This window comes from Modestobacter sp. VKM Ac-2979 (genome assembly GCF_026967995.1).
Lineage (GTDB): Bacteria > Actinomycetota > Actinomycetes > Mycobacteriales > Geodermatophilaceae > Modestobacter.
On sequence record NZ_JAPVBO010000002.1, the window covers coordinates 616907 to 730832 of the forward strand.

104 protein-coding genes, 4 tRNA genes and 1 riboswitch (2 of these 109 cut by a window edge) are annotated in these 113926 nt (G+C 73.7%); of the genes, 59 read left to right on the forward strand and 49 right to left on the reverse strand.

The annotated features are described in order from the left end of the window. Positions 1–159 carry the final stretch of a methyltransferase domain-containing protein gene (locus tag O2W15_RS07585; protein ID WP_269178971.1) on the forward strand. Its footprint begins 615 nt before the window's first position, so 159 of the gene's 774 nt are visible here — the last part of the coding sequence; its start codon lies beyond the left edge, outside the window; its stop codon occupies positions 157–159. 2 nt (positions 160–161) lie between these two features. Here O2W15_RS07585 and O2W15_RS07590 read toward each other — a convergent pair whose 3' ends face one another. From O2W15_RS07590 to O2W15_RS07605, 4 genes are all read right to left on the reverse strand, one after another. Further along, a complete protein-coding gene (locus O2W15_RS07590) occupies positions 162–1472 on the reverse strand; it encodes a CynX/NimT family MFS transporter (protein WP_269178972.1) in 1311 nt (436 codons plus the stop codon). Positions 1473–1522: 50 nt separating this feature from the next. Continuing rightward, entirely contained in the window at positions 1523–2083 is a 561-nt protein-coding gene (locus O2W15_RS07595) for a hypothetical protein (RefSeq protein ID WP_269178973.1), read from the reverse strand. 145 nt (positions 2084–2228) lie between these two features. Beyond that, positions 2229–4520 (reverse strand): (Fe-S)-binding protein, encoded by a 2292-nt coding sequence (locus O2W15_RS07600; RefSeq protein WP_269178974.1) that lies wholly within the window; start codon positions 4518–4520, stop codon positions 2229–2231. A 197-nt stretch (positions 4521–4717) separates the two neighbouring features. Next, positions 4718–5716 (reverse strand): type IV toxin-antitoxin system AbiEi family antitoxin domain-containing protein, encoded by a 999-nt coding sequence (locus O2W15_RS07605; protein ID WP_269178975.1) that lies wholly within the window; start codon positions 5714–5716, stop codon positions 4718–4720. A gap of 306 nt (positions 5717–6022) precedes the next feature. Here O2W15_RS07605 and dnaK point away from each other — a divergent pair, with 306 nt between their 5' ends. The 5 genes from dnaK (at position 6023) to O2W15_RS07630 (ending at position 11052) form a co-directional block, all read left to right on the forward strand. Then, positions 6023–7909, forward strand: coding sequence for a molecular chaperone DnaK (dnaK, locus tag O2W15_RS07610; RefSeq protein WP_269162711.1), 1887 nt, complete (start codon positions 6023–6025; stop codon positions 7907–7909). 195 nt (positions 7910–8104) lie between these two features. Next, positions 8105–8725, forward strand: coding sequence for a nucleotide exchange factor GrpE (grpE, locus tag O2W15_RS07615; protein WP_269178976.1), 621 nt, complete (start codon positions 8105–8107; stop codon positions 8723–8725). Positions 8726–8807: 82 nt separating this feature from the next. Then, on the forward strand, positions 8808–10052 hold the full coding sequence (dnaJ, locus tag O2W15_RS07620) for a molecular chaperone DnaJ (RefSeq protein WP_269178977.1): 1245 nt from the start codon (positions 8808–8810) through the stop codon (positions 10050–10052). Next, a complete protein-coding gene (locus tag O2W15_RS07625) occupies positions 10049–10480 on the forward strand; it encodes a heat shock protein transcriptional repressor HspR (RefSeq protein WP_269162714.1) in 432 nt (143 codons plus the stop codon). Before dnaJ ends, O2W15_RS07625 begins: the two co-directional genes overlap by 4 nt. 44 nt (positions 10481–10524) lie before the next feature. After that, entirely contained in the window at positions 10525–11052 is a 528-nt protein-coding gene (locus O2W15_RS07630; RefSeq protein WP_269178978.1) for a MarR family winged helix-turn-helix transcriptional regulator, read from the forward strand. Between the two features lie 77 nt (positions 11053–11129). Here O2W15_RS07630 and O2W15_RS07635 read toward each other — a convergent pair whose 3' ends face one another. The 4 genes from O2W15_RS07635 to aceB all read right to left on the reverse strand — a co-directional run bounded on the left by O2W15_RS07635 (position 11130) and on the right by aceB (position 17052). Next, positions 11130–12533, reverse strand: a complete 1404-nt coding sequence (locus O2W15_RS07635) for a (Fe-S)-binding protein (RefSeq protein WP_269162716.1) — start codon at positions 12531–12533, stop codon at positions 11130–11132. Continuing rightward, positions 12533–13795: an FAD-binding oxidoreductase gene (locus tag O2W15_RS07640; protein WP_269178979.1), complete on the reverse strand. Its 1263-nt coding sequence runs from the start codon at positions 13793–13795 to the stop codon at positions 12533–12535. The genes O2W15_RS07635 and O2W15_RS07640 overlap by 1 nt, the downstream gene beginning before the upstream one ends. Continuing rightward, positions 13795–15351 carry an FAD-linked oxidase C-terminal domain-containing protein gene (locus O2W15_RS07645; protein WP_269178980.1) on the reverse strand — a complete coding sequence of 519 codons (1557 nt, stop codon included), beginning with the start codon at positions 15349–15351 and terminating at the stop codon, positions 13795–13797. The genes O2W15_RS07640 and O2W15_RS07645 overlap by 1 nt, the downstream gene beginning before the upstream one ends. 99 nt (positions 15352–15450) lie before the next feature. Then, a complete protein-coding gene (aceB, locus tag O2W15_RS07650; protein ID WP_269178981.1) occupies positions 15451–17052 on the reverse strand; it encodes a malate synthase A in 1602 nt (533 codons plus the stop codon). 253 nt (positions 17053–17305) lie between these two features. Here aceB and O2W15_RS07655 point away from each other — a divergent pair, with 253 nt between their 5' ends. After that, a complete protein-coding gene (locus O2W15_RS07655) occupies positions 17306–18109 on the forward strand; it encodes an IclR family transcriptional regulator (protein ID WP_269178982.1) in 804 nt (267 codons plus the stop codon). Here the strand turns inward: O2W15_RS07655 and O2W15_RS07660 are convergent. From O2W15_RS07660 to O2W15_RS07670, 3 genes are all read right to left on the reverse strand, one after another. Next, complete coding sequence (locus tag O2W15_RS07660) at positions 18090–18860, reverse strand: enoyl-CoA hydratase/isomerase family protein (RefSeq protein WP_269178983.1); 771 nt, start codon at positions 18858–18860, stop codon at positions 18090–18092. The genes O2W15_RS07655 and O2W15_RS07660 overlap by 20 nt on opposite strands. Further along, entirely contained in the window at positions 18857–20071 is a 1215-nt protein-coding gene (locus O2W15_RS07665; RefSeq protein ID WP_269162722.1) for a CaiB/BaiF CoA transferase family protein, read from the reverse strand. Before O2W15_RS07665 ends, O2W15_RS07660 begins: the two co-directional genes overlap by 4 nt. Before the next feature lie 97 nt (positions 20072–20168). Then, positions 20169–21680 carry an SLC13 family permease gene (locus O2W15_RS07670; protein WP_269162723.1) on the reverse strand — a complete coding sequence of 504 codons (1512 nt, stop codon included), beginning with the start codon at positions 21678–21680 and terminating at the stop codon, positions 20169–20171. A gap of 241 nt (positions 21681–21921) precedes the next feature. Here O2W15_RS07670 and O2W15_RS07675 point away from each other — a divergent pair, with 241 nt between their 5' ends. The 3 genes from O2W15_RS07675 to O2W15_RS07685 all read left to right on the forward strand — a co-directional run bounded on the left by O2W15_RS07675 (position 21922) and on the right by O2W15_RS07685 (position 27903). Next, positions 21922–23094 carry a pyridoxal-phosphate-dependent aminotransferase family protein gene (locus O2W15_RS07675; protein WP_269178984.1) on the forward strand — a complete coding sequence of 391 codons (1173 nt, stop codon included), beginning with the start codon at positions 21922–21924 and terminating at the stop codon, positions 23092–23094. Then, complete coding sequence (locus O2W15_RS07680; protein ID WP_269178985.1) at positions 23091–26009, forward strand: FAD-binding and (Fe-S)-binding domain-containing protein; 2919 nt, start codon at positions 23091–23093, stop codon at positions 26007–26009. Before O2W15_RS07675 ends, O2W15_RS07680 begins: the two co-directional genes overlap by 4 nt. A gap of 229 nt (positions 26010–26238) precedes the next feature. Continuing rightward, positions 26239–27903 carry an MFS transporter gene (locus O2W15_RS07685; protein ID WP_269178986.1) on the forward strand — a complete coding sequence of 555 codons (1665 nt, stop codon included), beginning with the start codon at positions 26239–26241 and terminating at the stop codon, positions 27901–27903. 117 nt (positions 27904–28020) lie between these two features. Here O2W15_RS07685 and O2W15_RS07690 read toward each other — a convergent pair whose 3' ends face one another. Both O2W15_RS07690 and O2W15_RS07695 read right to left on the reverse strand, forming a co-directional pair. After that, positions 28021–28455: an OsmC family protein gene (locus tag O2W15_RS07690; RefSeq protein WP_269178987.1), complete on the reverse strand. Its 435-nt coding sequence runs from the start codon at positions 28453–28455 to the stop codon at positions 28021–28023. Between the two features lie 197 nt (positions 28456–28652). Then, positions 28653–29114, reverse strand: coding sequence for a MarR family winged helix-turn-helix transcriptional regulator (locus O2W15_RS07695; RefSeq protein WP_269162728.1), 462 nt, complete (start codon positions 29112–29114; stop codon positions 28653–28655). Positions 29115–29312: 198 nt separating this feature from the next. On the opposite strand from O2W15_RS07695, the gene clpB reads away from it, so the two are divergent. Together clpB and O2W15_RS07705 are read left to right on the forward strand one after the other, a co-directional pair. After that, the gene (clpB, locus tag O2W15_RS07700) at positions 29313–31979 is read left to right on the forward strand and encodes an ATP-dependent chaperone ClpB (RefSeq protein ID WP_269178988.1); all 2667 of its coding nucleotides are present in this window, start codon (positions 29313–29315) and stop codon (positions 31977–31979) included. Positions 31980–32133: 154 nt separating this feature from the next. Continuing rightward, positions 32134–32826, forward strand: a complete 693-nt coding sequence (locus O2W15_RS07705; RefSeq protein WP_269178989.1) for a hypothetical protein — start codon at positions 32134–32136, stop codon at positions 32824–32826. Positions 32827–32832: 6 nt separating this feature from the next. Here O2W15_RS07705 and O2W15_RS07710 read toward each other — a convergent pair whose 3' ends face one another. Beyond that, positions 32833–33306, reverse strand: coding sequence for a hypothetical protein (locus O2W15_RS07710; RefSeq protein ID WP_269162731.1), 474 nt, complete (start codon positions 33304–33306; stop codon positions 32833–32835). Between the two features lie 133 nt (positions 33307–33439). Between O2W15_RS07710 and O2W15_RS07715 the strand changes: the two genes are divergently transcribed. The 7 genes from O2W15_RS07715 to O2W15_RS07745 all read left to right on the forward strand — a co-directional run bounded on the left by O2W15_RS07715 (position 33440) and on the right by O2W15_RS07745 (position 39513). Next, the gene (locus tag O2W15_RS07715) at positions 33440–34123 is read left to right on the forward strand and encodes a fasciclin domain-containing protein (protein WP_269178990.1); all 684 of its coding nucleotides are present in this window, start codon (positions 33440–33442) and stop codon (positions 34121–34123) included. A 68-nt stretch (positions 34124–34191) separates the two neighbouring features. Then, a complete protein-coding gene (pyrE, locus tag O2W15_RS07720) occupies positions 34192–34749 on the forward strand; it encodes an orotate phosphoribosyltransferase (protein ID WP_269178991.1) in 558 nt (185 codons plus the stop codon). 33 nt (positions 34750–34782) lie between these two features. After that, positions 34783–36219: an FAD-binding oxidoreductase gene (locus tag O2W15_RS07725; RefSeq protein ID WP_269162734.1), complete on the forward strand. Its 1437-nt coding sequence runs from the start codon at positions 34783–34785 to the stop codon at positions 36217–36219. A 28-nt stretch (positions 36220–36247) separates the two neighbouring features. Next, positions 36248–37609, forward strand: a complete 1362-nt coding sequence (locus tag O2W15_RS07730; RefSeq protein WP_269178992.1) for an FAD-dependent oxidoreductase — start codon at positions 36248–36250, stop codon at positions 37607–37609. An 88-nt stretch (positions 37610–37697) separates the two neighbouring features. Continuing rightward, a complete protein-coding gene (gene fbaA / locus O2W15_RS07735; protein ID WP_036336355.1) occupies positions 37698–38732 on the forward strand; it encodes a class II fructose-bisphosphate aldolase in 1035 nt (344 codons plus the stop codon). A gap of 3 nt (positions 38733–38735) precedes the next feature. Next, positions 38736–39143 carry a DUF3151 domain-containing protein gene (locus O2W15_RS07740; RefSeq protein ID WP_269162736.1) on the forward strand — a complete coding sequence of 136 codons (408 nt, stop codon included), beginning with the start codon at positions 38736–38738 and terminating at the stop codon, positions 39141–39143. Between the two features lie 226 nt (positions 39144–39369). Further along, on the forward strand, positions 39370–39513 hold the full coding sequence (locus O2W15_RS07745) for a GPGG-motif small membrane protein (protein WP_164700081.1): 144 nt from the start codon (positions 39370–39372) through the stop codon (positions 39511–39513). 46 nt (positions 39514–39559) lie between these two features. Here the strand turns inward: O2W15_RS07745 and O2W15_RS07750 are convergent, their stop codons facing one another. The 3 genes from O2W15_RS07750 to O2W15_RS07760 are packed head-to-tail and all read right to left on the reverse strand — an operon-like array spanning position 39560 to position 42392. Then, a complete protein-coding gene (locus O2W15_RS07750) occupies positions 39560–40585 on the reverse strand; it encodes an NAD(P)-dependent alcohol dehydrogenase (protein ID WP_269178993.1) in 1026 nt (341 codons plus the stop codon). After that, the gene (locus O2W15_RS07755) at positions 40582–41349 is read right to left on the reverse strand and encodes an iron-sulfur cluster assembly protein (RefSeq protein WP_269178994.1); all 768 of its coding nucleotides are present in this window, start codon (positions 41347–41349) and stop codon (positions 40582–40584) included. The genes O2W15_RS07750 and O2W15_RS07755 overlap by 4 nt, the downstream gene beginning before the upstream one ends. Continuing rightward, a complete protein-coding gene (locus O2W15_RS07760; RefSeq protein WP_269162739.1) occupies positions 41349–42392 on the reverse strand; it encodes an amidohydrolase family protein in 1044 nt (347 codons plus the stop codon). The genes O2W15_RS07755 and O2W15_RS07760 overlap by 1 nt, the downstream gene beginning before the upstream one ends. Positions 42393–42604: 212 nt before the next feature. Between O2W15_RS07760 and O2W15_RS07765 the strand changes: the two genes are divergently transcribed. After that, positions 42605–44080, forward strand: coding sequence for a helix-turn-helix domain-containing protein (locus O2W15_RS07765; protein ID WP_269178995.1), 1476 nt, complete (start codon positions 42605–42607; stop codon positions 44078–44080). A gap of 15 nt (positions 44081–44095) precedes the next feature. On the opposite strand, the gene O2W15_RS07770 is transcribed toward O2W15_RS07765, so the two are convergent. From O2W15_RS07770 to O2W15_RS07780, 3 genes are all read right to left on the reverse strand, one after another. After that, positions 44096–44917, reverse strand: a complete 822-nt coding sequence (locus tag O2W15_RS07770) for an ATP-binding cassette domain-containing protein (protein ID WP_269178996.1) — start codon at positions 44915–44917, stop codon at positions 44096–44098. After that, entirely contained in the window at positions 44914–46014 is a 1101-nt protein-coding gene (locus O2W15_RS07775; RefSeq protein WP_269178997.1) for an ABC transporter permease, read from the reverse strand. The genes O2W15_RS07770 and O2W15_RS07775 overlap by 4 nt, the downstream gene beginning before the upstream one ends. A gap of 73 nt (positions 46015–46087) precedes the next feature. After that, complete coding sequence (locus tag O2W15_RS07780) at positions 46088–46705, reverse strand: hypothetical protein (RefSeq protein ID WP_269162743.1); 618 nt, start codon at positions 46703–46705, stop codon at positions 46088–46090. A 76-nt stretch (positions 46706–46781) separates the two neighbouring features. Between O2W15_RS07780 and O2W15_RS07785 the strand changes: the two genes are divergently transcribed. Next, positions 46782–48071: an adenylosuccinate synthase gene (locus O2W15_RS07785; RefSeq protein WP_269162744.1), complete on the forward strand. Its 1290-nt coding sequence runs from the start codon at positions 46782–46784 to the stop codon at positions 48069–48071. Positions 48072–48328: 257 nt separating this feature from the next. On the opposite strand, the gene O2W15_RS07790 is transcribed toward O2W15_RS07785, so the two are convergent. Next, positions 48329–48496, reverse strand: coding sequence for a hypothetical protein (locus tag O2W15_RS07790; RefSeq protein ID WP_269162745.1), 168 nt, complete (start codon positions 48494–48496; stop codon positions 48329–48331). A 71-nt stretch (positions 48497–48567) separates the two neighbouring features. Beyond that, a complete protein-coding gene (locus O2W15_RS07795) occupies positions 48568–49614 on the reverse strand; it encodes a glycerophosphodiester phosphodiesterase family protein (protein ID WP_269178998.1) in 1047 nt (348 codons plus the stop codon). A gap of 179 nt (positions 49615–49793) precedes the next feature. Here O2W15_RS07795 and rsgA point away from each other — a divergent pair, with 179 nt between their 5' ends. Both rsgA and purD read left to right on the forward strand, forming a co-directional pair. Further along, entirely contained in the window at positions 49794–50732 is a 939-nt protein-coding gene (gene rsgA, locus O2W15_RS07800) for a ribosome small subunit-dependent GTPase A (RefSeq protein ID WP_269178999.1), read from the forward strand. A 57-nt stretch (positions 50733–50789) separates the two neighbouring features. Continuing rightward, a complete protein-coding gene (gene purD, locus O2W15_RS07805) occupies positions 50790–52046 on the forward strand; it encodes a phosphoribosylamine--glycine ligase (RefSeq protein ID WP_269179000.1) in 1257 nt (418 codons plus the stop codon). 52 nt (positions 52047–52098) lie between these two features. Here the strand turns inward: purD and O2W15_RS07810 are convergent, their stop codons facing one another. Further along, positions 52099–53547: an AI-2E family transporter gene (locus O2W15_RS07810; RefSeq protein ID WP_269179001.1), complete on the reverse strand. Its 1449-nt coding sequence runs from the start codon at positions 53545–53547 to the stop codon at positions 52099–52101. Positions 53548–53639: 92 nt separating this feature from the next. On the opposite strand from O2W15_RS07810, the gene purB reads away from it, so the two are divergent. Together purB and O2W15_RS07820 are read left to right on the forward strand one after the other, a co-directional pair. Beyond that, positions 53640–54947, forward strand: a complete 1308-nt coding sequence (gene purB / locus O2W15_RS07815; protein WP_269179002.1) for an adenylosuccinate lyase — start codon at positions 53640–53642, stop codon at positions 54945–54947. Beyond that, entirely contained in the window at positions 54944–55822 is an 879-nt protein-coding gene (locus tag O2W15_RS07820; RefSeq protein WP_269179003.1) for a phosphoribosylaminoimidazolesuccinocarboxamide synthase, read from the forward strand. Before purB ends, O2W15_RS07820 begins: the two co-directional genes overlap by 4 nt. A gap of 45 nt (positions 55823–55867) precedes the next feature. On the opposite strand, the gene O2W15_RS07825 is transcribed toward O2W15_RS07820, so the two are convergent. Beyond that, positions 55868–56533 (reverse strand): PilZ domain-containing protein, encoded by a 666-nt coding sequence (locus O2W15_RS07825; RefSeq protein WP_269162752.1) that lies wholly within the window; start codon positions 56531–56533, stop codon positions 55868–55870. 189 nt (positions 56534–56722) lie between these two features. On the opposite strand from O2W15_RS07825, the gene purS reads away from it, so the two are divergent. From purS to O2W15_RS07845, 4 genes are read left to right on the forward strand one after another with little or no spacing between them, the layout of a single operon-like run. Beyond that, positions 56723–56971 carry a phosphoribosylformylglycinamidine synthase subunit PurS gene (purS, locus tag O2W15_RS07830; RefSeq protein WP_036336369.1) on the forward strand — a complete coding sequence of 83 codons (249 nt, stop codon included), beginning with the start codon at positions 56723–56725 and terminating at the stop codon, positions 56969–56971. Between the two features lie 10 nt (positions 56972–56981). Continuing rightward, the gene (gene purQ / locus O2W15_RS07835; protein WP_269179004.1) at positions 56982–57653 is read left to right on the forward strand and encodes a phosphoribosylformylglycinamidine synthase subunit PurQ; all 672 of its coding nucleotides are present in this window, start codon (positions 56982–56984) and stop codon (positions 57651–57653) included. Then, the gene (gene purL / locus O2W15_RS07840) at positions 57650–59971 is read left to right on the forward strand and encodes a phosphoribosylformylglycinamidine synthase subunit PurL (RefSeq protein ID WP_269179005.1); all 2322 of its coding nucleotides are present in this window, start codon (positions 57650–57652) and stop codon (positions 59969–59971) included. Before purQ ends, purL begins: the two co-directional genes overlap by 4 nt. A gap of 2 nt (positions 59972–59973) precedes the next feature. Continuing rightward, positions 59974–60357, forward strand: a complete 384-nt coding sequence (locus O2W15_RS07845) for a sterol carrier family protein (RefSeq protein WP_269162755.1) — start codon at positions 59974–59976, stop codon at positions 60355–60357. A 172-nt stretch (positions 60358–60529) separates the two neighbouring features. On the opposite strand, the gene O2W15_RS07850 is transcribed toward O2W15_RS07845, so the two are convergent. Further along, positions 60530–60652 (reverse strand): MFS transporter small subunit, encoded by a 123-nt coding sequence (locus tag O2W15_RS07850; protein WP_268237702.1) that lies wholly within the window; start codon positions 60650–60652, stop codon positions 60530–60532. Next, positions 60649–62064 (reverse strand): OFA family MFS transporter, encoded by a 1416-nt coding sequence (locus O2W15_RS07855; RefSeq protein WP_269162756.1) that lies wholly within the window; start codon positions 62062–62064, stop codon positions 60649–60651. The genes O2W15_RS07850 and O2W15_RS07855 overlap by 4 nt, the downstream gene beginning before the upstream one ends. A gap of 235 nt (positions 62065–62299) precedes the next feature. On the opposite strand from O2W15_RS07855, the gene O2W15_RS07860 reads away from it, so the two are divergent. From O2W15_RS07860 to purM, 4 genes are all read left to right on the forward strand, one after another. Next, a complete protein-coding gene (locus O2W15_RS07860) occupies positions 62300–63400 on the forward strand; it encodes an S-(hydroxymethyl)mycothiol dehydrogenase (RefSeq protein WP_269179006.1) in 1101 nt (366 codons plus the stop codon). After that, positions 63397–64005 (forward strand): MBL fold metallo-hydrolase, encoded by a 609-nt coding sequence (locus tag O2W15_RS07865; protein WP_269179007.1) that lies wholly within the window; start codon positions 63397–63399, stop codon positions 64003–64005. The genes O2W15_RS07860 and O2W15_RS07865 overlap by 4 nt, the downstream gene beginning before the upstream one ends. Positions 64006–64080: 75 nt before the next feature. Next, a complete protein-coding gene (gene purF / locus O2W15_RS07870; RefSeq protein ID WP_269179008.1) occupies positions 64081–65640 on the forward strand; it encodes an amidophosphoribosyltransferase in 1560 nt (519 codons plus the stop codon). After that, entirely contained in the window at positions 65637–66701 is a 1065-nt protein-coding gene (purM, locus tag O2W15_RS07875; protein WP_269179009.1) for a phosphoribosylformylglycinamidine cyclo-ligase, read from the forward strand. Before purF ends, purM begins: the two co-directional genes overlap by 4 nt. A 122-nt stretch (positions 66702–66823) precedes the next feature. Here purM and O2W15_RS07880 read toward each other — a convergent pair whose 3' ends face one another. Both O2W15_RS07880 and O2W15_RS07885 read right to left on the reverse strand, forming a co-directional pair. Beyond that, on the reverse strand, positions 66824–67039 hold the full coding sequence (locus O2W15_RS07880; protein ID WP_036336377.1) for a DUF3073 domain-containing protein: 216 nt from the start codon (positions 67037–67039) through the stop codon (positions 66824–66826). A 199-nt stretch (positions 67040–67238) separates the two neighbouring features. After that, positions 67239–68294: a Glu/Leu/Phe/Val family dehydrogenase gene (locus O2W15_RS07885; RefSeq protein WP_269179137.1), complete on the reverse strand. Its 1056-nt coding sequence runs from the start codon at positions 68292–68294 to the stop codon at positions 67239–67241. Positions 68295–68581: 287 nt separating this feature from the next. Between O2W15_RS07885 and O2W15_RS07890 the strand changes: the two genes are divergently transcribed. The 4 genes from O2W15_RS07890 to O2W15_RS07905 all read left to right on the forward strand — a co-directional run bounded on the left by O2W15_RS07890 (position 68582) and on the right by O2W15_RS07905 (position 72924). Next, on the forward strand, positions 68582–69571 hold the full coding sequence (locus tag O2W15_RS07890; protein ID WP_269162761.1) for a sugar ABC transporter substrate-binding protein: 990 nt from the start codon (positions 68582–68584) through the stop codon (positions 69569–69571). A 173-nt stretch (positions 69572–69744) separates the two neighbouring features. Further along, complete coding sequence (locus O2W15_RS07895; RefSeq protein WP_269179010.1) at positions 69745–70629, forward strand: ABC transporter permease; 885 nt, start codon at positions 69745–69747, stop codon at positions 70627–70629. After that, positions 70626–71435 (forward strand): ATP-binding cassette domain-containing protein, encoded by an 810-nt coding sequence (locus tag O2W15_RS07900; RefSeq protein ID WP_269179011.1) that lies wholly within the window; start codon positions 70626–70628, stop codon positions 71433–71435. The genes O2W15_RS07895 and O2W15_RS07900 overlap by 4 nt, the downstream gene beginning before the upstream one ends. Before the next feature lie 151 nt (positions 71436–71586). Beyond that, positions 71587–72924 (forward strand): peptidoglycan DD-metalloendopeptidase family protein, encoded by a 1338-nt coding sequence (locus O2W15_RS07905; RefSeq protein ID WP_269162764.1) that lies wholly within the window; start codon positions 71587–71589, stop codon positions 72922–72924. An 80-nt stretch (positions 72925–73004) separates the two neighbouring features. On the opposite strand, the gene O2W15_RS07910 is transcribed toward O2W15_RS07905, so the two are convergent. After that, a complete protein-coding gene (locus O2W15_RS07910; protein WP_269162765.1) occupies positions 73005–73475 on the reverse strand; it encodes a hypothetical protein in 471 nt (156 codons plus the stop codon). 66 nt (positions 73476–73541) lie between these two features. Between O2W15_RS07910 and O2W15_RS07915 the strand changes: the two genes are divergently transcribed. Further along, positions 73542–74408: an MBL fold metallo-hydrolase gene (locus O2W15_RS07915; RefSeq protein ID WP_269179012.1), complete on the forward strand. Its 867-nt coding sequence runs from the start codon at positions 73542–73544 to the stop codon at positions 74406–74408. Positions 74409–74435: 27 nt separating this feature from the next. Further along, positions 74436–76052, forward strand: a complete 1617-nt coding sequence (locus O2W15_RS07920) for a GMC family oxidoreductase (RefSeq protein WP_269179013.1) — start codon at positions 74436–74438, stop codon at positions 76050–76052. Positions 76053–76077: 25 nt separating this feature from the next. Here O2W15_RS07920 and O2W15_RS07925 read toward each other — a convergent pair whose 3' ends face one another. From O2W15_RS07925 to O2W15_RS07945, 5 genes are all read right to left on the reverse strand, one after another. Next, positions 76078–76737 (reverse strand): hypothetical protein, encoded by a 660-nt coding sequence (locus O2W15_RS07925; protein WP_269179014.1) that lies wholly within the window; start codon positions 76735–76737, stop codon positions 76078–76080. Next, on the reverse strand, positions 76737–77357 hold the full coding sequence (locus O2W15_RS07930) for a hypothetical protein (protein ID WP_269162769.1): 621 nt from the start codon (positions 77355–77357) through the stop codon (positions 76737–76739). Before O2W15_RS07930 ends, O2W15_RS07925 begins: the two co-directional genes overlap by 1 nt. A 98-nt stretch (positions 77358–77455) precedes the next feature. After that, entirely contained in the window at positions 77456–77665 is a 210-nt protein-coding gene (locus tag O2W15_RS07935) for a hypothetical protein (RefSeq protein WP_269162770.1), read from the reverse strand. A gap of 250 nt (positions 77666–77915) precedes the next feature. Continuing rightward, positions 77916–79088 (reverse strand): 4-hydroxybenzoate 3-monooxygenase, encoded by a 1173-nt coding sequence (locus tag O2W15_RS07940; protein ID WP_269179015.1) that lies wholly within the window; start codon positions 79086–79088, stop codon positions 77916–77918. Positions 79089–79150: 62 nt separating this feature from the next. After that, positions 79151–79927, reverse strand: coding sequence for an IclR family transcriptional regulator (locus O2W15_RS07945; RefSeq protein WP_269179016.1), 777 nt, complete (start codon positions 79925–79927; stop codon positions 79151–79153). A 69-nt stretch (positions 79928–79996) separates the two neighbouring features. Here O2W15_RS07945 and pcaH point away from each other — a divergent pair, with 69 nt between their 5' ends. The 5 genes from pcaH to pcaC are packed head-to-tail and all read left to right on the forward strand — an operon-like array spanning position 79997 to position 84020. Then, on the forward strand, positions 79997–80764 hold the full coding sequence (pcaH, locus tag O2W15_RS07950; protein ID WP_269162773.1) for a protocatechuate 3,4-dioxygenase subunit beta: 768 nt from the start codon (positions 79997–79999) through the stop codon (positions 80762–80764). Then, complete coding sequence (pcaG, locus tag O2W15_RS07955; protein ID WP_269179017.1) at positions 80761–81441, forward strand: protocatechuate 3,4-dioxygenase subunit alpha; 681 nt, start codon at positions 80761–80763, stop codon at positions 81439–81441. Before pcaH ends, pcaG begins: the two co-directional genes overlap by 4 nt. A gap of 37 nt (positions 81442–81478) precedes the next feature. Then, positions 81479–82840, forward strand: coding sequence for a lyase family protein (locus O2W15_RS07960; RefSeq protein WP_269179018.1), 1362 nt, complete (start codon positions 81479–81481; stop codon positions 82838–82840). Continuing rightward, positions 82837–83613, forward strand: coding sequence for a 3-oxoadipate enol-lactonase (gene pcaD / locus O2W15_RS07965; protein WP_269179019.1), 777 nt, complete (start codon positions 82837–82839; stop codon positions 83611–83613). Before O2W15_RS07960 ends, pcaD begins: the two co-directional genes overlap by 4 nt. Next, a complete protein-coding gene (gene pcaC / locus O2W15_RS07970) occupies positions 83610–84020 on the forward strand; it encodes a 4-carboxymuconolactone decarboxylase (protein ID WP_269168541.1) in 411 nt (136 codons plus the stop codon). Before pcaD ends, pcaC begins: the two co-directional genes overlap by 4 nt. Positions 84021–84048: 28 nt before the next feature. On the opposite strand, the gene O2W15_RS07975 is transcribed toward pcaC, so the two are convergent. Beyond that, positions 84049–85473, reverse strand: a complete 1425-nt coding sequence (locus tag O2W15_RS07975; protein WP_269179020.1) for a hypothetical protein — start codon at positions 85471–85473, stop codon at positions 84049–84051. A gap of 268 nt (positions 85474–85741) precedes the next feature. Between O2W15_RS07975 and O2W15_RS07980 the strand changes: the two genes are divergently transcribed. Beyond that, positions 85742–86794 carry a glycosyltransferase family 4 protein gene (locus tag O2W15_RS07980; protein ID WP_269179021.1) on the forward strand — a complete coding sequence of 351 codons (1053 nt, stop codon included), beginning with the start codon at positions 85742–85744 and terminating at the stop codon, positions 86792–86794. 9 nt (positions 86795–86803) lie between these two features. On the opposite strand, the gene O2W15_RS07985 is transcribed toward O2W15_RS07980, so the two are convergent. The 5 genes from O2W15_RS07985 to O2W15_RS08005 form a co-directional block, all read right to left on the reverse strand. Further along, positions 86804–88267 (reverse strand): sensor histidine kinase, encoded by a 1464-nt coding sequence (locus O2W15_RS07985; protein ID WP_269179022.1) that lies wholly within the window; start codon positions 88265–88267, stop codon positions 86804–86806. A 16-nt stretch (positions 88268–88283) separates the two neighbouring features. Next, positions 88284–89024, reverse strand: coding sequence for a response regulator transcription factor (locus O2W15_RS07990; protein ID WP_164702635.1), 741 nt, complete (start codon positions 89022–89024; stop codon positions 88284–88286). A gap of 111 nt (positions 89025–89135) precedes the next feature. Next, positions 89136–89209, reverse strand: a tRNA-Phe gene (locus tag O2W15_RS07995). A gap of 23 nt (positions 89210–89232) precedes the next feature. Next, positions 89233–89309: transfer RNA gene (locus tag O2W15_RS08000), tRNA-Asp, on the reverse strand. Between the two features lie 37 nt (positions 89310–89346). After that, positions 89347–89419: transfer RNA gene (locus tag O2W15_RS08005), tRNA-Glu, on the reverse strand. Between the two features lie 118 nt (positions 89420–89537). Here O2W15_RS08005 and O2W15_RS08010 point away from each other — a divergent pair. Next, positions 89538–90191, forward strand: coding sequence for an AMIN-like domain-containing (lipo)protein (locus O2W15_RS08010; RefSeq protein ID WP_269179023.1), 654 nt, complete (start codon positions 89538–89540; stop codon positions 90189–90191). Between the two features lie 15 nt (positions 90192–90206). Here the strand turns inward: O2W15_RS08010 and O2W15_RS08015 are convergent, their stop codons facing one another. Next, entirely contained in the window at positions 90207–90524 is a 318-nt protein-coding gene (locus O2W15_RS08015) for a hypothetical protein (RefSeq protein WP_269179024.1), read from the reverse strand. Between the two features lie 106 nt (positions 90525–90630). Beyond that, positions 90631–91155 (reverse strand): GtrA family protein, encoded by a 525-nt coding sequence (locus O2W15_RS08020; RefSeq protein WP_269179025.1) that lies wholly within the window; start codon positions 91153–91155, stop codon positions 90631–90633. Positions 91156–91371: 216 nt separating this feature from the next. Between O2W15_RS08020 and O2W15_RS08025 the strand changes: the two genes are divergently transcribed. The 6 genes from O2W15_RS08025 (at position 91372) to O2W15_RS08050 (ending at position 97145) form a co-directional block, all read left to right on the forward strand. Further along, positions 91372–92259, forward strand: coding sequence for a Rieske (2Fe-2S) protein (locus O2W15_RS08025; RefSeq protein WP_269179026.1), 888 nt, complete (start codon positions 91372–91374; stop codon positions 92257–92259). A 245-nt stretch (positions 92260–92504) separates the two neighbouring features. Then, positions 92505–92577, forward strand: a tRNA-Lys gene (locus O2W15_RS08030). Positions 92578–92696: 119 nt separating this feature from the next. Next, positions 92697–93992 carry a WD40 repeat domain-containing protein gene (locus O2W15_RS08035; protein WP_269179027.1) on the forward strand — a complete coding sequence of 432 codons (1296 nt, stop codon included), beginning with the start codon at positions 92697–92699 and terminating at the stop codon, positions 93990–93992. Positions 93993–94358: 366 nt separating this feature from the next. Next, on the forward strand, positions 94359–94622 hold the full coding sequence (locus tag O2W15_RS08040; RefSeq protein WP_269179028.1) for a hypothetical protein: 264 nt from the start codon (positions 94359–94361) through the stop codon (positions 94620–94622). Continuing rightward, complete coding sequence (locus tag O2W15_RS08045) at positions 94622–95494, forward strand: hypothetical protein (protein ID WP_269162788.1); 873 nt, start codon at positions 94622–94624, stop codon at positions 95492–95494. Before O2W15_RS08040 ends, O2W15_RS08045 begins: the two co-directional genes overlap by 1 nt. Before the next feature lie 91 nt (positions 95495–95585). Next, a complete protein-coding gene (locus tag O2W15_RS08050) occupies positions 95586–97145 on the forward strand; it encodes a flagellin N-terminal helical domain-containing protein (RefSeq protein WP_269179029.1) in 1560 nt (519 codons plus the stop codon). A 7-nt stretch (positions 97146–97152) separates the two neighbouring features. Here the strand turns inward: O2W15_RS08050 and O2W15_RS08055 are convergent, their stop codons facing one another. The 3 genes from O2W15_RS08055 to O2W15_RS08065 form a co-directional block, all read right to left on the reverse strand. Then, positions 97153–98826 (reverse strand): bifunctional 3'-5' exonuclease/DNA polymerase, encoded by a 1674-nt coding sequence (locus O2W15_RS08055; RefSeq protein WP_269179030.1) that lies wholly within the window; start codon positions 98824–98826, stop codon positions 97153–97155. Positions 98827–98861: 35 nt separating this feature from the next. Then, positions 98862–99080 carry a hypothetical protein gene (locus O2W15_RS08060; RefSeq protein ID WP_269179031.1) on the reverse strand — a complete coding sequence of 73 codons (219 nt, stop codon included), beginning with the start codon at positions 99078–99080 and terminating at the stop codon, positions 98862–98864. Positions 99081–99187: 107 nt separating this feature from the next. Further along, positions 99188–102340 (reverse strand): glycosyl hydrolase 115 family protein, encoded by a 3153-nt coding sequence (locus tag O2W15_RS08065; protein ID WP_269179032.1) that lies wholly within the window; start codon positions 102338–102340, stop codon positions 99188–99190. A 507-nt stretch (positions 102341–102847) separates the two neighbouring features. Here O2W15_RS08065 and O2W15_RS08070 point away from each other — a divergent pair. Continuing rightward, entirely contained in the window at positions 102848–103558 is a 711-nt protein-coding gene (locus tag O2W15_RS08070) for a hemerythrin domain-containing protein (protein WP_269179033.1), read from the forward strand. Between the two features lie 77 nt (positions 103559–103635). Continuing rightward, positions 103636–104385 (forward strand): enoyl-CoA hydratase/isomerase family protein, encoded by a 750-nt coding sequence (locus tag O2W15_RS08075; RefSeq protein WP_269179034.1) that lies wholly within the window; start codon positions 103636–103638, stop codon positions 104383–104385. Positions 104386–104461: 76 nt separating this feature from the next. Here O2W15_RS08075 and O2W15_RS08080 read toward each other — a convergent pair whose 3' ends face one another. After that, entirely contained in the window at positions 104462–105502 is a 1041-nt protein-coding gene (locus O2W15_RS08080; RefSeq protein ID WP_269162795.1) for a YihY/virulence factor BrkB family protein, read from the reverse strand. Between the two features lie 299 nt (positions 105503–105801). On the opposite strand from O2W15_RS08080, the gene O2W15_RS08085 reads away from it, so the two are divergent. Next, the gene (locus O2W15_RS08085) at positions 105802–105978 is read left to right on the forward strand and encodes a hypothetical protein (protein ID WP_269162796.1); all 177 of its coding nucleotides are present in this window, start codon (positions 105802–105804) and stop codon (positions 105976–105978) included. A 78-nt stretch (positions 105979–106056) separates the two neighbouring features. On the opposite strand, the gene O2W15_RS08090 is transcribed toward O2W15_RS08085, so the two are convergent. Continuing rightward, positions 106057–107850 (reverse strand): acyl-CoA dehydrogenase, encoded by a 1794-nt coding sequence (locus O2W15_RS08090; protein WP_269179035.1) that lies wholly within the window; start codon positions 107848–107850, stop codon positions 106057–106059. Between the two features lie 172 nt (positions 107851–108022). Between O2W15_RS08090 and O2W15_RS08095 the strand changes: the two genes are divergently transcribed. From O2W15_RS08095 to O2W15_RS08105, 3 genes are all read left to right on the forward strand, one after another. Next, positions 108023–108493, forward strand: coding sequence for a hypothetical protein (locus O2W15_RS08095; RefSeq protein ID WP_269162798.1), 471 nt, complete (start codon positions 108023–108025; stop codon positions 108491–108493). Further along, positions 108490–109665: a zinc-dependent alcohol dehydrogenase gene (locus tag O2W15_RS08100; RefSeq protein ID WP_269179036.1), complete on the forward strand. Its 1176-nt coding sequence runs from the start codon at positions 108490–108492 to the stop codon at positions 109663–109665. Before O2W15_RS08095 ends, O2W15_RS08100 begins: the two co-directional genes overlap by 4 nt. 31 nt (positions 109666–109696) lie before the next feature. Then, positions 109697–109761, forward strand: a riboswitch (guanidine-III (ykkC-III) riboswitch). Positions 109762–109771: 10 nt separating this feature from the next. Beyond that, the gene (locus tag O2W15_RS08105; protein WP_269179037.1) at positions 109772–110086 is read left to right on the forward strand and encodes a DMT family transporter; all 315 of its coding nucleotides are present in this window, start codon (positions 109772–109774) and stop codon (positions 110084–110086) included. Positions 110087–110099: 13 nt separating this feature from the next. Here the strand turns inward: O2W15_RS08105 and O2W15_RS08110 are convergent, their stop codons facing one another. Further along, positions 110100–111980 carry an MDR family MFS transporter gene (locus O2W15_RS08110; RefSeq protein WP_269179038.1) on the reverse strand — a complete coding sequence of 627 codons (1881 nt, stop codon included), beginning with the start codon at positions 111978–111980 and terminating at the stop codon, positions 110100–110102. Next, positions 111977–112495 (reverse strand): MarR family winged helix-turn-helix transcriptional regulator, encoded by a 519-nt coding sequence (locus tag O2W15_RS08115; RefSeq protein WP_269179039.1) that lies wholly within the window; start codon positions 112493–112495, stop codon positions 111977–111979. Before O2W15_RS08115 ends, O2W15_RS08110 begins: the two co-directional genes overlap by 4 nt. 191 nt (positions 112496–112686) lie before the next feature. Here O2W15_RS08115 and hrpA point away from each other — a divergent pair, with 191 nt between their 5' ends. Continuing rightward, positions 112687–113926: the start of an ATP-dependent RNA helicase HrpA gene (hrpA, locus tag O2W15_RS08120; protein WP_269179040.1), read on the forward strand. The gene runs 2750 nt beyond the window's last position; the window shows 1240 of its 3990 coding nt (coding positions 1–1240); its start codon is at positions 112687–112689; its stop codon lies off the right edge, out of view.

Consider the following 113926-nt stretch of genomic DNA (forward strand, 5'->3'; position numbering starts at 1 on the left):
CCCCGGGTGCGTGAGCACATCGCCGAGCTCACCGCGGAGGGGCGCGGCTGGGCGGGTGAGGACTCCTACGTCGTCGCCGTCGCACTGCTCACCCGGTCACCGGAGCTGCGCCGGGACCGGTCCACGGAGCTGCTGCGCGCGCTGCAACTGCCGGTCTGAGCTCAGCGCTCGGGGCGCGGGAGGACGACCGGTGGTTCGGCGCCGGCGACCTCGGTCTCCGGGAAGTCCCCCGGGCGACCGGCCGGGCCGCTGAGCGCGGGCACCTCGTCGTCGACGTACCTCGGCCGGCAGATGCTCCAGCCGGTGGCCAGCAGCAACCCGACCCCGGCGTAGACCAGCACGAACATGCCGGTGTAGCCGCCGGTGAGGCCCCGCAGCAGACCGACCAGCAGCGGGCCCACCCCGGCCAGTGCGTACCCCCAGCCCTGGGCGACGGTGGAGAGAGCGCTCACCGACTCCGGGGTGCGCCCGCGCAGCCCGAAGAGGGCCAGGATCATCGCGAACGTGCCCATCCCCAGCCCGAGCAGGCAGACCCACAGCCAGGTCAGCGTGAGCGGGGCCAGCAGCAGGCCGGTCCAGCCGGCCAGGTAGCAGGCGACGAAGGCCAGCAGCATCGGCCGCTGCCAGTTCGGCCGCACCGTGCCGAGCGGGACGACGGCGTTCAGCGGGATCACGATCAGCGCGTTCAGCCCGACCAGGAACCCGGCTGCCTCCGCGGACATCCCCTGGTCGCGGAGGTACTGCGCCGTCCAGCCGACGATGACGTAGGCCTGCATCGCCTGCAGGCCGAAGAAGGCCGCCATCGTCCAGGCCAGCCGGCTGCGCCCGAGCGCGCGCAGCCGCACCGCGGCGTGCCGGCCCCGGGAGGCGCCCGGCCGGACCGGCACGGCGAGCCAGGGCAGCGCCGCGACCAGCGCGAACGCCGCCCAGATCCCGAGGCCCCAGCGCCAGCCCTCGGCGCCGGCCGCCTCGGCGATCGGCGCGGTGGAGACGCTGGCGACCGCCCCGCCGATCGCCAGCGCCGTGCTGTAGGCGCCCACCAGCAGCCCGGTCCGGTCCGGGAACCACCGCTTGACAAGCCCGGGCAGCAGCACGTTCCCCAGCGCCCCGCCGACCATCGTGGCCACGGTGCCGAGCAGGAAGACCCACACGTTCGGCACCGACACCCGCAGCAGCAGCCCGATCGCCATGACCAGCAGGGCCGCGGCCAGCACGTGCCCGTCGCGATACCGGGCGGCCAGCGGCGGGCCGGCGAAGCCGATCAGGGCGAAGCAGATCAGCGGCATGCTGGTGATCAGGCCGGCGAGGCCGGAGGAGATGCCGAGACCGCGCTCGATCTCCTCCAGCACCGGGCCGACGCTGTTCACCGCGGTGCGCAGGTTGAACCCGGTCAGCACGATCGCCGTCCCGACCAGAACGAGCCCCTGCCGGGAGGAGGTGCGCGTCGGCGGTGGGGCGGCGCTGCGGGTCACGTCCGCTCATCCTCCTCCCCGAGCCGCCGAAGCCCGGGAGTCGGGTGCTGCTACCCGGTACCGGTCACCGTGACCGGCACCGCGGCCACCTGCTCGGTCGTGCCGTCGCCGGCCACCCGCAGCATCGCCAGGTCGTGGACGCCGTCACCGGCCGGGGCGGCCAGCCGCAGGGTCGGGCTCACGCACTGGGGCAGCCGGAACGCCGGTCCAGCAGGGGTCTCGGTGTAGCTGACGGTGGTGCCGGCGTCGCCGCGGACCGGTTCGCCGTCCAGGGTCATCACGTAGTCGACGTCCTCGGCCCCGGTCACCCGGAACCGCAGCGGCTGGCCGGCGGTGACGACGCTGCTGGCCACGGCGATCTGCGGGGCGTCGCAGTCGGCGGTGATCGGCACGTCCTGGGCGCCGCGGCCGCCGACGGCGGCGAGCACCGACATCGCCACGATCGCGAGGGCCAGCCAGGTCCAGTGGCGGCTGCGCCGGATCGTCGGGCGGTCGTCGGCCAGCGCGCGCTCGTCGTTGACGTCGCGGGCGTAGTGCATGCGCGTGCTACGGGAGGCTGCGGTCCGTTCGGCCTCCCCGCGGCGACGACCGCCGCCGTACGGAGAGCTCATGGTGCCCAGTGTCCCTCCGGCTCGTCCCCCTGCACCGACGACCGTCCCCCCGCACCAGCGTTCGTGCGGGGGGACGGTCGTTCCCGGCCCCGCTGCAGGGGCCCGCCGCGCGCCTGCGAGCGGTGGGGGGCAGCGGGGTCCTTCGTCAGTTGTGCTGGGTGGCGGCGGAGCCGGTGCCGGCCGGGTCGTCGGGCACGGTGCCCACGCCCGGGCCGGACTCCGTGCCCGGCGCACCCGCAGGGGCCATCGAGCGGAGCAGGATCTGGCTGACGTCCAGGACCTCGACGTGCGACTTCGCCTCGCCGGCCTGCTGCTTGCTGGTCACCGCGTCCGACAGCATCGTGATGCAGAACGGGCAGGCGGTGGAGATGACGTCCGGGTCCAGCTCGAGCGCCTCCTCGGTGCGCTCGACGTTGATCCGCTTGCCGATCTTCTCCTCCATCCACATCCGCGCGCCGCCGGCGCCGCAGCAGAAGCCGCGGTCCTTGCAGCGGTGCATCTCCTGGGTGGACAGGCCCTTCACCGAGTCGAGGATCTCCCGCGGGGGTGTGTAGACCTTGTTGTGCCGGCCCAGGAAGCACGGGTCGTGGTAGGTGACCTTGCGGTCGATCGGGGTGACCGGGGTCAGCCGCCCCTCCTCGACCAGCTGGCCGAGCAGCTGGGTGTGGTGGACGACGTCGTAGTCGCCGCCCAGCTGCGGGTACTCGCGGTTGATCGAGTTGAAGCAGTGCGGGCAGGTGGCGACGATCTTCCGTCGTCCGGCCGGGCGCTCCTCGAAGACGGCGTTGAGCGTCTCCACGTTCTCCTGCGCCAGCTGCTGGAAGAGGAACTCGTTGCCCATCCGGCGGGCCGGGTCACCCGAGCAGGTCTCCCCGTTGCCCAGGACGGCGAACTCCACGCCGGCGATGTGCAGCAGCTCGGCGACGGCCTTGGTGACCTTCTTGGCGCGGTCGTCGATGGCGCCGGCGCAGCCGACCCAGAACAGGTACTCGACGTCGTCGTCGATCGCGCCCTCGACCTGCCGGACCTCGAAGTCCAGGTCCTTCATCCACTCCTCGCGGATGTTGCCGCCCACGCCCCACGGGTTCCCGCGGTTCTCCAGGTTGCGCATCATCACGCCGGCCTCGGAGGGGAAGCTGGACTCGATCAGCACCTGGTAGCGACGCATGTCCATGATGTGGTCGACGTGCTCGATGTCGACCGGGCACTGCTCGACGCAGGCACCGCAGTTGGTGCAGCTCCACAGCACATCGGGGTCGATGACCCCGCCTTCTTCGAGGGTGCCGACCAGCGGGCGGTGCGCCTGGGCGTCGTTGGTGCCCTCGATCCGGGCGTAGCCCGACGCCCAGACCTGCTCGGCGCTGGGCTCCAGGGTGGTGAAGTCGGCGAAGTTCGGCGCATCGTCGGAGGCCTTGGTCGCGCCGGTCAGGTACGGGGCCTTGGCGTACAGGTGGTCCCGCAGGTCCATGATCACCATCTTCGGCGACAGGGGCTTGCCGGTGTTCCAGGCCGGGCACTGGCTCTGGCACCGCCCGCACTCGGTGCAGGTGGTGAAGTCCAGCATCCCCTTCCAGGTGAAGTCCTCGATCTTGCCGCGGCCGAAGACGTCGTCCTCGCCCGGGTCCTCGAAGTCGATCGGCTTGCCGCCCGAGGTCATCGCCGGCAGCGGGCCGAGGGCCTGCGTGCCGTCGTCCTCACGCTTGAAGTAGATGTTGAAGAACGCGCTGAACCGGTGCCACGCGACGCCCATGTTGAGCACCCGGGAGATGGTGATCAGCCAGCCCAGGCTCACCACGATCTTGATGAACGCGACGACCGACAGCAGGTCGGGGTTGGCCGGGACGATGTTCGCCAGCAGGCCGGAGACCGGGTGCGACCAGGCCGGCGCGTCGGTGAGGTCGGCGGCGACCTTGATCGCGCGGATCAGCAGGATGCAGATCCCGATGGTGAGGACGACGGCCTCGACGAAGTAGCCGCGCCCCTCGTTCGACCCGGCGAACCGGCTGGACCGGCCCTGCCGGCGCGGGTGGTCGAGCTGGCGCCGGACGATCAGGTACAGGATGCCGAGCACCGTGGCCGCGCCGATCAGGTCGACGAAGAGGTTCCACAGCGCCCACTCGCCGATCAGCGGGAGGTGCCATTCCGGGTTGAAGACCTCCCCGAACGCCTCGACGAGGGTGAGGAAGAGGCCGTAGAACCCGATGAAGACGAACCAGTGGGCGGCGCCGATGGCCGACCACTTGAGCATCCGGGTGTGCCCCAGCGACTCGACCGCCAGCGTCTTCAGCCGCGGGCCGACCGGGCCGGAGCGGGTCGGGTCTGGCTGGCCGGTGCGGAAGATCCGCAGCATCGCGCGGACGGCCTTGGTGGCATAGACCACCGAGACGACCAGCAGGATCACGGCCAGCGTGCCGAGGACGATCTGCAACGGGCCCATGGGCTCCCTCTCGTGCGTGCGCGGGCGTCGTCGCCCACCCGGCACGGACACTAACCGGGCGCCCACAGGCTACTTACGGGTAACCCTCGAGCCCCGCCCCCGCCGGGCCGCCGCCGAGCCCGCCGGCCTCACCTCCCGGGGGCCGACCGCACCCTGTGCGGTGAGGGCGGCGCCCGGGAGGTGGGGGCGGCGGCGAGTCAGCCGACGCGCGGGCGGCCGATGGCGCGCGGCACGACGGTGAACCGGCGGTCGACAGGGCCGTCGGCGCCGAGCAGGGCGCGCAGCCGCCGGTCGAGCGCGTCCCACCCGCGTCCGACGTCCTCGTCGGCGATCCGCACCACCCGGATGTCGAGGCCGCGAAGGGCGTCCTCTCGCCGCTTCTCCTCCCACAGCACCTCGCCGGGCGTGCGGTGGCGCCAGGGATCGGTGTACTTCAGCTTGCCGTCGAACTCGAGGGCGATCGCGGCGTCGTCGTACCAGCCGTCGACCACGGCGAGACGTCGGCCGCCGGACCAGATCTCGACCTGCGGCTCGAACACCGGCAGCCCCGCCCCGACGACCCGCAGTCGCCCGCGCGTCTCCAGTGGTGACTCGGCTCGGCCGTCGGCGAGGGCGACGGCCCGGATCGCGCGGGGGACGCCGGGCCAGTGGGCAGCGACGGCGAGGGCGTCCCGGAGCTCCACCGGGGTCGCCCTCCCGGCGAGCAGCGCGGCGTCCATCGCGATGACCGTGTCCTGCAGTGACCACTCGCGCGCGCAGTCGACCAGGGTGCGGGCAGGGGAGGTCAGGGGGATCGGCCCGCGGTGTGCCCGGTGCTCCGGCGGTACGGGCGCGCAGGCCATCCGGTAGGCGGATGTGCGCCGCCACTGGTGCGGGTCGGTGAGCCGCACGGTGCCCGGTTCCCGCCGGGGGATCGGCCAGCCCCACACCCGCGCCGCGGACGTGTGGCTGACGACGGCGGTGGGGCGGGCCAGCGACGTCAGTACGGCCAGGCAGTCGACCGCGTGCCGGACGCCGTCCCGTTCGGTCACCGCCAGGTCCTCGGCCGTGGTGTAGACGCCCTGGCGCAGTCGCACCCACCGCCCGGATGAGCGCAGCGCGCGGATCTCGTCGTCGCCGTAGCCGGCGGAGTGGGCCTCCGCGATGGAGAAGACGCCCATCCGCTCGTCCGCCGCGTACCTCAGTGCCGGGTGCACCGGGAGAGAGTCTCGGCGCTCGACGACGCCGGACCGCCCGGTCGGCCAGGGGCTGTGGACGACGGCGGCCCCACCATCGCCGTCCTCTACCTCCGGGGGGCGACCGCGCCCCGTGCCGTGAGGACGGCGCCCTGCAGGTGAGGGGCGCGTCACGCCCAACGCCCCCGGGAACACGCAGGCGCAGACTGCCGTTAGGCTGGGCAGGAAAGTTGAGCGGACCAGGCGCAAGGCCCAATGGTGGACGGCGCCGGGCCCCCGACTCCCAGACCAGCACCACCCCGTCAGCAACGCTAGGAGAGGCCTTCCATGGCACGAGCAGTCGGAATCGACCTCGGCACCACGAACTCCGTCGTCGCGGTCCTCGAGGGCGGCGAGCCCACCGTCATCGCCAACTCCGAGGGTGCACGCACCACTCCCTCGGTCGTCGCGTTCGCCAAGAACGGCGAGGTCCTGGTCGGCCAGTCGGCCAAGAATCAGGCCGTCACCAACGTCGACCGCACGATCCGCAGCGTCAAGCGCGAGGTCGGCACCACCTGGAAGACCGGCGACATCGACGGCAAGCAGTACACCCCGCAGGAGATCAGCGCCCGGGTGCTGCAGAAGCTCAAGCGCGACGCCGAGACCTACCTGGGCGAGCCGGTCACCGAGGCCGTCATCACCGTCCCCGCCTACTTCGAGGACGCCCAGCGCCAGGCCACCAAGGAGGCCGGGGAGATCGCCGGCCTCAACGTGCTGCGCATCGTCAACGAGCCCACCGCCGCGGCCCTGGCCTACGGCCTGGACAAGGGCGAGACCGAGCAGACCATCCTGGTCTTCGACCTCGGTGGCGGCACCTTCGACGTCAGCCTGCTGGAGATCGGCGACGGCGTCATCGAGGTCAAGTCCACCGCCGGTGACAACAAGCTCGGTGGCGACGACTGGGACGAGCGAGTCGTCAAGCACCTCGTGCAGACCTTCAACGCCCAGTCCGGCATCGACCTGGCCAAGGACAAGCTGGCCATGCAGCGCCTGCGCGAGGCCGCCGAGAAGGCGAAGATCGAGCTGTCCGGTGCGCAGTCGACGAACGTGAACCTGCCCTACATCACCGCCGGTGCCGACGGCCCGATGCACCTGGACGTCACGATCACCCGCGCCGAGTTCCAGCGGCTGACCCAGGACCTGCTGGACCGCGCCAAGGCGCCGTTCAACCAGGCGATCCGCGACGCCGGCGTCAAGGTCGGCGACATCGACCACGTCGTCCTCGTCGGTGGCTCGACCCGGATGCCCGCCGTCAGTGAGCTGGTCCGCGAGCTGACCGGCGGCAAGGAGCCCAACAAGGGCGTCAACCCCGACGAGGTCGTCGCCGTGGGTGCCGCACTGCAGGCCGGTGTGCTCCGCGGTGAGGTCAAGGACGTCCTGCTCCTCGACGTCACCCCGCTCTCCCTGGGCATCGAGACCAAGGGCGGGATCATGACCAAGCTCATCGAGCGCAACACCACGATCCCGACCAAGCGCTCGGAGATCTTCACGACGGCCGACGACAACCAGCCGAGCGTGCAGATCCAGGTCTTCCAGGGCGAGCGCGAGATGGCGTCCTACAACAAGAAGCTCGGCATGTTCGAGCTGACCGGTCTGCCGCCGGCGCCCCGCGGCGTCCCGCAGATCGAGGTCGCCTTCGACATCGACGCCAACGGCATCGTGCACGTCCACGCGAAGGACCTCGGCACGGGCAAGGAGCAGTCGATGACCATCACCGGCGGCTCGGCCCTGCCCAAGGACGACATCGCCCGGATGATGGCCGACGCGGAGGCGCACGCCGAGGAGGACAAGAAGCGCCGCGACGAGGCCGAGACCCGCAACCTCGCCGAGTCGCTGCAGTACCAGACCGAGAAGTTCCTGGCCGAGAACGGCGACAAGATCCCGGCCGAGAAGAAGGAGGAGCTCGGCGAGGCGCTGACCGAGCTCCGCTCGTCCCTCGGCGGGTCGGACATCGCCGCGATCAAGACCGCGCAGGAGAAGGTCGCCCGGATCTCCCAGGAGGTCGGCGGGGCCCTCTACGCCCAGGCGCAGGCCGACGGGGCAACCGACGGTGCGGCAGGGGACGCGGGCTTCGACGGCGGCACCGACTCCACCGGTTCGACCTCGACCGCGGCCGCTGGGGACGACGACGTCGTCGACGCCGAGATCGTGGACGACGAGTCCGACAAGCGCTGACCTCACCGTCGACGCGCAGGCGCACCGGCCCGGGTGACCGGGCCGGTGCGCCTGGCGAGGGACGATGAGCCAGCAGGACGAGCAGGCGCCGCGGGCGTCATCCGTGACGAGCGGCGCATCGACCCGACCAGCGGCACGGTCCGCGTGCCGGCCGGCGACGAGCCGGTCGGTGCCACGCCGGAGCAGGGAGAACACATGAGCGAGCACGACAACGACACGAGCGCCTCCGGGAACGGAGCGGGCCCGGTCGTCGAACCGCCGGTGACCGGCGGGATCGAGAGCGGGGCCGACGACACCGCACGGCAGCTGGCCGAGCGGACCGAGGACCTGCAGCGGGTCACCGCCGAGTACGCCAACTACCGGCGTCGGGTCGAGCGTGACCGGGTCCTCGTCGTCGACCAGGCGGCCGAGCGCTTCGCCGGCCAGCTGTTCCCGATCGTCGACGACATCGAGCGCGCCCGGGACCACGGCGACCTCACCGGCGCCTTCAAGGTCGTCGCCGACCGGGTGCTGGGGCTGCTCGACGGCCTCGGGGTCACCTCGTTCGGCAAGCCGGGCGACCCGTTCGACCCCGCCCTGCACGAGGCAGTCCTGCACGACACCTCCCCGGAGGTGAGCGAGCCCACCGCCACCACGGTGCTGCGGCCGGGCTTCCAGCGCGGTGACCGGGTGCTGCGCACCGCGATGGTCGGCGTGAGCGAGCCGGAGACCCCGGCCGCCCCTGCTGCGGCTGCGGGACCGGAGGTCGTGGACGCCGAGGTGGTCGACACCGCCGCGGACGCCGATCAGTCGGGCTCCGGCCCGGCCGCCGGCTGAGCCCGACCCCCCGGCCGGTCCGGTCTCCGTCCCGCGGAGGCCGGACCGGCCCGTCCCCCGCCCAGCAGAGAGGAGGCGCCCGATGAGCAGCACCCGGGACTTCATCGAGAAGGACTACTACGCGGCCCTGGGCGTCGCCAAGGACGCCGACGCCGCCGCCATCAAGAAGGCCTACCGACAGCTGGCCCGTGAGCTGCACCCGGACAAGAACCCGGGCAACGCGCAGGCCGAGACCCGCTTCAAGGAGGTCTCGGAGGCCTACGACGTCCTGTCCGACCCGAAGCGGCGGGCGGAGTACGACGACGCGCGCCGGCTCTTCGGTGCCGGGGGCTTCCGGCCCGGCGCCGGTGCGCCCGGCGGGTTCCCCGGTGGCTTCCCCGGCGGGGGCGGTGCCGGCGCGGGCCAGCCGTTCGACCTCGGCGACCTCTTCGGCGGCGCGTCCGGCGCCCCCGGCGCCGGAGGGCGGGCCGGTGGCCTGGGCGACCTCTTCGGCGGCCTGTTCACCGGCGGCGCCACGAGCCCGGGTGGTTCCGCGCGCGGCCGCAGCCAGGCCGCGTCCGGGCCGGCCCGAGGTCAGGACGTCGAGACGGAGGCCACCCTCGCCTTCGACGAGGCCGTGCTCGGCGTGACCGTGCCGCTGCGGATGCAGAGCCCGGGCACCTGCCCGACCTGCGCCGGCAGCGGTGCCCGCCCGGGCACCAGCCCGCACACCTGCCCGGTCTGCAACGGCGCGGGCGTCACCAGCCGCAGCCAGGGCGCGTTCGCCTTCTCCGAGCCGTGCAAGGAGTGCCGCGGCACCGGCTCGGTGGTCGACGACCCCTGCCCGGAGTGCAAGGGCGGCGGGGTCACCACCCAGACCCGCACCATCACCGTGCGCATCCCGGCCGGGGTCAAGGACGGGCAGCGCATCCGGTTGCCCGGCAAGGGCGCCCCCGGACGACGCGGTGGCCCGGCAGGCGACCTGTTCGTCGTCGTCCACGTCAGCGGCTCGGACCTCTTCGGGCGCAGCGGCAACGACCTCACCCTCACCGTGCCGATGTCCTTCGCCGAGGCGGCGCTGGGCACCACGCTCACCGTGCCCACCCTGGACGGGTCCGTGTCGCTGAAGGTCCCGGCCGGCACCTCCAGCGGCCGCACCTTCCGGGTCCGCGGGCGCGGCGTGCCGGTCAAGGCCACGACCGGCGACCTGCTGGTCACCGTGGAGGTCGCCGTCCCCAGTCGGTTGACCCCGGGTGCCCGGGAGGCGATCGAGAAGCTCGCCGCCGAGCTGCCCGACGACCCGCGACCGGAGGTCACGGCCGCGCTCCGGAACGGAGCGGCGCGATGACGCTCCCTGACCCCGGCCGCTCCTTCGCCGAGGACGCCCCGGTCTTCGTCATCTCCGTCGCCGCCGAGCTGGCCGGCATGCACGCCCAGACGCTGCGGCAGTACGACCGGCTCGGCCTCGTGAGCCCCGGTCGCACGGCCGGCGGGGGCCGCCGGTACAGCCCGCGGGACGTCGCGCTGCTGCGCGAGGTGCAGCGGCTGAGCCAGGAGGACGGCGTCAACCTGGCCGGGATCAAGCGGATCATCGAGCTCGAGTCCCGGGTCGAGGCGCTGCAGGCCCGGGTGACCGAACTGCTCGACGAGCTGGAGCTCTCCGAGGCCCACCGGATCGCCGCCGAGTCCGCGGTGGCGGCGGCCTACCGCCGGGACCTGGTGCCCCGCACGTCCAGTTCTGCCCTGGTGGTGTGGCGGCCGACGGGCCGGCAGTGACGGGTTCCGGGAACGCCGGGTCCGCCTCGGACGTGGAGAACGGTGTGACCGTCGACAGCGCAGCTCGCGCCACCCCGGACGGAGCCGACGTGGACATCTCCGGGCAGGACCCGCACGCCGCCTACGTCGCGCTCGAACGCGAGGTGGCCCTGCTGCTGCGCCGGGCCCGGGCCATCTCCGGCCGGTTGGGTGGCCAGCTGCACCAGGACCTGGACGGCGCGGCGTACGGCCTGCTGGTGCTGCTGGACGACGCGGGCCCGCTGCGGGCCAGTGACGTGGTCGCGCGGCTCGGGCTGGACAAGAGCACGGTCAGCCGCCAGGTGTCCTCGCTCGTCGACCTCGGCCTGGTCGACCGGGTCGCCGACCCCGACGACGGCCGAGCCCAGGTGCTGTCGACGTCCGAGGAGGGGCACCGACGGCTCAGCCGGCTGCGTGATGCCCGCCGGGCGCGCTGGGAGGCCGACCTCGCCGACTGGGAGACCTCCGACGTCGCGACCCTCGCCCAGCTGCTGGGCCGGCTGAACCGGCTCGGCGAGGCGCACGAGGCCGAGGTCGCCGGCCAGGCCGGCTGAACGCCGAACGGCCCGCCCCGGCCCCGTTCAGAGGCTCGCCCCGAGCCTGCGAGGGGTGAGGAGAACGGGGTCCTTCCTCAGTGCTGGGGGCCGAGGGTGGTGACCGGGAGCCCCCGGATCGAGGCGTCGATGACCTCGATGGTGTGCGCCAGTCCGATCCGGGTGCCCTGCCGCTCCAGCGAGGACGAGACCTGCATCAGGCACCCGGGGTTCGCGGTGACCAGCAGCTGGGCCCCGGTGCCGGCGATGTTGCGCGCCTTCCGGTCGCCGAGCTCGCGGGCGGGTTCGGGGTTCAGCACGTTCCAGATCCCGGCCGAACCGCAGCACACCTCGGCCTCCGCGATCTCCTTGACCTGCAGGCCGGGGATCTCCCGCAGCAGGCTGCGCGGCTGGCTCCGGATGCCCTGCGCGTGCCCGAGGTGGCAGGCGTCGTGGTAGGCCACGGTGACCTCCAGCGGGTGCCGCGGTGCGACGCTGCCGAGGTCGGAGAGGAACTCCGAGACGTCCCGGACCTTGGCGGAGAAGGCCTTCGCCCGCTCGGCGTAGTCCGGCTCGTCGGCGAGCAGGTCGGCGTACTCCTTCATGCTGGAGCCGCAGCCGGCCGCGTTGACCACGACGGTGTCGACGCCGGCGGCCTCGAACGCGTCGATGGTGGAGCGGGCGAAGGACTCCGCCTCCTCCTGCCGGCCGTTGTGCACCGACAGCGCCCCGCAGCAGCCCTGCTTGCGGGGGATGATCACGTCGCAGCCCTCGGCGGCGAGGACCCGCGCGGTGGCGGCGTTCACGCCGGGGAAGAACTCGCCCTGCACGCAGCCGGTCAGCATGCCCACCACGGCCCGCCGGGTGCCGGTGGCCGGCACCCGCTCGGGCAGCTTCTCCCGCTTCTCCAGCACCGGGGCCAGGCCCTCCATGGCGGCCAGCTTCGGCGCCAGCCGGTCCAGCAGCCCGCTGCCGCGCACGACCTTGGGCAGGCCACTGGCCTGGTAGGCCCGCAGCGGACCGCGCAGCGCCCGCAGCCGCTTCTTGTAGGGGAAGAGGGCGAAGATCGCCGCGCGCATCGCCCGGTCGCCCGGGCTGCGCGTGTGGTGCCGCTCCACCTGCACGCGGGTGGCCTCGATCAGCTTGTCGTACTGGACGCCGGAGGGGCAGGCGGTCACGCAGGCCATGCAGCCCAGGCAGGCGTCGAAGTGCTGCACCATCGTGTCGGTCAGCGGTGCGCCCTGCAGCCCGGCCTTCATCAGGTCGATCCGGCCACGCGGGGAGTCCATCTCCTCGCCCCACAGCGTGTACGTGGGGCAGGTGGGCAGGCAGAAGCCGCAGTGCACGCAGTCGCTGATCAGCTCCGCCGAGGGCGGGTGGTCCTCGTCGAACGCCGACCGCACGGTCGGGGTGCCCACGGGCACCGGACCGGCGCTGAGGGCGTCGGCCTTGCGTGGGTCGCTCTGCGGCTCGTCGGAACGGGCGCGGGTGGACTCGACCATCAGATGCCTCCGACGAACCGGCCGGGCGCCAGACGGCGCTCGGGGTCGAACTGTTCCTTCACACGGCGCATCAGGTCGATCGCCGGTACCGGGCCCCACGTGTCGACCGCCGTCTTGACCGCCGGCGGACCGTCGAGGACGACGAGCGAGCCGCCGTGCTCGGTGCAGACCGCCCGGGTGCGGGCGACCACGCCGGCCACGGCGTCGACCGGCGCGTCGGCGGCGAGCGCGGCGTAGAGGACGCCGGCCCCACCGGAGCCGCGGACGGTGAGCTGCACCCCGGCGTCGTCCGCGGCCCGGCGGGCGGCGGTGAGCACCGGTGCCAGCCCGGACAGCGCGCAGGTGAGCTTCAGGCCGGTCGACCCGGGCTCCTCGGTCCAGGGCAGGACGCCCCAGCCGGCGGGCGCCTCCTCGGCGGCGGACGCGCCGTCGCCCAGCAGCTGCCGGGTGCTCGCCGTCCGGGCCTCCACGCCGGCCGGGGTGCCCTCCAGCAGGACGCCGACCGTGCCGGCGCCGTCGGCGCGCCACTCCACCTCGACGGCGGCCGGCACGACCTGCGCGTGCACCACCGACTGGACCAGCCGGGAGGCGTCCTCGGCGGAGCCGAACGGGACGGAGACGAACCGCCGGGCCGCCGGCACCGGGTGCAGCCGGAACACCGCCCGGGTGACGACCACGAGGGTGCCGAACGAGCCGATGACCAGCTTGCCCAGGTCGTAGCCGGCCACGTTCTTCACCACCCGGCCACCGGCCTTGGCGACCACGCCGTCGGCGCGCACCACGGTCACGCCGATCAGCAGGTCGCGGGCGGTGCCGACGGCGACCCGGCCGGGACCGCTGGCGTTGGTGGCCAGCATGCCGCCGACCGTGCCGCCGGCGATCGGCTCGTCCAGGGCCAGTCGCTGCCCGGCCGAGCCCGCGGCCTGCTGGACGTCGGAGAACAGCGCGCCGGCCTCGGTGTCGACGATGAGGTCGCCGGCGGCGTGGTCGAGCACCCGGTTCATCCGGCTCAGGTCCAGCACGACGTCGGCGGACTCCGGCGGCCGGCCCCAGGTGAGCTTGGTGCCCCGACCGCGCGGGACGACGGTGAGCCCGGCCGCCGCGGCGGCGCGCAGCACGGCGGCGGTCTCCTCGGTGGAGCCCGGCCGGGCGACGAGCGCGGCGGGCACCCCGTCGACGGCGTCGGCGGGGGTGGCGTCGGTGACCTCCCCGCAGGCGTCGGAGAGGGCGGTACGGGCGGTGTCGAGGTCGACGGTGGTCATCAGAACGCGTCCGCCAGACCGGCCTCGACCAGCGGGTGCGCGTGCTTCCGCTTGCCGGGCACCTCGCCGCACAGTCGGGGCGTCGGGAAGATCTTGCCCGGGTTGGAGATGTTGCCGGGATCGAAGGCGCACCGGACCAGCTGCATGGTGTCCAGGTCGTCGTCGGTGAACATCTTCGGCATGTAGGCGGCCTTGTCCACGCCCACCCCGTGCTCGCCGGTGATCGCCCCGCCGTGGGTGATGCAGAGGTCCAGGATCGCGCCGCTGACCTTCTCCGCGGCCTCGCCGGCGCCCTCCTTCTCCCCGTCGAAGAGCACCAGCGGGTGCAGGTTCCCGTCGCCGGCGTGGAAGACGTTGGCCACCCGCACTCCGGAGGACTCCGAGAGCTCGGCGATCGCCCGGAGCACCTCGGGGAGCGCGGTCCGCGGGATGACGCCGTCCTGCACGATGTAGTCGGGGCTGATCCGGCCCACCGCGGCGAAGGCGGACTTGCGGCCCCGCCAGATCAGCGCGCGCTCCATGGCGTCGGTGGCCAGCCGCAGCTCGAAGGAGCCGTTCTCCTGGCAGAACCGCTCGACCAGGGCGTACTCGTGCTCGACCTCGGCCGCGGCGCCGTCGAGCTCGATGACCAGCACCGCGCCGGCGCCGTCCGGGTAGTTGCAGTGGACCGCGGCCTCGGCGGCCTCGATGGCCAGCGCGTCCATCATCTCGATGGCGGCGGGCAGGACGCCCGCGCTGATGATCGCCGAGGTGGCGGCCCCGGCGTCGTCGGTGGTGTGGAACCCGACGAGCAGGGTGCGGACCTCCTCGGGCAGCCGCACCAGCCGGACGGTGGCGGTGGTGGCGATGCCGAGGGTGCCCTCGGAGCCGACGACGGTGCCGAGCAGGTCGTAGCCGGGGGAGTCCGGCGCCAGGCCGCCCAGCTGCACGACGTCGCCCTGCGGGGTGATCAGCTCGGTGCCGAGCACGTGGTTGCTGGTGAACCCGTACTTCAGGCAGTGCGCGCCGCCGGAGTTCTCGGCCAGGTTGCCGCCGATGGAGCAGATCTGCTGGCTGCTGGGGTCGGGGGCGTAGTAGTAGCCCTCCGGGGTGGCGGCCCGGGTGACGTCCAGGTTGATGACGCCGGGCTCCACGATGGCGCGCTGGTCGGCGCGGCGGACCTCGTGGATGGTGCGCATCCGGGAGGTGACCAGCAGGACGCCGTCGGCCCGGGGGAGTGCGCCGCCGGACAGTCCGGTACCCGAGCCGCGGGCGACGAACGGGACGCCGTGCTCCGAACAGGCCTTGACCACCCCGGCCAGCTGCTCGGTCGTCTCCGGGAGGACCACCAGTGCGGGGGTGACCCGGTAGTGGGCCAGGCCGTCGCACTCGTAGGTGCGCAGCTGGGTGGGGTCGGCGATCACCCCGGTCTCGGGCATCAGCTCGCGGGCCACCCGGCCCACGGCCGCGATGCCCGCGGCGTTGTCCCCTGCCTCACCGGTGGCCGAGGTGGCCTCGGGTGGGGTGTCGCCGAGGACCGGGCCGGCCGTCGTCTCGGTGCCGTGCGTGCCGCTCATGAGGTTCCGCCTTCATTGCCGGACCTGCTGTGACGTGCGAGGTGGTGCGGCCCCCGCTGACCACCAAGATGGCCATCCTGGTGGTCAGCGGGGAGTGGATCAGGGCATGCGCTCGTAGGCCGGGACGGTCAGGAAGTCGTTGTACTCGTCGCCCAGGGCCATCTCGGTGAAGAGCGCACGGGCATCGTCCCATCGGCCGGAGGAGTACGCATCTCCCTTGGCCTCCGCGATGGCGGCGACCTCCTCCTCGATCACCCGCTGCACGAGCTCGGTGGTGACCTGCTGGCCGTCGTTGAGCGACACCCCGTTGTGCAGCCACTGCCAGACCTGGCTGCGGCTGATCTCGGCGGTGGCGGCGTCCTCCATCAGGCCGTTGATGCCGGCGGCACCCGAGCCGCGCAGCCAGGACTCCACGTACTGGATGCCGACGCTGACGTTGGCCCGGAGACCGGCCTCGGTGACCTCGCCGGGGGTGGCCTTCACGTTGAGCAGGTCGGCGGCGCTGACCGACACGTCCTCACGCAGCTTGTCCAGCTGGTTCGGCCGCTCGCCGAGGACCTTGTCGAAGGCGTCCATCGCGGTCTGGACCATGCCCGGGTGGGCCACCCAGGAGCCGTCGAAGCCGTCGTTGGCCTCGCGGCTCTTGTCATCGGTGATCTTGTTGAACGCGAACTCGTTCTTCTCCGGGTCCTTGCTCGGGATGAACGCCGACATGCCGCCCATCGCGTGTGCGCCGCGCTTGTGGCAGGTGCGCACCAGCAGCTCGGTGTAGGCCCGCATGAAGGGCACGGTCATGGTGATCGAGTTCCGGTCGGGGAGGGTGAAGTCCTCACCGCGGGTGCGGAACGTCTTGATCACGCTGAACAGGTAGTCCCAGCGGCCGGCGTTGAGGCCGGAGGAGTGCTCGCGCAGCTCGTAGAGGATCTCCTCCATCTCGAAGGCCGCCGGGTAGGTCTCGATCAGGCAGGTGGCCCGGATGGTGCCGCGCGGGATGCCCAGCTGGTCCTGCGCGAGGTTGAAGGCGTCGTTCCAGAGCCGCGCCTCGAGGTGGCTCTCCATCTTCGGCAGGTAGAAGTACGGGCCCTGCCCGCGGTCGATCTGCTTCTGCCCGCAGGCGGACAGGTAGAGCGCGAAGTCGACCAGGCTGCCGGAGGTCTGCTCACCGTCGACGGTGATGTGCTTCTCCGGCAGGTGCCAGCCGCGGGGGCGGACGATGATCGTCGGCAGCTCGTCGTCCGGCTTGAGCTCGTAGGACTTGCCCTGCGGGCTGGTGAAGTCGATGGTGCGGTCGATCGAGTCCATCAGGTTGAGCGGGCCGTTGACGACGTTCTCCCACAGCGGGGAGTTGGCGTCCTCCTGGTCGGCCAGCCAGCACTTGGCGCCGGAGTTGAGCGCGTTGATGGTCATCTTGCGGTCGGTCGGGCCGGTCATCTCCACCCGGCGGTCGACCAGGCCGGGGGCCGGCGGGGCCACCCGCCAGGAGTCGTCCTCGCGGATCGAGGCCGTCTCCGGCAGGAAGTCGAGCGTGCCGCCGTCGGCGAGCGCCTGCACCCGCTCCGTGCGGGCCTGCAGCCGCTCCAGCCGGCGGCCGTTGAACTCGCGGTGCAGCAGTGCGATGAGCTCCAGAGCCCGAGGCGTCAGGACCTCGTCGAACCGCGGGCCCATCGGGCCGGTGATCTCCACGCCGTCGACGCTGCTCATTGCTCTCCCTGGGGGTCGGTGCCGTCCGGCAGCGGTACCGAGGCGTTCCCCGGGCCGGCGGGACGGGCCGTACGTGTGGTGTCACCTTCCGAGAAGCGGAAGGTTCCATCTGTGATGTGGAAAACGTATCCTCGGTCACCAGTGGGGTCAAGACGACCGCGGGCGCTCCGGTGCCCGGCGGCCGTGCGGCCCCGGGCTCCCGAGGAGCGGGCACGGTGGCGGCCCCGGGTGCGCGGGACGACGGAGGAGTGGCATGGCCGAGACCGGCGGCGCGATCAGCGGTTCCGACGGGGGCGTGCAGTCCCTCGAGCGGGCCTTCCTGCTCCTGGAGCTGATGGCGGAGGACGGCGGCGAGGTCGCGCTCTCCCGGCTCGCGGTGGACAGCGGCCTGCCGCTGTCCACGATCCACCGGCTGGTCCGCACCCTGGTCGCCCGCGGGTACGTGCGCCAGCTCCCCTCCCGGCGGTACGTGCTGGGCCCCCGGCTGATCCACCTCGGCGAGAGCTCCTCGCGGACGCTCGGCACCTGGGCCCGGCCGCACCTGAGTGACCTGGTCGACTCCACCGGGGAGACGGCGAACCTGGCGATGCTGGACGGCGACCGGGTGGTCTACGTCGCCCAGGTGCCCTCCAAGCACTCGATGCGGATGTTCACCGAGGTCGGCCGCCGGGTGCACCTGCACTGCACCGGGGTCGGCAAGGCGCTGCTGTCCCAGCTGCCCGTCTCGACCGCCCGCGAGCTGCTGGAGCGCGGCGGCATGCCCCGCCGCACCGACAAGACGGTCACCGACCCCGACGAGCTGCTGGCGTTGCTGCCGCAGATCGCCGCACAGGGCTACGTGCTGGACGACGGCGAGCAGGAGATCGGCGTCCGCTGCGTCGCCGTCCCGGTGCCCGGCGGCCCGGCGCAGACCGCGATCTCGGTCTCCGGCCCGGAGGGGCGGGTGCCGATGGAGAGCGTGCCGGCGATCGTGGCGCTGCTGCAGCGGACCGCCGCCGGGCTGGCCGCCGAGCTGCGGGAGGACGGCACCCGCGCGCTCAGCGGCCGGTCCAGCTGACCTGTCCACGGTCCACGAACGCCCGCACGCCGGCCCGGAAGTCCGCACTGCCGAACACCTCCCGCACCAGGTCGTCCCCGTCGGGGAGGGTGGCCCGGCGCAGCCGCGCCACCGCCTGGCCGGCCGCCTTCATGCTCAGCGGCGCGTGCCCGAGCAGCGTCTCGGTGAGCGACGCCAGCGCCGGGTCCAGCTCGCCGTCGGGCACCACCTCGCCGACGAAGCCGGCGGCGGCCGCGTCGGCGGCGGACAGCAGCTTCGCCCGCAGCAGCATGTCCAGCGTGCGACCGGGGCCCAGGTGGTGCACCAGCAGCGAGTAGGTGTTCATCGACAGGCAGTTGCCCAGCGTGCGCGCGATCGGGACGCCGAACCGCGACGACGCCGTCGCCACCCGCAGGTCGCAGGCGGCGGCCAGGGCGAGCCCGCCGCCGACACAGGCGCCCTCGACCGCGGCGACGGTCGGCACGGTGACGTCCTCCAGGCGGTTGACCACCCGCTCGATCCGCGCTTCGTAGGCGATCCCGTCGTCCCCGCTGGTGAACTCCAGGAACTGGGCGATGTCGGTGCCGGCCACGAAGGCCCGGCCGCCGGCGCCGCGCAGCACCAGCACCCGCACCGACTCCTCGGCGTCGGCCCGGGCGCAGGCCTCCTCGAGCCCCTCGTACATCGCGAAGGTCATCGCGTTGCGGGCCTCCGGGCGGTTGAACAGCACGGTCAGCACCGCGCCGTCCTGGGTGACCTGGAGCTCGCTCATGCGTCGTCCTCTCGACTGGATGGGATGACGGCGTCGACGACGTCGGCGGGGACGCCGTACCGGGTGAGCACCGCGCGGGTGTCGGCGCCCAGCGGGGGGCCGGCGACGCCGCGGACGGCGGGGGTGCGGGAGAACCTCATCGGCGAGCCGATCTGCCGCACCGGCCCGAGCGTGGGGTGCGGGGCGTCCCAGAAGAACTCCCGCGCGTTCAGGTGCTCGTCGGTGAACACCTCGCCGTAGTCGTTGATCGGGGCGCACGGCACCCCGGCCGCGCCCAGCGCGGCGAGCAGGTCGGCGGTGGTGCGGGCCCGGGTGCGGCTCTCCACGACGTCCAGCAGCTCGCCGCGGCGGGCGTGCCGGCGGCTGGCGTCGGCGTAGCCGGGGTCGGCGAGCTCGTCGGCCATGTCCAGGGTCGCGCAGAGCCCGGCCCAGGTGTTGGGGGTGTTCGCGCCGATGGTCACCCAGCCGTCGGCGGTCTGGAACGCCTGGTAGGGCGCCTGGCTCTGGTGCGCCGAGCCCAGCGGGCCGCCCACCTCGCCGGTGGCGAACCACTTGCCGGCCTCCCACACCGCGAGGCTGACCCCGGCCTCGAACAGCGAGACGTCGATCGACTGGCCGACGCCGGTGCGGTCCCGCTCGCGCAGCGCCGCGGTGACCGCGAGCGCCAGGTAGAGGCCGCAGACCAGGTCGCAGACCGGGACGCCGACCTTGACCGGCTCGCCGCCGGGGGTGCCGGTGATGCTCATGATCCCGCTGCGCGCCTGGGCCATGATGTCCAGCCCGGGCAGCGGGGCGAGCGGTCCGTCCTGCCCCCAGCCGGACCCGGAGGCGTGCACCACCCGCGGGTTGACTGCCCAGATCGCCTCGGCGTCCAGCCCCAGCCGGGCCATCGCGCCGGGCCGCAGGTTCTCGATCACCACGTCGGCGGAGGCGACCAGGTCGAGGAAGGCCTGCTTGCCGGCGGCCGACTTCAGGTCCAGCGCGACGGACTCCTTGTTCCGGTTCAGCCGCAGGTACGGCGAGCTCTCGCCGTCGACGAACGGCCCGCTGGCCCGGACCGGGTCGCCGGACCGGGGGTCCTCGACCTTGACCACCCGGGCGCCCAGGTCGGCCAGCTGCATCGCGGCGTACGGGGCCGCCATGAAGACGCCGACCTCCAGCACGGTGATGCCGGTCAGGGGCGGCTGGTCGGGCGGTGCGGGTGTGCTCACGTCTGCCTCCGGGGGCTGCGTCGTCTCGATGTGGTCCGGACGTGACCGCGCCCCGGCGGCTGGGTGCCGACCGGGGCGCGGGTGGTGCGGGTGCTGCTCAGAGCCAGCCGGGCACGATCAGGACCAGCCAGGTGATCGGCGGGATGAGCGCGACCATCGAGAAGCCCCAGACGGTCAGGTTCTTGAACGTCCGCTCCCGCTCGGCCTCGGTGGCGTTGGCGACCACGAGTGCCCCGCTGGTGGAGAACGGGCTGGAGTCGACGATCGAGGAGGACATCGCCAGTGCGGTGATCAGGCCGATGGCCCCGATCGCGTTGTCGCCCTGGAGGAAGGGCACGGCCAGCGGGATCAGCGCACCGAGGATGCCGGTGGTGGAGGCGAAGGCCGAGACGACGGCGCCGATGTAGCAGATCAGCAGGGCGGCGATCAGCGGCAGGCCGAGCTGGGCCACGTTGTCCCCGAGCCAGCCGGGCACGTCCTGGTCCTGCATCAGACCGACGTAGGTGACGATGCCGCAGATCAGCAGCACGGTCGGCCAGGCGATCTGGCCCACGGCGCCCTTGGCGCCACGGGGCGCGACCACCGACAGGATGACGCCGACGGTGATGGCCATCAGGCCGATGTCCAGGCCCAGGGGGAGCAGCGACCCGACGACCAGGATGACCAGGCCGATCAGCGTCAGCGAGCGGTCCCGGTCGAGCGTGGTGACCGGGTCGGGCGCGTTGTCGACGGCCAGCGCGGTGGTCTGCAGCGCCTTCTGGTCGGCGCGGTCCTCGACGTGGGAGTGCTGGTGGCCCGGCTCGCCGTGCCGCGCCTCGGTCACCCGGCCGCCGGAGACCGCCGCACCGGCGGTGCCGGTGCTGCCGACGGCCACGCCGCGGGCAGGCCCGCCGGGGATGTCCTCGCCGGTGTCCTCGGTGGCGTCCCCGGCGACGGAGGCCGCCACGAAGTCGTCGCTGCGGTTGTCGGTCAGGTCGACCCGCCCGCCGCCGAGCAGCTTGCGGCCGCCGAACAGGAAGAAGACGGCGATGGAGAGCAGGATGTTGATGACGATCGAGGCACCCCAGAGGAACAGCGGGCTGCCCTCCAGGCCGTTGTCGGCGACCACGGTGTTGGTGATGACACCGAAGATCGACAGCGGCGAGAACCCGCCGGCGGTGGCGCCGTTGATGATGAACAGGCCCATCAGCACCGGGTTGATCTGGTACCGCCGCGCGAAGGACATGCCGACCGGGGCGATGATCGCCACCACCGCCGGCACGACGCCGCCGATGGCGGTGAGCACGCCGGTGACGGTGAACATCGCCCACGGGATGGCTGCGAGCCGGCCGCCGGATGCGGTGACCGCGGCGTGCACCAGCCAGTCGACGGTGCCGTTGTTCTTGGCGATGGCGAACAGGTACGTCACCCCGACCAGGACGACGAACAGCGACCCGGGGAAGAAGCCGAAGACCGCGTCGTCGTACGTCGGGTCGCCGTCGGTGCCGTAGATGAAGTAGCCGGCGATGAACGCCGCCACCAGGGCCAACGCACCCATGTGCACGGGCAGCACCGTGGCGATCAGGAAGACCACCAGCAAGATCGAGATCAAGACGAGCTGTACGGACACCGGCGTCCCCAGGGTTGGTCGAGGCGGGTGTGCCACCCGCCGGTCAAGCGCTTCCGCGATGCGGAACCGCCTTTTCGCTAGCGGGGATTAGAAGGTCTGCTGCCCGTCAGTGTCAAGGGTCACAGGACGTCCGAGATGTCTCTGCGCCAATCCGCCTGCCGGTAGTAGCCTCCCGCATGGTGGACTTCCGGTGTCGAGCCGGGGATCCGGACGAGAGGGCCACACCCATGGAGGCACGGGAATGTCAGTGACGACGACGACCGGCGGGCGCCACTTCCTGCAGATCCCGGGGCCGACCAACGTGCCCGACCGGGTGCTGCGGGCGATGTCGGCCCCGACCATCGACCACCGCGGCCCGGAGTTCGCCGCGCTCGGCCTGGAGGTCCTCGAGGCCGTCAAGCCCGTCTTCGGCACCACCCAGCCGGTGGTCATCTACCCGGCCTCGGGCACCGGGGCGTGGGAGGCGGCGCTGACCAACACGCTCTCCCCGGGCGACAAGGTGCTGGCCTTCGAGACCGGCCACTTCGCCACCCTCTGGCAGGACATGGCCAGCCGGCTCGGCCTGCAGGTCGAGTTCGTCCCCGGCGACTGGCGGCACGGCGCCGACCCGGCCGCCGCCCAGGAGCGGCTCGCCGCCGACACCGGGCACGAGATCAAGGCCGTCATGGTGGTCCACAACGAGACCTCCACCGGCGTGACCAGCCGGGTGCCCGAGGTGCGGAAGGCCATCGACGCCGCCGAGCACCCGGCCCTGCTGCTGGTCGACACGATCTCCTCGCTGGGCAGCATCGACTACCGGCACGACGAGTGGGGCGTCGACGTCACCGTCGCCGGGTCGCAGAAGGGGCTGATGCTCCCGCCGGGGCTGAGCTTCAACGCGGTCAGCGACAAGGCGCTGCAGGCGTCGAAGACCGCAGGCCTGCCCCGCTCCTTCTGGGACTGGGAGCCGATCCTGACCGCCAACGAGCGCGGCTTCTTCCCCTACACGCCGGCCACGAACCTGCTCTACGCGCTGAAGGTCGCGCTGGAGATGCTGGACGACGAGGGCCTGGCCAACGTCTACGCCCGGCACACCCGGCACGCCGAGGCCACCCGGGCCGCCGTCCGGGGCTGGGGCCTGGAGGTGCTGGCCCTGGACGAGCGGGAGTACTCCGGCTCGCTCACCGCCATCTACATGCCGGACGGCGGCGCCGACGCCGTCCGGGCGACGATCCTGCGGGAGTACGACATGTCGCTGGGTGCCGGGCTGGGCAAGCTGGCCGACAAGGTGTTCCGGATCGGACACCTGGGCCACTTCAACGACCTGACCCTCGTCGGCACCCTGGGTGGCGTGCAGATGGGCCTGGTCCGCAGTGGTGTGCAGATCGACCCGAACGGGATCCAGGCGGCCCTCGAGCGCCTGCAGCAGCCGTGACGGCGGCCCCGGAGCGCCCCCGCGTGGGGGTGGCGGACCTGGAGCAGGAGCTGACCCGGGCGCTGGACGGCGAGGTCGCCTTCGACGACTACACCCGGCACCTGTTCAGCCAGGACGCCTCGATGTACACGATGACGCCGGTCGGGGTCGCCTACCCGGCGCACACCGCCGACGTGGTGGCCGCGGTGCGGCTGGCCCGCGAGGCCGGCATCCCGGTGCTCGCCCGGGGCGCGGGCACCAGCCTGGCCGGGCAGACCGTCGGCCCGGGCCTGGTGCTGGACCTCTCCCGGCACATGCACCGGATCACCGAGCTGGACCCGGAGGCGCGCACCGCCCGGGTCGAGCCCGGCGTCGTCCAGGACGACCTCAACCGGGCCGCCGCTGCGGCCGGGCTGATGTTCGGGCCGGACACCTCGACGTCCAACCGCGCCACCATCGGCGGGATGATCGGCAACAACTCCGCCGGCAGCGGCTCGGTGCGCTTCGGCATGACGATCGACCACGTCGAAGAGGTCGACGTCGTCCTGGCCGACGGGTCGACGGCCACCTTCGGGGTCGTCGACGAGGCCGAGCGCGCCCGCCGGGCGCAGGGCGACACGCTCGAGGCGGAGATCTACCGCCGGCTGCCCGAGCTGGTGGCGGAGAACGCGGAGGCGATCGCCACCGGGTTCCCGTCCTTCTGGCGGCGGGCCGGCGGCTACCGGCTGGACCGGCTCGCCGAGGGGCAGCCGTTCGACCTGGCGAAGTTCCTGGTCGGCTCCGAGGGCACGCTGGCGATCATCACCGCGGCCCGGGTCGGGCTGGTGCCCAAGCCGTCGAAGCAGGTCTTCGCGGTGGGCCACTTCGAGACGGTGCAGGCGGCGATCAACGCCACCGAGGACGCGCTGACGGTCGACCCGGCGCAGGTGGAGCTGCTGGACCGCACGATCCTGGACCTCTCCCGGCAGAAGATCGAGTACGCCGGGCTGGGCAAGATCCTGCAGGGCGACCCCGACGCGCTGCTGTTCGTCTCCTTCACCGGGGACGACGAGGCCCAGCTGGTCGAGTCGATGGACCGGCTGGTCGAGCTGTGGGAGCGCAACGGGCACGGCTACCACACCCTGCGGGCGGTCACCCCGGCCCAGCAGGGCGCGCTGCTGAAGGTGCGCAAGTCCGCCCTGGGCCTGCTGATGGCCAACTCCGTGGGCGCCCGCCGGCCGCTGGCCTTCATCGAGGACACCGCGGTCGACCCCAAGCACCTGGCCGAGTACACCGCCCGGTTCAAGGACGTGCTGGACCGGCACGAGCTGGAGGCGGGCTTCTACGGGCACTGTTCGGTCGGCTGCCTGCACATCCGCCCGTTCGTCGACCTGAGCCAGCCCGGCCAGGTCGAGGTCATGCGCTCGGTGGCGGTGGAGATCAAGGACCTGGTGCGCGAGTACGGCGGGGTGAACTCCAGCGAGCACGGCGACGGCCTGGCCCGCAGCGAGTTCAACCGCGAGCTGTTCGGCGACGACCTCTACGAGGCGATGCGGCAGGTCAAGGGCCTCTTCGACGCGCAGGGCACGCTCAACCCCGGCAAGATCGTCGACTCCCCGGCGATGACCGAGCACCTGCGGGACGCGAACCCGCCGACCCCCGGCCCGTTGCGCACCCGGCTGCAGTTCGACGTCGTCGGCGGCATGTTCGGCGCCGCCGACCGCTGCATGAACATCGGGCTGTGCCGCAAGTCGACGACCGGGGCGATGTGCCCGTCCTACATCGCCACCCGGATGGAGGAGCACTCCACCCGCGGCCGCGCCGGCGCGCTGGTCAAGGCGCTGAGCGAGGGCGACCCGCACACCGCACTGGCCGACGAGCGGCTGCACGAGGTGCTCGACCTGTGCCTGATGTGCAAGGCCTGCAAGAGCGAGTGCCCGCTGGGCGTCGATGTGTCGGCGATGAAGAGCGAGGCACTGGCGGCCAAGCACGACGTGCACGGCACCCCGCTGCGGTCGCGGGCGTTCGGGGCCATCCGCACCCTCAACCGGCTGGGCTCGGCGACGGCGCCGCTGTCGAACCTGCCGCTGAAGATCAAGCCGTTGCGGGCGCTGATGGACTCCCGCCTCGGCATCGCGCGCCAGCGGGACCTGCCGGTCTTCCACCGGACGACGCTGATGCGCTGGTTCAAGCGGCACGAGGCCCCGGCGGCACTGACCCAGCAGCCGGTCACGATGCTGGCCGACTCGTTCACCAGCTACACCGAGCCGGGCATCGGCCAGGCCGTGGTGCGGCTGCTGGAGGCCGCCGGGCACCCGGTGCGGCTGGAGAGCAAGGGCTGCTGCGGCCGCGCGAGCATCTCCAAGGGCCTGCTCGACGACGCCAGGGGCAAGGCGCAGAAGCTGGCGGCGAACCTCTGCGAGGGCTCCGAGCCGGGTTCGCCGATCGTGGGCTGCGAGCCCTCCTGCATCCTCACGCTGCGTGCCGAGCACGTGGAGCTGCTCCCCGACGACCCGAACGTCCGGGACGTCGCGGCGCGGGTGAAGCTGCCGGAGGAGCTGCTGGTCGAGGCGATCGACGACGGCCGGCTCCAGCTGCGGGCGGACAGCTGGCTGGCCGGGCGCACGGTGGTCTTCCACGGCCACTGCCACCAGAAGGCCGAGGCCGGGACGGCCGCCACGGTGGCCCTGCTGTCGCGGATCCCCGGCGTCACCGTGCAGGAGCTGGACGCCGGCTGCTGCGGCATGGCCGGGTCGTTCGGATTCGAGTCCGAGCACTACGACGTGTCCCTGCAGGTGGGGGAGGACCGGCTGTTCCCCGCCGTCCGGGCCGCCGCGCCGGACGCGGTCATCGCCGCCACGGGGGTGTCCTGCCGCCAGCAGATCTTCCACGGAACGCAGCGCACCGCCTGGCACCCGGCGGAGCTGGTGCTGGAGGCGCTGCAGGTGTCGGCCTGACCGCAGGCTGAGCACGTACCGCCGGACGGGCGGCGACCGGACCCCAGAGGTCCGGTCGCCGCCCGTCCTGCATCCGGGAGACGCGGTTCACCCGGAATGGTCGTTGCAGACCGCAACAAACGGGTGCAAGATGGTTGCTGTCTACATGTACCGGGTTCCCGGCGCGCGGGGCCGATCGGCCACCGGACGGCGCTCGCACTCGGACTCGCAACGTCCAGGAGAACCACCGATGAGCAGCTCCGCACCGACCCGGCCGGCCGCCGGGGCGACCGCCGGCCCAGCGCCGCTCGGCCCCGCCGAGCAGCAGGGCCGGATGACGCACCGGCAGATCCTCAGTGCGCTGTCGGGGATGTTGCTGGCGATGTTCGTGGCGTTCCTGTCCTCGACCGTCGTCTCCAACGCCCTGCCGACGATCATCACCGACCTCCGCGGCTCGCAGAGCCAGTACACCTGGGTGGTCACCGCCACCCTGCTGGCCTCGACCGCGTCCACGCCCATCTGGGGCAAGCTCGCCGACCTGTTCAGCAAGAAGCTGCTCATCCAGATCGCGATCGTGGTCTTCGTCGTCGGCTCGATGCTGGCCGGGCTCTCGCAGTCGCTGTCGACGCTGATCGGCTGGCGGGTGCTGCAGGGCCTGGGTCTGGGTGGGCTGCAGGCGCTGGTGCAGATCGCGATGGCGGCGATGATCAGCCCGCGGGAACGGGGTCGGTACTCCGGCCTGCTCGGCTCGGTGATGGCGGTCGCCACCGTCGGTGGCCCGCTGATCGGTGGCCTGCTGGTCGACACCAGCTGGCTGGGGTGGCGGTGGTGCTTCTTCGTCGGCGTCCCGTTCGCCCTCGTCGCCCTGGTGCTGCTGCAGCGGACCCTGCACCTGCCGGTCACCCGGCGCGCGGTCTCCATCGACTACCTGGGTGCGACGTTCCTGACCGCCGGCGTCTCGGCGCTGCTGATCTGGGTGACCCTGGCGGGGAACAGCTTCGCCTGGGCCTCTCTGGAGACCGTGCTGTTCGTCGGGGGTGGCGTGCTCGCCCTCGTCGCGTTCGTGGTCACCGAGCTGCGTGCGGAGGAGCCGATGGTCCCGCTCCGGTTGTTCCGTGACCGGACGACGACCCTGGCGATCATCGCCAGCGTCGCGATCGGTGTCGCGATGTTCGGTTCCACGGTGTTCCTCGGCCAGTACCTGCAGATCTCCCGCGGCTACTCGCCCACGGCGGCCGGGCTGCTCACCATCCCGATGGTCGGCGGCCTGCTGGTCTCCTCGACCGTCTCCGGGATCCTGATCACCCGCACCGGGTTCTGGAAGCGCTACCTGGTCGCCGGTTCGTTGCTGGTGGCCCTCGGGTTCGGCCTGCTGGCCACGATCGACCACGCCACGGACATGGTCGTGCTGGGCGTCTTCCTCACCGTGCTCGGTGTCGGCATCGGGATGACCATGCAGAACCTGGTGCTGGCCGTGCAGAACACCGTCGCCGCCACCGACCTGGGGGCGGCGAGCTCGGCGGTCGCGTTCTTCCGCAGCCTCGGCGGCACGATCGGCGTCTCGGTGCTCGGTGCGGTGCTCTCCAGCCGGGTGGGCACGCTGATCCAGTCCGGGCTGTCCGACGTCCCGGGCGCCTCCGCGGCGGCCGGTTCCCAGGAGATCGGGCTCGCCGACCTGGCCGACGCCCCGGCGCCGGTCCGCGCGCTGATCCAGGTCTCCTACGGCGACGCCACCGGGCGGGTCTTCCTCATCGCGGCGCTGCTGTCGCTGATCACGATCGTGGCCGTCCTGCTGATCCGGGAGGTCGCGCTGCGCACCGAGACGGGGGACGAGCGGCTGCAGAGCGAGCGCGCTGCCACCTCGGGGGGCACGACCGCCGACGTCGACGCCCAGCTCGCGGGCCGACGCGGCTGACCGCCAGGACGCGCAGAGGCCCGTCCCCCCACCGGGGAGACGGGCCTCCGTGCGTCACGGCCCCCCTTCAGGGGCCCACCCTGAGCCTGCGAAGGGTGGGGGAAGGGGGGTCCTTCCTCAGAGGAGCGAGGCGTCCAGGCTGATGTCCACGGCGGCCAGCGCCTTGCTCACCGGGCACCCGGCCTTGGCGGCCTGGGCTGCCTTGTCGAACCCGGCGGCGTCGAGCCCGTCGACCTCGCCGCGCACGGTCAGCGCGATGCCGGTGATCGTCGGGGCGCCGTCCTCCTGGCCCAGGGTCACGTCGGCGCTCACCTCGAGCGACTGCGTCGTGCCGCCGGCCTTGCCGATCTCGCTGGACAGCGCCATGGCGTAGCAGGACGAGTGTGCGGCGGCGATGAGCTCCTCGGGGCTGGTGGTGCCCCCGGCCTCCTCGGCCGCCCGCTTCGGGAAGCTGACGTCGAACGTGCCGACCTTCGAGCTGGAGAGCTCGACTTGGCCGGAGCCCTCCTGCAGGGAGCCGTTCCAGGCGGTGCGTGCGGTACGGGTGGGCATCGGACCTCCTCTTCGTCGGTGGCGGTCGCGGCGCAGGTCTGCGTCGCGACCGGACACCGGTTCTGACGGGGTCAACCGTTCCTGGCCGCCGGTGTTCCCGCCACCGGACCGGCCCCGCAGCCGACCCCTGCCCGTCCGGCCCCGCTGCAGGGTCCCGCCGCGAGCTCGCGAGCGGTGGGGGGCAGCGGGGTCCTTCTTCAGGCGGAGGCGACCGCGCGGGTGTCGGCGACCCGCTCGGTGATCAGCCGCAGTTGGCTCTTCAGCTCGTCGAACTGCTGCTGGTTCAGCGCCAGGGCGTCGATCATCTGCCCGGAGATCGCGCACGCCGGGGCCTCGAGGGCCCGGCCCGCGTCGGTGAGCCGGACGGAGACGGACCGCTCGTCGTCGGCCCGGCGGTGCCGGGTCACCAGCCCCGCGGCGGTGAGCCGCTTGAGCAGGGGGGACAGGGTGCCGGAGTCCAGCGCCAGGCGGGTGCCCAACTGGCCTACGGTCTGCCCGTCCTCCTCCCACAGCAACATGAGGACCAGGTACTGGGGATAGGTGACCCCCAGCTCGTCCAGCATGGGCCGGTAGCGGGCCGTGACCGCCCGCGAGGCGGCGTAGAGCGCGAAACAGAGCTGATCGTCGAGAGCGACGCTCGGCGACGGGATGTCTGTCATGGGGCAAGAGTAGGGCGCGATCCGGCGGCAGGCAGCCATGTGGTCCCTCTCGTCGGCTTTTCTGCCAGGGGCGGAGGTCCCGGGCGGGCCTGCGGGGCGGCCCTGGACGTGTTCAGGTTGAGTGGAACAGACTCAAGTCCTGCTCCGTTGGACTGCACGAACCGTCTCGCGTCGCAGGAGAGGACAGGCCCACCCGCCATGCAGAGCAAGCTCACCACCCGTTCGCAGGAGGCCGTCGCCGCCGCTCAGCGGCTGGCGGTCGACCGGGGCCAGGCGGCCCTCGAGCCCCTGCACCTGCTGGCCGCCCTGCTCGAGCAGGCCGACGGCATCGCCGGGCCGCTCCTGCAGGCCACCGGCGCCGACCCGGCCGACGTCCGCGCCAAGGCCGACGCCGCGCTGCGCCGGATGCCGAGCGTCAGCGGGTCCACCGTGGCCGCCCCCGCGCCGTCCCGGGAGCTGCTCCGGGCGATCAACGCCGCCGGGGAGCAGGCCAGTGCGCTGGGCGACGAGTACGTCTCCACCGAGCACCTGCTGGTCGGCCTGGCCACCACCGACGGTGAGGCCGGCGCCGTCCTGACCAGTGCCGGAGCCACCCGCGACGCGCTCGTCGCGGCGTTCCGCACCGTCCGCGGCAACCGCAAGGTCACCAGCCCCGACCCGGAGAGCACGTTCCAGGCGCTGGAGAAGTACGCCGTGGACCTGACCGCCCGCGCCCGCGAGGGCCGGATGGACCCGGTCATCGGGCGGGACACGGAGATCCGCCGGGTGGTGCAGGTGCTGTCCCGACGCACCAAGAACAACCCCGTCCTGATCGGTGAGCCCGGCGTCGGGAAGACCGCGATCGTCGAGGGCCTGGCCCAGCGCATCGTCGCCGGCGACGTGCCGGAGAGCCTCAAGGGCAAGCGGCTCATGGCGCTGGACCTGAGCGCCATGGTCGCCGGGGCCAAGTACCGCGGTGAGTTCGAGGAGCGGCTCAAGGCCGTGCTCCAGGAGATCACCGAGGCCGAGGGGCAGGTCGTCACCTTCATCGACGAGCTGCACACCATCGTCGGGGCCGGCGCCAGCGGCGACTCGGCGATGGACGCCGGCAACATGATCAAGCCGATGCTGGCCCGCGGTGAGCTGCGGATGGTCGGCGCGACCACGCTCGACGAGTTCCGCGAGCACATCGAGAAGGACCCGGCGCTGGAGCGCCGCTTCCAGCAGGTCTACGTCGGGGAGCCGTCGGTCGAGGACACGATCGGCATCCTGCGCGGCCTCAAGGAGCGCTACGAGGTGCACCACGGGGTGCGGATCACCGACGGCGCGATCGTCGCTGCGGCCACCCTGTCGGACCGGTACGTCACGGCCCGCTTCCTCCCCGACAAGGCGATCGACCTGGTCGACGAGGCCGCGAGCCGGCTGCGGATGGAGATCGACAGCCGGCCGGTCGAGGTCGACGAGGTCGAGCGGGTCGTGCGCCGGCTGGAGATCGAGGAGATGGCGCTGGCCAAGGAGGACGACCCGGCGTCCCTCCAGCGGCTGGCGGCGCTCCGCGAGGAGCTGGCCGACCGCCGCGAGGCGCTCGGCGAGCTGACCGCCCGCTGGCAGCAGGACAAGACCGCGATCGACCGGATCCAGCACACCAAGGAGGAGCTCGAGGGGGCGCGGCTGGAGGCCGAGCGCGCCGAGCGGGACGGCGACCTGGCCCGGGTCGCCGAGCTGCGCTACGGCCGGATGCCGGCGTTGGAGCGGGCGCTGTCCGAGGCCGAGGCGTCGGTCGCGGCCAGCGACTCGATGCTCAAGGAGGAGGTCGGCGCCGACGACATCGCCGAGGTCGTCCAGGCCTGGACCGGGATCCCCGCCGGCCGGCTGCTGGAGGGGGAGACGCAGAAGCTGCTGCGGATGGAGGAGGAGCTCGCGAAGCGGGTCGTCGGCCAGCCCGACGCCGTCCGCGCCGTCTCCGACGCCGTCCGCCGGGCGCGGTCCGGGGTCGCCGACCCGGACCGGCCGACCGGCTCCTTCCTGTTCCTGGGCCCCACCGGCGTCGGCAAGACCGAGCTGGCCAAGGCGCTGGCGGAGTTCCTGTTCGACGACGAGCGGGCGATGGTCCGCATCGACATGAGCGAGTACTCCGAGAAGCACTCGGTGGCCCGGCTGGTCGGCGCCCCGCCCGGGTACGTCGGCTACGAGGCGGGTGGCCAGCTCACCGAGGCGGTGCGCCGCCGCCCGTACACGGTGGTGCTGCTCGACGAGGTGGAGAAGGGGCACCCCGACGTCTTCGACGTGCTGCTGCAGGTGCTCGACGACGGCCGGCTCACCGACGGGCAGGGCCGCACGGTCGACTTCCGCAGCACGCTGCTCGTGCTGACCTCCAACCTGGGGTCGCAGGTGATCGCCGACCAGTCGGTCCCCGACGAGCAGAAGCAGCGGGCAGTGCAGGACGTGGTGCGGGCGCACTTCAAGCCGGAGTTCCTCAACCGGCTCGACGACGTCGTCACGTTCCGTGCGCTCGGCTCCGACGAGCTCGTCGGGATCGTCGACATCCAGGTCGAGGTGCTCGCCCGCCGGCTGGCTGCCCGCCGGCTCACCCTGCGGGTGACCGACGCCGCCAGGGAGTGGCTGGCGCTCAACGGCTTCGACCCGGTCTACGGGGCACGGCCGCTGCGCCGGCTGGTGCAGTCGGCCATCGGTGACCAGCTCGCCCGGGCCCTGCTCGCCGGGGAGATCCGCGACGGCGACGACGTCGTCGTCGACTGGGCGGCCGACGTGGCCGACGGCGACGTGGGGCTGACGGTCACCACGGGGACGGTGCCCGGGAAGCCGACCGCGGGTCCGGGCCCGGCACCGACCCCGCCGGCGCTCGGCCCCGGCGCCGAGGAGTGAGGCCCGTGCCCGCCGTCCTGCCGGCGGGCACGGTCGCCGCCGGGCCTGGCGCGGGAGGGTGAAGAAGGGGTGACCGCGCGGCAGGGTCGGCACCTGGCACGCCGGGATGCGCCATGATCAGGAATTCGCGTACAGCAGTGATCCGAGGAGCGTCATGACGTCAGGACCGCAGGACCCCCAGCAGGGCGGCTCCGGACAGCAGCCCCCGTACGGCCAGCAGCCCCCCTACGGCCAGCAGCCCGGCTACGGCCAGCAGCCCGGCTACGGCCAGGAGCCCGGCTACGGCCAGGAGCCCGGCTACGGCCAGGAGCCCGGCTACGGGCAGCAGCCCGGCTACGGGCAGGGCGGGCCGGAGCAGCCCGGCCAGTACGCCTACCCCGCTGCTCCCGGCGCCCAGTACGGCGGCGCCCCCGATGCCCCGACGGAGCGACCGACCACGGTCAAGGCCGGGATCGGTGCGTTCCTGGCGAACACGATCCTCGGGCTGATCGCCTCGATCATCACCTTCACCAGCCTCGACTCGCAGATCAACGACCTGGTCGCCGACCAGGCGCTCACCCGCGACGAGGCCTCGGCGGCGCTCACCATCGGCGCGGGCATCGGCCTCCTCCTGACGGCGGCCTACCTGCTGGTGCTGTTCTTCGCCTGGAAGGGGCGCAACTGGGCGCGCATCGTCCTCTGGGTGCTGGGCGGCCTGAGCGTGCTGTTCAGCCTGCTGGGGGCAGGAGCCCTCGGCTTCCTCGGCATCCTCGGCCTGCTGCTCACCATCGCCGGGATCGTGCTCTTGGCGCTCAAGCCCTCCAGTGACTGGTACAAGGCGGAGACGCAGCGCCGGAACCGCTTCTGACCCCCGTCAGCGGGAGGAGCGGCTGCGTGGGCCGGACGAGGCCCACGCAGCCGTCGTCCGGGCCAGCAGGCTGGTGCCGGCGGCCGCACAGAGCACCAGCACCAGCAGCGACGAGGCCGCCACGCCACCGGTCAGGAAGGTCGCGCCGAGGGTCAGCAGCCCCAGTGGCAGGCTGACGGCCAGCCCGGTCCACCGCGCCCACGCCCGGCCGCGGCTGAGGGCGACCGCGGAGACGGCGGCCAGCACCCCGAACACCACGGCCTGGACCAGGTTCAGGAGCACGGCCCGCTCGGCGTCGGAGCGGGGCGAGCCCGGCTGGGCATCGGCGAGGGTGTCGATCACGGTGTCCCGGACGACGAACGTGAGCAGCGCGTTCAGCAGGAGCAGCAGGGCGAGCGCGGCGAGCACCCCGATGGAGACCTTGACCGAGGCGGGGGTCTCCGGGCGGGCCGGGCCGGAGGGCGGAGGGCTGCTGCTCACCGCGACAGGGTGGCACGCCGGGACGGCAGCTCGGTCGCCTGCCGTGCCGGATGCGATGCTGACAGCGGCCTGACCAGCGGGCCAGGACCACCGTGCGCGTGTGGTGACCGAGACCAGGAGGACAGCCGCAGTGATGGCCCCCCGGCAGACCCGAGCCGTCGTCCCGTCCCGGATCGGTGGGCTCCTCGCCGTCCCGGTCCTCCTGGCCGGGCTGGCCGGCTGCAGCGGGTCCGACGACGAACCGACCGCGCGCGCCACCCCCAGCGGCACGGCGGCCGAGACGAGCGCCGCACCGACACCGGAGGCGGCTGCGGCGCCCACCGGTCCGATCGGACCGGGCTGCGAGCAGGCCTTCCCCGCGGCCGCCGGCGCGCCGGCGGACCTGGCCGCCCAGCCGGTGAGCGCGGCGGTGGGCGCCAACCCCCAGCTGAGCACCCTCACCGCCGCCGTGGGCGCGGCCAACCTGGTCGACGTGCTCAACACCCGCGAGGAGGTCACCGTGCTGGCCCCGACCAACGCCGCCTTCGACGCGCTGGGCCCGGATGCCCTGCCCGCGCTGCTCGGGGACGTCCCGCGGCTGACCTCGCTGCTGACCCACCACGTCCTGCCCGGTCGGCTGGCGCCGGCCGACCTCGTCGGCGACCACGTCACGCTCAACGGGGACCCGATCACCGTCGCCGGGACGGCCGAGGCGCCGACGGTCGCCGCCGAGGGCACCCTGGCCGGCGCCGCGCCGGCGACCGTGGTCTGCGGCAACGTGCCCACGGCGAACGCCACGGTCTACGTCATCGACCAGGTGCTCGCCCCCGCCGGCTGAGCCGTGCCGGACTGAGCGGGGTCCCGGTCACCGGCACCCGCTCCGCCGGCCTCAGTAGGGTCGGCGGGATGAACGCCCCTGCCCCGGCCCACCCCGACCGCGCCCGGCTGCTCGAGCTCATCGTCGACCTCGCCGTCGTGCACGGGAAGGTGACCCTCTCCTCCGGCCAGGAGGCCGACTGGTACATCGACCTGCGCCGGGTGACGCTGCACCACGAGGCCGCCCCGCTGGTGGGCCGGGTGATGCGCCAGCTCACCGGCGACCTGCGCTACGACGTGGTCGGCGGGCTCACCCTCGGCGCCGATCCGGTCGCGGCCGCGATGCTGCACGCCGCCTCGGACGGCGAGGGGTTCCTGGACGCCTGCGTGGTGCGCAAGGCGACCAAGGCGCACGGGATGCAGCGGCGGATCGAGGGGCCCGACGTGGCCGGCCGCACGGTGCTGGTGGTCGAGGACGTCTCCACCACCGGCGGCAGCCCGCTCACCGCCGTCGAGGCGCTGCAGGAGGCCGGCGCCGAGGTGCTGGGCGTGGCCGTGATCGTCGACCGCGGCGCCCGCGCGGCCGTCGAGGCGGCCGGCCTGGAGTACCGCGCGGCGTTCGAGCTGGCGGATCTCGGCCTCTCCTGAAGGAGGGGCGCCGGAGCGACGTACGGTGACCGTGTGACCGCCCTCACGACGACGTGGGTCCGCGAGCTCCAGGACGCCCTGGGCCCGGACAGCGTGCTCACCGACCCCGACGTCACCGCCGCCTACGCACGCGACCAGGCGATGCTCGCCGAGGCGGGGCTGCCGGCCGCGGTGGCGCTGCCGCGCAGCACCGAGGAGGTGTCGGCGGTGCTGCGGCTGGCCAGCCGGCACGGGGTGCCGGTGGTGCCGCGGGGCGCCGGCTCCGGGCTGGTCGGCGCGGCCAACGCCGTCGACGGGTGCATCACCCTGGCGCTGACCCGGATGGACGCCGTCCTGGAGGTGGCCCCGGCCGACCGACTCGCCGTGGTCCAGGCCGGCGTGGTGAACAAGACGCTGCGCGACGCCGTCCGGGAGCACGGGCTGTTCTACCCGCCGGACCCGGCCAGCTACGACTGGTGCACCCTCGGCGGCAACCTGGCGATGAACTCCGGCGGGCTGTGCTGCGTGAAGTACGGCGTCACCACCGACTACGTGCTCGGCCTGGAGGTCGTGCTCGCCGACGGGCGGGTGCTGCGCACCGGACGGCGCACCGTCAAGGGCGTCGCCGGCTACGACCTGGCCCGGCTGTTCGTCGGCTCCGAGGGCACGCTGGGCGTGATCACCGAGGCGACGCTGGCCCTGCGCCCCGCCCCGCAGCCACCGGTCACCCTGGTCGCCAGCTTCGGCACCAGCGCGCAGACCGGCCAGGTGGTCGAGCGGGTGGTCACCAGCGGCCTGGTGCCGAGCATGCTCGAGGTGATGGACCGCACCTGCATCCGCGCGGTCGACGACCTGATGAAGGCCGACCTGGACCGGGACGCGGCGGCGCTGCTGCTGGCCCAGTCCGACAGCGGGGGAGACGTGGCGCTCGCCGAGATCGCGGCGCTGACCCGGCTGTGCGAGGAGGCCGGGGCGGACTTCGTGCACTCCACCGACGACCCGGCCGAGGGCGACCTGCTGATGACCGCCCGGCGGATGGCGCTGCCGGCCCTGGAGCGGCTGGGCAGCAGCCTGCTGCTCGACGACGTCGCCGTCCCGCGGTCGCGGGTGGCCACGTTCATCGACGGCTGCGACGCGATCGCCGCCACCGCCGGGCTGGTGGTCGGGGTCGTCGGGCACGCCGGCGACGGCAACATGCACCCCACCGTCGTCTTCGACGGTGCCGACCCCGACCAGTGCACCCGGGCCTACGCCGCCTTCGACGCGATCCTGGAGCTGGGCCTCTCCCTCGGCGGCACCATCACCGGTGAGCACGGGGTGGGCACGATCAAGGCCGACTGGCTGGAGCGGGAGATCGGCCCGGTCTCCCTCTCGGTCCACCAGGCGATCAAGCACGCGCTGGACCCGGCGGGGCTCCTCAACCCCGGGAAGATGTTCCGCCGGGCCTCCGGCGGCGACCTGGCCGCCGTCTCCGGCCTCATCGGCGCCTGAGACGTCCGGCGGTGGGAGGCTGCAGGGCATGACCGAGCGACTGGTGGTGGTCGGCGGCGACGCGGCCGGGATGTCGGCGGCCGCCCAGGCCCGGCGGCTGCGCACGGCGGCCGAGCTGGAGATCGTCGTCCTGGAGCAGAGCGACGTCGTCTCCTACTCCGCCTGCGGCATCCCCTACTGGGTCGCCGGGCAGGTGAGCGACCGGGACGACCTCATCGCCCGGACACCGGCGCAGTTCGCCGCCTCCGACATCACCGTGCACATCGGCACGCGGGCCGAGGGGATCGACCTGGACGCCGGTGTGGTGCACGCCCGCGGGGGCGCGCGGTTCGGCTACGACCGGCTGGTCGTCGCCACCGGCGGCCGGCCGAGCCGGCCCCCGATCCCCGGCCTGGACGCCCCCGGGGTGTTCGGCGTGCACCGGCTGGACGACGGCGCGGCCATCCGTGCGGCGATCGACCGGCTGCCGGCCGACGGCCCGCGGCGCGGGCTGGTCCTCGGCGGCGGCTACATCGGGCTGGAGATGGCAGAGGCCCTGCAGGACCGGGGCCTGGAGGTCACCGTCGTCCTGGCCGACCCGCTGCCGATGGCGCTGCTGGACACCGACATGGGCGAGCGGGTCTGCGCCGCCCTCGGGGCGATGGGCATGACGGTGCACGCCGACCAGGCGGTGCGGGAGGTGCTCGTCGACGCCGACGGCCGGGCCTGCGGGGTGCGCACCGACGTCGGCACGTACGAGACCGACCTGATCGTCCTCGGGCTCGGCATGGGGCCGGAGGCGTCCCTGGCCGCCGAGTCCGGGCTGGCGATCGGGCCGACCGGCGCGGTCGACGTCGACCGGAGCCAGCGCTGCCGGGACCACCCGGAGGTCTTCGCCGCCGGTGACTGCGCGCAGACGTTCCACCGGGTCACCGGCGAGGTCGCGCACGTCGCGCTGGGCACGCACGCCAACAAGCAGGGCCGGGTCGCGGGCTCGGTGATCGGTGGCCGGCCGGCCCGGTTCGCCGGGGTGCTCGGCACCGCGGTGACCAAGGTGCGCGAGCTGGAGATCGGCCGCACCGGTCTGTGCACCACCCAGGCCGAGGAGGCCGGGTTCGCCTACCGCACCGACGTCATCGAGGCGAGCACCCGGGCCGGCTACTTCCCCGGCGCCGAGGAGATCGCGGTCAAGCTTGTCACCGAGGCGGGCTCGGGGCAGCTGCTCGGGGCGCAGGTGGTCGGCGGGCCGGGGTCGGCGAAGCGGATCGACGTGCTGGCCACCGCGATCTGGGCGGGGATGACCGCCGAGGAGCTGGCCGGCAGCGACCTCTCCTACGCCCCGCCGTTCTCGCCCACCTACGACCCGGTGGTGGTGGCCGCCCGCGCCGTCAGCCGCATCGAGCAGGGCTGAGGGCCCTCCTCCCTGCCCCCACGGCGGCGCCCCGGAGAGGCCGATGAGCGGTGCGCCCGGTGGCGGTCGGCTCCACTAAGGTGCGGGCATGCCGATCGCGACACCCGAGGTCTACGCCGACATGCTCGCCCGGGCGAAGGAGGGCGGGTTCGCCTATCCGGCGATCAACTGCACCTCGTCCGAGACGATCAACGCCGCGCTGCGCGGCTTCGCCGACGCCGGCAGTGACGGGATCATCCAGTTCTCCACCGGCGGTGCGGAGTTCGGCTCGGGCACCCGGGTGAAGGACATGGTGACCGGTGCGGTCGCGCTGGCCGAGTTCGCCCACGTGGTCGCCGACAAGTACCCCGTCCAGGTGGCGCTGCACACCGACCACTGCCCCAAGGACAAGCTGGACAGCTACGTCCGGCCGCTGATCGCCCTCTCCCAGGAGCGGGTGGACGCCGGCAAGGAGCCGCTGTTCCAGTCGCACATGTGGGACGGCTCGGCCGTCGAGCTCACCGAGAACCTGGAGATCGCCCAGGAGCTCATCGAGAAGTGCGCGGCGGCCAAGATCGTGCTCGAGGTGGAGATCGGCGTCGTCGGCGGCGAGGAGGACGGCGTCGCCCACGAGATCAACGAGAAGCTCTACACCGCCGACGGCGACTTCGTGCGCACCGCCGAGGCCCTCGGGCTCGGGGAGAAGGGCGTCTACCTGCTGGCGGCGACCTTCGGCAACGTGCACGGGGTCTACAAGCCGGGCAACGTGAAGCTCCGCCCCGACGTGCTCGAGCGCGGCCAGGCCGTCGTCGCCGAGCAGTTCGGCCTCGGGGACGGCGCCAAGCCGTTCAACCTGGTCTTCCACGGCGGTTCCGGCTCCGCGCTCGAGGAGATCCGCGAGGCGCTCTCCTACGGCGTGGTCAAGATGAACGTCGACACCGACACCCAGTACGCGCTGACCCGGGCGATCGCCGGGCACATGTTCAGCAACTACGACGGCGTCCTGAAGGTCGACGGCGAGGTCGGCGTGAAGAAGACCTACGACCCGCGCACCTACATGAAGCTTGCCGAGGCGAGCATGGCCGACCGGATCGTGGAGGCCTGCGAGCACCTGCTGTCCGCCGGCCGGTCGCAGGCGGCTTGAGCCATGACCCACGCACACCACAACCTGCTCGGCGAGCCGCCGGCCACCCTGCTGCCGGGCATCCCGGAGGCCGACGACGCGCTGGCTGCCGGCGCCGACCCGGCCGAGGTCGCGGCGGGGCACCCCACCTCCAGCGCCGCCTGGGCCGCGCTCGCCGAGACCGCGCTGGAGGCCGGCCGCACCATCGAGGCCTACGCCTACGCCCGCACCGGGTACCACCGCGGGCTGGACGCGCTGCGCCGCAACGGCTGGAAGGGCTACGGCCCGGTGCCGTGGTCGCACGAGCCCAACCGCGGTTTCCTGCGCTGTGTCACCGTGCTGGCCACGGCGGCCGGTCGGATCGGCGAGGTCGACGAGCAGGAGCGCTGCACCCAGCTGCTGCGCGACTGCGACCCCACGCTGGTGCCCTGACCAGTCGGTCCGCGCAGCATCCCGCTGCCGACTGAGCAGTTCTGGTCGCTCCCCGCGGCGTGTCCGCGCGAGTCGGCGACCGCGACTGCTCAGTCGGCGCGGCCAGTGGCAGGCCGCCCCGGCCGAGATACGGATCATGATCGTCCTGATGCCGAGACTCGGCGGTCTCGTTAGCGTCAAGATCCAGTCGGCGCCACGGGGTGCCGCCTAGAGAAGGAGGCACGCCATGGTCACCCTGCTCTGGATCCTCGCCGTCGTCCTGGTCGTCGCGGGGATCGTCGCGGTCGTCCGCAAGCAGATCGTGTGGGGGGTCGTGTTGATCGTGCTCGGGCTGCTGGTCGGCCCGGGAGGCGTCAGCATCTTCAACTGAGCTGCCCCTGGTGGAGCCGAGAACCACTCGGCCCCACCAGGGGGCGTCAGGGCACCAGGATCGCGCGACCGCGGACCCGGCCGGCGTCGAGGTCGTCGATCGCCGACTGGAAGTCCGCCAGCGCGTACTTCGCGGTGTGCAGCGTGACCTTCTGCTGCGCCGCCAGCGCCATCAGGTCGACCAGGTCGTTGTAGCTCCCGACCAGGTTGCCCAGCACGTTGATCTCCGCGGACACCAGGTCGATCGTCGGGACGTCGACGTTCTCCCCGTACCCGACCACCAGGTAGTCCCCGGCCCTCCGGGTCATCGCCAGGCCCTCCTTCGTCGAGCCGCCCTCGCCGACGAAGTCGATGACCACCTCGGCGCCGTGTCCACCGGTGAGCTCCCGCACCTGCTCGACCTGGCTGCCGTCGGCGACGATCCCCCGGTCGGCACCGATCGACTCGGCCAGCTTCACCGCCTCGGGGTTGCGGTCGACCACGATCAGCTCGGCCGGCGAGAGCGCCTTGAGCACCTGGATGCCGATGTGCCCGAGCCCGCCGGCGCCGATCATCACGCACCGGAACCCCGGCCGCAGCCGGCGGGCCGCCTTGGCCACCGCGTGGTAGGCGGTGAGCCCGGCGTCCGCCAGGGCCGCGACGTCCGCGGGCTCCAGCGAGTCGTCGATCCGCACCACGCTGCGGGCCGTGGTCTTCAGGTACTCGGCGTACCCGCCGTCGCTGTCGATGCCGGGGAACTGCGAGTTCTCGCAGTGCACGTCGTCCCCGGACCGGCAGGCGCGGCACAGTCCGCAGGTGACCAGCGGGTGCAGGATCACCTTGTCGCCCTCGGCGACGTGGCTGACGGCGCTGCCCACGGCCGCCACCCAGCCGGCGTTCTCGTGCCCGATCGTGTACGGCAGCGTGACCTGAACCTTCTCCGCCCACTGGCCTTCCAGGATGTGCAGGTCGGTGCGGCAGACCCCGGCGCCGCCGATCTTCACGACGACGTCGTGCGGGCCGGTGACCTCCGGCTGCGGGACGTCGTCCAGCCGGAGCGGCTCGTGGTACCCGGTGACGCGGACGGCTCTCATGACAGGACCTCCAGGGGGAGCAGTGAACGGGAGTCGGCGTCCGGCCGGGGCGACTGGTCGGCCTCGGCGCCGGGGTAGCGGGTGGCGAGCAGGCCGCGGCAGAAGTGCGCATTGCCGTCGACGGAGATCCGCACCGACCGGGCCCGGCGCAGGAACAGGGCGGCCTCGCCGGGGGACGGGCGGGTGCCGTCGGCGGCGACCAGCACCGCGGCGTCCGGGTCGGTCGGCAGGCCGAGCGTGGCCCGCCGGCGCAGCAGCGCACCGGTGGCCGGCTCGTCGGCCGGCAGGTCGCCGAGCGTGGTGCGCTGCAGGTCGACCTCGGTGAGCGACCGGTCGGCGCGGAGCAGGGCGGTGAGCGCGCGCTCCATCGCCGCGGTGTGCCCCTTGCGGACGAAGACCGCCCGCAGCTCGTCCAGCGACTCCTCGGCCTCGTGCCCGAAGGTGCCCCGGTACCCGGCCCCGGCGGCGAGGCCGCGGTTGATCAGGTCGGAGTCGTGGTGGTCGTCGAGCTCCACCACCACCCGCTCGACCCTGGGGACGGCGGAGACCGCGTCGTGGGCGTCGGAGCACATCAGCCAGGCGAAGTTCGGCGCGCAGAACGACGTGGGCAGCCGCAGGTGCACCGCCACCGTCGGCCCCTGGACGGCCACCGACCGGACGAAACCCAGGTCGGTGATCGGCTCGTCGAGCTCGGGGTCGACGACGGTGCCCAGCGCAGCGCGGACCTGCGCCTCCGTCACCGGTGTCAGCAGGGTCGCCGTCATCAGGACATCGCCAGGTCCGCGGCGCCGGGCTCGCGGGGCCCGGTGGCCGGCTCGTCGGCGTCGGGCAGCCGCAGGTGCTCGGGCACCGGGATGTCGTAGAGCTTCGCGGCGTTGAGCCCGAGCACCTTCTTCTTCACCTCGGTGGTCAGCGGTGCGTACTCGGCCAGGTCCTCGGGGATCTGGAAGTCCACGAACCGCTCGACCAGCCACGTCGGCGTCCAGAGCGCGTAGTCGCTGGAGAAGAGGATCCGGTCCTCCCCGAGCCAGTAGACGAGCTCGCCGATGATCTGGGCGAAGTACCGGGGCCGGGTGTGGATGAACGGGAGTGCCACCGCCAGGCCGGCGTGCACGTTGGGCTCCTGGGTGGCGATCCAGCAGAAGTCCTCCAGCCGGGGCAGGCCGCAGTGCTCGACGATGAACTGCAGGTCGGTGAAGTCGGTCGCCACGTGGTCGACGTCGGCGACGTCGAAGGCGTCCCGGTCCAGCGGGCGGATCGTCGGGCCCTTGTGGACGTGGATGTTGGTGATCCCGAGCTCCCGGCAGAGCTCGAGGTACCGGTAGGCCATCGGGTCGGTGAGCTTCCAGCCGCGGGACTCCCCGTGCCAGTCGGCGGTGTAGAGCTTCACGCCCTTGAGCCCGAAGCGCTCGGCGTCCGCCCGCAGCTGGTCCAGCCCGTTCTCGCCGTCCCGGGGGTCCCACCAGTGGTTGTAGGTGAGCTTGTCCGGGTGCTGCTGGGTGAGCGCGAACGCCTCCTCGGTCTGCCCGAACCCCCGGTGGTAGAACTCGCCGAGCCGGGCCGGCTGAAAGATGGCGTGGTCGACCATGCCGCCGGCGAAGACGTCGCGCATCAGCCGCTCGCCGCCCTGGTAGAGGTACTCCTCGTAGGGCCAGACCTCGGACTCCGGGCTGAGGTTGCGGTGGTAGTCGTAGAAGCAGTCGATGAACTGCTCGCCGTGCACGTTCCGCTGGTTCTCCGGCCGTGCGTCCCAGAGGGCGATGTGCGCGTCGACCACGAAGTAGTCGACGCCGTCCTTGCTGTACATGGGGTCCTCCTCGACTCCCTCCCGCCCGCGTCGTTGCGGGCCGGAGCACCTCGGGATCGACGGTAGGTGTGGCGTGGACCACAATGAGGGGGTCTGCTGTCTCACTTTGAGACACCTCGGGCCCGGGTCCCCGCCGGCCACAGCCGCGCCCGAGGCCCGTCGCCCGGCCGACACCTGCGGGTCCGCCCGCCAGCGTCCCGAGGAGGGTCGCCGTGTCACCTCCGCCTCCGGGCCGGGCTGTCCGGCCGGCCGGTGCCGCCGGGCTCGACCGGCCGAGCAGCCCGGCCCGGGTCCGTGCCTCCTGGCAGCGCAGCGAGCGCTACGGGGTCACCCCGGAGGAGGTGGTGCCGGTCTACGTCGACGGGGTGCCGACCGACTCGCTGTTCTACGAGTGCGGTGCGGAGGTGGTCCGTGGGCTGCACGGCACGCTGGCCGGCGAGCCGGTCGGCTTCATGCTCACCGATCCGCAGGGCCTCGTGCTGGCCCGCTGGTGCGACGACGAGACGATCAACCGCTCCCTGGACCGGGTGCACCTGGCGCCCGGCTTCTACTTCGGCGAGCAGACCGCCGGCACCAACGGTCTGGGCCTGGCCCTCGCCGACCGGGTGCCGACCCTGGTCCACGGCCCCGAGCACTACGTCGCACCGTTGCGCCGCTACACCTGTGCCGCCGTGCCGGTGCTGGACCCGCGCACCGGTGGGCTGGTGGGCAGCATCAACCTCACCACCTGGTCCGATGCCTCCTCGGAGCTGTTGCTGGCGCTGGCCCAGGCCGCCGCGGGGAACACCGCGGCGCTGATGCAGGTGCGGGCCGGTGGCCAGCTGCTCCGTGCGACGCCGCGCGGGGAGGTGTTCCACGTGCTGACCGGCCGGCTGGTCGACGGCGTCGCCGACGACCCCTGCGTGTCCCCGGCCTGGCAGGCGGCCGTGGGCGCGGTCCGCGACGCGATCACCGGCGGCCGGCTGGTCGCCGTGGTCGGCGAGCCGGGTGCCGGGCGGACGACGGCGGCCTCGCTGGCCCGCCGCGCCACCGGCCTGCGGGAACGGGTGCTGGTCGCCCGGCCACCCGAGCCGGTCGAGGTCGGCGAGTGGCTCACCCTGTGGACGCCGGAGCTGCACGCGCCGGACACCTGCGTCGTGGTCGCCGAGGCCGACACCCTCCCGGTCTGGGCGGCCGAGCAGCTGGCCGCGGAGGTGGCCGCCGTCCCGATCACCGCGGGGGCGCCGGGCCCCCTGGTGCTCACCGGCTCCTCCTTCACCGCCCTCCCCGGCCCGCTGGCCGCACTGGTGGAGGCGGTCGCCGAGGTCCCCGCCCTGCGCGACCGGCCCGCCGACGTCGAGCCGCTGGCCCGGGCCTTCGCCCGGCAGCTCCGGCACCGCGACGTCGAGTTCACCGCGCGTGCGCTGCGGGCACTGGCCGCGCACGCCTGGCCGGGCAACGTGCGGGAGCTGCGGGCGGCGGTGCGCGCGGCCGCCGCCCGGACCGACCTCGTCGACGTCGCGCACCTGCCGCCCGGGGTGCTGTCCGACGGCAGCCGGACGCTCGGCCGGCTGGAGCAGCTGGAGCGGGACGAGATCGTGCGCTGCCTGAGCCGCCCCGGGACGACGGTGGTGCACGCCGCCACCGAACTGGGCCTGTCCCGGGCCACCCTCTACCGGAAGATCGCCCAGTACCGGATCACCGTGTAGCCCGCGGGCGCCCGCTCAGCGGTCGCGCCGGGCGGCCCGCAGCGAGTCGCCCAGCCGGGAGAGCTCGTCCCCGCCGGCGACCAGCCGGGTCAGGTCGTGCACGTCGACGTCCTCCCGGGTCAGGTCACCGGCCACCCGCCCACCGCCGAGCAGCAGGAAGCGGTCGCCGACCAGGTGCGCGTGCTGCGGGCTGTGGGTCACGAACAGCACGGCGAGCCCCGCCTCGCGGGCGGCCACCACCGACTCCAGCACCAGCGCCCGCTGGGCCACCGTCATCGGTGCGGTCGGCTCGTCGATGACCAGCGCCCGGGCACCGAAGTGCAGGGCGCGGGCGATCGCCAGGCTCTGCCGCTCCCCGGCCTTCAGCGCGCTGGCGGCCTGACCGGGGTCGAGCCCCGGGACGCCCACCCGGGCCATCGCCCGGGTGGTGATCTCCTCGGCCCGCCCGACGTCCAGCCGCCGGAACGGCCACAACCCGCGGGTCGGTTCGGCGCCGAGGAAGAAGTTGCGCCAGACCGACATCAGCGGCGCGATCGCCAGGTCCTGCCAGACCGTGGCGATCCCGACGGCGCGAGCCTGCTGCGGCGACCGGAAGCGCTCCGGCCGGCCGTCGACCAGCAGCTCGCCCTCGACCGGCTGCTGCAGGCCGGAGAGGACGGCGACCAGCGTCGACTTGCCCGAGCCGTTCTCCCCGAGCACGCAGACCACCTCGCCGGCCCGCAGGGCCAGCGACACCCGGGACAACGCCGGCACGCTGCCGAAGCGGACCGTCACCCCGCGCAGCTCCAGGACCGGCGCCGGGGAACCGTGCGCGGACAGGTGGGCGGCCGTGCTCATGAGCGGGGCACCGAGCGGAGCCGGCGGCGGACCACGCCGTTGACCAGCAGGGCCACCAGCAGCAGCATCCCGAGGAAGGCCTGGAACCAGCGCGGGTCCCAGTCGGCCAGCGAGATGCCCTCCCGGGCCACGGCGTACAGCAGCGCCCCCAGCGCGGCGCCCACGGTGGAGCCGTACCCGCCGGTGAGCAGGCAGCCGCCGATCACCGCGACCACGATGAACTCGATCTCCTCGCCCAGGGCCGGGTCGACCTGCACGCCGCCGAGCCGGACCAGGGTCAGGGTGCCGATCAGCCAGCCGGCCGCGGCGGTGCCCAGGAACAGCAGGACCGTCGTGCGCGCGACCGGCACGCCCAGCTCCCGGGCCGCCCGGCTGGCGCCGCCGCTGGCGAAGACGGCGTTGCCGAAGCGGGTGCGCCACAGCAGCCAGGTGGTCAGGGCGGTGGCCAGCAGCCACCAGAGCAGCGAGATGCGGAACCGTCCGTCACCCAGCTGCGCGGTGGCCCCGAACACCGCCAGGGCCGACTCCCAGCCCGGTGCGTCCGCCAGCCCGGTGATCCGCGAGGACCCCGCGATCGCGGCCGCCCCGGCGAGCGAGGTGCCCTGGAGCACGAGGAACGTCGCCAGCGTCACCAGGAAGCTGGGCAGCCCCGTGGTGACCACGAGCAGCCCGTTGGCCGCCCCGACCAGCAGGGCGGCGAGCAGCGACACCAGCAGGGCCGGCCAGATGCCGAGGCCGAGCTGGGTCACCAGCAGCGCGGTGACCAGGCTGCTGCCCACCGCGACGACCGCGATGGACAGGTCGAACTGGCCGGCGACCAACAGCAGCGCGACCGCCACGCCGCCGATGCCCAGCGGGGCGGCGACGTCGAGCACGGTGGCCAGACCGCCGGAGCTGATCAGCCCCGGTGCCTGCAGCCCGAAGAAGACGGCGAGCACCAGCACCCCGACCAGCGCGCCGATGCCCGGGCGGGCGAGCAACCGGTCCAGCACCCGGCGCCCGGCCGAGCGGGGGGCGGCGGGCGCCGCGGGGCCGAAGCCGGGTGGGCGCTCGGTGCTCACCGGCGACGCGGCCGAGAAGGGGTGGAGGGGTGGCACGGGACAGCGGGACCTCTCGAGCGTGGCGGAGTCCCCAGTGTCCACGATGTCGGACGCACCGAGCGCCCTCCGCCTAGGGGCGCAGCCGCCAGCGCACCCGGTCGTCGGCGTACCAGGTCCACTTCAGCACCTGGCGGTCGAACGGGACGCCGTCCCGGCTGACCTGCGCGGGGTCGGAGGCGAGCTGCAGCGCCCGGCCGACGGCCCGGCGCACCGGGCGCAGCGGCAGCGTCACCACCGTCACGCCGATCCGGTCCACCGCCGTCCAGTCCGGTCGGACGTCGATCCGGGTGATCGAGCCGTCGGCCACCCGGGTGTCGTCGCAGTACGCCCGGGCGCCGAACCGGCGGGCGAGGACACGGCGCGACGCGCCGTGCGCGGTCACCAGGCCGGTGTGCAGCAGCACCCCGCCGTGGTCGTCCCGGACCAGCGGCAGCTCACGCTCCGCCCCGGTGCCGACGCCCAGGGAACGGGCCAGCCCGGTGGACGCCGGGTCGTCCGCGGGTTCCCAGCTCACCGGCACCGCGGGCAGCCGCTCGGTCTTCCACAACCGGGTCAGGACGGCGGACAGCGCCGGCACCGGGCCCAGCACGTGCACCGCCTCGGCGCCGTCCACCACCGAGGCGACGTGCCGGCGCGACGGCGGCTGGACCGCCGCCAGGCCGCGCAGGTCGAGCTGAGTCGCGGGCATGCCGATACCCTGCCACCTGGCCAGCCGGGAACCGCCGGTGTCTTGGGCAGACGCGACGAACGAGGAGAACCCCCCGATGCCGGCAGTCGTGCTGATCGGCGCCCAGTGGGGCGACGAGGGCAAGGGCAAGGCCACCGACCTGCTGGGCGGCCGCGTCCCGTACGTCGTGCGCTACCAGGGCGGCAACAACGCCGGCCACACCGTGATCACCCCGGACGGCGAGAAGTACGCGCTGCACCTGATCCCCAGCGGCATCCTGACCCCGGGCTGCACGCCGGTCATCGGCAACGGCGTGGTCATCGACCCCGAGGTGCTGATCGGCGAGCTCGCCGGCCTCGAGGAGCGCGGCGTCGACACCTCGCGCCTGGTGATCTCCTCCGACGCGCACCTGATCATGCCGCACCACCGCGCCCTGGACCGGGTCACCGAGCGCTTCCTCGGCCAGCGCAAGATCGGCACCACCGGCCGCGGCATCGGCCCGGCCTACGGCGACAAGGTCGCCCGCACCGGCATCCGGGTGCAGGACCTGCTGGACCTGTCGATCCTGCGGCAGAAGCTCGAGGGCACGCTGCAGGAGAAGAACCAGGTCCTGGTCAAGGTCTACAACCGCAAGGCCATCGACGTCGACGAGGTGGTCGAGGAGTACGCCGGGTACGCCGAGGCGCTCAAGCACCGGATCGTCGACACCCGGCTGCTGCTGGGCAAGGCCCTCGACGCAGGTGAGTGGGTGCTCCTGGAGGGCTCACAGGGCACCCTGCTGGACGTCGACCACGGCACCTATCCGTTCGTGACGTCGTCCAACCCGACCGCGGGTGGGGCGGCCGTCGGCGCCGGCGTCGGCCCGACCCGGATCGAGCGGGTCGTCGGCATCCTCAAGGCGTACACGACCCGCGTGGGCTCCGGCCCCTTCCCGACCGAACTGCACGACCAGTGGGGCGAGTACCTGCGCAAGCACGGCGGCGAGGTCGGCGTGACCACCGGCCGCGACCGGCGGTGCGGCTGGTTCGACGCCGTGGTCGCCCGCTACGCCAGCCGGGTCAACGGCATCACCGACTACTTCCTCACCAAGCTCGACGTCCTCTCCGGGCTGGAGACGGTGCCGATCTGCGTCGCCTACGACGTCGACGGTGTGCGGCACGACGAGATGCCGATGACGCAGACCGACTTCCACCACGCGAAGCCGATCTACGAGGAGATGCCCGGCTGGTTCGAGGACATCACCGCCTGTCGCCGCTTCGAGGACCTGCCGGCCAACGCGCAGGCCTACGTGCGCCGGCTCGAGGAGCTCTCCGGCGCCCGGGTCAGCGTCATCGGCGTCGGCCCCGGGCGGGACGAGAACGTCGTCCTGCACGACCTGATCGACTAGATCGCGACCCTCCGGGCCGCAACGCGGCCAGGAGCCGTGCCCGGCTCCTGGTGAGCCGCTTCGTGGGGCGACGGCAGGGAGCCTCCGGCCCCCGTGCCGTCGTTCCACAGTCGCCTGGCGGCGACACCGGGGTCGCGTTCCGGCGTCGGCTCACCCGAGCCGTTCCCGACTGGAGCAGAGCCGATCGGGGGTCGGGTCACGACACGGGGCGCCCGAGCCGTCGTCGGCCTGACCCGGTGCCCGCTCGTGGTCTGGTGTCAGGCGGGCTCGGGGACGCTGCCGGGGTCGCCGCCGGGGTCGTCCGGGGTCGACTCGATCGGCGGGGGCGGCAGCGTGTCCGGGGTGTCCGGCAGGAGCTCGCCTGCGTCGTCGGGCACCGGCTGGTCCGGGTCGAGGGGGGAGTCCGGCTCCGGGATCGACGTCATGAGCCGAGTCAACCAGCGCATGATCGCCTCCGCCATCGACCAGGTCCGGTCCGCCCGGCCGGCGGGGGCGGTCAGACCCGGGGGCGCACCGGGGCCATGGCGGCGGCGGAGAGCTCCGCGCGGGCCCGGTGGGCGGTCTCCGGCGCGTCGGTGATCACGCTGTCGACGCCCAGGGCGAAGAGCAGCCGGGCCTCGGTCTGGGCGTCGCCCAGCCCGCGGGGGTCGCCGCCGCGGCGCAGGTGGCTGGGGAGGAACACGTTCTCCGGCCGCAGCGTCCACGGCTCGACCGTGAGTCCTGCCCGGTGCGCCTGGGTGATCAGGTCCGAGACGCCGACCAGCCCGCCGTCGGCGCCGTGCAGCAGGATCCGGCCCTTGTGCGGCGCGATCCCGTCGGCGTAGGTGGAGACCTCGCGCAGGCCCGAGGGGGTGACGAGGGCGTCCTGGCGGCCCTCCTCCTCGATCAGCTGCACCAGCCGGGGGCCGTCGCTGCCGAGGTCGGCCCGCAGCTCGCGGAGCGCCGCCTGCTCGAAGGCCATGACGACGACGGAGCCGTCGGACCGGGTGGCGTCCAGCCGGCGCAGCTCCGCGGCGACCAGCTCGGTCATCGGCAGCCCCTGCGCGGCGAACCAGGCCGGGCACTTCAGCTCCGCCTGCACCCGCACCTGGCGGCCGGGTGTGGAGCGGCGACGGGCCACCTCCACGACCTCGGCCAGGGTCAGGATGCCGAACCGGCCGTCGTAGGCGGTGTTCATCGGCCGCATCCCGGGCAGCCGCTCGACGGCGCGCAGGGTGCGCAGCTCGGCGAGGGTGAAGTCCTCGCTGAACCAGCCGGTCAGTTCCTCGCCGTCCACCTCCTGGGTGCGGCGGCGGTCGGCGAACTCGGGGTGCCGGGCCACGTCGGTCGACCGGGAGAGCTCGTTCTCGTGGCGGGCCACGAGCTGGCCGTCCCGGGTCACCACGACGTCGGGCTCGATCAGGTCGGCGCCCAGGTCGATCGCCAGCTCGTAGCTGGCCACGGTGTGCTCGGGTCGGTAGCTGGGGGCACCGCGGTGCCCGATGATGCGCGGTGAGCGCTCCAGACGGGGCGAGTGAACGGCCTTCAGGCCGGTCTCCTGCATGGCTCCAGGGAAACTCAGTTCGCTGTCCGGGGTCTGAACGCGCGCCGACGTCATGAGGACAAATCGGGGGACAACGCGCTCACCTGGAGACGAGCATGACCCTTGTGAGGGATGTCTCATCAGGGTCAGGCGCAGGAGAGCACGTCACGGGGCTCCCCGACGGCGGGGAGGCGGCCCGGGTGGCGCGGGTCGACCGCGGCCGGCTCACCGTGCTCACCGCCGAGGGGGAGCGCCGGGTCAGCTGTGCCGGCGCGGTGCACGCGGGGACCGCGCCGGCGGTCGGGGACTGGGTGGTGCTGCGTGGGGAGCAGGCGGTGCAGGTGCTGCCGCGGCGCACCGCCTTCGTGCGCACGGCGGCCGGCCGCGCGTCCGCTGCGCAGGTGGTCGCGGCGAACGTCGACGTCGTCCTCGTGGTCGACGCCCTGGGGGCCGAGGCGAGGCTGCGGCGGATCGAGCGGTACCTCGCCGTCGCCTGGGCCAGCGGGGCGACGCCGGTCGTCGTCCTCACCAAGGCCGACCTGTGCGCCGACGTGCCGGCCGCGGTGGCGCAGGTCGCCGAGGACGCCGTCGGCGTCGACGTCCTGCCGGTCAGCGCGGTCACCGGCAGTGGGCTCGCCGCCGTGCGGGGGCTCGTCCCGGCCGGGTGCACCGCGGCGATGGTCGGCCCCTCCGGCGTCGGCAAGTCCAGCCTGCTCAACGCGCTGGCCGGCCAGCCGGTGGCGGAGGTCGCCGGGATCCGCGGCGACGGGCGCGGCCGGCACACCACCACGGCGCGGGAGCTGCACCCGCTCCCCGGTGGGGGGCTGCTGATCGACACCCCCGGCATGCGCGAGCTGGCGCTGGCCGACGGGGAGGGGCTGACGGCGACCTACGCCGACGTGGCCGACTGGGCGGCCGGGTGCCGCTTCCGGGACTGCGCGCACCGCACCGAGCCCGGCTGCGCGGTGGCGGCCGCGATCGACCGCGGCGACCTGGACCCCGCGCGGTTCGTCGCCTGGCGCAAGCTCCAGGCCGAGGCGCACCGGCAGGAGCTGCGCGCCGACGCCCGGGCCCGCGCGGCCGAGTCGGCCCGGCTGCGGGCGCTGCACCGGCAGCTGCGCGCCCGGCCCGGGCGGTGACCTCCGCACCGGAACGGCCGTTGTGGTGCCTCCAGCGCCGGTGGGTAGGTTCGCCCGGTGCGCGTCCTCGTGATCGGTTCCGGTGCCCGGGAGCACGCCCTGTGCGTGGCTCTGCAGTCCGACCCCGCCGTCACGGCGCTGGCGTGCGCACCAGGGAACGCCGGCACCGTCACCCTGGCCCAGGCCTTCCCGCTCGACGCCGCTGACCCGGTGGCGGTCAGCGCCCTCGCCGTCGAGTGGCAGGCCGACCTGGTCGTGGTCGGCCCGGAGGTGCCGCTGGTCGCCGGCGCCGCCGACGCGGTGCGCGAGGCCGGGATCGCCTGCTTCGGCCCGTCGGCCCAGGCCGCGCAGATCGAGGGCTCCAAGGCCTTCGCCAAGCACGTGATGACCGCCGCCGGGGTGCCGACGGCGCAGTTCTGGGCCGTCGGTGGCACGGCCGAGCTGGAGACCGCGCTGGACGAGGCGGGCGCCCCCTACGTGGTCAAGGACGACGGGCTGGCGGCCGGCAAGGGCGTGCTGGTCACCACCGACCGCGCGGCGGCCGTCGCGCACGGGCGGGCCGTGCTGGACGCCGGGCACTCGGTGGTCATCGAGGAGTTCCTCGACGGCCCGGAGGTGTCGCTGTTCGCGTTGTCCGACGGCACGACGGTGGTGCCGCTGCTGCCCGCCCAGGACCACAAGCGCCGGGACGACGGCGACGGCGGGCCCAACACCGGCGGGATGGGCGCCTACGCCCCGCTGCCCTGGGCGCCCGAGGGCCTGGTGGAGCAGGTCCGCACCACCGTCCTGCAGCCCACGATCGACGAGATGGCCCGCCGCGGGGAGCCGTTCAGCGGTCTGCTCTACGCCGGGCTGGCACTCACCTCGCGCGGTGTGCGGGTGGTGGAGTTCAACGCCCGGTTCGGCGACCCGGAGACCCAGGTCGTGCTGCCGCTGCTGGAGACCCCGCTGGCCGGGCTGCTGTACGCCGCGGCCACCGGCACGCTGGCCGAGCAGCCGCCGCTGCGCTGGCGGGACGGGGCGGCGGTCACCGTCGTCGTCGCCGCCTCGGGCTACCCCGAGCGGCCGCGCCTCGGCGACCCGGTCACCGGCGCCGACGGCGAGGGGGTGCTGCACGCCGGCACGGCACTGGGCGCCGACGGCCTGGTGCACTCGGCCGGGGGCCGGGTGCTCGCGGTCACCGCGGTCGGTGACGACCTGGCCGCGGCACGGCAGACCGTCTACGCGCGGCTCGCCGCCGTCCGGCTGGCCGGCGCCCACTGGCGCACCGACATCGCCCTGGCCGCCGTCGAGGGCCGCATCACCGCCCCCTGACGGCCCGGCCGTCCCTCGCTGGACCGGCTCGACCCCTGCTGAGCGGGCGGCGTCAGCGGGCGGTGACCGGTCGGCGGGCGCGGCGGGTGTCGGGTCGGGGTGGTCGTGGCCCCTCGTTCCGCCGGGACAGGTAGGTGCCCGCCACGTTGCCGCAGGCGATCACCGGGACGGCGATGAGCGCGCCGAAGACCCCGCCGATCAGCAGCCCCGCGGCGATGCCGAGGACGACGGCCAGCGGGTGCACCGAGACCGCGCGGCCCAGCAGCAGCGGCTGCAGCACGTGGCTCTCCAGCTGCATGATCAGCACGATGATCCCCAGGGCGATCAGCGCCCGGACCGGTCCGACGGCGACCAGGGTGACCAGCACCGAGACCGTGCCGGCCAGGAACGACCCGATGATCGGGATGAACGCGCCGAGGAAGACCAGCGCGGCCAGCGGCACGACCAGCGGGGTCCCGAGGAAGACCAGGCCGATGCCGATGAAGACGGCGTCGAAGGCGGCGACCCCCACGGTGGCCCGCACGTAGGAGATCAGCGTGCGCCAGGACCGGCGGGCCGCCTCGTCCAGATAGGCCTGCGAGTTCGCCGGGGTCAGCCCGACCACCCACAGCCAGATCTGCCGTCCGTCCAGCAGGAAGAAGAACAGGGTGAACAGGGTCAGCAGGGCGCCGGTGAGCACCTCGCCGACGGTCGCGGCGGTGGTCAGCGCACCGGAGGTGAGCACGTCCTGGTTGTCCGCGATGGCCTGGTTGGCGCTCTCGACCGCGTCGGTGATCTGGCCGTCGGTGACCGGGAAGGTGCGGGTGACGTAGTCCTGGACCTGGGTGAGCCCCTCGTCGACCTGGGACACGAGGTCGGCGTAGCCGGCGGCGAACTCCTCGACCACGAGGGTGACGATCCCGGCGACCACGCCCACGCCGACGACGAGCATGGTGAGCGCGGCCAGCGATGTCGGCCAGCCGTTGCGCCGCAGGAAGACCGCGCCCGGCTGGAGCAGCGCGGCCAGCAGCAGCGCCACGATGACCGGCACGATGACGACGGCGACGTAGCCGGCGGCCCGCAGCAGCAGGTAGAGCGCGGCCACGACCGCCACCGTCCGCCAGGACCAGGCCGCGGCGACCCGCAGTCCGTAGGGGACGTCCCGCTCGACGGCCCGGGGAGCGGACTCCGGGGCCAGCAGGCTGCCCCGGCTGCGGTCCCGGCCGGGCGCCGGGGGTGGACCACCCGGTGCCGGGGGGCCGCTGACCCCGCCGGGGACGTCGACGTCCGGGGCGCCGGGGTGCGGGCTGCCGGGGGCGAGGGGAGCAGCGTCGCGGGCGGGGGCGCCGGCGGCGTGGTGGCCGTCACCGTGGTGCGGCTCCTCGACGTGGTCGACGACGGCGCGGCTGCCGTCCTCCAGGACCAGCACGGTGCCGTCGGGCCAGGCGTGCGGATCGTGTTCGGCCGCGGCCCGGATGCGCTCCCGGGCGCGGTCGACCAGGTGTCTGGCCCGCTGCAACATCGAGTCCTCCGAGCTGATGGGGGCCCGCTCGCAGCGGTGCGAGAGGATGGGGCCGTGGTGCGACGAGCTGACCGGTCCGAAGCGGTGCCCGCATGATCGACAGGTACACCCTGCCGGAGATGGGCCGGGTCTGGAGCGATCAGCACAAGTACGACCTGTGGTGTCGGGTCGAGACGCTGGTGCTGGAGGCGCACGGGGCCGCCGGGCGGGTGCCCGCCGACGTCGTCGAGCCGGTGCGCAACGCGCCGCCGCCCACCCCCGAGCGGGTCGCGGAGATCGAGGAGACGACACAGCACGACGTCATCGCCTTCCTCACCGCCTGGGCCGACAACACCGAGCCGCGCTCGGCCGCGGCCTACGTGCACCACGGCATGACCTCCTCGGACCTGCTGGACACCGCGCTCGCCGTCCAGCTCACCGACGCCACCGACGTGCTGCTGGCCAAGGCCGACCGGCTGGTGGTGGCGCTGCGCGACCACGGCCTGGCGCACCGGGACACGATCAAGGTGGGCCGCACGCACGGCGTGCACGCCGAGCCGGTCGTCTGGGGCCACCGGGTCGCCGACCTCGCCTTCGCCGTGGCCCGCTCCCGGGACCGGCTGCGCCGGGCCCGTGCGGCCGTCGGCGTGGTGGCCATCTCCGGCGCCGTCGGCACCTACTCCCTGATCGACCCCTCGGTCGAGGTCGCCGTGGCCGAGGCGCTGGACCTCCGCGCGGCCGACGCGTCCACCCAGGTGGTGCTGCGCGACGGGATCAGCGAGTGGGTGTCCGCGCTGGCCGTCATCGCCACGGTGTGCGAGGCGATCGCCCTGGAGGTGCGGCACGGCCAGCGCACCGAGGTGCGCGAGCTGTCCGAGGCGTTCGGCAAGGGCCAGAAGGGCTCCAGCGCCATGCCGCACAAGAAGAACCCGATCCGCTCCGAGCGGATCGCCGGGCTGGCCCGGGTCGTGCGCGCAGCGATCGTGCCGGTGATGGAGGGCATCCCGCTGTGGCACGAGCGGGACATCTCGCACTCCTCCACCGAGCGGGTGTTCCTCCCCGACGCGGCGATCACCACCGACTACCTGCTGGACCTGACCGCCGGCCTGGTGGAGAACCTGGTCGTCGACGCCGACCGGATGCGCGCCAACCTGGAGTCCACCGGCGGGCTGATCTACACCTCGTCCGTGCTGCTGGAGCTGGTCGAGGGCGGGATGAGCCGTGAGCAGTCCTACGCGCTGGTGCAGTCCGCGGCGATGCGCACCTGGTCCGACGGCACCCCGTTCCGGCAGACGCTGCGCGAGCGGGCGACCGAGGACGGCGTGACCCTCGACGAGGCCCGGCTGGACGAGATCTGCCGGCCGGAGCAGTACGTGGCGAACCTGGGCCCGCTGTTCGACCGGCTGGCCGGGCTGTCGTGAGCCTGCCCTTCGAGCTCGTCGCCCAGGGCAAGGTCCGCGAGGTCTACGCCGTCGACGACGACCGGCTGCTGCTGGTCGCCAGCGACCGGGTCTCCGCCTACGACCACGTGCTCCCCACCCCCGTCCCGGACAAGGGGCGGGTGCTCACCGCGCTGTCGGTGTGGTGGTTCGAGCAGCTGGCGCCGGTGCTGGCCGAGCACGGCGCGGAGCACCACCTGCTGGCCGCCGGCGACGACCTGCTCGCCTCCGGCGTCCCGGCCGAGCTGGCCGGCCGGTCGATGCTGGTCCGCCGGCTGGAGATGCTCCCGGTGGAGTGCGTGGCCCGCGGCTACCTGTCCGGGTCGGGCACGGTCGAGTACCAGCGAACGGGTGCGATCGTCGACGTCCCGCTCCCGGCCGGGCTGGTCGAGGGGTCTCGGCTGCCCGAGCCGGTGTTCACCCCCTCGACCAAGGCCGAGGCGGGCGAGCACGACGAGGCGATCGGGTTCGCCCAGGTGGTCGACGCCGTCGGTGCCGACCGGGCCGAGGCGCTGCGGTCGCTGACCCTGGCGCTCTACCGCCGCGGCGCGGAGATCGCCGAGCAGGCCGGGATCGTGCTGGCCGACACCAAGTTCGAGTTCGGCACGGCCGCTGACGGCCTCGTGCTGGCCGACGAGGTGCTGACCCCGGACTCGTCGCGCTTCTGGCCGGCGATGACCTGGTCGCCGGGCGCGCCGCAGCCCTCCTTCGACAAGCAGTACGTCCGGGACTGGCTGACCACCTCCGGCTGGGACCGGGGGTCCCCGCCGCCGGAGCTCCCGGAGGACGTCGTCGCCGCCACCCGGGACCGCTACGTCAGGGCCTACGAACAGCTCACCGGCCTGCCCTGGAACTGAGCCACCTGGGCCACCAAGATGGCCATCTTGGTGGCCCAGGGTGGCTCAGTAGATGGCGGTGATGCCGCGGGCGCGGGCGTTGCGCAGCGCAGTGAAGACGTGCGAGCGGATCAGGTCGGCGGCCGGGTCGGGCAGGTCGACGAAGCGCAGCGACCACTCGTGCAGGTTGTCCTGCCGAGGTCGGCGGCGGACCAGCGCCACCTCGGTGACGAGCTCGTCGGAGTAGAGGTCGAGCGAGAGGGCCAGCGACTGGTTCCGCGTCGGGAACGGGACGCCCACGCCCAGGTCGCCGTGCGGGCGGAAGACGGCCAGCAGCCCGCCCTCGCTGAGGTCGACGGTGCTCCCGACCAGGGTGGCGCGGTCCCAGGAGAGGGTCACCGACAGCCCGATGGGGGCGCGGACGGCGTCGCGGCGCTGGATCTTGCTGGCCGGGCCGGTGATCTTCACCTTCCACAGGCCGTCGTCGGTGACCGCGACCGCGTCGGCCGGGACGGACCGGAGCCCGTCGTCGGCCTGCCAGGACAGCTCGAGCATGTCCTGCTCGACGAAGCGGGTGGCCTCCCCGAGGGCGTTGCGCGGTGCGCTGAGGTAGAGGTACGTCTCGCCCTCCCGGCGGACCCGGGCGGTGAGCGCCTCGTCCTGCCCGAGGGGGAGGACGCTGAGCGCGGTGGCGGCGGCTGGGTGGTCCACGTTGGGCACTCCGGCGACCATCCCGTGCTCCTCCGTCCACCTCGCCGACCGCCCGGTGGCGACCGTGTCCGGGCCCATCATCGGCAGTCGGGGCCGGTTGTCCAGCACAACGGTGCAGGTCGGTGACCCGTTCGGATGAGCCCCGGTCGGAGGACACCCGCCGACCGGCGTGGTGTCGGCGCCCATCGCCGGGCCGGTACCCTCATCGGCGTGTCCCAGGTGGTCGTCGACGTCGTCCTGAAGCCAGAGATCTCCGATCCCCAGGGGCAGGCGGTGCTCGGCGCCCTCGGGCGCCTCGGCCACACCGGCGTGCGCAGCGTCCGCCAGGGCAAGCACTTCGTCCTCGAGGTCGACGGCGAGCCCGACGAGGCCGAGCTCCGGCAGATCGCCGAGACGCTGCTGGCCAACCCCGTCATCGAGGACGTCGAGCTGCACCTCCCCGCTCGTACCACCGACTGAGAGAGACCCAGTGCGCATCGGTGTCATCACCTTCCCGGGTTCCCTGGACGACGTCGACGCAGCGCGCGCAGTGCGCCTGGCCGGCGGCGAGCCGGTGGCGCTGTGGCACGCCGAGCACGACCTGAAGGACGTCGACGCGATCGTCCTGCCCGGCGGCTTCTCCTACGGCGACTACCTGCGGGCCGGCGCCATCGCCGCCCGGTCGCCGCTGATGGCCGACGTCGTGGCCGCGGCGCGCCAGGGCCTGCCGGTGCTGGGCATCTGCAACGGCTTCCAGGTTCTCTGCGAGGCGGGGCTGCTGCCCGGCGCGCTCACCCGCAACGGCCACCTGCACTTCCGCAACCGTGACCAGGGCCTGCTGGTCGAGCGGGCCGACACCGCGTGGACGTCGTCGTTCGAGCAGGGCCAGCGGATCACCGTCCCGGTGAAGAACGGCGAGGGCCGCTACGTGGCCGCACCGGCCGAGCTGGACCGGCTGGAGGGCGAGGGCCGGGTGGTGGTGCGCTATGTCGACGGCAACCCCAACGGCAGCTCCCGCGACATCGCCGGCGTCACCAGCGCCGACGGCCGGGTGGTCGGGCTGATGCCGCACCCGGAGCACGCGGTCGAGGCCCTCACCGGTCCGAGCACCGACGGCCTGGGCTTCTTCACCTCCGTGCTCACCGCGATGGTCGCCGCGTGAGCGCCACCGAGGGCCTCTCCGAGCTGGACACCGCCCCGGGCCGGACGAACCGGCTGGACACCGTGGCGCTGGCCACCGAGCAGCCCGACGACGCGCAGCCCTACGCCGAGCTGGGCCTCAAGGACGACGAGTACGCCCGGATCCGGGAGATCCTCGCGCGCCGGCCGACCACCGCCGAGCTGGCGATGTACTCGGTCATGTGGAGCGAGCACTGCTCCTACAAGTCCTCCAAGGTGCACCTGAGCCGCTTCGGCGACCTGCCGAAGAGCGACGCCCTGCTGGTCGGCATGGGCGAGAACGCCGGCGTGGTCGACGTCGGCGAAGGCTATGCGGTCACCTTCAAGGTCGAGTCGCACAACCACCCGAGCTACGTCGAGCCCTACCAGGGCGCGGCCACCGGGGTCGGCGGCATCGTCCGCGACATCCTCACCATGGGCGCCCGCCCGATCGCCGTCATGGACTCGCTGCGCTTCGGTCGCGCCGACGCCCCCGACACCGCCCGGGTGCTGCCCGGCGTGGTCGCCGGGGTTGGCGGCTACGGCAACTGCCTGGGCCTGCCCAACATCGGCGGCGAGCTGCTCTTCGACGACTGCTACGCCGGGAATCCGCTGGTCAACGCCCTGTGCGTCGGCGTGCTGCGGCACGAGGAGCTGCAGCTGGCCAAGGCCGAGGGCACGGGCAACAAGGTCGTGCTGTTCGGGGCCCGCACCGGCGGCGACGGCATCGGCGGGGTCTCGGTGCTGGCCAGCGAGACCTTCGACGCCGAGGGCCCGGCCAAGCGCCCCGCCGTCCAGGTCGGCGACCCGTTCACCGAGAAGCTGCTGATCGAGGCCTGCCTGGAGATCTTCGCCGCCGGCCTGGTCACCGGCATCCAGGACCTCGGCGGGGCCGGCATCTCCTGCGCCACCAGCGAGCTGGCTGCGGCCGGTTCCGGCGGCATGGCGATCGACCTGGACGCCGTCCCGCTGCGCGACTCCACGCTCACCCCCGCCGAGATCCTGATGAGCGAGTCGCAGGAGCGGATGTGCGCCATCGTCGAGCCGGGCAAGGTCGAGGCGTTCATGGCCGTCTGCGCCAAGTGGGACGTGCTGGCCACCGTCATCGGTGAGGTCACCGACGGCGACCGGCTGACCATCGACTGGCACGGCGAGCGGATCGTCGACGTCCCGCCGCGCACGGTCGCCCTGGAGGGCCCGCGCTACGAGCGTCCGATGTCCCGCCCGGCCGATCTGGACGCGCTGCAGGCCGACACCCCGCCGTCGTCCTCGGCCGACCTGCGGGCCGACTGGCTCGCGGTCGTGTCCAGCCCGGACGGCGCGGACAAGTCCTGGGTCACCGAGCAGTACGACCGCTACGTGCGGGGCAACACCGTGCTCGCCCAGCCCGAGGACGCCGGCGTCCTGCGGATCGACGAGTCCAGCAACCTGGGCATCGCGCTGTCGCTGGACGGCAACGCCCGCTACGCCCGGCTGGACCCCTACACCGGCGCCCAGCTGAACCTGGCCGAGGCCTACCGCAACGTCGCCGTCTCCGGGGCCAAGCCGCTGGCGGTCACCAACTGCCTGAACTTCGGCTCCCCGGAGAACCCCGAGGTGATGTGGCAGTTCGCCGAGGCCGTCCGGGGCCTGGCCGACGGCTGCCGCGAGCTCGGCCTGCCGGTCACCGGCGGCAACGTGAGCCTCTACAACCAGACCGGGGACGTCGCGATCAACCCCACCCCGGTGATCGGGGTGCTGGGTGTGCACGCCGACGTCACCCGCCGGGTGCCCACCGGCTGGCGGGCCGACGGCGAGTCCGTGCTGCTGCTGGGGGAGACCCGGCCGGAGTTCGGTGGCTCGGCCTGGGCCGCGGTCGTCCACGGCCACCTGGGCGGGCTGCCGCCCCGGCTCGACCTGGCCGCCGATCGGGCCCTGGGTGAGCTGCTGGTGTCCCTGTCGGCCGACGGACTGGTCAGCTCGGCGCACGACCTGGCCGACGGCGGGCTGGCGCAGGCGCTGACCGAGTCGGCGCTGCGGTACGGCACCGGCGCCCGGCTGAGCGTGACCGGCGACCCGACGGCGGCGCTGTTCGGCGAGTCGGTGGCCCGCGTCGTCGTCACCACCGCCGACCCCGCCGCGGTGCGCGCCGCCGCCGAGGCATCGGGTGTGCCGGTCACCGAGCTCGGGACGACGGGCGGCGACGCCCTGGTGCTGGACGGTCTGCTGGAGCTGCCGCTGGCCGAGCTGCGGGCGGCGTGGACGGCGACCCTGCCGGCGCTGTTCGGCAGCCCGGAGGTCGCGGTGGGCACCGTCCCGGCGGGCACCGTCCCGACGAGCTGACCGTGGCCGGCGTCGCGCCGATCTCGGCCGAGGACCTGCGGGCGGCGCTCGCCCCCACGGCCGGCTGGCTGGCCGGGGAGGCCGAGCAGCCGCCCCGCGCGGTGCTGGGGGCTGCGGTGAAGACCTCGGCCCGCTGGCTGGCCCAGCACGTGCCCGGGCGCTCGGTCGAGCTGCGGGTGCCGCCGTTCGTGGCGGTGCAGTGCGTGCCCGGGCCGCGGCACACCCGCGGCACCCCGCCCAACGTGGTCGAGACCGACGCCGCGACCTGGCTGCGGCTGGCGACCGGTGCCCTGTCCTGGGCAGAGGCGGTGGGGGAGGGGAGGGTCAGCGCCAGCGGCAACCGCGCCGACCTCTCCGAGCACCTCCCGCTGCCCCCGCTGCGCTGACCGCCCCTCCGGGCCACACCCCTCGCTGAGTTGATCATCGGCGAACGGCTGCCCGCCACGCCGGTGGGTGCCGCCATTCGCCGATGATCAACTGCGGGTGGGGGCGGCCCGAACAGCAGAGCGCCCCTCCTGCCGGTGGCAGGAGGGGCGCTGTGCTGCGTGGTGCGGTGGCTCAGCCGGTGAACAGGGTGCTGGCCGTGCGGATGGTCTGCACCAGCCCGTACACCAGCGGGAGGCCCACCAGGGCCCAGGCGAAGGCGACCAGGCCGGTCGGTGTGCTGCTCTGCTCGCTCATCGAGTGGTGCTCCGTTCGGGGTTGGCGCGGGCGGTGGCGGGGGTGGTGGCGTGCGGCTCGTGCCACTTCGCCGCGACCGGCTTGACCAGCAGGTTGGCGACGAAGCCGACGGCCAGCAGGCCGACCATGATGAACAGCGCCGGCCGGTAGTCGGCGGCGACGAGCTGACCCGGGGTGCCCTGGGCGTCCAGGACGCCGTTGACGATCAGCGGGCCGGCGATGCCGGCGGCGGCCCAGGCGGTCAGCAGGCGGCCGTGGATGGCGCCGACCTGGTAGGTGCCGAAGAGGTCACGCAGGTAGGCCGGGACGGTCGCGAAGCCACCGCCGTAGAAGCTGATGATGATCGCGGCGAGCGCGACGAACAGCCAGACGGCGCTGCTGCCGATGGTGGCCAGCAGGACGTACAGCACCAGGCCGACGCCGAGGTAGACCATGTAGATGCCCTTGCGGCCGATGTAGTCAGAGGTCGAGGACCACACGAACCGGCCGGCCATGTTGAACAGCGAGAGCAGCCCGACGAAGCCGCCGGCCGCAGCGGCGGCGACCGCGGAGGTCTCCCCGTTGCGGAAGAAGTCCTGGATCATCGGCGCGGCCTGCTCGAGGATGCCGATGCCGGCGGTCACGTTGCAGAACAGCACGGTCCACAGCAGCCAGAACTGCGGCGTCTTGATGGCGTTGCCGGCCGAGACGCTCTCGGTGGTGACCATCGCCCTCTGCTTGACCGTCGAGGGGTCGAAGCCGGCGGGCCGCCAGTCGTCGGCGGGGACGCGGACGATGAAGGCGCCGAACATCATGAAGACCAGGTAGACCAGGCCCAGGGTGACGAAGAGGCCGGCGACCGAGGCGCCGCTCGGGGTCGTGCCGGCGGTGCCGTCGTAGGACGGGTCGTACCAGTTCATCAGCTGGCGGGACAGCGGCGAGGCGATGAGCGCGCCACCACCGAAGCCCATGATCGCCATGCCGGTGGCCAGGCCCGGCCGGTCCGGGAACCACTTGATCAGCGTGGAGACCGGCGAGATGTAGCCGATGCCCAGGCCGATGCCGCCGATGACGCCGTAGCCCAGGTAGACCAGCCACAGCTGCTCGGTGGAGATGCCGAGGGCACCCACGAGGAAGCCGACCGACCAGAAGCACGCGGCGGTGAACATGGCGGCGCGGGGGCCGTTGCGGTCGACCCAGGTGCCGAAGACGGCGGCGGAGAGGCCGAGCATGACGATCGCGATCGAGAAGATGATGCCGATCGCGGTCAGGGTCGAGTCGAAGTGCGAGACGAGCGCGGCCTTGTAGACGCTGGTCGCATAGGCCTGGCCGATGCACAGGTGCACGGCGAGCGCGGCGGGCGGGATGAGCCACCGGTTGAAGCCCGGGCGAGCGATGATGCGCTCCCGGGCCAGGAAGCTGGGTACTGCCACGGAACGACCTCCGAGTACGGGAACGGCGCGGCCGGACGGACGCAACCCGACCGCGACCCGTGCACTCGTGTGACACAGATCGCGACCGCAGGGCACCGTACGACGATGTGACGATTTCGGCTGCATCGCGGCCCCCTGCCGGGTGAGGCGAGACCAATTCGTTGCACGCACAACCGTCGTTTCCATGGTGCGGGAGCGGGGCGCGGACCGGCGGCTCGTTCCCTAGGCTGGCGACATGCCGTACGAGGTCAAGGGCGTCGTCGCCCTGAGCAAGGGTGCTCCGGTCACCATCGAGACGATCATCGTCCCCGACCCGGGGCCGGGTGAGGCGGTGGTCGACGTCCAGGCGTGCGGGGTCTGCCACACCGACCTGCACTACCGGGAGGGCGGGATCAACGACGAGTTCCCGTTCTTGCTGGGCCACGAGGCGGCCGGCCTGGTCTCGGCGGTCGGCGAGGGCGTCACCAACGTGGCCGTCGGCGACTACGTGGTGCTGAACTGGCGCGCGGTGTGCGGGGAGTGCCGGGCCTGCGCCAAGGGCAAGCCCTGGTACTGCTTCAACACCCACAACGCCGCGCAGAAGATGACGCTGGCCGACGGCACCGAGCTCTCGCCAGCGTTGGGGATCGGCGCGTTCGCCGAGAAGACGCTGGTCCACTCCGGGCAGTGCACGAAGGTCGACCCGGCGGCGAAGCCGACCGCGGCCGGGCTGCTGGGCTGCGGCGTGATGGCCGGTGTGGGTGCGGCGATCAACACCGGCGGGGTGGGTCGCGGCGACTCGGTCGCCGTCTTCGGCTGCGGTGGCGTCGGTGACGCCGCGATCGCCGGCTCCCGGCTCGCCGGTGCGGGCACGATCATCGCCGTCGACCTCGACGACAAGAAGCTCGAGTGGGCCAAGGGCATGGGCGCCACCCACACCGTCAACTCCTCCCAGACCGACGCGGTCGAGGCCATCAAGGCGCTCACCGGCGGGTTCGGGGTCGACGTGGCGATCGACGCGGTCGGGCACCCGGCGGTCTACGAGCAGGCGTTCAACGCCCGCGACCTGGCCGGCACCGTCGTCCTGGTCGGCGTGCCGAACCCGACGATGACGATCGAGCTGCCGCTGATCGAGGTCTTCGGCCGCGGTGGCGCGCTCAAGTCCTCCTGGTACGGCGACTGCCTGCCCAGCCGGGACTTCCCGATGCTGATCGACCTGTACCTGCAGGGCCGGTTCGACCTGGACGCCTTCGTGAGCGAGACGATCGGGCTCTCCGACGTCGAGGCGGCCTTCGACAAGATGCACGCCGGTGAGGTGCTGCGCTCCGTGGTCGTGTTCGAGGGGGCCGGACAGTGAGGGCCCGGGTCGAGCAGGCCGTCGTCAGCGGGGTCTTCAGCCTCGACGGGCAGGACTTCGACGTCGACAACAACGTCTGGCTGGTCGGGGACGACGACGAGGTGCTCGTCATCGACGCGCCGCACGACGTCGCCCCCATCGTCGAGGCGATCGGCGGCCGCCGGGTGACCGCGATCGTGCTCACCCACGGGCACAACGACCACATCACCGCGGCGGTCGCCCTGCGTGAGGCCACCGGGGCGCCGATCTGGCTCAACCCCGCGGACCGGATGCTCTGGGACGTCGTCCACCCCGACACCGAGCCCGACCACGACCTGGTCGAGGGCACCCGGTTCGGCGTGGGCGACGTGCAGCTGCAGGCGCTGCACACCCCCGGGCACTCCCCGGGCAGCACCTGCCTGCACGCGCCTGACCTGCGCACCGTCTTCACCGGCGACACGTTGTTCTGCGGTGGTCCCGGTGCCACCGGGCGGTCGTTCAGCGACAAGCCGACGATCCTGCGGTCGATCACCGACCGGCTGATGACGCTGCACGGTGACACGGTGGTCAGGACCGGTCACGGCGACGACACCACGATCAACGCCGAGCTGGGCAACATCTCCTGACCGGTCCTCCGCCGTCCCCTCCCGAGTGAGCGGTCCCACCCGGGAGGGGACGGCGCAGCCGGTACGCTCGCACCCGTGCCTCGCGGTGATGGACGGCTGACGCACGACCTCGACCCCCAAGACGCTGGTCCCCAGGACGCCTGTGGCGTCTTCGGGGTCTGGGCGCCGGGGGAGGAGGTCGCCAAGCTGACCTATTTCGGCCTGTACGCCCTCCAGCACCGCGGTCAGGAGGCGGCCGGCATCGCGGTGTCCGACGGCTCCTCCGTCGTGGTCTACAAGGACCTCGGCCTGGTCAGCCAGGTGTTCGACGAGCCGACGCTGGGCAGCCTCCGCGGTCACATCGCCGTCGGCCATGCCCGGTACTCCACCACCGGGGCCTCCACCTGGGAGAACGCCCAGCCGACGTTCCGCACCACCGGGGCGGGCACCGGGCTCGCGCTGTGTCACAACGGCAACCTGGTGAACACCGCCGAGCTGGCCAGCGCCGCGGCCGACGAGGGCGTGGCCGGGGCGTTCGTCGCGACCAACGACTCCGACCTGGTCACCTCGCTGATCGCGGCCAAGCCCGACATGTCGGTCGAGGCGGCGGCGATGGAGGTGCTCCCGCGCTTGCGGGGGGCGTTCAGCTTCACCTTCATGGACGAGGACACGCTCTACGCCGCCCGTGACCCGCAGGGCGTGCGGCCGCTGGTCCTCGGCCGGCTGGAGCGGGGCTGGGTCGTCGCCAGCGAGACGGCGGCGCTGGACATCTGCGGCGCCTCGTTCGTCCGCGAGGTCGAGCCCGGTGAGCTGATCGCCATCGACGAGGACGGGCTGCGCAGCCAGCACTTCGCACCCTCGGACCCCAAGGGCTGCGTCTTCGAGTACGTCTACCTCGCCCGGCCGGACACCACGATCTCCGGCCGCGGCGTGCACGCGGCGCGGGTCGAGATCGGCCGCCGGCTGGCCAAGGAGCACCCGGTCGAGGCCGACCTGGTCATCCCGGTCCCCGAGTCGGGCACGCCGGCCGCGGTCGGGTACGCCGAGGCCTCCGGGATCCCCTACGGGCTGGGCCTGGTCAAGAACTCCTACGTCGGGCGCACCTTCATCCAGCCCAGCCAGACGATCCGGCAGCTGGGCATCCGGCTGAAGCTGAACCCGCTGCGCGACGTCATCCGCGGCAAGCGCCTGGTGGTCGTCGACGACTCGATCGTGCGGGGCAACACCCAGCGGGCGCTCATCCGGATGCTCCGTGAGGCCGGCGCCCTCGAGGTGCACGTGCGGATCGCCTCACCGCCGGTGAAGTGGCCGTGCTTCTACGGCATCGACTTCGCCAGCCGCGCCGAGCTGGTCGCCAATGGCCTGGACGTCGACGGGGTGCGCGCCTCGATCAACGCCGACTCGCTGGGCTACGTCTCCGAGCAGGGGCTGATCGCCGCCACCGAGCAGCCGGCCAACCGGCTGTGCACCGCCTGCTTCACCGGCGAGTACCCGATCGCCCTCGGCCAGCCGGAGGTGCTGGGCAAGCACCTCCTCGAGGGCATCGGCCGCCGGGCGCTGACCGAGGAGGCCTCCGCGGTCACCGGCTGGACCGGCCAGCAGGCCGGCAGTCCGACGGTCCCCGGTGGGGCCGACGACGCGCTGAGCCGGCCGTGACGGCCCACGAGGGCGAGCTGACCTATGCCGCCTCCGGGGTCGACATCGACGCCGGCGAGCGAGCGGTCACCCTGATGCGCGCCGCGGTGGAGAAGACCAACCGCCCGGAGGTCGTCGGTGGGCTGGGCGGGTTCGCCGGGCTCTTCGCCCTGGACACCGCCAAGTACCGCAAGCCGCTGCTCGCCTCCTCGACCGACGGCGTGGGCACCAAGATCGCGCTGGCCCGGGCACTGGACCGGCACGACACCGTCGGGATCGACCTGGTCGCCATGGTCGTCGACGACCTGGTCGCCTGCGGGGCCGAGCCGCTGTTCCTGCAGGACTACGTCGCCTGCGGTCGGGTCGTGCCGGAGCGGATCGCCGCCATCGTCACCGGGATCGCCGAGGGCTGCACGCAGGCCGGTGCCGCACTGGTGGGTGGGGAGACCGCCGAGCACGGTGACCTGATGGGCGCGGACGACTACGACCTGGCCGCCACCGCGGTCGGGGTCGTCGAGGCCGATGCGGTGCTGGGGCTGGAGCGGGTGCGGGCCGGCGACGTCGTCGTCGCCATGGCCTCCTCCGGGCTGCACTCCAACGGCTACTCGCTGGTGCGCCGGGTCGTCGACCGGGCGGGCCTGGACCTCACCGGCACCCCGGCCGGCCTGGGCCGCCCGCTCGGGGACGAACTCCTCGAGCCCACCCGGATCTACGCCCGCGACTGCCTCACGCTGGTCGAGCAGCTGGGCGTGGAGACGGTGCACGCCTTCGCCCACATCACCGGTGGGGGGCTGGCCGGCAACACCGTCCGCGTCGTCCCGGCCGGGTTGGAGGCGGTGCTGGACCGGAGCACCTGGGCGCTGCCCGCGGTGGTGCGGCTGCTGGAGGAGCACGGCGTGCCGCGCGCGGAGTCCGAACGGGCCTTCAACTGCGGCGTGGGCATGGTGGCCGCGGTCGCGCCCGAGCACGCGGACCGGGCGGTCGACCTGCTCCTCGCCCGCGGCGTCCCGGCCTGGGTGGCCGGCACGGTCGGGGCGCACGACGGAGACGCCTCGGCGCGGCTGGTCAGCTCCTACCGCTGACGGAGGAGCCCCGGCCCCCACCGCGCGCTCGCGGCGGACCTGCCGGGTCGGGACGCGCGACGACACCGCTCCCCCCGAGGGAGGACCGGTGTCGCCGCGCTACAGAGGGCTGGGTCGCCGGTTCAGCGGCTGGCAGCCCAGTCGTCGTCTTCGTCGTCCTGCGACCAGCTCCCGACGTGCGTGTCGTCCTCGTCGTCGTCCTTCGGCCCCCGGGAGGGGAACGACGACGGCTGTCCAGCCAGTTCGCGCTGGAGGGCAGTGAGGTCGGTGTTGGGTGAGCTGTACTTGAGCTCACGGGCCACGCGTGTCTGCTTGGCCTTCGCTCGGCCGCGCCCCATGGCTCGACCCCCTCGTGACGGAGTGCGGGTCGTCTCCAGCACTGGGCTGGACGGCCCGTGTGGCGACCCCGACTGAGTGACTGTGTCCTTGGCCGAGCTTACGACACGGATCGGTCACGGGCACGCAGCCCACCCCCCGGCTGCCTCATCCGGAGGTGGATGTGACCGGGGTCTCACCCATTTCGGCTGCAGGAGCCGGTCATCGGGGCAGTCGGATGGTCGCCAGTCGCCCCACGGAACTCATCCGCTCCTCGGCGAGTCGGTCGGCGGCCACGGCCGGGGAGACGCCCTCGGCATCGGCGGCGGCGAAGACCCGCAGGGCGACGTCGAAGATCGAGGTCGCCTTCGACTCGGCCCGGGGGAAGGAGAACCCGTGCCGCTCGTCCTCGACCTGGATCACACCGCCGGCGTTCACCAGGTAGTCGGGGGCGTAGAGGACGCCTCGGCCGCGCAGCAGCTCGGCGGTGCCCTCGTGGGCCAGCTGGTTGTTCGCCCCGCCACAGACGATCTCGGCGGGCAGCACGGCCACGGTCTCGTCGTCCAGGGCGCCACCGAGGGCGCAGGGGGCGTAGACGTCGTGCGGCGTGCGCACCAGGGTCGCGGTGTCGGCGACCGCCTGCACCGTGGAGTGCCGGGCCCGGACCCGGGCGACCGCGGCCGGGTCGACGTCGGTCACGACGACGGACGCGCCGTCGGCGACCAGCCGGTCGACCAGCCAGCTGCCCACCTTGCCCACCCCGGCGACGGCGACCGTGCGGCCGGCCAGTGTCGGGGAGCCCCAGCGGTGCTGGGCCGCGGCACGCATCCCCTGGAAGACGCCGAAGGCGGTGAGCACCGAGGAGTCCCCGCAGCCGCCGAAGGCCTCGGACCGGCCGTGGGCGAAGCGGGTCTCCCGGGCCACGACGTCCAGGTCGGCGTTGTAGGTGCCGACGTCGCATGCGGTGAGGTACCGCCCGCCGAGGCTCTCGACGAAGCGTCCGTAGGCGCGCAGCAGCGCCTCGGTCTTGTCGGTGTGCGGATCGCCGATGATGACCGCCTTGCCACCGCCCAGGTCGAGGCCGGCCAGGCTGTTCTTGTAGGCCATCGCCTTCGACAGCGCGAGCGCGTCGGCCACCGCGGCCTCCTCGGAGGCGTAGGGGAAGAAGCGGGTGCCGCCGAGCGCCGGGCCGAGCGCGGTGGAGTAGACCGCGATCACCGCGCGCAGCCCCGACCCGGGGTCGGAGCAGAAGACGACCTGTTCGTGCCCGGAGCCCATCACGTCCACGACCGGCAGCCTAGGCAGCCGCACGCCCGTCCGCCGCGTGCGCGCGCCCCCGCGGGGCGCGCGTTGCCGCTCCGTGGACGGCGCAACGGCAACGGCCGGGTCTCGTCGAGGAGGTCCGTGCCGTGTCCGCCTGCCGCGGCGGGCATGATCAGGGGTGGACCAGAGGCGCCGGCCGACCCCGGTGCCGCACACTCCTCTGGGTGGCCCGAGTCGGGGCCGACCGGTGGAGGACACCAGCGGGGCATCGCAGCGCCGCCACACAGGAGGACACGCACACGATGGCTCGACCCATGCGGCTGCTCGCACTCGCCCTGGCAGCACCCCTGTTGCTGAGCGCCTGCTCCACGGAGAACTCCGGCGATGGCGGTGGCGACGAGGGCGGGGACGGCGGTGGCGCGGCCGCCTCCGGTGACCTCGACTTCGCCGTGGTCACCCACGGGGCGGCCGGTGACGCCTTCTGGGACGTGGTGCAGAACGGCGCCGAGGCCGCCGGGGAGGACCTCGGCGTCGGTGTGGACTACCAGAGCGACGGCGACCCGCAGCGGCAGTCCCAGCTGATCGAGGCCGCGGTCAACCAGGACGTCGACGGCATCGTGGTCTCGATGGCCAACCCCGACGCGCTCGAGGACTCGATCAGCGCCGCGACGGAGGCGGGCATCCCGGTGGTGACGATCAACTCCGGCGCCGAGCGATCCGCGGAGTTCGGCGCGATCGGGCACGTCGGGCAGGACGAGACGATCGCCGGCATCGGCGCCGGGCAGCGGCTGGCCCAGGACGGCGCGACGAACGTGCTGTGCGTGGTGCACGAGGCGGGCAACATCGGCCTCGAGCAGCGGTGCGACGGCGCCTCCCAGGGTCTGGGCAGCGACGTGCAGTTGCTGCAGGTGGACATCAACGACCTGCAGGCGGCCCAGTCGACGATCACCTCGCAGCTGCAGAGCAACCCCTCGATCGACGCCGTGCTGACGCTGAACTCCGCCGTCGCCTCGGTGGCCGCCTCGGCCGCCGCCGATGCCGGTTCCGACGCCGCGATCGCCACCTTCGACCTCAACGCCGACGTCATCTCCGCCATCCAGGACGGCACGATCTCCTTCGCCGTCGACCAGCAGCAGTACGAGCAGGGCTACCTGCCCGTCGTGATGCTCAAGCTGTACGCCGAGAACCTCAACACCGTCGGGGGTGGCCAGGCCGTGCTGACCGGCCCGGGGATCGTCGACGCCGAGAACGTCGACGAGATCGCCGACCTCGCCTCGGCAGGGACCCGCTGAGCGCGACCCGGGAGGCGCCCGTCGACGGGCCGGCCCGCGCCGACGAACGCGTCGCCCGGGTCGGTCCGTGGCGCCGGCTGCTGGTCAAGCCCGAGCTCGGCTCGCTCATCGGGGCCGTCGTCATCCTGGGGTTCTTCTCCGCCCAGTCCGACGTCTTCCGGTCGCTGGCGGGGGTGGCCAACTGGCTGGACGTCGCCTCGGTGCTGGGGATCATGGCGGTCGCCGTCGCGCTGCTGATGATCGGCGGGCACTTCGACCTCTCGGCCGGCGTGATGACCGGCACCACCGCGCTGACGGTGGGCATCGTCGCGGTGGAGCTGCAACAGAACATCTGGGTGGCGATCGCCGCCGCGCTGGTGCTGGCGCTGGGGATCGGCGCCTTCAACGGCTGGCTGGTCACCCGCACCGGCCTGCCCAGCTTCATCATCACGCTGGGCACGTTCCTGATGCTGCAGGGGCTGAACCTGGGGCTGACCAAGCTGTTCACCGGGACGGTGATCGTGCGCGGGATCGCCGACGCCCCCGGCTACCACTCGGCCGAGCTGGTGCTCGCCTCCACGATCGACGTCTTCGGGCAGCCGTTCCGCGTCGCCGTCCTCTGGTGGCTGCTGGTCACGGCGGTGGCCAGCTGGGTGCTGCTGCGCACCCGGTTCGGCAACTGGGTCTTCGCCACCGGCGGTGACGAGGTCGCCAGCCGCAACGTCGGGGTGCCGGCGCAGCGGACGACGATCGTGCTGTTCATGACCACCGCCACCGCCGCGTGGCTGGTCGGTTCGATCACCGCCGTCCGGCTCACCTCGGTGCAGGCCAACACCGGCACCGGGCAGGAGCTGATCTACATCGTCGCGGCGGTGATCGGCGGCTGCCTGCTCACCGGCGGGTTCGGCTCGGCCATCGGCGCGGCCCTGGGCGCACTGATCTTCGGCATGACCCAGCAGGGGATCGTCTACCTGAACTGGGACGCCGACTGGTTCTACTTCTTCCTCGGGGCCATGCTGCTGCTCGCGGTGCTCACCAACCGGCTGGTCCGGCGCTACGCCGAGGCGGCCCGGCGATGAGCACCGCGACCGACGCGCCAGGTGGCGCCCCGCTGCTGGAGCTGCGCGGCATCGGCAAGGACTTCGGCTCGGTGATCGCCCTCGAGGGCATCTCCACCAGCGTGCGCGCCGGGCAGGTCACCTGCGTGCTCGGTGACAACGGCGCCGGCAAGTCGACGTTGATCAAGGTGCTCGCCGGGGTGCACCGGCCGACCCGGGGCGAGCTGCTGCTGGACGGCGAGCCGGTTGACTTCGGTGCGCCGCGCGACGCGCTGGACGCCGGCATCGCCACCGTCTACCAGGACCTGGCGATGATCCCGCTGATGTCGATCTGGCGGAACTTCTTCCTCGGCTCGGAGCCGACGACCGGGTGGGGCCCGTTCCGGCGGTTCGACCGGGCGACGGCCAAGGACGTCACCCGGCGTGAGCTGGCCGCCATGGGCATCGACATCCGCGACCCCGACCAGCCGGTGGGCACGCTGTCCGGCGGGGAGCGGCAGTCGGTGGCGATCGCCCGGGCGGTGCACTTCGGGGCACGGGTGCTGATCCTGGACGAGCCGACGTCGGCGCTGGGGGTCAAGCAGGCCGCCGTGGTGCTGCGCTACATCGCCCAGGCGCGGGACCAGGGGCTCGGCGTCGTCTTCATCACCCACAACCCGCACCACGCGCACCCGGTGGGCGACCGCTTCCTGCTGCTCAACCGTGGCCGGAGCATGGGGGACTTCGCCAAGGGCGAGGTGACACGGGAGCAGCTGACCGACATGATGGCCGGCGGGGACGAGCTCACCCGGCTCGCCGAGGAGCTGGGGCGGCCGGGCGGCGCCTGAGCAGTCGGGTCGACATGATGACCGGACCGGGGGACGACCGAACGACTTCATGACGGCTCGTGGTTGCTGCGCGTGTTGACCGTGTGACTCGTGGTGCGCCTGGGACGCTCCCTGAGCCCACCCGTCCATCCCTCTTCCCCAGGGAGCGACCATGACGCAGCACCTGCGGCGCCCGGCCACGGCGGCCGTCCGCCGGGTCCGCGCCGGACGCCGCCGGCCGTCCCGACTGCTGGCCGGTGCGCTGACCGCAGCCGTCGCGACCGTGCTGGTCGGGGCCGGCGGCGGCATCGCGCACGCCGAGCCGGTGAACCCCAGCGACGAGCAGCTCACCGGCGCCCTGACGGCGCAGGACGCGGCCGCAGCCGAGGTCGGCCGGATCGCCGGGCAGGTCGCGGCCGCCGAGGCGCAGCTGGAGCAGGTCCAGGTGCTGGCCGAGGCCGCCGGCACCGCCTACCTGGCGGCGGAGGAGGCCCGGGTGCTGGCCGAGGCCGCCGCGGCACGGACGGCGCAGGACCTGCAGGCCGCGGCCGACGCCGTCGCCGCCGCCCAGCTGCGGATCGCCGAGTTCTCGCGGGACACCTACAAGAACGGCGGCGAGCTCACCAGCGAGATGGCCCTGCTGGACGTCGGCGGGCCGGCCGAGCTGGTGCAGAAGGCCGCGATGCTGTCCTACGTCGGCGACCACCAGGTCGACGTCCTGGGCGTGATGGAACAGGCGCGGGTGCAGCAGGCCCAGGCCGATGCGGCGGCCCGGGCCGCCCGCGACGAGAAGGTGGCCGCCGAGGCGGCGGCCGAGGGGGCCCGCGTCGAGGCCGAACGGCAGCTGGCCAACCAGCAGGCGGTGTACACCCAGGTGACCGCGGAGAAGGCGGCGCTGGACCAGCAGCTGCAGGACGCCCAGGTGCAGCTGCTCACGCTCCAGGGCGCGCGCAACGCCTACCAGGTGTGGCAGCAGCAGAGGGCGGCCGAGGAGGCCGCGGCCCGGCTGGCCGAGGAGCAGGCCCGGGCCCAGGCGCTCGCCGACGACCAGCAGGCGCTCCAGGCGGACGCCGCCGCCACGGGCTCCGACTCCGCCACCGGCTCCGGCTACGCCCGGCCGGCCGTCGGCATCACGAGCAGCTGCTTCGGCGCACGCTGGGGTGTCACGCACTTCGGCGTCGACATCGGCGCCCCCATCGGCACGCCGGTGCGCGCGGCCACCGCCGGGGTGGTCCAGCGGGCGGGGCCGGCGACAGGCTTCGGGCTGGCGGTCTACCTCCGCGGGGACGACGGTGCGATCACCGTGTACGGCCACGTCAACCGGCACTTCGTCCGCGCCGGGGAGCGGGTCGCGGCCGGTGACCAGATCGCCGAGGTGGGCAACCGCGGTCAGTCGACCGGGCCGCACCTGCACTTCGAGGTGCACCCCGACGGGCAGATGCACAGCGGCCAGGTCGACCCGGTGCCGTGGCTGCGCGCCCGGGGCATCACGATCCGCGGCTGCGGCTGACCCGGGCGACGACGGCCCGGCACCGACGTACTGCGGCCCGGCACCCTGGGGAGGGGGCCGGGCCGCGGTGCGTCGTCGGCTCAGGCGTTGTCGCAGTTCTCCGTGAGCCAGGCGTCCAGCCGGGTCTGGGCGTCGGTCGCCTCGGCCTCGAGGCCGGCGAGCTCCTCCTCCACGCTGGCCTGCCCCTCGGGGGTGGTCAGGTCGACGTCGGCCACGGCCTCCCGCACGCCGACGAACGTCTGGATCAGGACGTCCCAGTCGGCACTGATCTCGGCCGGCGGGTCCAGCTGCTCCAGGTCGGTGATGGTCCGGTCGAGCTGCTCCTGCTGGGTCAGGCCGGCCTCAGGCGGTGTGGTGAGCACGGTCTCGGCCTCGGTGCAGAACGCCTGGACCTCCTCGTCGGAGGTGGTGGCGGAACTGCTGGCGCTGCTGGAGCTGGTGGCGGTCGACGCGGCATCGGGCTGCTCGTCGTCGCTGCCGCAGCCGGCCAGCAGGACGACGGCGGCTGCGGCGGAGAGTCCGGCGCGGAAGGGGGTGGTGAGAGCGCGCATGCTCTCGACGGTAGCCGCTCCCGGCGACGGGCATCGGGGCCCGCCGGGCCCGCTACCGTGCTGCCCGTGACCGCCCCCGTCGACCCGCGGACCAGCTGGGCGCTGCCCGCACCCGGCACGATGGCGCCGGTCGCCGACCCCGAGCCGCTGGTCACCCGGGTGCTGGCCCCCAACCCCTCGCCGATGACGCTGGACGGCACGAACACCCACCTGGTGGGCGAGCCGGGCTCGGGCCAGGCCGTCGTCGTGGACCCCGGGCCGGACGACCCCCGGCACCTGGCCGCCGTCGAGGCGGCGCTGGCCGCCCGGGACGCCCGGGTGGTGGCCGTGCTGGTCACCCACCACCACGCCGACCACGCGGAGGCGGCGCTGCCGTGGGGGCGGCACTTCGGTGCGCCGGTCGCCGCGGCCACCGGTGAGGTCGCCGGCCCGGGCGGCCGGTCGCTCCGGGCGGGGGAGCGGCTGCAGCTGGCGGGCACCACCCTGGACGTCGTCCCGACGCCCGGGCACACCGCCGACCACCTGGCCTTCCGGTTGGCGTCGGGTGCCGTGCTGGTCGGCGACCACGTGCTCGGCCGGGGCACGTCGGTGGTGACGCACCCCGAGGGCGACGTGCTCGCCTACCTCGAGTCGCTGCGCCGGGTGCACGACCTGGGGCCCTCGGCGCTGTACTGCGGCCACGGGCCCGAGCTGACCACCGACCCCGGGGCGGTGCTGCGGTTCTACCTGGCGCACCGGGCGTACCGGGAGCAGCAGCTGCTCGATGCCCTCACCGACGGGTCCCGGACGGTCGAGGAGCTGGTCGCCGTCGTCTACGCGGCCGTGCCGCGGGCGGTCTGGCCGGCCGCCGCCCAGTCGACCCGGGCCACGCTGGCCAAGCTGGTCACCGAGAGCCGGGTCGAGCCCGCCGGGGACCGGGTGCGACTGGCCTGAGCCCGCCGCCGTCCTAGGGTGCCGGGGGTGGAGCTGACGGGGGAGTGGGACGTCGTGGTCGTCGGTGCCGGGTCGTCGGGCTGTGCGCTGGCCGCCCGGCTGGTCGACGCCGGCCGGCGGGTGCTGGTCCTGGAGGCCGGTGCCGACCACCCGCGCCCCGAGGACTTCCCGGCGACGATCCGGGACGCCGCGACGATGGGTGCCGCGACCCCCGGCCACCCCGCGAACTGGGAGCTCACCGGAGAGCTCACCGACGACCTGCGCTGGCCGGTGCCGCGGGGGAAGGTGCTGGGCGGGTCCAGCGCGCTCAACGGCACCTACTTCATCCGGGCCACCCGCGCCGACCTGGACGGCTGGGCCGCCGCGGGCAACGACCTGTGGTCGGCCGACGCGCTGCGCCCGGCCTTCGTCCGCTGCGAGAGCGACGCCGACTACGGCGACCGCCCCGGCCACGGCTCGACCGGCCCGCTGCCGGTCACCCGGGTGCACGAGCCGCACCCGCTCACCGATGCCTTCGCCGGCGCCTGCGACGCGCTGGGCTTCCCGGCCGAGCCGGACAAGAACGCCGACGGCCCGCCCGGACACGGGCCGGTGCCGTTCACCGTCGCCGACGGCGTGCGGGTCAACACCGCGATGGCCTACCTGTCCCCGCGCCGCGAGTCCCCCGACCTCACCGTCGTGGGCGGGGTGCGGGTGACCCGGGTGCTGGTGGAGCACGGCCGGGCGGTGGGCGTGCAGACCGACCGTGGCCCGGTGCGTGCCGCGGAGGTCGTGCTGTCGGCCGGCGCGGTGGGCTCACCGCACCTGTTGCTGCTCTCCGGCATCGGCCCCGCCGACCACCTGCGGGCCACCGGCGTCGACGTCGTCGCCGACGTGCCCGGGGTGGGTCAGGGGTTCAGCGACCACCCCGACGTCTACGTGACCTACCGGCCGGCCCGGCGCACCCCGATGCCCCGGGGGCTGCTGCCGCTGGCCACCGCGCTGAACACCGCCGACCACCTCGAGGTCATGCCCTGGCTCAAGCCGTTCCGGCAGGTGATGCTGTCGCGGACGTCGGGTCCGGCGCTGTCCGGCGTCACCGAGGTGCTGCGCCGGCCCGCGGCGACGCTGCGGGCGCTGCGGGGCGCCTCGGTGCCCCGGCTGCTGGACTCCGCCCGCCGGCGGGACGACCTCTACCTCGCCGTGGCCCTGCAGCAGGAGGAGAGCCGTGGCCGGATCAGCCTGACCACCGCCGATCCGCTGGTGCAGCCACGGATCCGGTACCGCTACCTGACCGCGGACGCCGACCGGCGACAGCTGCGGGCCGGCGTCCGGCTGGCCGCCGATCTGCTGCGCACCCCCGCCTTCGCCCCGCTGGTCGCCGAGCGCACCGGCCTGCCCGACGCCGTCCTGGCCGACGACCGGGAGCTGGACCGGTGGACCCGGGCCCACCTGGCGACCGCGGTGCACCTGGCCGGCAGCGCCCGGATGGGGCCGGCCACCGACCCCGGGGCGGTCGTCGACCAGCACCTGCGGGTGCGCGGCGTGACGGGCCTGCGGGTGGTCGACACCTCGGTGATGCCCCTGGTGCCCTCCCGTGGGCCTGCGGCGACGGCCGTGGCGATCGGCGAGCGGGCCGCCGAGCTGATGACCGGTGCCCGCTGAGGGACCACCCTGTCCGGCGGCGGGCTCAGCGCTGGGCGTCGGCCACGGCGAGGGACCGGTCCAGGTAGACCGCGTTGCCGGACAGCAGCCGGTGCAGCTCCCGGAACGACCGGTCCAGCACCGCGGCGGGGTCGGTGTCGGCCGGGTCGGGGTCCGGTGCCTGGGCGGCCATCTCGGCCAGCCCGACCACCGCGTCGGCCAGCGTCGGCCACAGGTGGGCCCACTGCCAGAACTCGTAGGTGGCCGGCCCCACCAGGGCCGACGCGGGCGTGCCGAGCAGGCCGATGCCGTCGACGCCCGGCCGGTCGGGCGGCTCGCCCAGCCCCAGCAGCAGTGACTGCACCCGGTGGGTGCGGGCGAACTCGGCGGCCGGCTCGCTGCCGGGGACGAGCTCGGCCACCAGCCCGCGCTCGATCAGCGTGTCGAGCACGAGGTCGCAGTCGGGGACGCCGGCCTCCTCCGCTGCCTCGCGGACCGCGGTGCGGGTCCACGGGACGCCGTCCCGCACCCGGCTGGGCACCCCGTGCGTCAGCGTCCACACGTCGGCGGTGGTCTGGTCGCCCAGCAGCGGGCTGTCCCAGCCCAGCCGGACCACCCAGTAGCTCGGCGGTTCCCCGCGGTGCTGGTGGAAGGCCCCCATGGGATGGCCGAGGGGGAAGACGAGCGCCTCGTCGGAGGGGGGCATCAGCTCACCGCCCAGGTGTCCAGGTGGACGGCGTTGGGGGTGAGGAGCCGGTGCAGGTCCTCCAGCAACGACGTCAGCAGCGCGTCGGGATCGGTGGCGAGGGTGTCGGCGATGCCCACCCGTGCGGCGGTGGTCGCGGCGCCCTCGCAGGCCCGCCAGAGGCTGGTCTCCATGTGCGCCCACTCGAACAGGTCGTAGGCGGCGGCCGACAGCACGGCGAGCGGGCGGCCGGGCAACCCGACCGCGTAGGCGTCCGGCGCGGCAGCACTGTTCCCCAGGCCCAGCACCAGGGGCACCATCCGGACCCGCCGGGCCAGGTCGCGGGCCGACTCGGTGCCGGGCGCGGCCAGGGCGACGAGCCCCTGCTCCTGCAGCCGGTCCAGCCGCTGCGCGCAGTCGGGAACGCCGACCGACTCGGCCTGCGCGGCCAGCGCGTCAGGGGTCCACGGGCGTGGTACGTGGTCGGCCGGCCCGTGCGCCATGGCCCAGACCCCGAACTCGGCCGAGGTGAGGCTGTGCAGGGCGGCGCCGACCCGGACGTCGAACTGGTCCACGACCGCGCGGACGCCGATCAGCTGACCGATCGGGTAGACCTGCAACGCAGTCGAGTCGCTGGTCATCGCGGGCGAGCCTAACCGGGGTCGGATCTCCGACGCCGGGCCGCCGGGCCGGTGTCGGCCGGTCCCGGGGGCCCGGGGAGGCCGCCGCCCAGGTCAGCTCAGCGGACGGCGCGGATCTGGGTGCTGGTGGTCGACAGCGGGGCCCATGCGTCGGGGTGTGGCTGCCCGGCGTCGCCCACCCAGCCCGGCGCGCGGGTGCCCGTCGTGTTGACCCGGGTGGCCGGGCGGGCGGACAGGTGCACGATGAGGGAGAGCAGGACGAACAGCCCCACGAGCACGCCGGTGATGGTCAAGAGCGTCGAGAGCATGCTGCTGAAACTAGTGGTGCGAACTGGTCCGTGTCCGGCGCTGGACTGGGCACAAGTAGCCGAAGTCGATCACCAGATGCAGGACATCTGACCGTGGACATCGACATGTCGACCCGAGCTGGACGATCCGCCCCGGCAGAGTCTGCCAGTTGCACACGGTTCCGCGACAGCCCGGCCCAGCGCCGTCCCGACCCCCCGACCACCAAATGGCCATTGTGGTGGTGGAGAGGGGGCGGGGGCGGGGGCGGCCTCAGGCGTCGAGGGGGAGGCCGGTGTAGTTCTCGGCGAGCTCGCGGGCGGCGGCCTCGGACGAACAGACCCGGCGGAGCTGGGAGAGCTGCAGCTCGGCGTCGAAGTCGTCGCCGGAGCGGTGCAGCATCGACGTCATCCACCAGGAGAAGTGGGTGCAGCGCCAGACCCGGGCCAGCGCCCGGTCGCTGTAGCTGTCGACCAGGTCGGTCTGCTTCTCGGCCAGCAGGCGGACCAGTGCGGTGGCGAGCAGCGTGACGTCGGCGACGGCGAGGTTGAGGCCCTTGGCGCCGGTCGGCGGGACGATGTGCGCGGCGTCGCCGGCGAGGAACAGCCGGCCACGGCGCATCGGCGCGCTGACGAACGAGCGCATGGGCAGGATGGACTTCTCGGTGACCGGCCCGGTCTCCAGCTCCCAGCCGTCGAGGGCGAACCGGGTGGACAGACCGTCCCAGATCCGGTCGTCGGACCAGTCCTCGATCTTCTCGTCCGGGTCGACCTGCAGGTAGAGCCGCGACACCGACGGTGAGCGCATCGACAGCAGCGCGAAGCCGTCGGGGTGCCAGGCGTAGACGAGCTCGTCCTCCGACGGGGCGACGTCGGCCAGGACGCCCAGCCAGGCGTAGGGGTAGGTGCGCTCCCACAGTCGGCCGGAGGTGCCGGCGGTGACCACCGGGCGGGAGACGCCGTGGAAGCCGTCGGTGCCGGCGATCACGTCGCACTCGAGCACCTGGGGCACGCCGTCGGCGTCGGTGAACCGGATGCGGGGGCTGTCGGTGTCGACGTCCTCGGGGGTGACGTCGGAGACCTCGAACAGCAGCGGCGGGCCGTCGTCGAGCTGGGCGGCGATGAGGTCCTTGGTCACCTCGGTCTGCCCGTAGACCCACACCTTGCGGCCGCACAGCTCGGGGAAGTCCAGGTGGTGCCGGGTGCCGGGGTACTGCAGGAAGATGCCGTCGTGCGGCATGCCCTCGCGCTGCAGCCGGTCGCCCATGCCGGCGTCGATCAGCGTGGAGACGGTGTGCTGCTCGAGGATGCCGGCCCGGATCCGGGCCTCCACGTAGTCGCGGGACCGGTTCTCCAGGACGACGGTGTCGATGCCCTGCAGCTGCAGGAGCCGGGACAGCAGCAGCCCTGCCGGGCCGGCTCCGATGATCCCCACCTGGGTGCGCATCGCCCGAGTGTGACCCCGGCCGCCGACCTCGGGCGACCTCCCCCTCCCGCTGGGCGGAAGGATCAGCGGAACTGCTCGGTGCGCCCCAGGGCCCGGCCGATGCCGCGGGCGGCCACCTGCAGCACCGGGGCCAGCCGGGCGACGTCGCGCCGGTGGGCCGGGACGACGATGCCCAGCGCGGCGACCACCATCGGCCCGGCCAGCCGCTCCACGGTCACCGGGACGGCGACCGACGCCGCGCCCAGGCTCATCTCCTCCGCGGTGCGGGCCCAGCCGCGGCGGCGCACCTCGGCCAGCTCCCGGCTCAGCAGCCCGGCGTCGACGACGGTGTGCCGGGTCTCCCGGGTCGGCTGCCGGAGCACCTGCTCCAGGACGTCGTCCGGCGCGGAGGCCAGCAGCACCTTGCCCACCCCGGTGGCGTGCAGCGGCAGCCGGCTCCCGACCTGGCTGACCACGGGCACCGACTCGCGGCCGGAGATCCGCTCGACGTAGAGCGCCTTGGTGCCCTCGCGCACCGCCAGGTGCACCGTGTCGCGGGTGGCGGTGTGCACGTCGAGGAGGAACGGCGAGGCGACCTGCCGCAGCTCCAGGTCGACCGGGGCGAGCAGCCCGAGGTCCCAGAGCTTGCGGCCGATCTCGTACCGGCCGTCGCTGCGGCGGACCAGGGCGCCCCAGGCGGCCAGTTCGGCGAGCAGTCGGTGGGTCGTGGTCAGCGGGGTGCCCGACCGCTCGGCGACCTCGGAGAGGCTGAGCCGGGGGTGGGTGGCGTCGAAGGCGTCCAGGACGCCGAGCGCACGGGAGGTCACCGACCGGCCGGACGCGGCAGCACCACCGGCCATGGCGTCCTTCTTTCTGCTCAGCGGAAGACGTTGCTTGGGCAGCGTAGTGCCGGGTCGTACGGTCCCGGCATGACCGGGACCACATCTCGCGAGCCGCGACCGGCGTCGGACAGCGCCCTCGTGCTGCCCCGCTACCTCCGGGAGCCCGCCGACCGGCGCACTCCGGTGGCCTACGCCGGTTACAAGAGCACGGGGCTCCGTGCGCCGCTGCGCACGCCGGTCGACCTGCCGCACCGGCTGACCGAGGTCACCGGCCCGGTGCTGGGCGAGGACATGGTCACCGCTGCCGACGCCGACCTGACGCTGCGCCTGGGCGGCGAGGCCCAGGGCCAGCGGATCATCGTCTACGGCCGGGTGCTCGACAGCGACGGCCGCCCGGTGCCGCACGCACTGGTCGAGATCTGGCAGGCCAACGCCGCGGGCCGCTACCGGCACGTGGTCGACAACTGGCCCGCCCCGCTGGACCCGCACTTCGACGGGCTGGGCCGGGTGGTGACCGACGACCTGGGGCGCTACGAGTTCACCACCATCAAGCCCGGGGCCTACCCGTGGGGCAACCACCACAACGCCTGGCGGCCGGCGCACATCCACTTCAGCCTCTTCGGTCAGGCGTTCACCCAGCGGCTGGTGACCCAGATGTACTTCCCGGACGACCCGCTGTTCGGGCAGGACCCGATCTTCAACTCCATGCCGACGACGGCGCGACACCGGGCGGTCAGCCGCTTCGACCTGGAGCGCAGCCAGCCCAACTGGGCGCTGGCGTTCCAGTGGGACATCGTGCTGCGCGGGCAGGACCAGACGCCCTTCGAGACCGACGACGACGGAGACGTGGCGTGAGCGACGACCGACTGTCCCCGCTGGTGCTGGCCGCCGACGAGAGCAACGACCGCCGCCAGGGCACGCCGCGGCGCGGCACCGGCTTCCTGACCGAGCCCTTCCGGCTGGGCACCACCCCGAGCTCCACCGTCGGCCCGTACCTGGCCATCGGGCTGACCTGGCCCGACGGCCCGGACGTCGTCGCCGAGGGCACCCCGGGCGCCATCTGGCTGCGCGGTCGGGTCTTCGACGGCAACGGCGACCTGGTGCCCGACGGCATGATCGAAACCTGGCAGGCCGACCCGGACGGCCGCTTCGCCCACCCGGACGACCCGCGCGGCGCCGCGACCACCCCCGGTTTCCGGGGGATCGGGCGGTCGCACACGGTCCCGGGCGGGGAGTACGCCGTCCGCACGCTCAAGCCCGGCCGGGTGCCCGACGGCGAGGGCGGGCTGCAGGCGCCGCACGTCGACGTCTCGGTCTTCGCCCGTGGCCTGCTCGACCGGCTCGTCACCCGGATCTACTTCGCCGACGAGGCCGCCGCCAACGCCGAGGACGCCGTGCTGCGCAGCCTGCCGGACGACGCCTCCCGCGCCACGCTGATCGCCCAGCCCAGCGCGGACGGCTACGTGCTGGACATCCACCTGCAGGGCTGCACGGCCAAGGGCATGGACGAGACCGTCTTCTTCGCGGTGTGAGCACCGGCCACGCGGGGGCACCCGCCAGGATGGGCGCGTGATCCTCGACGCGACCTTCGCCCGTGGCCCGGTCTCCGCCGGCACCTCCGGGGACGCCTGGCTGGTGGCCCTGCTGGAGGTGGAGGGCGCGCTGGCCCGCGCCGCCGCCCGGGTCGGCCTGGTGGCCGGCACGGCCGCGGACGAGGTGAGCCGGGTGTGCGCCGACCCGGCCGCCCTGGACCTCGCGACGGTGTACGCCCGGGCCGGGGACGCCGGCAACCCGGTGCCCCCGCTGGTCCGGGCGCTGCGGGACGCCGTCGGCCCGCACGCCGCCCGCGCCGTGCACGTCGGCGCCACCAGCCAGGACGTCGTGGACACCGCGGCGGTGCTGCTGGCCCGCCGCGGCCTGCACCTGATCGACGCCGACCTCGCCGCAGCCGCCGAGGCCTGCGCCCGGCTGGCCGGGGCGCACCGGGACGACGTGCTGATGGGCCGCACCCTGCTGCAGCAGGCGCTGCCGATCACCGCCGGCCTCAAGGCCGCCACCTGGCTCGCCGGGCTGGACGGTGCCCGTGCCCGGGTCGCCGCGGTCGCCGCGGCGCTGCCGGTCCAGTACGGCGGGGCGGTCGGCACGCTGGCCGCCAGCTCCGGCTCCGGGGTGGACCTGCGCCGCGAGCTGGCCGCCGAGCTCGGGCTGGTCGCCACCGAGGTGCCCTGGTTCACCGTGCGGCTGCCGATCGCCGACGTCGCCGGCGTGCTGGGTGCGGCGGCCGGTGTGGTGGCCACGATCGCCCTGGACGTCGTCCTGCTGGCCCAGACCGAGGTCGCCGAGGTGGCCGAGGTGGCCGAGGGCCGCGGCGGCTCCTCGGCGATGCCGCACAAGAACAACCCGGTGGCCGCGGTCTCCGCCCGGGCCTGCGCCCGCCGCGCCCCCGGGCTGGTCGCCACCCTCTTCGCCGCGATGGAGCAGGAGCACGAGCGCGGCGCGGGCACCTGGCACGCGGAGTGGCCGACGCTCACCGACCTGCTGGGCACGGTCGGCTCGGCGGCGTCCTGGCTGGCCGAGTGCCTGGCCTCGCTGCAGCTGGACCCGGAGCGGATGGCGCGGACGGTGGCCGCGGCCGGCGACCCCCAGCTGGCCGGTGCGCTGGCCGAGGCGCTCACCCCAACTCTGGGCGCGGGCCCCGCGCACGACGCCGCGGCCGCCGCGGTCCGGGAGGCGGCCGCGTCCGGTCGCCCGCTGGCCGACCTCGTGGCCGAGCGCACCGACGTCGACGGCGCCGCGCTGGTCGCCGACGGCAGCCCGGATGTCGGTGAGGCCGGGGCCCAGGTGGACGCCGCCCTCGCCGCCCACACCATCGCGCTCCAGTCCGACCCCACCACATCCGACGTCACCGCAGGAGAAGGAGGACCGGCATGACCGCCGTCGAGGTGCACGCCGTCGTCGAGGGCCCGGCCGACGCGCCGGTGCTGTTGCTGTCCAACTCCCTGGGCTCGGACCTGTCCATGTGGGACCTGCAGGTGCCGGCGCTCACCGAGCACTTCCAGGTGGTCCGGTACGACACCCGCGGGCACGGCCGCTCGCCGTCGGTGCCCGGGGAGGCCACGATCGACGACCTCGCCGACGACGTCGTCGCGCTGCTGGACCGGCTCGGGGTGGACCGGGCGCACGTCGCCGGGGTCTCCATCGGCGGGATGACCGGCCTGCGGCTGGCGGTGCGCGACCCGCAGCGGGTGCTGACCCTGGCGGTGCTGTGCAGCTCGGCGCACACCGGCAACCCGGACAGCTGGGCGGACCGGGCGCGCACCGTGCGCGCTGAGGGCACCGGGGCGATCGCCGAGCCGGTGGTCAGCCGGTGGCTCACGCCGCCGTACGCCGCCGCGCACCCCGACCTGGTAGCCCGGCTGCAGGCGATGGTCACGGCTGCCGACGACGAGGGCTACGCCGGCTGCTGCGCCGCGATCGCGGCGATGGACCAGCGGCCCGACCTCCACCGGATCACCGCACCGACGCTGGTGGTCTCCGGCGCCGACGACCAGGCGGTGCCGCCGGAGCACCAGCAGCTGATCGCCGACGGCGTCCCCGGCGCCCGGTTGCTCAGCCTCAGCCCGGCCGCGCACCTGGCCAACCTGGAACAGCCCGAGCAGGTCAGCCGGGCCCTGATCGCACACGCCACCGGAGGCACGCCGTGACCGAACCGACCGGACCGCTGGAGACCGACGAGCAGCGGCGGGCCGCCGGCATGCGGGTGCGCCGGGAGGTGCTCGGCGACGCCCACGTCGACCGGGCGGTCGCCGCGGTGACCCCGTTCACCGCCGACTTCCAGGACTTCATCACCCGCGTTGCCTGGGGCGACCTGTGGCAGCGGCCGGGTCTGGAGCGCCGGGAGCGCAGCATGCTGACGCTGGCGATCACCGCGGCGCTGCGGCACTGGGACGAGTTCGCGCTGCACGTCAAGGCCGCGGTGCACAACGGGCTGACCGACGAGGAGATCGCCGAGGTGTGCCTGCACACCGCGGTCTACGCCGGGGTGCCGGCGGCCAACCACGCGCTGGCCGTCGCCAAGCCGATCCTGGCCGAGCTCCGCGCCCAGGGCTGAGGCACCTCGGGAGTGGCCCGGGCCGCCGTCAGCCCGCGGGGACGGTGACCGGCACGGTCGCGCGGCCGTCACCGAGGTCGACGGTGGCGCCGTCGGGGAAGGTCGCGGAGCCCGCGACGACGACGGTCCCCTCGGTGAAGTCGGCGGGCACGTCGAAGGCGGTGATCACCCGCGTCGGGGAGTCGTCCAGGTCCTGCGCCCGGAGCGTCGTCCCGTCCGGCAGTCGCAGCGACAGCAGCCCGGGTGGCACCGCACCGGGCGCGGAGTCCGGCAGGGCCATGGTGACGTCGAGCAGCAGCAGCGCGCGGCTCGGGTCGGCCGGTCGCTCGTCCCGGACGAACCACTCGAGCCGGCCGCCGCGCACCGCGATCGTGGCCGGCAGGGACGCCGAGACCCGGCCGGGTGCGCTCAGGGTCGCCGACAGCTGCCGGGAGGCGTCCACGTCGGCCTCCCGGGAGGTGCGGGCCAGCACCTGCAGGTTGTCCGGGCCGGGTGCGCCGGTGAGCAGGGACAGTCGTTGCTCGACCCCGGCGTCGGTGACCACCAGGTCGGCGACGGCGGGGTCGGTGGGCACCGACAGCAGCGCCTCGACCGTGGTGCCGGGGGCGGTCAGCGCCGGCGGGACGGGGACCGGCTGCCGGTCGCCGACCTGGTAGGTGATCGTGGGCGGGGTGGGGGAGCGACCCTCGCCCTGCTCGACCACGTACCGCACGGCGAGGAACTGCTCACCGTCGGCCGGCCGCAGGGCGGCGTCCCCGGTGCCGACCCGGTCCGGCTGCGCCAGGCCGGTGACGGTGACCGCCGCGGCCGGGCCGGAGAGCCGGGCCGGGCCCGCCGGCTCGCGGTAGGTGACGTCGGGGAACGGCCCCACCGCGGTGTGGCCGGCCGCCGCCTGGGGCACGGCCGGCGCGGTCAGACCGCCGGTGCCCCGCGGGGGTTCGCCGCCGTCGGGCCGGCGGAGCAGCTCGCGGTCGGTCAGCGGCTCCGGGGCGGGGTCGGCGGGCAGCGCGGCCACCGACAGCCGCACGTCGCCCCCGGCCGGGGTGCCGGTCAGCGGGAAGCGGAGCCAGCTGGCGTCGTCCTGACCGTCGACGAAGAGCGCCGGGCCGCAGAGCAGGTCCGGGCGGACCTCGGAGCCGGCGGCGTCGGCCAGCTGGAACCAGCAGCGGCTCTGTGCGCTGTGGACCCCCTGCCGCTCCGCCACGTGGTCGGTGAAGACGCGGTCGGCCTCGGCGAGGACCGCGCCGGGGTCGGTGACGTAGCGGCCGCCGTAGGTCAGCGGGTCCTCGCGCAGCAGCGCGAACAGGCCGGCGCCGACCAGCAGCACGACGAGGAGGGCAGCGCTGAGGATCGACCCGACCGGCCGGGGACGGCGGCGTCCGGTCTCCGGCGGCTCGGCGACGGCCGGGTCAGGCGCGGGGGCACCGGGGCGCTCCTCGCCGTCTCCGCCCACTCGTCCTCCGGCTCTCGGTGACCCACGGCGGCCCGGGGAGCGGCCGACCGGGAACGCTAACCGACCGGGCGGGGCGACCGCACGCACCGCCACCGGAACGGGGAACGGGTCGGGTGACCGCCGGTCACCCGGACGGAGGGTGACGCCTTGCCTCTCGGTTCGGCAACAGCTACACCGGGTAGGGACGATCCGCTGACAGACCCCCACCCGTCGAGGAGCACCGCACCTGCCGCGTCGGAGTGCCCGACCGCAGGAGGCGTACGACCGCGTGACCGCAGTGCCCGAGGAGACGGCCCGCCCGCTGCGGGTGGCGACCGTGCCGTACGCCGGTGCGTACCTGGACGCCGTCCTGCCCGAGACCACCCTGCGCGTGGGACCGGCCGGCTCACCCAGTCCGTGGTTGGACGTCCGTCACCTCACCGCGCACGCCCGCGAGGTCGACGTCCTGCACCTGCACGGCGGGTACGACCACCTGACCGTGGCCGAGATGGAGGCCTGGACGGCGGCGGTCCGGCGCACCGGCGTGCCGCTGGTCGTCACGGTGCACCACCTGGACGCCCTCGAGGGAGCCGACACCGGCACCCACCCCGAGGCCGCCCGCGTCCGGCACCGCGCGCACCTGCGGGCGCTGCTCGGCACCGCCGAGGTCGTGCTCACCCTGACCCGCGGCGCCGCCGACGAGATCGCCGACCGCTACGGCCGGACGGCGATCGTCGTCGCCCACCCCTCCCTGGCCGGCCCCACCCCGGACGTCGGGCGGGAGACGCGGCTGGTCGGGTTGCACCTGGGCCGGCTGGGCGCCGACGTGCCCGAGGCCGAGGAGCTGGTCCGGGCCGCGCTGTCCGGTGCGGTCTCCGGCGGCGGCCGGCTGCGGGTCGACGTGCACCCCGACGTCGACCTCGCCGCGCGGCTGCCGGGGCTGCTGGCGCTCGCCGACGCCGGAGAGCTGGAACTGGCCCGCAGCTGGCCGGACGACCCGGCCGCCTGGGTCCGCCACCTGCAGGAGCTGCACGTGTCGGTGCTGCCCCGCCGTACGGGCACCCACTCGGGCTGGGTGGAGTTGTGCCGCGACGCCGGCACCCGGGTCGTCGTGCCCGGCGGTGGCCAGCACGCCCAGCAGTGGTCCGACGTCGTCGTGTACGGCAACGACCCCCGCCAGGGCCTGGACGCCGCGTCGCTCAACTCGGCCGTGGTGGCGGCGCTCACCCGGCCGGCGCCGGCCCGGGTGGACCGTGCGTGGCGGGCCGAGCAGCGCGTCGCCGTGCAGCGGGTGCACGCCCAGGTGTACGAGCAGGTCGCCGCCGACGTCGCGGTGCGCTGAGGCGGCGGGTCAGCCGGCCTGGGTGGCGTGTGGCAACCGCACGGTGAACGCGGTGCGTCCCGGGGTGCTGGCCAGCTCCACGCTGCCGCCGTGCGCGGCGGCGACGGCGTGCACGATCGCCAGCCCCAGCCCGGTGCTCCCGGCCGAGCGGGACCGGGAGGCGTCGCCGCGGGCGAACCGCTCGAAGACGTGGTCCTGCAACGCGGCGGGCACGCCGGGGCCGTCGTCGACGACCTGCAGCACCGCCGCGTCCCCCTCCGTCCGCAGCAGGGTGGTGACGGTCGTGCCCTCGGGGGTGTGCGTGCGGGCGTTGCCCAGCAGGTTGACCAGCACCTGGTGCAGCCGGGCGGCGTCGCCGCGCACCAGCACCGGGGTGTCGGGCAGGTCGAGCTGCCAGCGGTGGTCGCGGCCGGCGACGTGGGCGTCGCTGACCGCGTCCACGACCAGGGCAGTGAGGTCGACCTCCTCGGTGGCGAGCTCCCGGCCGGCGTCGAGCCGGGCCAGCAGCAGCAGCTCCTCGACCAGGGCCGACATGCGCAGCGCCTCGGACTCCACCCGGTTCATCGCGTGGCCGACGTCCCCGGCGACCTCGGTGTGCTGCCGCCGGACCAGCTCGGCGTACCCGCGGATGGAGGCCAGCGGGGTGCGCAGCTCGTGGCTGGCGTCGGCGACGAACTGGCGCACCCGGGTCTCGGACTCCTGGCGGGCGGCCAGCGAGCCCTCGACGTGGTCGAGCATCCGGTTCAGCGCCGTCCCGACCTGGCCGACCTCGGTGCCCGGGTCGGTGTCCTGCGGGGCCACCCGCTCGGCCAGTTGCACCTCGCCGCTGGCCAGCGGCAGCTCGGAGACCCGGGTCGCGGTGGCCGCCACCCGGTCCAGCGGTGCCAGGGTGCGGCGGATGACCAGCACGGCGGTGCCGGCGGCGGCGAGCAGCGCGGCCAGCCCGGCCAGCAGCTCGACGGTGACCAGGTTGCGGACGGCGTCGGACGCGCCGCCCAGCGGCAGGCCGTTGACCAGCACCTCGCCGTTCCCGGCGATGACGGCCGCCAGTCGGTACTCGTCGAGCTCGCCGCCGAGGTCCCGGGTGACCGGCCCGCCGTCGACGGGCAGGTCGGCTAGCACGGCCTCCTGGGCGTCGGTCAGCTGCAGCGTCTCGCCACGCTCGCCCAGCACCCCGGACCGGGTGACGACCCCATCGGTCACGTTGGCGACCAGGGTGTCCTCGCTCTGGCCGCGGGCGTCGAGACCCTCCGGCCCGCCGCGCCCGTCGCCGTCTCTGGGGCCTCGGTCGGAGGCCAGCGACCGGTCGATGGCCGTGGCGAGCTGGCTGTCCACCTGACCGACCAGCTCCGAGCGCAGCGCGGTCACCGAGACGACGCCGACCAGGGTCAGCACCAGCACGAGCGGGACGACGAAGGCGATCAGCAGCTGGGTGCGCAGCGAGCGGCGGGACCGGGGAGGACCGCCGGTCACCGGGAGGGGGCAGACGTCATGCGGCGGGCTTGATCACGTACCCGGCGCCCCGGAGGGTGTGGATCATCGGCGGGCGGCCCGCGTCGATCTTGCGCCGCAGGTAGGAGATGTAGAGCTCGACGATGTTGCCCTGGCCGCCGAAGTCGTACTGCCAGACCCGGTCGAGGATCTGCGCCTTGGACAGCACCCGCTTGGGGTTGCGCATCAGGTAGCGCAGCAGTTCGAACTCGGTGGCGGTCAGCCGGACGTCCTCCCCGGCCCGGGTCACCTCGTGGCTCTCCTCGTCCAGAGTCAGGTCGCCGACGACCAGCAGGCCGTCGTCGGCCACGACCCGGCTGGTGCGGCGCAGCAGGCCGCGCAGCCGGGCGGCGACCTCCTCCAGGCTGAAGGGCTTGGTGACGTAGTCGTCGCCGCCGGCGGTGAGCCCGGCGATCCGGTCCTCCAGCGCGTCCTTGGCGGTCAGGAAGACCACCGGGACCAGCGGGGTGTCCGCGCGCAGCCGGCGCAGCACCTCCAGGCCGTCCATGTCCGGGAGCATGACGTCCAGGACGACGGCGTCCGGGCGGAACTCGCGGGCGTCGCGGACCGCGGCGGTGCCGTCGGGGGCGGTGCGGACGTCCCAGCCCTCGTAGCGCAGCGCCAGGGACAGCAGTTCACAGATCGAGGGCTCGTCGTCGACGACCAGCACCCGCAGGGCGCTGCCGTCCGGCCGGGTGAGCTGGGCGCGGGAGCTGGACGCGGGGGAGGTGGTCGTCATGGGGTGACTGTGCATCCTGGACCTGAGAGCTCCCTGTGCGCTGGGCAGGAACTCGCTGGACGTCTGCCCAGCGGCCAGGAGCGCGGCCGGGCAGACGGGGATGAGGTGAGGTGGGCAGGGGCGGGGTCGAACCGCCGACCTCTCACTTTTCAGGCGAGCGCTCGTACCAACTGAGCTACCTGCCCCTCCCGGTGTACTGGACACCGGGTGGCGACCCTGACGGGACTCGAACCCGCGACCTCCGCCGTGACAGGGCGGCGCGCTAACCAACTGCGCTACAGGGCCTTGCTGTGGTGCATGAACTGCTGTGCTGCATGGTGCGTGCCCCCAACGGGGTTCGAACCCGTGCTACCGCCTTGAAAGGGCGGCGTCCTGGACCGCTAGACGATGGGGGCTCGTGGTCGCTGGAGGCAGGGAGAACCATACATGGCCTCGGGCGGGTCCTCGCACCGGGGGGCCACCGGTGCGCGTGGCGTCCGTACCGGCAGGGCCCGCCGTGTCAGCATCCACCTCGTGCCGATCCGCCGTTCCGCTCGGGTGACCCGCTCCGCCGGGCTCGCCGTCGCTCTCCTGCTGGTGGCCGGCTGTGCCGCTCAGCCCGGCACCGACAACACGGCCTCGACCGACGAGGCGACGTCGAGCGCTGCACCGGAGGCCGAGGAGACCACCGCGCCGACCGCGACCGCGACCGCGACCACGGCAGGGGCGGAGAGCCCGGCGCCGGAGTTCCCCGCAGACACCTCTGCCGACACCGCTGAGCCGGTCGACCCGGAGGGGCTCACGGTGACGGAGGTCCGCGCCGCCCCGCACGAGGGGTTCGAACGGGTGGTGTTCGAGCTCGCCGGCAGCGGCACCCCCGGGTGGCAGGTCGAGTACGTCGACGCGCCGTCGTCCCAGGGCTCCGGGGACGCCGTCGACGTCCCCGGGTCGGCGTTCCTCCAGGTGACGCTGCAGGGCACGAGCTACCCGTACGAGACCGGCGCCGAGGAGGTCGCCCGGGGACCGGTGTCGGTCTCCGGCACCGACACCGTGCAGGGCGTCGTCTACGACGCCACCTTCGAGGGCACCTCGGTCGCCTGGATCGGCACCAGTGCCGAGGTCCCGTTCCGGGTGTCCGCGCTGTCCGACCCCACCCGGCTGGTGGTCGAGGTCGCCGACGCCGGCTGAGCCCAGGGAGGCGGCTCAGCCCAGGGAGGCGCTGAGCTCCACCGAGCCGGAGTCCACCGTCGTGCAGGTCAGCGACAGCGGCCCGGCGGAGACGCTCTCCCCCTCGGCGCAGGTGACGCTGGTGCTGCCGACCGTGACGGTCGCCCGGCCGTCCTCGGTGCCGCCGTAGGAGAGCTCGGTGCCCAGGATCGTGACCTCGGCGCCGTCGCCGCTGAGCGTCGCGGTGCACTCGTTGCCCGAGCACGAGGCGCTGTACGAGCTGCAGGCCGTGAGCGGGGCGAGCAGCAGCGCCCCGGCGGCCGCCAGGCGGGCGGATCGGACCATGATCGACATGCCGGCAGCCTAGGGGCGGGACGCCGAGGCCCCGGTCAGCCGCAGCGGCGAGCCGCCGTGCACGGTCGCGGGGAGCTCGGTCGCGGGGAGCTCGGTCGCGGGGAGCTCAGTCGCGGGGAGCGAGAGAGAACACCCAGCTGCGCAGGGCGACGAACCGGACCAGGCCGATCGCGCCGGTGACCGCGGCGATCAGGCCGAGCTGGACGACGGCGCCCACGTCACCGGTCAGGGTGTGCAGGCCCGCCAGCGCGAGCGAGGTGGCGACCAGCCCGATGCCGGCCAGGCCGCCGCCCTCCCACTGTGCGGTGAACCAGGAGACCCGGCCGCCGGCGTGGAAGGTGAGCCGGCGGTGCATCTCGTTGGCCAGCAGGGTGGAGGCGATCGCGCCGGCCAGGTTGGCGGGCTGGGCGCCCAGGCCCTGCAGGCCGATGAAGACCAGGGCGTAGAGCGCACTGGAGACCCCGCCGACGACGACGAAGCGGGCGAACTGTGCCCTGGCGTCGTCCTGCTGCAGCCGCTCGCGCACCGCGCTGGACCGCTCCCGCACCCACGTGGGCGCGACCACGTCGTCGAACCCACCCGCGCGCACGCCGCCGACGGCGGTGCGGCGGAGCAGGGACGGGCAGGTCACGGGTCCTCCTCAGGACGTGAGCACGGGGCCGTGCTCGGGCAGCAGGGTCATCCTGCGGCAGCAACCAGTGGGCCGCATGTGCATTCCCGCTGCGTTCCCGCAACACTCCGTGATGTCGCTCACGCAGAGTGTCGGTACGCGCGTCGGCGTCCTGCTCACGGCAGCGAGCCCGTCGACGGCGGGTTCCGGTCGGCTGCGCCGGGTATGGGCCGGTGCATGAGCCTGTTCGGTGTGCTGGACCGCCTGTCCGAGGTGTCGTCGTTCGACGCGAAGCTGGAGTCCGCCCGGACGGTGGTGAACAAGGTGCTGCAGCCGCAGGCGTTCCGCGACCTGCTGCACGGCACCTGGCTGGGCCATCCGCTGCACCCGATCCTGGCGATGGTCCCGGTGGGCACCTGGCTGTCGGCCGGGATCCTGGACCTCATGCCGCCGGCCCGCCCGGCCGCCACCGCGCTGATCGGCACCGGCGTGGCGGCCAGCCTGCCCGCGGCGATGGCCGGCGCGGCCGACTGGTCGGAGCAGGACGACGCCGTCCGGCGGCTGGGTGCCATCCACGCCGCCACCAACGTCGCGGCGCTGGGGCTGTACGTCGGCTCGCTGGTCGCCCGCGGCAAGGGCAACGGCACGCTCGGGCGGGTGCTGGCCTACAGCGGCCTCGGTCTGGCCAGCGGCTCGGCGGCCATCGGAGGGCACATGTCCTACGCGCAGTCCTCGGGTGCGAACCACGCCGTCACCGACGCCCGGCAGCTGACCACCGACTGGATCGACCTCGGCCCGCTCGACGACCTGCCGGAGGGGCGGCCCGCGCTGCGCACGGGCGAGGGTCGGGGCACGCCCGTGGCGCTGGCCGTGGTGCGCCGGGGTGCCCGCGTGGACGCCTTCATCAACTCCTGCGCGCACGTGGGCGGGCCGCTGGCCGAGGGCACCGTGGAGCAGGTGCGTGGGTCGGACTGCATCGTGTGCCCGTGGCACGGCTCGGCCTTCGACCTGGAGAGCGGCGAGCCGCGCCGGGGTCCGACGGCGTCGGCCCAGGAGCGGCTCGAGGTCAAGTACGAGGCCGGCCGGGTGCTCGGCAAGCTGCCCAACCGGCACGTCTCGAAGTGACCGCCGGCGGCTGAGGCCGCCCTACGCTCCGGCGTGCGGACGGTGCCCCGGCCGGGTCGCCGTCGGCTGACCGCGGTTGACCGGCCGGGATGGCGGGCATCGGAGGCTGGTGTTCCTCTTCTTCACCAACCGGCTCGGTTGCATGGGTTCCCTGCTGATCAGCCTCGTGCTCACCGCCCTGCTCATCCTGATCTTCACCGCGCTCTGAGCACTCCCGCCCAGCGTTCTGGGAGACTCGCTCGGCCGGGCCTCTAGCTCAACTGGCAGAGCAGCGGACTTTTAATCCGCGGGTTGTGGGTTCGATCCCCACGGGGCCCACTCGTGCTGGCCTGCGCGTTCGCGCCCTGGGCGATGGTCTCCGTCCGTGCTCGTTCGATTCAAGTGCCGGCCACCTCAGCGGGTGGTCCCCGCGACCGGGCAGCGGCCATGCTGGCGCCGTGGACACCCGGAAGCGTCTTCCGCTGGTCGTCGGCGGGCTGGTCCTGCTGCCCGCCCTGGTCGTGGCCCTGCTGCCCGGCGGCGGTGCGGCTGCTGCGGAGCAGGGCGCTGCGGCCGGGATCCCGGATCGAATGGCGGGTTACTCCTACCTGACCGGAGACGTGTCCTCCGCTCCTCCCGGGCGTGCAGTGGCCCTCTTCCAGCACGGGTGGGGAGTGGAGTTCATGGACTTCCCGCAGGCGGTCGCGGTCGGTGGCGACGACGACGTCTACCGGCGGGTCGACCTCGCCGAGGACCGGGCCGGCCCGGAGAGCCAGGGCGACCCGGCGCCGATGCTGCTGTCCCCCGAGGGCACCCGAGTCGTCGTGGGCGACCACGACAGCGACCGACTCGACCTGGCGGTGCAGGACCTGGCGACCGGCGAGGTCACCTCGTATCCCCTGCCGGAGGGGCGCAGCGCCGTCCCCGTGGCCTGGTCGCCGGACGGACGACTGGTCGCCTACCTGGCCGGCGACGCGGCCACGAACCCCTACAGCGGGACGCCGGTCGAGGGGGACGTCAGCGTGCTCGACGTGTCGAGCGGTGAGGTCCGTGCGCTGGCGGGTGCCACGCAGGCGTCGACGGCGGCGTTCTCGCCGGACGGCAGCGAGCTCGCGGTGCAGCACTCCGCCCCCGCCGGCGGGACGCTGGCGGTCTTCGGCCTCGCGGATGGAGCGCGACGCGACCTCGCCCTGCCCGCCGGGCACCAGCTCGGCGGCGCGGAGGCGTGGTCCCCGGACGGCGCACTGCTGGCCACCTCCCGCGCGCCGTTCCCGTGCCTGGACGTGATCGACGAGGCCGAGTGGACGGCGTGCCAGGAGCAGGGGGGCTCGATCCCCGACGTCATCGACTTCGTCGCCGCGACCGGCGAGCCCACGGAGGTCCCTCGCCCGGTGGACGAGGTGGTCGCGGAGGCGGGCAGGGTGCTGGGCTGGGCCTCGGCGCGGGAGGTGGTCGTCCTCGCCGGGCGCGACCGGGCGGAGGGCAGCGACCCGGACGAGTACTGGGTGACCCGGGTGTCCCTCGACGACGGCGCCACCGAGCGGCTCAGCGCCGTCCCCACCGGTGGCGGCAACTACGGGGTCGGGCGTTTCCAATTGGCCGCAGGGCTCGTGCCCGAGCTGGACGTGCGGGCCGCAGGGGAGCCCGACCGGGGACGGTGGCCGGTGGCCCTGCGGGTGACCATGGCGCTCCTCGCTGCCGCAGCCGCGGGTCTGCTGGCGTCCGTGCTGGCGCGGAGGGCGCGTCGCCGCTGATCCCGCTCCAGGACGGTGAATGCGACTGCAGGTGCCGGGCGGAAGCGTCATCGGCCGTTCCGCGGGTCGTGCGCGAGAAACGACACGGGACGGGCTGCGGAATGGCGGTCGCAACATGCCCGATTCCTCGCGTGATCAGGATGACCGTGCCCGAGAACGGGGAAAGCCCAGGTCAGCGCCGCGCACATGTCGACAAGGCGGCTGCTGGGAGGCCGGTCATCGACCGTTCGGGTGCTCCGCACAACGATTCGGTGACGGGACCGTGATGACGGCGTGAAAGCGCGTCGTCCGGGGCGTCGGGAGCCCTAGCTTTTGGCATGTCCGCGGCGCTTCCCCAGCCGCGACGGACTGCACCGAGGAGCCCTTGTGACCACCCTGCTCGACCTGGCACCCCGCCCGTCGTCCCGTTCCGTGATCCCGGCGGAGGAGGAGCTGGACCTGGCCGCCCTGCTCCAGCTCTTCGATGACGGCGCGGACGGCGATGACGGCGCGGACGGCGAGGACGGCGTGGACGGGACGACGCCGGTGCACACCTCCCTGTGGTCGTCCGCTGTCTCACTCCTGCGGTGGGCCCAGGGCTCCACGCGTCGGGCCGCGAGCTGGGGCGCCGTCTCCGGTGGGTGGCAGTGATGCTGATCTGGCCGGTGGTCGCAGTGGTCGGTTTCGTGGTGCTGGCCGCGCTCGTCGTGGCCCTCGCGCAGAGCTCGACCGCGCAGTACGAGTTCGAGCGGAACCAGGTGCAGGGCCAGCGCCAGCAGGCGCCGGCAGAGGCGGCGGTCCCGGTGGCGGTGGGCGCGGCGGCGGTCGCCGGCGGTGCGGCAGCCCAGCCCCAGGTCGCTGAGCCGGCGAACGCGGTGGCGCTGCAGCCGGTCCCGGCCACCGGCATGGCGGCACACCCGGCGGGCCGGCAGGGCGGCGCGCAGGGCACCCCGCCGGCCTGGTGGCTGGTCGAGGAGCAGGAGGACGGCGCCCGCGAACAGGTGCTGGCGGGCCCGTTCGCCGACCCGATCGAGGCCGACTGGCTGGCGATGTCGGCACCGGCGGGTGTTGGCCGGGCGGTCTACGGGGTGCTGCGCTCCGACGGCCGGCTGATCCGCCGGCAGCTGCCGGCCGAGCGGGAGTGGCTCAGCGACCTCGGGGACCAGCTCGACCGGCTGCCCGAGGAGTGGGACGGGCCGCTGGCGGACGAGGACGAGCTCGTCTCGCTGGGGGTCGAGGTGACTGCGGCGCTGGTCGAGGCGGGGCTGCAGCTGCACGACTGCGCGGGGGAGGGTCCGGCCGGCGGCGTGTGCCTCACGCCCGAGCCCGGGCACCCGGGTGTGCTGGTCAGCTGGCACCAGCACGACCGGATGAGCCGTCACCACGTCCGCGGCGTCGCGGCGCAGGAGGCGGTGCAGCACACGATGAACGCCGCGATCGCCGAGTGCCTGTTGCAGCTGGGCTTCGACGTCCAGCCGTTCGGCGCAGCCGGGTGCTTCCTCGTGGCGGTCGACCCGCACTGAGCGGACGGTGGCCCGGGGCGGACACGCCCCGGGCCACCGTCACCCTCCCGCCGCACGGCTGCGGCGGTCCATCCGGCCATGAAGGAACAGCGTGGGTCTCACCGTCACCACCGGCATCGCGGCGATGAACGCCTCCCGCGTGCTGGCGACGAACGACCAGGCGCTGCGAACGTCGCTGGAACGGCTCTCCTCGGGCTTCCGGGTCAACCGGGCCGCCGACGACGCCGCCGGGCTGACCCTCTCCGAGGGCCTGCGTTCCCGGATCGGGGGGACGACCCAGGCGCTCCGCAACGCCCGGGACGGCATCAGCGTCATGCAGACGGCGGAGGGCGCGCTGCACGAGAGCGCCGCAATCCTGCAGCGCATGCGCGACCTCGCCGTCCGGGCGGCCAACGACGGGGCGGTGGACGCCGCCGGCAGGTCGGCTGTCCAGGCCGAGCTGAGCCAGCTCCGGGACGAGCTGGACCGGATCGCCGTCACCACCACCTCGCACGGCAACGCCCTGCTGGACGGCACCTGGGACCGGGTCTTCCAGGTGGGCGCCCAGGTGGGCGAGACGATCGGGCTGCGCCTGGGCACCGGCACGAACGCCGTCGCACTCGGCCTCGCGGACGTCGACGTCACCCAGGGCGAGCCGACGGTGCGGACGACCGCGGCGGTGGGCCCGGACGGCACCGACAGCCCCAGCGGCGCCGCGCTCGTGTTCGAGGGGGTGACGCTGGTGGCCGGCGGCGTCGCCGCGCTCGCCGGCACCATCTCGCTCGATGGCCTGACCCTCGACCTGGGAGCGGTGGCCCACCCCGATCCCGAGGGCGACGGCGTGACCAACGCCGAGGCCGTGGCGAATCTCAACGCGGCCGCGCGGGCCGCAGGCTTCAGCTGGCCGCACGACCCGTTCCTGGACGACGGCGACGACCTGCTCTTCCGCGGCCCACTGCCCGCCGACGACGCGACGGCGGCGGACCTGGCCGCGGCCACCCCGGCGTACACCCCGCTGACCGGCGCGCCGCCGGTCACCGTGTGGACGGTCCCCGCCCTGCCCGCGGACAGCCCGGCGGCCGGTTCGCTCGTCTTCCTCGATGCCGCCGCGGGCGGCCACGTACCGCGGCTCACCGGCACGGTCTCCGTCGCCGGCCGGACCCTCGACCTGGGCCGGGTGTCCCTCGTCGACACCACCGGCGACCAGGTCGTCTCGCTCGCGGAGGCGCTGCGGCAGCTGGGCGCCGCGGCCCAGGCAGCCGGCCTCACCAGCGGGGACGACGCCTTCACCGCCGTCGGCGACGACGTCGTCTTCCGCGGCCCCGTGCCCGCCGACGACGCAACCGCGGACGAGGTGCTGGCGGCCAGCCCGGTGTACCGCCCCGCCGTCGGCGCCCCGGCCGCGATCCGCGCCGTCGACCAGGCGATCGGGCTGGTGTCCGCGCAGCGGGCGGAGCTGGGGGCCGTACAGAACCGGCTCGAGCACACGATCAGCAGCCTGGGGGTGGCCCTGGAGAGCGCCACGGCGGCCGAGTCGCGGATCCGGGACACCGACATGGCCCAGGAGATGACCCTCTTCACCCGCGGTCAGGTGCTGACCCAGGCCGGCACCGCGATGTTCGCCCAGGCGAACCAGTCGGCGCAGCGTGTCCTGTCGCTGCTGCAGGTCTGACCCGGCGTCAGTCCGCGTCGGCCCAGGACTCGACGACCGAGACGTCGAGCGGGAAGTCGACCGGGAACGAGCCGAACAGCAGCCGGCCCGCCTCCGCCGCGGCCTGGTGCACCGCCGCGGTCACCTCGTCGGCGAGGTCGGCGGGGGTGTGCACGACGACCTCGTCGTGCAGGAAGAACACCAGGTGCGGGCGGTCGGTGAGCGCGCCGGCGTCCCTGAGCTGCCAGAGCCGGTTGCGCAGGTCGGCCAGCCAGCACAGCGCCCACTCCGCACCCGTGCCCTGGACGACGAAGTTGCGGGTGAACCGCCCCCACGCGCGGCGGTCGCGGGCCCGGTCCTCCGGCGGCACATCGTCATCTGACGGTTCCAGGGAGCGCTCGGCCCACGCGCCGGTCGGCGGGGGAGAGCCGCGTCCGAGCAGGGTGTGCACGACCTCGCCGCGCTCGCCGGCCCGGGCGGCCTCCTCGACCAGGCCGATGGCCCGCGGGTAACGGCGCGCCAGCCGGGGGAGCATCCGCCCGCTCTCGCCCCGGGTGCCGCCGTACATCGCGCCGAGCATGCCCAGCTTCGCGTCGCTGCGGCTCGGCACCGCGCCGCTGTCGACCATCGCCTGGTACAGGTCCGCCGCACGGGCGGCCTCGGCCATCGCCGTGTCGCCGCTCATCCCGGCGAGCACCCGTGGTTCCAGCTGGGAGACGTCGGCGACGACGAACCGCCAGCTCGCGTCGGCCACGGCCGCCGGGCGGATCTGCACCGGCACCGACAGGGCGCCGCCGCCGGAGGACGCCCACCGGCCGGTCACGACCCCACCGGGCAGGTAGGTGGGGCGGAACCGGCCGTCGCGCACCCAGCTGTCCAGCCACGCCCAGCCGTACGCCGCGAGCAGTCGGGCGAGCTTCTTGTACTCCAGCAGCGGCGGGATGCCGGGGTGGTCCAGCTGCTCCAGCGTCCAGGACCGGGTGTCGGCCACCGGCAGCCCCGCGGTCTGCAGCGCCCGCAGCAGCTCGCCGGGGGAGTCCGGGTTCAGCTGTGGCGCCCCCAGGGCCGTGCGGATCTCCGGCACCAGTCGTTCCAGCTCCGCCGGCCGCTGCCCGCGCAGCGGCCGTGGGCCCATCAGCTCGGTCAGCAGCCGGTCGTGGACGTCGGCGCGCCAGGGCAGCCCGGCATGTGTCATCTCCGCGGCCACCAGCGCACCGGATGACTCCGCAGCGAGCAGCAGCGCCAGCCGGCCGCGGTGCGGCGAAGCGGCCAGGGCCGCCTGCTGCCGGCCGTGCTCGGCGCCCGGGTCGAGCCGGTCGGCCAGGTCGTCGAGGGCGAAGAGGGCGTGGTCCTCGGCGGCGACCGGCGCGAGCGCGTCCCAGGCCGCGGCGTCGTCCCCGGCGAGGAACGCCTGGTCGACGAAGGGGGAGTGGCGCAGCAGCGCCCGGCTCAACCGCAGGTCGGAGCAGCGCTCGACCCGCACCCCGGCCGCCAGCAGCCCCGGGTACCAGCGGGTGGTGTCGTCCCAGACCCAGCGGGTGCGGGCGCGCTGCCGGACGAACCCGGGCAGCTCCTCCTCCGCCAGCTGCACCGGCGCACCGGCGCCGGCGAGGGCGTGCGCCTCCACCTGACCGGGCGCCGGGCGGACCAGCAGCACCCGCTCCGGGACGCCGCCGTCCTGCACCGGACTGCCCGAGGTCACCGCGGCAGTGTGCTGGACGGGTACGACGCGATCGCTCAGCTGCCGTGCTGGCAGGCCGGGCAGAGTCCGGTGTCGTCCGGCACGTCCTCCACCGGCACCACCTGGACGTACGCGCCGCACAGGGCCGGTACGTCCTCGTGCGACTCCAGCGCCGGACGTCCGACGGCCGCGTCGACCGCGTGCAGCGGCCCGGCCAGCTTCTCGCCCACCGGGTCCGCCGCCGTCCGCCGGGCCCGCCCGATCACGTTCGCCATGCCCCCACTCTCCCTCACCTCTGCCCGGAGGGCCCCGTGTCCCCCGGACACGGGACAGCCCGGGCCGGTGGGAGCCGGCCCGGGCTGTCCCAGGGGTCATCGTGGCGTCAGCGCGCCGCGATGCGCCCCTTGCTGGCGAACAGGCTCTCCGGCGGGCCGAGGTAGCTCGGCTGCACGCCGCCGGTGTCCACCACCAGCTCCTGGAGCACCACCGTCGGGTCGACCATCCAGAACTTGAGCACGTGGTGACCGGGGGTCTCGATCACGTGCTGCGTCGTCGTCCGGTTGACGTTGTCGGAGGTGTTGCGCTCCCACTGCTTGTTCATCGTGGTGTCGTCGGCGCCGGTCGCCGCGATGACGTCGACGATCTGCGGCTCCGCGTCGTCGATCGACACCGCGTACTGCAGGCCCTCGGGCGGCAGCACGTCGTTGCGCGGCGAGAGGTACGCCGTGACGTCCACCGGGCCGGTGGTGGTCAGGTGCATCTCGTACTCCAGGTGCGGGCTGTCGCCACCCGGGGTCTGCCGAGGCGTGCTCAGCGGGAAGGGCTTCACGCCGTCGCTGTCCCGGCCGATGTCCGGGATCGTCGTCCAGGTGACGCCGTTGGTCTCCACGGCCCGGCTGTAGTGCTCCGCGTTCATGGCGACGTACCCGCCGGCCTCGACGAAGCCCTGCGCGCCCCGCACGTCCGGCTTCTCGATGACCGCGGTGACGACCACCTGCACGCCGTCCGGACCGGTGATCGTGATCGGCACCTCGGTGCGGCCCTGCGGGGCGCGGCCCCACTCCACGATCAGCTCCGCCCGGACCTGGTCGGTGACCCGGCCGCGCGGCCTGTCCACGTGCACCCACGGCGTACCCGGCTCGATCGTGTAGCCGAAGGGCTGGGACCCCTGGTTGAACACCTCGACGTAGGGCACCGGGGTGCTCGCGTACCGGCTGAACACCGGCAGCACCGCCGGCTCCGACGACGCCGGCCAGGACGCCTCCGACCCGTCGATCGCCACGCCCATCTCCGCGACGGCAGGCACCTCGATGCGCTGCAGCGCCGGGTAGATCTCATCCGGCAGCGCCTCGTGGTCCTCCTCCGGCTGCTGCCAGGGAGCGTTGGGCCCGTACCGCTCGACGTCGCCGTAACCGATGTGCGGCTGGGTCTGGAAGCCCTGCCACTTCCCGCCGGCGATCTCGGTGTTGTAGCGCTCGGCCAGCGCCAGGTCCTCGGCGAAGTGGGCCTCGGCCTCGTCGGCCAGCCGGTTGGTGGCCGCCCGGCCCTGCTCGGCGTAGAGCAGGTTGGTGAACTGCGCGTTGCGCAGCTCGTAGACGTTGGCCGTCGCCTGCACCGGGTAGCCGACCAGCTGGAAGAACGTGTCCCGCTGGGCGGGGAGCACCCGCTTGGACAGCCGGTCGGCCTGCGCGGCCAGCGCCTGCCAGTCGGCGGTCACCCGGTCCATCTCCCGGTAGGCGGTGAGGCTGAAGGGGTTGCCCTCGTCGTCGTAGAGCACGGCTGAGGGGTCGGTGCGCAGGTCCTTGGTCTCGTCCAGGCTGATCGCCCGGTTGAGCAGCTCCGGCTTCCGCCGCGACTGCAGGACGCCGTACTGGTAGAGCACCTCCGCGATGTCCGCGGCGAACGTCGGCCCGAAGTTCTCCACGGCGAAGCGCCGTTCCCACTCGTGCAGGTCGTCCAGGCCCCAGCGCTCGGTGTCCCAGGCGTGGTCGAGGAAGAACTGCGTGGGCACCTCGTTGCCCTTCAGATCACCGACGTTGGTGACCCACAGGTCGTGGATGCCGGCGGCGGCCGACTGCTCCAGCTGCTCCCACAGGTTCGGCAGCGACGTGGTGTCGACCCACTTGTAGTTGCGGCCACCGCCGACGTAGTCGAAGTGGTAGTAGAGGCCGAAACCGCCGGGGCGGGCGTCGGAGGGCTGGGGGAGCTTGCGCATGTTGCCCCAGTTGTCGTCGGTCATGATCACCGTGACGTCCTCGGGGGCGCGCAGCCCCTCGTCCCAGTACCGCTGGACCTCCTTGTAGAGGGTCCACACCTGGGGGGTCTCGGCCGCGGGCTTGCCGGTGACCTCCTCGATGATCCGCCGCTGGGTGGCGATGATGTCCTCCATCAGCGCGATGCCGGCGCCGTCCTCGAGTGCGACGTCGCCGTTGCCGCGCATCCCGATGGTGACCACGCCCTCGAAGCCCTGGTCGACCATCCGCTGGATGCCCTCCCGCCAGTAGGCCTCGATCGCCGTCCGGTTGCGCCGGAAGCTCCACTCGCCGGTGCCGCCGTAGGGGTCCGAGCCAGGCTCCACGACGTTCCCCGCGTCGTCCCGCTCCGCCGGGACGGCGTGCCGGTTCCACTCCTCGATGCCGCGCATCATCGGCGCCTCGTGCGAGGTGCCCATGACCACGCCGTAGCGGCTGGCGGTCTCGTGGTTGGCCGGGTCGTCCTCGGCGAACGCGCGACCCCACACCGCCGGCCACAGATAGTTGGCCTTCAGCCGCAGCATGGTCTCGAAGACCTGGCCGTAGAAGTCGGCGTTGAACCCGTTCGGAAACCCCTCCGCCTTGCCGGGGCCGAAGAAGTGCGGGGCCCAGCGACCCAGCTGCGGGTTCTCGTCGTTGATGAAGAAGCCGCGGTACTTCACGTCCGGCGTGCCCTGGGTGTGTCGGCCAGGGAGGACGTACAACGTCTCCCGGTGCTCGGGCACGACGTCGTTCCAGAACTGCCACGGCGAGATGCCGATGCCCCGGGAGACGTCGTAGGCGCCGTAGATGGTGCCGCGCTGGTCGCTGCCGGCGATCACGAGTGCTTGATCGACGCCGGGCATCGGGTCCTCGACGACCTGCTGGAGCGAGGTCTCCCACTCCCCGGCGATCCCGGTCACGTCGACCTTGCCTGCGGCGACCAGGTCGTCGACCAGGTCGCTGTGGCCGAGCGTGCCGATGATGACGACCTCCCGCTCGGTGGGCACCGTGTCCGTGACGACCTGTGGGGTCTGCCCGGTGACCTGCGCGATGTCGTCGCGGAGGTCCCCGACGACCCGCTGGACGCCCTCGTGGTCGTCGGTGTCGACGACCAGGGTGGCGGCGTGGCCGGGAACGGCCAGCGGGAACCGGCCCGGGCCACCGGAGGGGGCGACGTACGCCCCGGGGTCGGTCGGCTGGAGGGTGCCGGGCCCGGTCGAGGACGGGATGCCGACGGGGGCGACCGGCGCGGCCGAGGCAGAGGTGGCGCCGGTGGGGACGGTGAGGGCGACGGTCAGCACTGTGAGGACGGTCCGTCGGGAGGTGCGGCGCAACCGGGAGGGGGCGCGGCTGCTGCTCGGGGGCGTCGAGAGGTGCAGGGCTGGTCGTTCTGGGCGCATGTCCGGCTCCACGATGAGGGACGGGTGGGGCGGGGCGGCGGGAGCACCACCCCGATCACGCTCCGAAAGTTTCGAATGACTTTCGGCGACAACCGTAGGGACGAGTCCGCACCTGGACAACCCTTTCGGGTGACCCGATTCACAGCAGTCTGGCGTCCTCTGGCGGATCGTGCAGGCGATCTCCGCTCCATGTCACCGAGTCCGCCCAGGTCGCCTGCGCGTGTCGGCGATCGGTCACGGCGCGGTCCGCCTCTCGGTGTCGGCCGACAAGTTCCGGAACCTGCCGCCACCGTGGACGGTGGCGTAACGGGTCTCGAGCGAGGCGCGCGCATGCCGACGACCGGAGCGGGGCAGAGGATCAGACGTCCCAGCCCCGGACGCCGCACCGCCGCACGCCAGGAGTTCCTGATGCCCCGATCGATCGCCGACCAGACCGTCGAGGAGCTCGGCGGGCCGGGCAGCGTCCTCGTCCGTCAGCGAGACGACCACGAGCAGCTGGACCGGCTGCTGCACGAGCTGGACGGCACCACCGGCACCGACCAGGAGCGGGTGCTGCGCCGGATCGACCGGCTCGTCTTCAGCCACGCCTTCGCCGAGGAGACCGTGCTCTGGCCGGCGATCCGGCGGGTGCTGCCCGATGGTGACGCGCTGACCCGCCAGGTCGAGGAGGAGCACCAGGAGGTCAACGAGCTGGTCAGCGAACTGGAGACCCTCCCGCACGACGACCCGCGCCGGGCTGCCGCGCTGTCCCGCCTGGTGGAGGTGCTGCGCGAGGACGTCCGGGACGAGGAGGACGTGCTGTTCCCCCGCCTGCAGGAGGCCCTGGACGCCGACGCGCTGCGCCGGCTGGGCCGGCAGTGGCAGCTGGCCCGGCTCATCTCACCGACCCGGCCGCACCCGACGGTGTCCCGCCGTCCGCCGGGCAACGCCCTGTCCGGGCTGCCGCTGACCGTGCTCGACCGCACCCGTGACCTGGTCGACGCGGGCGTGCAGCACGCCCCCGCGCGGATCGCCCCGGCCGGTCAGGCGGTCAGCCGCGGGCTGGCCACGGTCGCCGGCTGGGTGGAGCGGGTGCCGCTGGCCCGCCGCGGCGACGACGGGCAGTCGACCGGCCGATGAGAGACCTCGCCTGCCTCGTGGTCTGATCGCAGGGACACGGTCGGCACCGCCGTCGGCCGACGACGCGAGGGAGTCGCATGTCCGGCAGTTCAGGTGAGGTCCAGCTCGAGGTCACCGACGGCGTCGCCGTCGTCACGCTCAACGCCCCGGAACGCCGCAACGCGCTCACCCCCGCGATGGCGGCCGAGCTGATCGCGACCTTCGACGAGGTCGACGGCCGGGACGACGTCGGCGCCCTCGTGGTGCAAGCGGTCGGCAAGTCGTTCTGCGCCGGCGGGGACGTGCAGACCCTGACCGACGCCGGCCGCGACCCGGCGGCGCCCGAGGCCTACGCCGGGATGGGGGCCATCTACGACTCCTTCTTCCGGCTCGGCCAGGTGCGGGTGCCGACGATCGCCGCCGTCCGCGGCTCGGCGGTGGGCGCCGGGATGAACATGCTGCTCGCCGCCGACCTGCGGATCGTCGCCCGGGACGCCCGGCTGATCTGCGGCTTCCTCAAGCGCGGCATCCACCCCGGCGGCGGGCACTTCGTGCTGCTGTCCCGGCTGATCGGGCGCGAGGCGGCCGCGGCGATGGCGCTGTTCGGCGAGGAACTGGACGGCGAGGGCGCGGTGCGGCTCGGGTTGGCGTGGGAGACCCACGACGACGACGCCGTCGAGGGCCGCGCCCGTGAGTTGGCCGCCCGGGTGGCCAAGGACCCGGCCCTGGCCCGGCTGGCGGTCGGCAACTTCCGCAAGGAGACCGGCCCGCCCGGGGTCAGCTGGGAGATCGCCACCCAGTTCGAGCGGCCCGCCCAGATGTGGTCGATGCGCCGGCCGACCGACTGAGGACACGCGACGACCTGAACCACGACGGCCCCCGGTCCAGCTGGACCGGGGGCCGTCGTGGGTGTGCAGGGGTCGATCAGGTGGTCTGCTGACGCTTCGGGTCGTCCCGGGCGTCGAGCTGGATCTCCTTCTCGGCGCGCGGCACGCCGGCCTTCAGCTCCACGCTCCGCTCCATCTCGGCGTCGAACTCGATGCCGAACAGCAGGGCGAGGTTGATCAGCCAGAACCAGATCAGGAAGATCACCACGCCGGCCAGCGCCCCGTAGGTGGCGTTGTAGCTGCTGAAGTTCGCCACGTAGAAGGCGAACAGCGCGGAGGCGAGGACCGCCACCAGGATGGCCACGCCAGCACCGGGGCTGACCCACTTGAAGCCGCGCAGCTTGGCGTTCGGAGTGGCGTAGTAGAGCACCGCGATCATCAGCGCCAGCAGCACCAGGATCACCGGCCACTTGATCCAGGTCCAGATGGTGAGCACGGTGTCGCCCAGGCCGATCGCCTGGCCGACGGCGTCGACGACGGGGCCGCTCAGCACCAGCATGGCCAGGATCAGCGCGGCGAACAGGATGCCGATCAGGGTGACCAGCAGCTGCAGCGGCTTGAGCTTCCAGATCTTGCGGCCCTCGCGGGTCTCGTAGACCACGTTGGCCGCCCGGGTGAAGGCGCCGACGTAGCCCGAGGCCGACCAGATGGCCCCGAACAGACCCAGGACCAGACCGAAGCCGGCGGCGCTCGGGCTGCCGGCGACCTGCTCGATCACCGGGTTCAGCGTGTCGGCCGCCTGCGCCGGCACGACCTCGGTGAGCGCGGTGGTGAGCTGCTCCGGGTCGGTGAGCAGGCCGACGATCGACGCCAGTGCAGCGAGAGCCGGGAACAGCGCCAGCACGCCGTAGTAGGTCAGCGTGGCCGCCCAGTCGGTCAGCCCGTCCTCGCTGAACTCCTTGGCCGTGCGCTTCAGCGTCGCGCCGGTACCCGTGGCGGTGTCTGCGCCGGTGGGCGCGAAGTCGGCCCGCTCGTGCGTGATGTTGTCGTCCTCGGGAGCGATGTCTCGCTCCCGGTTGTCCTGCGCAGTGTCACTGCGCGCCCCCTCGCGGGGGTCGCGCGCACTGGCTCCGGCCATTCGTGGCCTCCGAGGGTGTTGCGCCGTCATTGTCGAGCGGTGGGTGCCCCGGCCCGGCCCCTGGCACTCCTCCATCGGCGGAGAATCCGACACCGGGCGGTCCCGGGTGGCAGGAGGGCCGCGTCGCCCCGACGTGCCTGGTCGGCCGCCCCAGGGCGGGTGCGAGGAGCGTCACAACTCGTTTGGGTGAATTCCGGGTGACCAGCGGTTCACCGCGCCCCGCGCCGGGCAGTGGATGCCGGACGGAAGTCGGCGGGCGCGTCCCGGCGAGTCTCGAAGAGAAGCATGGAGAGCGACAGATGGTGTTCTGGCCGGCGTTGACCCTGATCGGGTTCCTGGTCCTGACGGCCCTGGTCATCGCGATGGGGACACAGTCCACCGCGCGGTACGAGGCGGAGAAGCGCGCGGCATCGGGCCCGCGCGCACGGCACACGGCGGCGGACAACCGCTCACCGGTCGCCGCGAACGCCGCCTGACCTCCTCGGCGCCCACCCGGCGCCGCTGCACTGCCCCACCACGGCGGTCCTCCTCCCGGAGGGCCGCCGTCGTCGCGTTCAGAACCAGTCGCTGCGCATCTCCAAGACCGTGGTGTCCAGTGAGGCCAGCAGGGCCAGCTGCGGGCCGACCTTGGGCAGCTCCCAGCGCTGGAAGTAGCGCGCGGCCTGGCGCTTGCCGGTGTAGAAGTCGCCGTCCCGGCCCTCGGTGGCCAGGGCCTGCTCCAGCCACAGCCAGCCGACGACGACGTGACCGGCCGCCTCCAGGTAGACGCTGGCGTTGGCCAGCGCCACCTGCGGATCGCCCTGCCCCCACAGCGTCGCGGTCACTGCCCCGAGCTGCTGCACCAGGCCGTCGAGCTGCTCGCCGAGGTCGGCCCACTGCGTGCCGGCCGCCCGGGCGGTGGTCGCCGCGATCGTCTCCCCGAGCAGGCTCAGGCCCGCCCCGCCGGACATGACGACCTTGCGGCCCAGCAGGTCCAGGGCCTGGACGCCGTGGGTGCCCTCGTGGATCGGGTTCAGCCGGTTGTCCCGGTAGAACTGCTCGACCGGGTAGTCGCGGGTGTACCCGTAGCCGCCGTGCACCTGGATGGCCAGGTCGTCGGCCGCCAGGCACCACTGCGAGGGCCAGCTCTTCGCGATCGGGGTCAGCATCTCCAGCAGCAGGTGCGCCCGCTGCCGGTCGGCCTCGTCCTCGGCGGTGCGCTCCTCGTCGACCAGCCGAGCGCAGTACAGGCCCAGCGCCAGCCCGCCCTCGACGTAGGACTTGCCGGCCAGCAGCATCCGCCGCACGTCCGGGTGCTCGACGATCGGTACCGGCGGCGCGGCGGGGTCCTTGCCGGACAGCGGCCGGCCCTGGGTGCGGTCCCGGGCGTAGTCGACGGCGTGCAGGTACCCGGTGTAGCCCAGCCCGGTGGCGCCCATCCCGACGCCGATCCGCGCCTCGTTCATCATGTGGAACATGTAGGTCAGCCCACGGTGCTGCTCGCCGACCAGGAAGCCGACGGCGCCGGGCTGCCCGCCGGGGGTGTGCACGCCCTCGCCGAAGTTCAGCAGGGTGTTCGTCGTCCCGCGGTAGCCCATCTTGTGGTTCAGGCCGGCCAGCACGACGTCGTTCCGCTCGCCGAGCGACCCGTCCTCGTTGACCAGGAACTTCGGCACGATGAACAGCGAGATGCCCTTCACCCCGGCCGGCCCCCCGGGCACCTTGGCCAGCACCAGGTGGACGATGTTCTCGGTCAGCTCGTGGTCCCCGGCCGAGATCCACATCTTGTTGCCGGTCAGCCGGTAGCTGCCGTCGTCCTGGGGGACGGCGCGGGTGGTGATGTCGGCCAGCGACGACCCGGCCTGCGGCTCCGACAGCGCCATCGTGCCGAACCAGCGGCCCTCGGCCATCGGCGGCACGTAGGTCTGCACCTGCTCCGGGGTGGCGTGGGCGACCAGCAGGTTCGCGTTGGCCATCGTCAGGAACGGATAGGCCGAGGTGCCGATGTTGGCCGCCTGGAACCACACGTGCACCGCCTGGTTCACCACCGCCGGCAGCTGCAGCCCGCCGAGCTCCTCGGGCAGTGCGGCGGCGTTCATCCCGGCCTCGGCGAAGACCCGCAGCGCGGCCGCCACCTCCGGGATCAGCACCACCTTGCCGTCGACGACGTGCGGCTCGTTCTCGTCGGCCTTGCGGTTGTGCGGGGCGAACTGCTCGGTGGCGATCTGCTCGGCCAGCTCCAGGACGGCGTCGAACGTCTCCCGCGAGTGCTCGGCGTACCGCTCCCGCTTGGTCAGGGTCTCGACCTGCAGCCACTCGTGCAGCAGGAACTCGAGGTCACGGGGGGACAGGACGAGCGACGAGCGCACGGGGGCTCCTTGACGACGGCGGTGTCGGCGGGGCGGGTGGCCGGCCCCTGCCAGGTTAGGCGCACGGTGGTGGTCACCGGCGGTGCTCGGCGACCAGCGTCGGACGGTCGGCGTGCAGCGTGTCGCACTGTCCGGGGTTGGTCGCCCGGCCGGCCCGGGTAGGTAGCGCGGCATGCCCCTACCGAAGATCCTGGCTCGTGCGGCCGGGCTGGCCACCGAGGCCGGCAGCGGTGCACTCCAGCAGCTCCAGCACCTCCGACTCCCCGGCGTCGGTCAGGCGTCGGTGACCGACGACCCGGACACGGCCGCCCGGCGCTGGCGGGCCGTCACCGTGCTCACCGACCCCGACGAGCTGCGGACGACGACGCCGGCGCCGCTGGTGCGGTTCGGCGACCGGGTGGAGATCCGGGTGACCCCGGCCCCGGGCGAGCGCGGAGCCGAGCTGGCCGCCCGTTTCCGCGAGCGGGTCGGTGAGGACGAACTGGGTGAGCTGCGCTCGGCGCTGCGGGAGGCCAAGCAGCGGATCGAGACCGGCGAGGTGCTCCGGAACGAGCCGCAGCCGCACGGTCTCCGCAAGCAGACCCCGCAGGGCAAGGCCCTCGACGGGATGGTCGAGCGAGCACCGAAGGAGGGCGTGCTGTGAAGGCCGCGACCTGGACCGGCGTGAACGAGGTCTCCGTCGAGGAGGTGCCCGAGCCGCAGCTGCTCAACGACCACGACGTGATCCTGAAGGTGAAGCAGTCGGTCACCTGCGGGTCGGACCTGCACCTGCTGGGCGGGTACATCCCCTTCATGCGGGCCGGCGACGTGCTGGGCCACGAGTTCATCGGCGAGATCGTCGAGGCCGGGCCCGCCGTGCGGCACCGCAAGGTCGGCGACCGCGTCGTCGGCGCCCCGTTCGCCGCCTGCGGGAACTGCTGGTACTGCAAGCAGGAGCAGTACTCGCTCTGCGACAACGGCAACGCGAACCCCGGGATCACCGAGGGTCTGTGGGGGCAGAGCCCCGGCGGCTGTCTCGGCTACTCGCACGCGATGGGCGGCTACGCCGGCAGTCACGCGGAGTACATCCGCGTGCCCTACGCCGACGTCGGCACCTTCGTCGTCCCCGAGGGCATCTCCGACACCCGGGCGCTGTTCGCCTCCGACGCGGCCTCGACCGGCTGGATGGGCGCCGACCTGGCCGGCACGAAGCCCGGCGACGTCGTGGCCGTCTGGGGCGCCGGCGGGGTGGGCCAGATGGCGGCGCGGGCGGCGATGCTGCTGGGGGCCGAGCAGGTCTTCGTCGTCGACCGCGTCCCCGAGCGGCTCCAGCAGGTGCGGGAGCACGTGGGTGCCGAGGCCATCGACTACTCCAGCACCGACGTCCTCGCCGAGCTGCGCGAGCGGACCGGTGGCCGCGGGCCCGACGTCTGCATCGAGGCGGTCGGCATGGAGGCGCACAGTTCCGGCGCCGCGGGGGTCTACGACCAGGTCAAGCAGCAGATGCGGCTGCAGACCGACCGGCCCACCGCCCTCCGTGAGGCGATCATGGCCTGCCGCAAGGGCGGGAGCATCTTCACCCTCGGGGTCTTCGCCGCGATGGTGGACAAGTTCCCGCTGGGTGCGCTGATGAACAAGGGCATCACCCTCCGCGGGGCGCAGGTGCACGCCCAGCGCTACATCCCCGAGCTGCTCGAGCGGATGGAGCGGGGGGAGCTGACCACCGAGCACCTGGCCACCCACGTGCTGCCGCTGAGCGAGGCGCCGCGCGGCTACCAGATGTTCAAGGCCAAGGAGGACGGCTGCGTGCGCGCCGTCTTCACCCCCGGCAGCTGACGCGGCCCGTCCCCGACCGTGCGAGGCTGGGGACGGGCCCGGCTCCGGGCCCCCGGACGAGCACGCCGTACCCGGACAGCGACAAGACGGTGTACCTGGAGGTCCGGTGTACTGGCTCGTCCTCGTCCTCTCCGGCGTGCTCGAGGCCGTCTGGGCCACCGCCCTCGGCCGGTCCGAGGGGTTCACCCGGCTGACGCCGACCGTGGTCTTCGCGGTCGGCCTCGCCGGGAGCATGGCCGGGCTGGCCTACGCGATGCGCGGCCTGCCGATCGGCACGGCGTACGCCGTCTGGGTGGGCATCGGTGCGACGCTGACCGCAGGCTGGGCGATGTGGTCGGGGGACGAGCCGGTCACCGTCGTCCGCGTGCTGCTGCTGGCCGGGATCGTCGGCTGCGTCGTCGGGCTCAAGCTCACCCACTGACCGCGAGGAGCGGTCAGCACTGGTTGCGCGCCCCGTCGGGCAGGTGGTCGGCCGGGACGCTGTCCAGCCCGGTCGGCTGGTCCGGCGCCGCCTCGTGCCGGCCCCCGCCGGACGTCGGTGCGCCCACCCGGTCGTCGTCCAGGCGCCGGTCGGTGCGGTCGGCGTCGTCGACCGGCGGCTCGACCGACGTCGGCGCCGCGACACCGGCCGCGTGCGCCGCTGCCGTGGTCGGGTCGTCGGTGACCTCGCGGGCGCCGGCCTGCTGGGCCTGGATGCCGGACTGGGTCCGCAGCTCCAGCTGGGGCAGGAAGAGCAGCACGAAGAAGCCCAACGCGACCACGCCGGCGGCGATCAGGAAGACCATGTCGATCGAGTCGGCGAAGCCGGCCTTGAACGGCAGGGCGACGGCGCTGGGCAGCTCCTGGATGAAGGAGGTGTCCGACAGGTCGGCCGCGTTGCCGGCTGCCGCCTGCAGCTGCGGGGCCAGTGCCGGGTCGGCGGCAGCGGCGGCGGAGACCTCCCTGCCGATGTCGGTGGGCAGCCGGGTGAACAGCACGGAGAGGAAGACCGCCGTCCCCAGGGTGCCGCCCATCTGCCGGAAGAACGTCACCGACGAGGTGGCGACGCCGATCTCCCGCGGGCTGACCGCGTTCTGCACCGCCAGGATGACCGGCTGGAAGTTGAAGCCCAGGCCCAGCCCCATCAGGGTCATGAAGGGGAACAGCGCCCACACCGAGGTGTCCGCGCCGACGATGACGGACAGCGACACCAGCGCGGTGACGATGAAGACCACGCCGACCAGCGGGAACGGCTTGTACACGCTGGTCCGGGCGATGACCTGACCGGCGATGATCGAGCCGGCCATGATCCCCATGACCAGCGGGATCATCTGCAGCCCGGCCTGGGTGGGGCTGGAGCCGAGCACGATCTGCAGGTACTGGGGCAGCAGCAGGATGCCGCCGAACATGCCGGCGCCCAGCACGATGCTGCTGAGGCTGGTCACCGCGAACGTCCGGTTGGCGAACATCCGCAACGGCAGCAGCGCATCGTCCTTGTAGACCCGCTCGGCCAGCACGAAGAGCACTAAGCCGACGGCGGAGAGGGCGTAGCAGACCAGCGCGCCAGTGCTGTCCCAGCCCCAGGTGCGGCCCTGCTCGGCGACGATCAGCAGCGGCACCAGGAAGGTGATCAGGGCCAGGGCGCCGGGGAAGTCGATGCGGTGCTCGCGCTTGGTGTGCGGCAGGTGCAGCACCTTGAAGACGACGGCGAACGCGAGGATGCCCAGCGGCACGTTGACGTAGAAGATCCACCGCCAGCCGGTGATGCCCAGGATCGCGGACTGGCCGGCGAAGAAGCCGCCGATGACCGGGCCGAGCACGCTGGAGGTGCCGAAGACGGCCATGAAGTACCCCTGGTACTTCGAGCGCTCCCGCGGCGGCACGATGTCGGCGATGATCGCCAGCGCCAGGGACATCAGCCCACCGGCACCGATGCCCTGGATCGCCCGGTAGACGGCCAGCTGGTACATCGTGTCGGCCAGACCACAGAGCATCGAGCCGATGACGAAGACGGCGATCGCGAACAGGTAGAACGGCCGGCGGCCGTACATGTCGCTCAACTTGCCGTAGAGCGGCGTGGTGATCGTGGAGGTGATCAGGAACGCCGTGGTCGCCCACGCCTGCAGGTCGTAGCCGTTCAGGTCGTCGGCGATCGTGCGGATCGCCGTGGACACCACGGTCTGGTCCAGCGCGGCGAGGAACATGCCGAGCAGGAGGCCGCCCAGGATCGTCATGATCTGGCGGTGGGTGAACACCCCGGAGGCGTCGGGCGCCGCCGCGGCGGCGCGGGCGTCCCGGCGGGTGGCCCCGGTCGCGCGGTCGCTGGTCTGGGTCATCGGTCCTTCTTCTCCTCGCGGTCGTCCCCGGCGCTGCCAGCTGGGGCACCGGGGGTCGGGAGGTGGTCGGTGAGGTCCTGGACGAACCGCTGCAGCGCGGTGGTGAAGGAGTCGAGCTCGGCCGGGGTCCAGCTGGCGGTGGCCTGCGCCAGGTGGGCGTTGCGCTCCTCGCGCAGCCGCTCCAGGGCGGCCTCGCCGGCGGGGGTCACGATGAGCCGGCTGGCCCGGCCGTCCCGCTCGTCGGCGACCCGGCGCACCAGCCCCTGGTCGACGAGCAGGGTGACGTGCCGGCTGACCGTCGAGGGGTCGGCGTGCACCATCTCGGCGAGCGCACCCTGCCGGAGCGGACCCAGCCGGGTCAGGGGGAACAGCAGCACGTGCGCCGCCCGCTCCCGGGCGTCGGGGCCGGAGTCGTCGGTGGCCAGGGTCTTGAGCGCGTGCATCACCCGCATCAGGCGGCCGAGTTCGTCGCCGAGGGCCACCCTCTGGTCCGGGTGGCGGGCGAGGTCGGTCATCACTGCTCCGGGGGTTCGCGGCGGGTCTGCGCAGCGCGACGGTGCGCCGGAGGAACCGTTGCACCATACAATCCGTTGCGCGGTGCACGCAACCAGTTGCATGCTGCATGGAGTGTGACGCCTGCGACCGTGGCCGGGGAGGTGAGACCCTGGGTGGTCGTCCCCTCTCTCCAAGGAACTGCGAGCACCCCGTGACCACCCCGCACGACGACCTCCGGTCCCGGCTGTCCGCACTCACCCTCGCCGACGAGCACCGGCTCCGCCGACGGCTCGACGGCACCCGGCGCACCAAGGACCCGGCCGCCCGCGCCCGCCAGCACGAGCAGATCGCCGCGGACGTCGCCGCCGCCGAGGAGCGCATCGCCCGCCGTCGCGCCGCCGTCCCGGTGGTCAGCTACCCGGAGGAGCTGCCGGTCAGCCAGCGCCGCGAGGACATCGCCGCCGCGCTGCGCGACTCCCAGGTGGTCGTGGTGGCCGGCGAGACCGGCTCGGGCAAGACCACTCAGCTGCCGAAGATCCTGCTCGAGCTGGGCCGCGGGGTGCGCGGCCGGATCGGGCACACCCAGCCGCGGCGGCTGGCCGCCCGCACGGTGGCCGAGCGGATCGCCGAGGAGATCGGCTCCCCGCTGGGCGAGACCGTCGGCTGGAAGGTCCGGTTCACCGACGAGGTCGGCGACAAGACGCTGGTCAAGCTGATGACCGACGGCGTCCTGCTGGCCGAGGTGCAGCGCGACCGGATGCTGCGCCAGTACGACACGATCATCATCGACGAGGCCCACGAGCGGAGCCTCAACATCGACTTCCTGCTGGGCTACCTGGCCCGGCTGCTGCCCCGCCGTCCGGACCTGAAGCTGGTCATCACCTCGGCGACCATCGACGTCGACCGGATCGCCAAGCACTTCTCCGGCCACCAAAATGGCCATTTTGGTGGTGGGGAGGAGGGCGGCACAAAGGTGCCGGTCGTCGAGGTCAGCGGGCGCACCTACCCGGTCGAGGTCCGCTACCGGCCGGTGATCGACCCCGACGAGCCCGAGGCCGACCCCGACCGGGACCAGACCTCCGCGATCGTCGACGCCTGCGCCGAGCTGGTCACCGAGGGACCGGGCGACGTGCTGGTCTTCCTCGCCGGTGAGCGCGAGATCCGGGACACCGCCGAGGCCCTGGGTGGGACGACGGAGCGCAACGGCACCCCCATCGACGTCCTGCCGCTCTACTCCCGGCTGTCGGCCGCCGACCAGCACAAGGTCTTCCAGGCGCACACCGGCCGCCGGATCGTGCTGGCCACCAACGTCGCCGAGACGTCACTGACGGTGCCCGGCATCAAGTACGTCGTCGACCCGGGCACCGCGCGGATCTCCCGGTACAGCCATCGCACGAAGGTGCAGCGGCTGCCCATCGAGCCGGTCAGCCAGGCCTCGGCCCGGCAGCGCT

Bases quoted from the DNA above. Each gene is read 5' to 3' on its own strand.
- O2W15_RS07595 (WP_269178973.1), bottom strand. From the start codon at position 2,083: ATGAGCTCTCCGTACGGCGGCGGTCGTCGCCGCGGGGAGGCCGAACGG.
- O2W15_RS07600 (WP_269178974.1), bottom strand. From the start codon at position 4,520: ATGGGCCCGTTGCAGATCGTCCTCGGCACGCTGGCCGTGATCCTGCTG.
- dnaK (WP_269162711.1), top strand. From the start codon at position 6,023: ATGGCACGAGCAGTCGGAATCGACCTCGGCACCACGAACTCCGTCGTC.
- grpE (WP_269178976.1), top strand. From the start codon at position 8,105: ATGAGCGAGCACGACAACGACACGAGCGCCTCCGGGAACGGAGCGGGC.
- dnaJ (WP_269178977.1), top strand. From the start codon at position 8,808: ATGAGCAGCACCCGGGACTTCATCGAGAAGGACTACTACGCGGCCCTG.
- O2W15_RS07625 (WP_269162714.1), top strand. From the start codon at position 10,049: ATGACGCTCCCTGACCCCGGCCGCTCCTTCGCCGAGGACGCCCCGGTC.
- O2W15_RS07635 (WP_269162716.1), bottom strand. From the start codon at position 12,533: ATGGTCGAGTCCACCCGCGCCCGTTCCGACGAGCCGCAGAGCGACCCA.
- O2W15_RS07640 (WP_269178979.1), bottom strand. From the start codon at position 13,795: ATGACCACCGTCGACCTCGACACCGCCCGTACCGCCCTCTCCGACGCC.
- O2W15_RS07645 (WP_269178980.1), bottom strand. From the start codon at position 15,351: ATGAGCGGCACGCACGGCACCGAGACGACGGCCGGCCCGGTCCTCGGC.
- aceB (WP_269178981.1), bottom strand. From the start codon at position 17,052: ATGAGCAGCGTCGACGGCGTGGAGATCACCGGCCCGATGGGCCCGCGG.
- O2W15_RS07655 (WP_269178982.1), top strand. From the start codon at position 17,306: ATGGCCGAGACCGGCGGCGCGATCAGCGGTTCCGACGGGGGCGTGCAG.
- O2W15_RS07660 (WP_269178983.1), bottom strand. From the start codon at position 18,860: ATGAGCGAGCTCCAGGTCACCCAGGACGGCGCGGTGCTGACCGTGCTG.
- O2W15_RS07675 (WP_269178984.1), top strand. From the start codon at position 21,922: ATGTCAGTGACGACGACGACCGGCGGGCGCCACTTCCTGCAGATCCCG.
- O2W15_RS07685 (WP_269178986.1), top strand. From the start codon at position 26,239: ATGAGCAGCTCCGCACCGACCCGGCCGGCCGCCGGGGCGACCGCCGGC.
- O2W15_RS07690 (WP_269178987.1), bottom strand. From the start codon at position 28,455: ATGCCCACCCGTACCGCACGCACCGCCTGGAACGGCTCCCTGCAGGAG.
- O2W15_RS07695 (WP_269162728.1), bottom strand. From the start codon at position 29,114: ATGACAGACATCCCGTCGCCGAGCGTCGCTCTCGACGATCAGCTCTGT.
- clpB (WP_269178988.1), top strand. From the start codon at position 29,313: ATGCAGAGCAAGCTCACCACCCGTTCGCAGGAGGCCGTCGCCGCCGCT.
- O2W15_RS07705 (WP_269178989.1), top strand. From the start codon at position 32,134: ATGACGTCAGGACCGCAGGACCCCCAGCAGGGCGGCTCCGGACAGCAG.
- O2W15_RS07715 (WP_269178990.1), top strand. From the start codon at position 33,440: ATGGCCCCCCGGCAGACCCGAGCCGTCGTCCCGTCCCGGATCGGTGGG.
- pyrE (WP_269178991.1), top strand. From the start codon at position 34,192: ATGAACGCCCCTGCCCCGGCCCACCCCGACCGCGCCCGGCTGCTCGAG.
- O2W15_RS07730 (WP_269178992.1), top strand. From the start codon at position 36,248: ATGACCGAGCGACTGGTGGTGGTCGGCGGCGACGCGGCCGGGATGTCG.
- fbaA (WP_036336355.1), top strand. From the start codon at position 37,698: ATGCCGATCGCGACACCCGAGGTCTACGCCGACATGCTCGCCCGGGCG.
- O2W15_RS07740 (WP_269162736.1), top strand. From the start codon at position 38,736: ATGACCCACGCACACCACAACCTGCTCGGCGAGCCGCCGGCCACCCTG.
- O2W15_RS07745 (WP_164700081.1), top strand. From the start codon at position 39,370: ATGGTCACCCTGCTCTGGATCCTCGCCGTCGTCCTGGTCGTCGCGGGG.
- O2W15_RS07750 (WP_269178993.1), bottom strand. From the start codon at position 40,585: ATGAGAGCCGTCCGCGTCACCGGGTACCACGAGCCGCTCCGGCTGGAC.
- O2W15_RS07755 (WP_269178994.1), bottom strand. From the start codon at position 41,349: ATGACGGCGACCCTGCTGACACCGGTGACGGAGGCGCAGGTCCGCGCT.
- O2W15_RS07760 (WP_269162739.1), bottom strand. From the start codon at position 42,392: ATGTACAGCAAGGACGGCGTCGACTACTTCGTGGTCGACGCGCACATC.
- O2W15_RS07770 (WP_269178996.1), bottom strand. From the start codon at position 44,917: ATGAGCACGGCCGCCCACCTGTCCGCGCACGGTTCCCCGGCGCCGGTC.
- O2W15_RS07780 (WP_269162743.1), bottom strand. From the start codon at position 46,705: ATGCCCGCGACTCAGCTCGACCTGCGCGGCCTGGCGGCGGTCCAGCCG.
- O2W15_RS07785 (WP_269162744.1), top strand. From the start codon at position 46,782: ATGCCGGCAGTCGTGCTGATCGGCGCCCAGTGGGGCGACGAGGGCAAG.
- O2W15_RS07790 (WP_269162745.1), bottom strand. From the start codon at position 48,496: ATGACGTCGATCCCGGAGCCGGACTCCCCCCTCGACCCGGACCAGCCG.
- O2W15_RS07795 (WP_269178998.1), bottom strand. From the start codon at position 49,614: ATGCAGGAGACCGGCCTGAAGGCCGTTCACTCGCCCCGTCTGGAGCGC.
- O2W15_RS07810 (WP_269179001.1), bottom strand. From the start codon at position 53,547: ATGTTGCAGCGGGCCAGACACCTGGTCGACCGCGCCCGGGAGCGCATC.
- purB (WP_269179002.1), top strand. From the start codon at position 53,640: ATGATCGACAGGTACACCCTGCCGGAGATGGGCCGGGTCTGGAGCGAT.
- O2W15_RS07825 (WP_269162752.1), bottom strand. From the start codon at position 56,533: ATGGTCGCCGGAGTGCCCAACGTGGACCACCCAGCCGCCGCCACCGCG.
- O2W15_RS07850 (WP_268237702.1), bottom strand. From the start codon at position 60,652: ATGAGCGAGCAGAGCAGCACACCGACCGGCCTGGTCGCCTTCGCCTGG.
- O2W15_RS07860 (WP_269179006.1), top strand. From the start codon at position 62,300: ATGCCGTACGAGGTCAAGGGCGTCGTCGCCCTGAGCAAGGGTGCTCCG.
- O2W15_RS07880 (WP_036336377.1), bottom strand. From the start codon at position 67,039: ATGGGGCGCGGCCGAGCGAAGGCCAAGCAGACACGCGTGGCCCGTGAG.
- O2W15_RS07885 (WP_269179137.1), bottom strand. From the start codon at position 68,294: ATGGGCTCCGGGCACGAACAGGTCGTCTTCTGCTCCGACCCCGGGTCG.
- O2W15_RS07890 (WP_269162761.1), top strand. From the start codon at position 68,582: ATGGCTCGACCCATGCGGCTGCTCGCACTCGCCCTGGCAGCACCCCTG.
- O2W15_RS07900 (WP_269179011.1), top strand. From the start codon at position 70,626: ATGAGCACCGCGACCGACGCGCCAGGTGGCGCCCCGCTGCTGGAGCTG.
- O2W15_RS07905 (WP_269162764.1), top strand. From the start codon at position 71,587: ATGACGCAGCACCTGCGGCGCCCGGCCACGGCGGCCGTCCGCCGGGTC.
- O2W15_RS07910 (WP_269162765.1), bottom strand. From the start codon at position 73,475: ATGCGCGCTCTCACCACCCCCTTCCGCGCCGGACTCTCCGCCGCAGCC.
- O2W15_RS07925 (WP_269179014.1), bottom strand. From the start codon at position 76,737: ATGCCCCCCTCCGACGAGGCGCTCGTCTTCCCCCTCGGCCATCCCATG.
- O2W15_RS07930 (WP_269162769.1), bottom strand. From the start codon at position 77,357: ATGACCAGCGACTCGACTGCGTTGCAGGTCTACCCGATCGGTCAGCTG.
- O2W15_RS07935 (WP_269162770.1), bottom strand. From the start codon at position 77,665: ATGCTCTCGACGCTCTTGACCATCACCGGCGTGCTCGTGGGGCTGTTC.
- O2W15_RS07940 (WP_269179015.1), bottom strand. From the start codon at position 79,088: ATGCGCACCCAGGTGGGGATCATCGGAGCCGGCCCGGCAGGGCTGCTG.
- O2W15_RS07945 (WP_269179016.1), bottom strand. From the start codon at position 79,927: ATGGCCGGTGGTGCTGCCGCGTCCGGCCGGTCGGTGACCTCCCGTGCG.
- pcaH (WP_269162773.1), top strand. From the start codon at position 79,997: ATGACCGGGACCACATCTCGCGAGCCGCGACCGGCGTCGGACAGCGCC.
- pcaD (WP_269179019.1), top strand. From the start codon at position 82,837: ATGACCGCCGTCGAGGTGCACGCCGTCGTCGAGGGCCCGGCCGACGCG.
- O2W15_RS07990 (WP_164702635.1), bottom strand. From the start codon at position 89,024: ATGACGACCACCTCCCCCGCGTCCAGCTCCCGCGCCCAGCTCACCCGG.
- O2W15_RS08015 (WP_269179024.1), bottom strand. From the start codon at position 90,524: ATGTCGATCATGGTCCGATCCGCCCGCCTGGCGGCCGCCGGGGCGCTG.
- O2W15_RS08025 (WP_269179026.1), top strand. From the start codon at position 91,372: ATGAGCCTGTTCGGTGTGCTGGACCGCCTGTCCGAGGTGTCGTCGTTC.
- O2W15_RS08045 (WP_269162788.1), top strand. From the start codon at position 94,622: ATGCTGATCTGGCCGGTGGTCGCAGTGGTCGGTTTCGTGGTGCTGGCC.
- O2W15_RS08060 (WP_269179031.1), bottom strand. From the start codon at position 99,080: ATGGCGAACGTGATCGGGCGGGCCCGGCGGACGGCGGCGGACCCGGTG.
- O2W15_RS08070 (WP_269179033.1), top strand. From the start codon at position 102,848: ATGCCCCGATCGATCGCCGACCAGACCGTCGAGGAGCTCGGCGGGCCG.
- O2W15_RS08075 (WP_269179034.1), top strand. From the start codon at position 103,636: ATGTCCGGCAGTTCAGGTGAGGTCCAGCTCGAGGTCACCGACGGCGTC.
- O2W15_RS08080 (WP_269162795.1), bottom strand. From the start codon at position 105,502: ATGGCCGGAGCCAGTGCGCGCGACCCCCGCGAGGGGGCGCGCAGTGAC.
- O2W15_RS08085 (WP_269162796.1), top strand. From the start codon at position 105,802: ATGGTGTTCTGGCCGGCGTTGACCCTGATCGGGTTCCTGGTCCTGACG.
- O2W15_RS08095 (WP_269162798.1), top strand. From the start codon at position 108,023: ATGCCCCTACCGAAGATCCTGGCTCGTGCGGCCGGGCTGGCCACCGAG.
- O2W15_RS08110 (WP_269179038.1), bottom strand. From the start codon at position 111,980: ATGACCCAGACCAGCGACCGCGCGACCGGGGCCACCCGCCGGGACGCC.
- O2W15_RS08115 (WP_269179039.1), bottom strand. From the start codon at position 112,495: ATGACCGACCTCGCCCGCCACCCGGACCAGAGGGTGGCCCTCGGCGAC.